This window comes from Pseudomonas sp. MWU13-2105, assembly GCF_023242315.1.
Lineage (GTDB): Bacteria > Pseudomonadota > Gammaproteobacteria > Pseudomonadales > Pseudomonadaceae > Aquipseudomonas.
The window spans coordinates 1-112830 of record NZ_JALLIY010000019.1; the positions used below are offsets into that span (position 1 = coordinate 1).

The 112830-nt window shown below is 60.9% G+C and carries 111 protein-coding genes (1 of these 111 only partly in view); 56 read left to right on the forward strand and 55 right to left on the reverse strand.

From position 1 onward, the window contains the following. Positions 1-554, forward strand: a 554-nt coding sequence (locus M5B96_RS24920) for a hypothetical protein (RefSeq protein ID WP_248799649.1), incomplete at its 5' end; no start/stop codon positions are given. Between the two features lie 284 nt (positions 555-838). After that, on the forward strand, positions 839-1048 hold the full coding sequence (locus M5B96_RS24925) for a hypothetical protein (protein WP_248799650.1): 210 nt from the start codon (positions 839-841) through the stop codon (positions 1046-1048). Positions 1049-1446: 398 nt separating this feature from the next. Here the strand turns inward: M5B96_RS24925 and M5B96_RS24930 are convergent, their stop codons facing one another. Genes M5B96_RS24930 through M5B96_RS24940 form a run of 3 tightly spaced genes read right to left on the reverse strand, consistent with a single transcriptional unit; the run spans position 1447 to position 5761 of the window. Continuing rightward, complete coding sequence (locus tag M5B96_RS24930; protein ID WP_248799651.1) at positions 1447-2796, reverse strand: transposase; 1350 nt, start codon at positions 2794-2796, stop codon at positions 1447-1449. Continuing rightward, on the reverse strand, positions 2793-4802 hold the full coding sequence (locus tag M5B96_RS24935; RefSeq protein WP_248799652.1) for a transposase: 2010 nt from the start codon (positions 4800-4802) through the stop codon (positions 2793-2795). The genes M5B96_RS24930 and M5B96_RS24935 overlap by 4 nt, the downstream gene beginning before the upstream one ends. After that, a complete protein-coding gene (locus tag M5B96_RS24940) occupies positions 4799-5761 on the reverse strand; it encodes a hypothetical protein (protein ID WP_248799653.1) in 963 nt (320 codons plus the stop codon). Before M5B96_RS24940 ends, M5B96_RS24935 begins: the two co-directional genes overlap by 4 nt. A gap of 635 nt (positions 5762-6396) precedes the next feature. On the opposite strand from M5B96_RS24940, the gene M5B96_RS24945 reads away from it, so the two are divergent. After that, positions 6397-7992: a TnsD family transposase gene (locus M5B96_RS24945; protein WP_248799654.1), complete on the forward strand. Its 1596-nt coding sequence runs from the start codon at positions 6397-6399 to the stop codon at positions 7990-7992. A 113-nt stretch (positions 7993-8105) separates the two neighbouring features. On the opposite strand, the gene M5B96_RS24950 is transcribed toward M5B96_RS24945, so the two are convergent. The 22 genes from M5B96_RS24950 to rpmH form a co-directional block, all read right to left on the reverse strand. Further along, on the reverse strand, positions 8106-9065 hold the full coding sequence (locus M5B96_RS24950) for a TniQ family protein (RefSeq protein WP_248799655.1): 960 nt from the start codon (positions 9063-9065) through the stop codon (positions 8106-8108). Between the two features lie 207 nt (positions 9066-9272). Beyond that, complete coding sequence (gene glmS, locus M5B96_RS24955; RefSeq protein WP_248799656.1) at positions 9273-11108, reverse strand: glutamine--fructose-6-phosphate transaminase (isomerizing); 1836 nt, start codon at positions 11106-11108, stop codon at positions 9273-9275. A gap of 3 nt (positions 11109-11111) precedes the next feature. Then, positions 11112-11888: a DeoR/GlpR family DNA-binding transcription regulator gene (locus tag M5B96_RS24960; protein WP_103497205.1), complete on the reverse strand. Its 777-nt coding sequence runs from the start codon at positions 11886-11888 to the stop codon at positions 11112-11114. A 120-nt stretch (positions 11889-12008) separates the two neighbouring features. Then, positions 12009-13376 carry a bifunctional UDP-N-acetylglucosamine diphosphorylase/glucosamine-1-phosphate N-acetyltransferase GlmU gene (gene glmU, locus M5B96_RS24965; protein WP_248799657.1) on the reverse strand — a complete coding sequence of 456 codons (1368 nt, stop codon included), beginning with the start codon at positions 13374-13376 and terminating at the stop codon, positions 12009-12011. Between the two features lie 112 nt (positions 13377-13488). Continuing rightward, on the reverse strand, positions 13489-13914 hold the full coding sequence (locus tag M5B96_RS24970; RefSeq protein WP_248799658.1) for a F0F1 ATP synthase subunit epsilon: 426 nt from the start codon (positions 13912-13914) through the stop codon (positions 13489-13491). Positions 13915-13959: 45 nt separating this feature from the next. Further along, entirely contained in the window at positions 13960-15336 is a 1377-nt protein-coding gene (gene atpD / locus M5B96_RS24975) for a F0F1 ATP synthase subunit beta (RefSeq protein WP_100939907.1), read from the reverse strand. 27 nt (positions 15337-15363) lie between these two features. Then, positions 15364-16224: a F0F1 ATP synthase subunit gamma gene (gene atpG, locus M5B96_RS24980; RefSeq protein ID WP_040071850.1), complete on the reverse strand. Its 861-nt coding sequence runs from the start codon at positions 16222-16224 to the stop codon at positions 15364-15366. Between the two features lie 50 nt (positions 16225-16274). Continuing rightward, positions 16275-17819 carry a F0F1 ATP synthase subunit alpha gene (gene atpA, locus M5B96_RS24985; RefSeq protein ID WP_100939909.1) on the reverse strand — a complete coding sequence of 515 codons (1545 nt, stop codon included), beginning with the start codon at positions 17817-17819 and terminating at the stop codon, positions 16275-16277. A 21-nt stretch (positions 17820-17840) separates the two neighbouring features. After that, the gene (locus M5B96_RS24990) at positions 17841-18377 is read right to left on the reverse strand and encodes a F0F1 ATP synthase subunit delta (RefSeq protein WP_248799659.1); all 537 of its coding nucleotides are present in this window, start codon (positions 18375-18377) and stop codon (positions 17841-17843) included. Between the two features lie 12 nt (positions 18378-18389). Beyond that, entirely contained in the window at positions 18390-18860 is a 471-nt protein-coding gene (locus M5B96_RS24995) for a F0F1 ATP synthase subunit B (RefSeq protein WP_248799660.1), read from the reverse strand. Positions 18861-18918: 58 nt separating this feature from the next. Then, positions 18919-19176, reverse strand: a complete 258-nt coding sequence (atpE, locus tag M5B96_RS25000; RefSeq protein ID WP_019694395.1) for a F0F1 ATP synthase subunit C — start codon at positions 19174-19176, stop codon at positions 18919-18921. A gap of 133 nt (positions 19177-19309) precedes the next feature. Beyond that, complete coding sequence (gene atpB / locus M5B96_RS25005) at positions 19310-20182, reverse strand: F0F1 ATP synthase subunit A (protein WP_248799661.1); 873 nt, start codon at positions 20180-20182, stop codon at positions 19310-19312. A 16-nt stretch (positions 20183-20198) separates the two neighbouring features. After that, positions 20199-20606 (reverse strand): F0F1 ATP synthase subunit I, encoded by a 408-nt coding sequence (locus M5B96_RS25010; protein ID WP_248799662.1) that lies wholly within the window; start codon positions 20604-20606, stop codon positions 20199-20201. Positions 20607-20763: 157 nt separating this feature from the next. Continuing rightward, positions 20764-21636, reverse strand: coding sequence for a ParB/RepB/Spo0J family partition protein (locus M5B96_RS25015; protein WP_248799663.1), 873 nt, complete (start codon positions 21634-21636; stop codon positions 20764-20766). Positions 21637-21645: 9 nt separating this feature from the next. Beyond that, positions 21646-22440 carry a ParA family protein gene (locus M5B96_RS25020; protein ID WP_248799664.1) on the reverse strand — a complete coding sequence of 265 codons (795 nt, stop codon included), beginning with the start codon at positions 22438-22440 and terminating at the stop codon, positions 21646-21648. Between the two features lie 18 nt (positions 22441-22458). Next, entirely contained in the window at positions 22459-23103 is a 645-nt protein-coding gene (gene rsmG, locus M5B96_RS25025) for a 16S rRNA (guanine(527)-N(7))-methyltransferase RsmG (protein WP_248799665.1), read from the reverse strand. Further along, positions 23100-24992, reverse strand: coding sequence for a tRNA uridine-5-carboxymethylaminomethyl(34) synthesis enzyme MnmG (gene mnmG / locus M5B96_RS25030; RefSeq protein WP_248799666.1), 1893 nt, complete (start codon positions 24990-24992; stop codon positions 23100-23102). The genes rsmG and mnmG overlap by 4 nt, the downstream gene beginning before the upstream one ends. Positions 24993-25578: 586 nt before the next feature. Then, positions 25579-26949 carry a tRNA uridine-5-carboxymethylaminomethyl(34) synthesis GTPase MnmE gene (mnmE, locus tag M5B96_RS25035; RefSeq protein ID WP_248799667.1) on the reverse strand — a complete coding sequence of 457 codons (1371 nt, stop codon included), beginning with the start codon at positions 26947-26949 and terminating at the stop codon, positions 25579-25581. Positions 26950-27030: 81 nt separating this feature from the next. Then, positions 27031-28713: a membrane protein insertase YidC gene (gene yidC / locus M5B96_RS25040; RefSeq protein ID WP_248799668.1), complete on the reverse strand. Its 1683-nt coding sequence runs from the start codon at positions 28711-28713 to the stop codon at positions 27031-27033. Between the two features lie 2 nt (positions 28714-28715). Further along, the gene (gene yidD / locus M5B96_RS25045) at positions 28716-28961 is read right to left on the reverse strand and encodes a membrane protein insertion efficiency factor YidD (RefSeq protein WP_100939920.1); all 246 of its coding nucleotides are present in this window, start codon (positions 28959-28961) and stop codon (positions 28716-28718) included. Beyond that, the gene (gene rnpA, locus M5B96_RS25050; protein WP_248799787.1) at positions 28954-29361 is read right to left on the reverse strand and encodes a ribonuclease P protein component; all 408 of its coding nucleotides are present in this window, start codon (positions 29359-29361) and stop codon (positions 28954-28956) included. The genes yidD and rnpA overlap by 8 nt, the downstream gene beginning before the upstream one ends. Positions 29362-29374: 13 nt before the next feature. Next, on the reverse strand, positions 29375-29509 hold the full coding sequence (gene rpmH / locus M5B96_RS25055) for a 50S ribosomal protein L34 (protein WP_003213577.1): 135 nt from the start codon (positions 29507-29509) through the stop codon (positions 29375-29377). 566 nt (positions 29510-30075) lie between these two features. Here rpmH and dnaA point away from each other — a divergent pair. The 17 genes from dnaA to M5B96_RS25140 all read left to right on the forward strand — a co-directional run bounded on the left by dnaA (position 30076) and on the right by M5B96_RS25140 (position 50180). Next, a complete protein-coding gene (gene dnaA / locus M5B96_RS25060) occupies positions 30076-31590 on the forward strand; it encodes a chromosomal replication initiator protein DnaA (RefSeq protein ID WP_248799669.1) in 1515 nt (504 codons plus the stop codon). A gap of 38 nt (positions 31591-31628) precedes the next feature. After that, positions 31629-32732, forward strand: coding sequence for a DNA polymerase III subunit beta (gene dnaN / locus M5B96_RS25065; protein ID WP_248799670.1), 1104 nt, complete (start codon positions 31629-31631; stop codon positions 32730-32732). Positions 32733-32767: 35 nt separating this feature from the next. Further along, positions 32768-33871 carry a DNA replication/repair protein RecF gene (gene recF / locus M5B96_RS25070; RefSeq protein WP_100939924.1) on the forward strand — a complete coding sequence of 368 codons (1104 nt, stop codon included), beginning with the start codon at positions 32768-32770 and terminating at the stop codon, positions 33869-33871. A gap of 4 nt (positions 33872-33875) precedes the next feature. Then, complete coding sequence (gyrB, locus tag M5B96_RS25075; protein ID WP_248799671.1) at positions 33876-36293, forward strand: DNA topoisomerase (ATP-hydrolyzing) subunit B; 2418 nt, start codon at positions 33876-33878, stop codon at positions 36291-36293. A gap of 823 nt (positions 36294-37116) precedes the next feature. After that, a complete protein-coding gene (locus tag M5B96_RS32825) occupies positions 37117-37788 on the forward strand; it encodes a methyl-accepting chemotaxis protein (RefSeq protein ID WP_412548649.1) in 672 nt (223 codons plus the stop codon). 9 nt (positions 37789-37797) lie between these two features. Next, on the forward strand, positions 37798-38166 hold the full coding sequence (locus M5B96_RS25085) for a response regulator (protein ID WP_248799673.1): 369 nt from the start codon (positions 37798-37800) through the stop codon (positions 38164-38166). A 43-nt stretch (positions 38167-38209) separates the two neighbouring features. Then, positions 38210-38509, forward strand: a complete 300-nt coding sequence (locus M5B96_RS25090) for a lipid asymmetry maintenance protein MlaB (RefSeq protein WP_248799674.1) — start codon at positions 38210-38212, stop codon at positions 38507-38509. A gap of 59 nt (positions 38510-38568) precedes the next feature. Continuing rightward, complete coding sequence (locus M5B96_RS25095; RefSeq protein ID WP_248799675.1) at positions 38569-40824, forward strand: chemotaxis protein CheA; 2256 nt, start codon at positions 38569-38571, stop codon at positions 40822-40824. After that, a complete protein-coding gene (locus M5B96_RS25100; RefSeq protein ID WP_248799676.1) occupies positions 40821-42482 on the forward strand; it encodes a methyl-accepting chemotaxis protein in 1662 nt (553 codons plus the stop codon). Before M5B96_RS25095 ends, M5B96_RS25100 begins: the two co-directional genes overlap by 4 nt. Positions 42483-42523: 41 nt before the next feature. Then, on the forward strand, positions 42524-43057 hold the full coding sequence (locus M5B96_RS25105; RefSeq protein WP_248799677.1) for a chemotaxis protein CheW: 534 nt from the start codon (positions 42524-42526) through the stop codon (positions 43055-43057). A 22-nt stretch (positions 43058-43079) separates the two neighbouring features. After that, positions 43080-43886, forward strand: a complete 807-nt coding sequence (locus M5B96_RS25110; RefSeq protein WP_248799678.1) for a CheR family methyltransferase — start codon at positions 43080-43082, stop codon at positions 43884-43886. Then, positions 43883-44419, forward strand: a complete 537-nt coding sequence (locus tag M5B96_RS25115) for a chemotaxis protein CheD (protein WP_248799679.1) — start codon at positions 43883-43885, stop codon at positions 44417-44419. Before M5B96_RS25110 ends, M5B96_RS25115 begins: the two co-directional genes overlap by 4 nt. Then, on the forward strand, positions 44388-45455 hold the full coding sequence (locus tag M5B96_RS25120) for a protein-glutamate methylesterase/protein-glutamine glutaminase (protein ID WP_248799680.1): 1068 nt from the start codon (positions 44388-44390) through the stop codon (positions 45453-45455). The genes M5B96_RS25115 and M5B96_RS25120 overlap by 32 nt, the downstream gene beginning before the upstream one ends. 189 nt (positions 45456-45644) lie before the next feature. After that, positions 45645-46700: an FtsH protease activity modulator HflK gene (gene hflK, locus M5B96_RS25125; RefSeq protein ID WP_248799681.1), complete on the forward strand. Its 1056-nt coding sequence runs from the start codon at positions 45645-45647 to the stop codon at positions 46698-46700. Further along, on the forward strand, positions 46697-47578 hold the full coding sequence (hflC, locus tag M5B96_RS25130; protein ID WP_248799682.1) for a protease modulator HflC: 882 nt from the start codon (positions 46697-46699) through the stop codon (positions 47576-47578). The genes hflK and hflC overlap by 4 nt, the downstream gene beginning before the upstream one ends. Positions 47579-47644: 66 nt before the next feature. Then, positions 47645-48883: an NRAMP family divalent metal transporter gene (locus tag M5B96_RS25135; RefSeq protein WP_248799683.1), complete on the forward strand. Its 1239-nt coding sequence runs from the start codon at positions 47645-47647 to the stop codon at positions 48881-48883. A gap of 25 nt (positions 48884-48908) precedes the next feature. Beyond that, positions 48909-50180, forward strand: a complete 1272-nt coding sequence (locus M5B96_RS25140; protein WP_248799684.1) for a TerC family protein — start codon at positions 48909-48911, stop codon at positions 50178-50180. Between the two features lie 12 nt (positions 50181-50192). Here the strand turns inward: M5B96_RS25140 and M5B96_RS25145 are convergent, their stop codons facing one another. Then, positions 50193-51080, reverse strand: a complete 888-nt coding sequence (locus tag M5B96_RS25145; protein ID WP_248799685.1) for a LysR family transcriptional regulator — start codon at positions 51078-51080, stop codon at positions 50193-50195. Between the two features lie 137 nt (positions 51081-51217). On the opposite strand from M5B96_RS25145, the gene M5B96_RS25150 reads away from it, so the two are divergent. Further along, complete coding sequence (locus tag M5B96_RS25150) at positions 51218-52867, forward strand: GMC family oxidoreductase (protein WP_248799686.1); 1650 nt, start codon at positions 51218-51220, stop codon at positions 52865-52867. 207 nt (positions 52868-53074) lie between these two features. Beyond that, the gene (locus M5B96_RS25155; RefSeq protein ID WP_248799687.1) at positions 53075-54697 is read left to right on the forward strand and encodes an MFS transporter; all 1623 of its coding nucleotides are present in this window, start codon (positions 53075-53077) and stop codon (positions 54695-54697) included. A 190-nt stretch (positions 54698-54887) separates the two neighbouring features. Here the strand turns inward: M5B96_RS25155 and M5B96_RS25160 are convergent, their stop codons facing one another. Genes M5B96_RS25160 through glyQ form a run of 4 tightly spaced genes read right to left on the reverse strand, consistent with a single transcriptional unit; the run spans position 54888 to position 59287 of the window. Beyond that, positions 54888-55682: a lysophospholipid acyltransferase family protein gene (locus M5B96_RS25160; protein WP_248799688.1), complete on the reverse strand. Its 795-nt coding sequence runs from the start codon at positions 55680-55682 to the stop codon at positions 54888-54890. A 57-nt stretch (positions 55683-55739) separates the two neighbouring features. Beyond that, positions 55740-56273, reverse strand: coding sequence for a D-glycero-beta-D-manno-heptose 1,7-bisphosphate 7-phosphatase (gmhB, locus tag M5B96_RS25165; RefSeq protein WP_218224739.1), 534 nt, complete (start codon positions 56271-56273; stop codon positions 55740-55742). A 9-nt stretch (positions 56274-56282) separates the two neighbouring features. Next, positions 56283-58337, reverse strand: a complete 2055-nt coding sequence (gene glyS, locus M5B96_RS25170; RefSeq protein WP_248799689.1) for a glycine--tRNA ligase subunit beta — start codon at positions 58335-58337, stop codon at positions 56283-56285. After that, complete coding sequence (gene glyQ, locus M5B96_RS25175) at positions 58334-59287, reverse strand: glycine--tRNA ligase subunit alpha (protein WP_040062988.1); 954 nt, start codon at positions 59285-59287, stop codon at positions 58334-58336. Before glyQ ends, glyS begins: the two co-directional genes overlap by 4 nt. A gap of 81 nt (positions 59288-59368) precedes the next feature. On the opposite strand from glyQ, the gene M5B96_RS25180 reads away from it, so the two are divergent. The 3 genes from M5B96_RS25180 (at position 59369) to M5B96_RS25190 (ending at position 61180) form a co-directional block, all read left to right on the forward strand. Then, positions 59369-59932: a DNA-3-methyladenine glycosylase I gene (locus M5B96_RS25180; protein ID WP_248799690.1), complete on the forward strand. Its 564-nt coding sequence runs from the start codon at positions 59369-59371 to the stop codon at positions 59930-59932. A gap of 38 nt (positions 59933-59970) precedes the next feature. After that, positions 59971-60858, forward strand: coding sequence for a lysophospholipid acyltransferase (locus M5B96_RS25185; protein WP_248799691.1), 888 nt, complete (start codon positions 59971-59973; stop codon positions 60856-60858). Positions 60859-60934: 76 nt separating this feature from the next. After that, complete coding sequence (locus M5B96_RS25190) at positions 60935-61180, forward strand: PilZ domain-containing protein (protein ID WP_248799692.1); 246 nt, start codon at positions 60935-60937, stop codon at positions 61178-61180. Here the strand turns inward: M5B96_RS25190 and M5B96_RS25195 are convergent. From M5B96_RS25195 to def, 5 genes are all read right to left on the reverse strand, one after another. Continuing rightward, positions 61167-61490 (reverse strand): tetratricopeptide repeat protein, encoded by a 324-nt coding sequence (locus tag M5B96_RS25195; protein WP_248799693.1) that lies wholly within the window; start codon positions 61488-61490, stop codon positions 61167-61169. The two genes, M5B96_RS25190 and M5B96_RS25195, sit on opposite strands and share 14 nt — an antisense overlap. A gap of 157 nt (positions 61491-61647) precedes the next feature. Continuing rightward, a complete protein-coding gene (trkA, locus tag M5B96_RS25200; protein ID WP_248799694.1) occupies positions 61648-63021 on the reverse strand; it encodes a Trk system potassium transporter TrkA in 1374 nt (457 codons plus the stop codon). Between the two features lie 22 nt (positions 63022-63043). Continuing rightward, positions 63044-64354: a 16S rRNA (cytosine(967)-C(5))-methyltransferase RsmB gene (rsmB, locus tag M5B96_RS25205; RefSeq protein ID WP_248799695.1), complete on the reverse strand. Its 1311-nt coding sequence runs from the start codon at positions 64352-64354 to the stop codon at positions 63044-63046. Then, entirely contained in the window at positions 64351-65295 is a 945-nt protein-coding gene (fmt, locus tag M5B96_RS25210) for a methionyl-tRNA formyltransferase (protein WP_248799696.1), read from the reverse strand. The genes rsmB and fmt overlap by 4 nt, the downstream gene beginning before the upstream one ends. A 59-nt stretch (positions 65296-65354) precedes the next feature. Beyond that, the gene (gene def / locus M5B96_RS25215) at positions 65355-65861 is read right to left on the reverse strand and encodes a peptide deformylase (protein ID WP_248799697.1); all 507 of its coding nucleotides are present in this window, start codon (positions 65859-65861) and stop codon (positions 65355-65357) included. A 152-nt stretch (positions 65862-66013) separates the two neighbouring features. Between def and M5B96_RS25220 the strand changes: the two genes are divergently transcribed. The 3 genes from M5B96_RS25220 (at position 66014) to M5B96_RS25230 (ending at position 68855) form a co-directional block, all read left to right on the forward strand. Further along, on the forward strand, positions 66014-67036 hold the full coding sequence (locus M5B96_RS25220) for a LysM peptidoglycan-binding domain-containing protein (protein WP_248799698.1): 1023 nt from the start codon (positions 66014-66016) through the stop codon (positions 67034-67036). Positions 67037-67149: 113 nt separating this feature from the next. Continuing rightward, complete coding sequence (dprA, locus tag M5B96_RS25225; RefSeq protein ID WP_248799699.1) at positions 67150-68250, forward strand: DNA-processing protein DprA; 1101 nt, start codon at positions 67150-67152, stop codon at positions 68248-68250. Between the two features lie 47 nt (positions 68251-68297). Continuing rightward, on the forward strand, positions 68298-68855 hold the full coding sequence (locus M5B96_RS25230) for an L-threonylcarbamoyladenylate synthase (protein WP_248799700.1): 558 nt from the start codon (positions 68298-68300) through the stop codon (positions 68853-68855). Between the two features lie 276 nt (positions 68856-69131). Here the strand turns inward: M5B96_RS25230 and M5B96_RS25235 are convergent, their stop codons facing one another. Beyond that, positions 69132-70109, reverse strand: coding sequence for a quinone oxidoreductase family protein (locus M5B96_RS25235; protein ID WP_248799701.1), 978 nt, complete (start codon positions 70107-70109; stop codon positions 69132-69134). Positions 70110-70289: 180 nt separating this feature from the next. Between M5B96_RS25235 and hemF the strand changes: the two genes are divergently transcribed. After that, positions 70290-71210, forward strand: a complete 921-nt coding sequence (gene hemF / locus M5B96_RS25240) for an oxygen-dependent coproporphyrinogen oxidase (protein ID WP_248799702.1) — start codon at positions 70290-70292, stop codon at positions 71208-71210. Then, complete coding sequence (aroE, locus tag M5B96_RS25245) at positions 71210-72031, forward strand: shikimate dehydrogenase (protein WP_248799703.1); 822 nt, start codon at positions 71210-71212, stop codon at positions 72029-72031. The genes hemF and aroE overlap by 1 nt, the downstream gene beginning before the upstream one ends. A 116-nt stretch (positions 72032-72147) precedes the next feature. Here the strand turns inward: aroE and M5B96_RS25250 are convergent, their stop codons facing one another. The 3 genes from M5B96_RS25250 to betC form a co-directional block, all read right to left on the reverse strand. Further along, a complete protein-coding gene (locus M5B96_RS25250) occupies positions 72148-73716 on the reverse strand; it encodes a SulP family inorganic anion transporter (RefSeq protein WP_248799704.1) in 1569 nt (522 codons plus the stop codon). Positions 73717-73944: 228 nt separating this feature from the next. After that, the gene (locus M5B96_RS25255) at positions 73945-74865 is read right to left on the reverse strand and encodes a choline ABC transporter substrate-binding protein (protein ID WP_248799705.1); all 921 of its coding nucleotides are present in this window, start codon (positions 74863-74865) and stop codon (positions 73945-73947) included. A 19-nt stretch (positions 74866-74884) separates the two neighbouring features. Continuing rightward, positions 74885-76399 (reverse strand): choline-sulfatase, encoded by a 1515-nt coding sequence (betC, locus tag M5B96_RS25260; RefSeq protein ID WP_248799706.1) that lies wholly within the window; start codon positions 76397-76399, stop codon positions 74885-74887. A gap of 114 nt (positions 76400-76513) precedes the next feature. Here betC and M5B96_RS25265 point away from each other — a divergent pair, with 114 nt between their 5' ends. Together M5B96_RS25265 and M5B96_RS25270 are read left to right on the forward strand one after the other, a co-directional pair. Next, a complete protein-coding gene (locus M5B96_RS25265) occupies positions 76514-77464 on the forward strand; it encodes a choline sulfate utilization transcriptional regulator (RefSeq protein ID WP_248799707.1) in 951 nt (316 codons plus the stop codon). 39 nt (positions 77465-77503) lie between these two features. Further along, the gene (locus tag M5B96_RS25270) at positions 77504-77833 is read left to right on the forward strand and encodes a DOPA 4,5-dioxygenase family protein (RefSeq protein WP_248799708.1); all 330 of its coding nucleotides are present in this window, start codon (positions 77504-77506) and stop codon (positions 77831-77833) included. Between the two features lie 12 nt (positions 77834-77845). Here M5B96_RS25270 and M5B96_RS25275 read toward each other — a convergent pair whose 3' ends face one another. The 4 genes from M5B96_RS25275 to trpB form a co-directional block, all read right to left on the reverse strand. Next, positions 77846-78292, reverse strand: coding sequence for an anti-virulence regulator CigR family protein (locus M5B96_RS25275; protein ID WP_248799709.1), 447 nt, complete (start codon positions 78290-78292; stop codon positions 77846-77848). Between the two features lie 143 nt (positions 78293-78435). Next, positions 78436-78726, reverse strand: coding sequence for a hypothetical protein (locus M5B96_RS25280; protein WP_248799710.1), 291 nt, complete (start codon positions 78724-78726; stop codon positions 78436-78438). A gap of 190 nt (positions 78727-78916) precedes the next feature. Beyond that, complete coding sequence (trpA, locus tag M5B96_RS25285) at positions 78917-79723, reverse strand: tryptophan synthase subunit alpha (RefSeq protein ID WP_248799711.1); 807 nt, start codon at positions 79721-79723, stop codon at positions 78917-78919. Next, positions 79723-80943 carry a tryptophan synthase subunit beta gene (gene trpB, locus M5B96_RS25290; protein ID WP_248799712.1) on the reverse strand — a complete coding sequence of 407 codons (1221 nt, stop codon included), beginning with the start codon at positions 80941-80943 and terminating at the stop codon, positions 79723-79725. Before trpB ends, trpA begins: the two co-directional genes overlap by 1 nt. Positions 80944-81055: 112 nt before the next feature. On the opposite strand from trpB, the gene M5B96_RS25295 reads away from it, so the two are divergent. After that, positions 81056-81973, forward strand: a complete 918-nt coding sequence (locus M5B96_RS25295; protein WP_248799713.1) for a LysR family transcriptional regulator — start codon at positions 81056-81058, stop codon at positions 81971-81973. Here the strand turns inward: M5B96_RS25295 and M5B96_RS25300 are convergent. Beyond that, on the reverse strand, positions 81946-82272 hold the full coding sequence (locus tag M5B96_RS25300; protein ID WP_248799714.1) for a DUF883 family protein: 327 nt from the start codon (positions 82270-82272) through the stop codon (positions 81946-81948). The two genes, M5B96_RS25295 and M5B96_RS25300, sit on opposite strands and share 28 nt — an antisense overlap. Positions 82273-82432: 160 nt before the next feature. Between M5B96_RS25300 and M5B96_RS25305 the strand changes: the two genes are divergently transcribed. Both M5B96_RS25305 and M5B96_RS25310 read left to right on the forward strand, forming a co-directional pair. After that, positions 82433-82648 (forward strand): dodecin, encoded by a 216-nt coding sequence (locus M5B96_RS25305; RefSeq protein WP_100939968.1) that lies wholly within the window; start codon positions 82433-82435, stop codon positions 82646-82648. 134 nt (positions 82649-82782) lie between these two features. Next, a complete protein-coding gene (locus M5B96_RS25310; protein ID WP_121135724.1) occupies positions 82783-83013 on the forward strand; it encodes a DUF1161 domain-containing protein in 231 nt (76 codons plus the stop codon). Between the two features lie 54 nt (positions 83014-83067). Here the strand turns inward: M5B96_RS25310 and M5B96_RS25315 are convergent, their stop codons facing one another. Next, a complete protein-coding gene (locus M5B96_RS25315) occupies positions 83068-84069 on the reverse strand; it encodes an LLM class flavin-dependent oxidoreductase (RefSeq protein WP_248799715.1) in 1002 nt (333 codons plus the stop codon). 220 nt (positions 84070-84289) lie between these two features. On the opposite strand from M5B96_RS25315, the gene M5B96_RS25320 reads away from it, so the two are divergent. Together M5B96_RS25320 and M5B96_RS25325 are read left to right on the forward strand one after the other, a co-directional pair. Next, a complete protein-coding gene (locus tag M5B96_RS25320; protein ID WP_248799716.1) occupies positions 84290-84721 on the forward strand; it encodes an OsmC family protein in 432 nt (143 codons plus the stop codon). 128 nt (positions 84722-84849) lie between these two features. Continuing rightward, positions 84850-85083 carry a DUF1161 domain-containing protein gene (locus M5B96_RS25325; protein WP_248799717.1) on the forward strand — a complete coding sequence of 78 codons (234 nt, stop codon included), beginning with the start codon at positions 84850-84852 and terminating at the stop codon, positions 85081-85083. A 23-nt stretch (positions 85084-85106) separates the two neighbouring features. Here the strand turns inward: M5B96_RS25325 and M5B96_RS25330 are convergent, their stop codons facing one another. Further along, the gene (locus M5B96_RS25330) at positions 85107-85520 is read right to left on the reverse strand and encodes a hypothetical protein (protein WP_248799718.1); all 414 of its coding nucleotides are present in this window, start codon (positions 85518-85520) and stop codon (positions 85107-85109) included. Positions 85521-85703: 183 nt separating this feature from the next. Between M5B96_RS25330 and M5B96_RS25335 the strand changes: the two genes are divergently transcribed. After that, positions 85704-86756 (forward strand): aminopeptidase, encoded by a 1053-nt coding sequence (locus M5B96_RS25335; RefSeq protein ID WP_248799719.1) that lies wholly within the window; start codon positions 85704-85706, stop codon positions 86754-86756. Between the two features lie 23 nt (positions 86757-86779). Here the strand turns inward: M5B96_RS25335 and M5B96_RS25340 are convergent, their stop codons facing one another. Together M5B96_RS25340 and M5B96_RS25345 are read right to left on the reverse strand one after the other, a co-directional pair. After that, entirely contained in the window at positions 86780-87424 is a 645-nt protein-coding gene (locus M5B96_RS25340; protein WP_248799720.1) for an HAD family hydrolase, read from the reverse strand. Positions 87425-87451: 27 nt separating this feature from the next. Then, complete coding sequence (locus M5B96_RS25345; RefSeq protein WP_248799721.1) at positions 87452-88000, reverse strand: gamma carbonic anhydrase family protein; 549 nt, start codon at positions 87998-88000, stop codon at positions 87452-87454. A 63-nt stretch (positions 88001-88063) separates the two neighbouring features. Here M5B96_RS25345 and prlC point away from each other — a divergent pair, with 63 nt between their 5' ends. Continuing rightward, positions 88064-90142, forward strand: coding sequence for an oligopeptidase A (gene prlC / locus M5B96_RS25350; RefSeq protein WP_248799722.1), 2079 nt, complete (start codon positions 88064-88066; stop codon positions 90140-90142). Continuing rightward, the gene (locus tag M5B96_RS25355) at positions 90139-90426 is read left to right on the forward strand and encodes a YheV family putative zinc ribbon protein (RefSeq protein WP_248799723.1); all 288 of its coding nucleotides are present in this window, start codon (positions 90139-90141) and stop codon (positions 90424-90426) included. Before prlC ends, M5B96_RS25355 begins: the two co-directional genes overlap by 4 nt. Before the next feature lie 52 nt (positions 90427-90478). Here the strand turns inward: M5B96_RS25355 and M5B96_RS25360 are convergent, their stop codons facing one another. Continuing rightward, positions 90479-91123 carry a protein tyrosine phosphatase gene (locus M5B96_RS25360; protein ID WP_248799724.1) on the reverse strand — a complete coding sequence of 215 codons (645 nt, stop codon included), beginning with the start codon at positions 91121-91123 and terminating at the stop codon, positions 90479-90481. A 301-nt stretch (positions 91124-91424) separates the two neighbouring features. Here M5B96_RS25360 and M5B96_RS25365 point away from each other — a divergent pair, with 301 nt between their 5' ends. The 6 genes from M5B96_RS25365 to M5B96_RS25390 all read left to right on the forward strand — a co-directional run bounded on the left by M5B96_RS25365 (position 91425) and on the right by M5B96_RS25390 (position 99117). Continuing rightward, entirely contained in the window at positions 91425-92165 is a 741-nt protein-coding gene (locus M5B96_RS25365; protein ID WP_248799725.1) for a gluconate 2-dehydrogenase subunit 3 family protein, read from the forward strand. A gap of 2 nt (positions 92166-92167) precedes the next feature. Then, positions 92168-93952 carry a GMC family oxidoreductase gene (locus tag M5B96_RS25370; protein WP_248799788.1) on the forward strand — a complete coding sequence of 595 codons (1785 nt, stop codon included), beginning with the start codon at positions 92168-92170 and terminating at the stop codon, positions 93950-93952. Positions 93953-93964: 12 nt separating this feature from the next. Next, the gene (locus M5B96_RS25375; RefSeq protein ID WP_248799726.1) at positions 93965-95239 is read left to right on the forward strand and encodes a c-type cytochrome; all 1275 of its coding nucleotides are present in this window, start codon (positions 93965-93967) and stop codon (positions 95237-95239) included. A gap of 200 nt (positions 95240-95439) precedes the next feature. Continuing rightward, complete coding sequence (locus M5B96_RS25380; RefSeq protein ID WP_248799727.1) at positions 95440-96498, forward strand: PA0069 family radical SAM protein; 1059 nt, start codon at positions 95440-95442, stop codon at positions 96496-96498. A gap of 256 nt (positions 96499-96754) precedes the next feature. Next, the gene (locus M5B96_RS25385; RefSeq protein ID WP_248799728.1) at positions 96755-97486 is read left to right on the forward strand and encodes a carbonic anhydrase; all 732 of its coding nucleotides are present in this window, start codon (positions 96755-96757) and stop codon (positions 97484-97486) included. Positions 97487-97581: 95 nt separating this feature from the next. Next, the gene (locus tag M5B96_RS25390) at positions 97582-99117 is read left to right on the forward strand and encodes a SulP family inorganic anion transporter (protein ID WP_248799729.1); all 1536 of its coding nucleotides are present in this window, start codon (positions 97582-97584) and stop codon (positions 99115-99117) included. A 197-nt stretch (positions 99118-99314) separates the two neighbouring features. Here the strand turns inward: M5B96_RS25390 and M5B96_RS25395 are convergent, their stop codons facing one another. After that, positions 99315-99965: a hypothetical protein gene (locus tag M5B96_RS25395; RefSeq protein WP_248799730.1), complete on the reverse strand. Its 651-nt coding sequence runs from the start codon at positions 99963-99965 to the stop codon at positions 99315-99317. Positions 99966-100338: 373 nt separating this feature from the next. Here M5B96_RS25395 and coxB point away from each other — a divergent pair, with 373 nt between their 5' ends. The 4 genes from coxB (at position 100339) to M5B96_RS25415 (ending at position 104623) form a co-directional block, all read left to right on the forward strand. Then, positions 100339-101466, forward strand: coding sequence for a cytochrome c oxidase subunit II (gene coxB / locus M5B96_RS25400; protein WP_248799731.1), 1128 nt, complete (start codon positions 100339-100341; stop codon positions 101464-101466). Between the two features lie 82 nt (positions 101467-101548). After that, on the forward strand, positions 101549-103147 hold the full coding sequence (gene ctaD, locus M5B96_RS25405) for a cytochrome c oxidase subunit I (RefSeq protein ID WP_248799732.1): 1599 nt from the start codon (positions 101549-101551) through the stop codon (positions 103145-103147). A 3-nt stretch (positions 103148-103150) separates the two neighbouring features. Then, positions 103151-103699, forward strand: coding sequence for a cytochrome c oxidase assembly protein (locus M5B96_RS25410; RefSeq protein WP_248799733.1), 549 nt, complete (start codon positions 103151-103153; stop codon positions 103697-103699). Between the two features lie 33 nt (positions 103700-103732). Next, positions 103733-104623, forward strand: coding sequence for a cytochrome c oxidase subunit 3 (locus M5B96_RS25415; RefSeq protein ID WP_248799734.1), 891 nt, complete (start codon positions 103733-103735; stop codon positions 104621-104623). A 20-nt stretch (positions 104624-104643) separates the two neighbouring features. Here M5B96_RS25415 and M5B96_RS25420 read toward each other — a convergent pair whose 3' ends face one another. After that, positions 104644-104847, reverse strand: a complete 204-nt coding sequence (locus M5B96_RS25420) for a twin transmembrane helix small protein (protein WP_248799735.1) — start codon at positions 104845-104847, stop codon at positions 104644-104646. Positions 104848-104918: 71 nt separating this feature from the next. Between M5B96_RS25420 and M5B96_RS25425 the strand changes: the two genes are divergently transcribed. Genes M5B96_RS25425 through M5B96_RS25445 form a run of 5 tightly spaced genes read left to right on the forward strand, consistent with a single transcriptional unit; the run spans position 104919 to position 108833 of the window. Continuing rightward, positions 104919-105665 carry an SURF1 family protein gene (locus tag M5B96_RS25425; protein WP_248799736.1) on the forward strand — a complete coding sequence of 249 codons (747 nt, stop codon included), beginning with the start codon at positions 104919-104921 and terminating at the stop codon, positions 105663-105665. Then, positions 105631-106224, forward strand: coding sequence for a hypothetical protein (locus M5B96_RS25430; RefSeq protein ID WP_248799737.1), 594 nt, complete (start codon positions 105631-105633; stop codon positions 106222-106224). The genes M5B96_RS25425 and M5B96_RS25430 overlap by 35 nt, the downstream gene beginning before the upstream one ends. A gap of 10 nt (positions 106225-106234) precedes the next feature. Then, positions 106235-107314, forward strand: a complete 1080-nt coding sequence (locus tag M5B96_RS25435; protein ID WP_248799738.1) for a COX15/CtaA family protein — start codon at positions 106235-106237, stop codon at positions 107312-107314. Continuing rightward, complete coding sequence (gene cyoE, locus M5B96_RS25440) at positions 107302-108201, forward strand: heme o synthase (RefSeq protein WP_248799739.1); 900 nt, start codon at positions 107302-107304, stop codon at positions 108199-108201. The genes M5B96_RS25435 and cyoE overlap by 13 nt, the downstream gene beginning before the upstream one ends. Further along, on the forward strand, positions 108198-108833 hold the full coding sequence (locus M5B96_RS25445) for an SCO family protein (protein WP_248799740.1): 636 nt from the start codon (positions 108198-108200) through the stop codon (positions 108831-108833). The genes cyoE and M5B96_RS25445 overlap by 4 nt, the downstream gene beginning before the upstream one ends. A 226-nt stretch (positions 108834-109059) precedes the next feature. Here the strand turns inward: M5B96_RS25445 and M5B96_RS25450 are convergent, their stop codons facing one another. Then, a complete protein-coding gene (locus tag M5B96_RS25450) occupies positions 109060-109485 on the reverse strand; it encodes a VOC family protein (RefSeq protein WP_248799741.1) in 426 nt (141 codons plus the stop codon). A gap of 105 nt (positions 109486-109590) precedes the next feature. On the opposite strand from M5B96_RS25450, the gene M5B96_RS25455 reads away from it, so the two are divergent. After that, positions 109591-110448 carry a LysR family transcriptional regulator gene (locus M5B96_RS25455; protein ID WP_248799742.1) on the forward strand — a complete coding sequence of 286 codons (858 nt, stop codon included), beginning with the start codon at positions 109591-109593 and terminating at the stop codon, positions 110446-110448. A gap of 207 nt (positions 110449-110655) precedes the next feature. Here the strand turns inward: M5B96_RS25455 and M5B96_RS25460 are convergent, their stop codons facing one another. The 3 genes from M5B96_RS25460 to M5B96_RS25470 all read right to left on the reverse strand — a co-directional run. Then, a complete protein-coding gene (locus tag M5B96_RS25460) occupies positions 110656-111429 on the reverse strand; it encodes a MetQ/NlpA family ABC transporter substrate-binding protein (RefSeq protein WP_248799743.1) in 774 nt (257 codons plus the stop codon). A gap of 79 nt (positions 111430-111508) precedes the next feature. Then, positions 111509-112183 (reverse strand): methionine ABC transporter permease, encoded by a 675-nt coding sequence (locus tag M5B96_RS25465; protein WP_248799744.1) that lies wholly within the window; start codon positions 112181-112183, stop codon positions 111509-111511. Continuing rightward, on the reverse strand, positions 112183-112830 hold the 3' portion of the coding sequence (locus M5B96_RS25470) for a methionine ABC transporter ATP-binding protein (RefSeq protein WP_177145587.1). Its footprint extends 360 nt past the window's final position; the window shows 648 of its 1008 coding nt (coding positions 361-1008); its start codon lies off the right edge, out of view — the gene reads right to left on this strand; its stop codon occupies positions 112183-112185. Before M5B96_RS25470 ends, M5B96_RS25465 begins: the two co-directional genes overlap by 1 nt.

Consider the following 112830-nt stretch of genomic DNA (forward strand, 5'->3'; position numbering starts at 1 on the left):
TTTGGCCGGCAGGCATCGGGATCAGTGCCGATGTTTTTGACCGCGCGGAGGCATCTCGTATCAGGGCCGAACTTGAGCGCTATTGCTCACGTACCAACGGTACTGTGATCCCGTTCCCCAAGAGCACGCAGGGCTTTCTCTGCTACTCGTTTCCCAAGCGGATCGAAACCTTCGCCGTCCGGACCACAGCGGGGTTCAATGTGCTTGAAAAGCGTGCCGCCGATGATAAAACTTTCGATAGCAATGTCGCAGATTGGGGCTATGTGTCGATAGAGCGCCAGAATGAGCTTGCCAGGCAGGCCCGCCAGAAGGCAGTTGCCGACAAGCAGGAACAGCAGCTCCGCGACGCCTATAAGGTGAAGCATGTGGGTGCCCGGGTGTGCCAGGACCAGAAGAACATCCGCCTTCAAGGTACCGTAGAGCAGGTCAATGGCGACAAGATAAAAGTCTTCGTGGAGAGTGCGGGGTACATCGGCGCCCCAGGTCTACGGCCGGACGGCTTCCAGCAGGAGTATTACTGGGTCAACGCCTGGGCCGTTTACGCGTGCGAGTGACACAGCGCCGAATGCCATCGTCCAGATTCGGATAAAAGGCTAGAACTGGTGTCCACTTAGGAGGACACCATCCCCCAGTGTCAGGACAGTTGTCGTCTCCCCAAGTTTTCCCTGACAACGCAGACCACCAGCGGAAAGAGACTGTTCGTGCCGTACTGTTTATCGGGGCACAAAGCTGCATTGCTTAAGATACTGTCTCCCCCGCTCGACCTGTCGATGGCCGCAAGCGTACATTCAGTAAGCAAGCCGCTAGGCTGATTTCACTGCGATGTAGGTGAACATCAATGAAGCAGACGCTACTCGGAATGATCGAAGCAGGAGAGCCGTTAATGCGGCAGGCTATAGAAGCCATGCGTCACTATCACGAAGCGGAAACCACGGGCGATTCCGTGGAAGAGGTGGAGCGCCTCCGAGTGTTAGCTGAGTCACTATTTCAGGCAGTGTCGGAGTATCAGCTCCAGGCGCTCGGCAGCCTGACAAGGACTCTTCATTAGCTTGGAGGGCTGACCATCACGAATTCAGTCAAGCTCACGGTGACAGCAACGTTGGCGTTCATTGTAGGAGACGATCGGCTTCCGATCACCGTGAATCGAGCCTAAACTGGGTACTCAAGAACGCCGGCGCAGGACATGGCTATGAAAAACGCATTTGTCGCAGAGTTTCTCCGCAGCGCCAAGCAGGCGCCACGTTTGTATTTCGCGCCGTTAGTGGGAGCGATAAGGGAGGTCCGAGCTGAGTTCCGCAGGGTATCGAAGCGCTCGGACACCTCTGAATGAGCATTACTGAGCGGACCTGACGGGAGAAGATGGCAGCAAAAACGCTGCCACAAGCTGCGAGCAGCCGAGGCCTCGTGACAGGTAAAACACCGTGCTGATTCAAGCACCATGCGTTGTCACTTCGGCCTTTTAGGCTTGTGAGGTGCCACGTTATCCATATACTCAAGGAAGGCGCTCCCTTTCTCCTCATCAGTCAGATTCGTGACCGGAACCCGACGACGCGGTTTAACTGTCTGAGGCGCGTCCATGCCGAGAGCTTCAATGTCTTTGACCGCTGCTCGCTCTTTTGGAGTCAACGAGGAGTGAAAGACCGTGGCAATGACACGTTCGTGACGATCAGCACGAGTGAAATTCACGACGTTTGTCTTCATCGCAACAGGCAGATCGAAGGGGCATTGCAGGTCTTTGCGCATCTTCGTTTTACGACCGCTAAGCGCCTGTAGTTGTAGCTCTTCCACGTCAACGGCGCTTGCTGTGTACGCTGCAGCACGGTAGGCACGAGTGATATCGACCAGGTTCGCGCACTCCCGGCCCGCGTTGCGACATTCCACATATGCCAGCTTCAAAAGCGCCACCACCAATCGCTTGATACCAAAAGTACAGCGGTACAACTCAATGGCCAGCTCATCAACGTCGGCTTTTATGTAGCCGTTGCTCACTCTGAGACATTCAGCGACATAATTCCGCCAATCCGCGCTGCCAGGCTCATCCGGCAACATGATTCGGGGATCAGAGAGCAAGCGTTGCTTGTCCTCACTGTTACGACCAAAAAGCTTGTGACCCAAGCTGTAGTTGCACACAAAAACCATCGGCAGGCCAATGGCTGCCATTGTCAATAAAATATCAGTCACCCTTGCAGCCCCAGAGCCGCCGTTGGTGTGTTGCATCTCCTCTAACACCGCAAGGGAAACGCCATCTCTGTTAGCCCTTCGACGGGATTCCTTTAGCAGCTGAGCGACTGTGGTTCTTCCGATTCGCTTACGATCCCCGAAGACGAAATCTTCAAGCAGTGCCTTGCCGCTTGCTTTACCCCGCGCACTCGCATACCAATTTGAAACCAGGGTCACACTGCCTTCGTACAGTCCACACGAAAAATCCATTGGCAGCGGCAACACCTTGAGTAAAGCAGAAATGGTTTGGCTTTTTCCAACTCCAGCTAGACCAGAGAGGCAGACAGGATAGACCTCGACCGAGGGCGGATTAAAGATTTTTGATGCGTATTCCGCTTCACTTGTGAACAGCAATTGACTGTGCATCGAAGCTCTTCCAACCATCTCTCTAATAAATGCCAGCGAGAACTCGTTGGGAATGAAAATCTGCTCCAGTGTGAGTCTCAACTGTTCAGAGGCAATCAGGGCATCGACGGAGCCAAGCGCTAAAACGGGCTCAGGCCTGACTGTGACTTTGGCGCGGATCATCTCGACATCCAGGCATTCACTGAACCGATTATTAATCATCTTGTTCATTTGGTCTTACCTATAAAGCGGTCATAATCTGCTGCATCGCGCTGCGCTGATGCATTTTTTGCAGGCCGCCCTTTTCTTCGGTCACCACCGAACCAATCCTCTCCCGCCTCCTGTTTAAGCCAACCTCTAAAATACTGCTGAACGGCAGGGGTTTCGTCACGAAGCGCGGCTATGCCATTACGTCTTACTTGATGAATTAATTGCAGATCTCTCAGCGAAATATCGACGGAGCCCTCGAGGGTTCGTTGAGAGCGTACAAAATCCAGCTCATAGAGCTCACCATACACCTCTATCCATATGTGCCGGACACACATTGTGAGGGTGTAAGCCGTCGTTGAGACCACACCATTTCTCGCCACTTGGTCGAAGATTCCCGTAGCGACCAGAGACGGCGATCTGTACTTGCGACCATAGAAATACACCGCGTCGTTTCGGATGACCGCCGGGCGTTCAGCTAAGAATTTTCTGATTGCAGTGTCGGGCTGCATGCTCTGGGCAGAGTTTCGCCCTCGGCTATCCCAGTAGTTATAAATCGAGAGTGGCGTGGGCTTGACCCCGGCCAATACCAGCTCTTCGTCCAAGCGACGACTGGCGTCAGAGACATGGTTGTCCATGAGCACCTGCATAACCTCCCTCTTGGCCATCTGCACAAAATTCAGCCTGCTGTGAAAGTAGGTAGGCTGGTCCAACGTTTTCTTGTCCCGCGGATGGGATGCCTCCACAGAGGCCTTGGATTGTCCTGAAAACACAGGTGTGGTTTCGAAGGTGCCCAACCATTCAATCTCTGACTCTACGTCATACGTCGCTCCAGGACCGCGGTCGAAGACAAGGCCACGTGCAAGCCCCTCGCTCGGCCACTCGCCTGGATCAATGGTTATGCCATAAAGCTCACAATACTTGACCTTGTTAGTGGCCATCGAATACAGGCACATCTTGTATGCGTCCATACTCTCTTTGCCCTCAGCGAAGCCGATCCCGACAACGAGTCCTGAGAGGACACATACAGCACGAACCACACAAAAGCTGTCAACCGCACTTCCTTCCGAGACTCCAGAGAGTTTCTCAGAGATGTAGTAGCCATCAAATTCGACACGCTGATTAACGTTTACCAACTGATCTGCAAAGCTTCCCTGCGCGCCGGAAATCGCACGCGTTTTGTGGGTGCCTCTAACGGCAATGGATCGCTGTCTTGGGCTGACAGATTGTTCGATCTGATACCTGACCTGAGAAAGCGTGGGGAACGGTTCGCCCTCCGGATGGACGAACTCCATTTTGTCTTTCCCTTTTTTGACCACACAACCGAACATCTTGGTGAGAATTTCCGCGTAGATGGTGTTCGCCGTCTTGTGAGGAGACCTGACAGCGATGTATCCGGACAGAATCTTTTCCTTCATCACCTGGTCTGCGCGAAAGCCCCAATTTTTACCATGTGGCGAAGGTCGCCCCAGCCTACGAATGTATGAGGAATCACTCCGGTCCCAGCCGCCTATACGATGAAGGGACGGCATCAAAGCCCATTTGTTATGACCGAACACGATGTACGTGTAGAACCAGAGCCGCAAGCGCGAGGCGTTTTGCTGAGGCTTGTGGGCCTTGGCGTGGGCATTAATGACGGCGTCCGGGTTATCGCTGGCGAGAATCTCAGCATGCCGGAGAACGAGATCAGAAATAGCTGTGAAGCGTCGATTGACCTTTTGATCGTAGCTTTCTTTGGTCGAAACACGCAGCCCCTCTCGGTGAGCTATGGAAACACCATCGACTGGCTCAAGCCATGGGGGAAATTTATCCGCCGTACCATCCTCCAGAATCAATCCAGCTTCGAGGGCATCTTCGAATTCAACCCTCGTTAAAGTGATCAAATGGGACTTAAGCTCTTGACCCTCGTCAGTGAATTCGACCAGGCGTACTCGATTGGTACTGCCATTGCTGTGAAGGAAATGATAGATCCTACCTTTGGCCAGGCAAAGAAAGCCCTCCGGGGCGATCAGCCTCGCGCCGGCCATCATGATTCTTTCTCCTGAAAGAGTGCTCCGTACGCCTTGAGGAGATCACCATCATCTTTAGAGAAGGGATGATCGATGAGAATAGGCTTGAAGAAGTCGACCGGCAGCCGTCGCCCCCAAATATCTTGGTAAATTTTCGCAATGAACTGATCACGACTCCCCCAACGCTTTGCATACCTGATCGCCACGTAAGCAACGGGCTCGCCGTCATTAACAGCTTCTCGAAGAGCACCACTGAAGTCGTCAAGCAGGCTGGAATCAAGCGACAGCGGAAGCTCATGAGTCATGAACAGTAGGTCTAGATTTGCAATCACCGTCGGCGGAAGGTCATCCAAAGACACTTGCACTGTTCGTATCCCAGCGCTGGCGTAGTAGATCTCTTCTAGCTTGGTCCGAAGCACCGCATGAGTCCGATCTTTCTTCTGCTGGACCGGAGTCTTTACGCTCGAAAGCCTACGCTCCCCAAATGCTTCTTTACGATCCTTCACTGTCCAGTTGACGGCATATGGAATTCCGTCTTCCCCCCTCAAGTACAACAACAGGTCACCCTGGTAAGGGAACGGGATTTTCGCCCGGCGCCCGTCGGGCAAATCGACACCGATTTCGTAATGCTCGAACCCAAGCTCCTTCGCGATCTCCACCGTGCCTCTGACAGGTGCTAGAAAGACGCCTTTCATCAATGGATGGCCGCGGAGGGGATGGCCTGACGTCAGCGGCCATAGCATTTTCTGCTCGTGGAGATCGAACAGGTCAGGATGGTAAAGAGCTAACTGCGTAAACACTTTCTCAGGGGTGGAAAGCGCATGCAATTCCCGACCGAGCCTGCGGCTGTTGAGTCTGCTGATACGGGATCCTTTCGGAGCCTCTCGTGGCATAGCCAGGGTCGAGGGGATGTATGTGTCCCCCCACTCGAAGCCACCTTGACGGCTCAGGATGAGGGTTATTCGTTGTTTCGGTGTCATATCCGCGTTCCATTTTCTAGGCCTCACGTCGTCATATCGGCTGGGGATAAAACCTATAACGTCATGAAAACCCTTGTATTACGGGCCCGCTCGCGGATTTGCGCTGTGGATAACGCCAACTTTCCTGTGGACGAACGAACCCGTGCGAGACTTGACGTCCCGCAGCTAGGAATAGAGAATGGATTGGTCAGCGTCCTAACCTGACTTATCCACAGGGGCCCGAGTTCGCGCTTGGGCCCCTGTCTCTTGACTTCTAAAGTTGATATTTATTGATACGCGATAAGTATTCCTTTGTCGGATGTTAGTATTACTTTCGTGGCTAGCGGAAGTGCAGTTCTAGTTCGTACGACTCCCATGAAAATGGCGAGGCCATCGCAACCAAAAAATGAAATATGGTAACGCCTGAAATTGTTGCGTGACAACAAAAATAGTCATGATATGGAGCGTTCGACGCGGCGCTGCCAGCTATTTCGCTTCCGAATAAGGACGGTGCAGGCCGTGTAATCAGCGATATAGCGCACTTATAGCGTGCAAAGGAATTAAAAAAGCTACGTGTTATCGCTCGTCGTGATTTCTGATAGGTTACCAACCTCATCTATCATAAAGCCCGATCCGCTCGGGAGGCTTCTTAGGCCATGGCCCAGCCTGACGCGATACTACGGTGGTACAACGATGAGACCTTCTTCAGTCTGTGCAGCCGTCAGCACCAATTCCTGGGCCATCTTGATACTTCCAGCACATTAAAATGGCTTTTCGGTTCACAGCATAGCTATACCACTCATGACTTTCCCAGCAACCTCAGCTCTCTAGATAGTCGGATGACTGATTGTTGGGGCGATACCGCATCGATCATCCTTGAACACACTATTCTCCCCCTGTTAATCCCCTTTCAGTCTAGAGACCGAATCGACAACGCTGTCATAGCGATGAAAGGTGCCTCAATCGGATCAATTAAATACAGTCTTGGTCTTCTGACCGGGCGATTCGGTGCCGAGCATCCGTTGAAAGCCTGCACATCCTGCATGAGTGAGGACCGAATTACCTATGGTGTTCCTTATTGGCACCTTACGCACCAGTATCCTGGCGTTGTGCTGTGTCCAATTCATGGGGGGCTGTTGAAGGAATCCATCGTGAATCGGCAGTGGTCGGGGCGCTTCAAATGGGTACTTCCGAGTAACGAGCTATTAGAGTCAAACTCGCTGCCTGCTCTTAGCGGTGCAGCTAGAGATGCTCTTCGACTAATGAGTGAGGCAGTGCTAGACCTTGCATCTTATGGAAAGTCACGATGTTTTGATCCTATGGTTGTCAACGCTGTGTACAAGGATGCGCTCGATCAGCTTGGGACAAGCTCCGAGGTACGAGCCAGGGTAGCAACCTCATTCGCCGAATACGCATCGTTTATTCAACCTTATCCGCCATATACCTCCCTTCCAACCACGCAATCAAAAGCATCTGCTTTTATCGCACAGATGTCGCGCAAAGCTCGTGGCAGGTGCCATCCTCTAAAGCATCTGGTAATGATCACTTGGCTATTCGGCCGACTTAATTTTTTCATCGATGTATACGACCGACGCAGTGCGGCTGGCCTATTTATTCAAACTAGCAATGTTGATGTTGTGGGAGGCGACCAACAGCCTATCGCTGATAAGCCCAATGGCTCGGTTACTCGTAAGCCTAAAAAATTAAAACCTGCACTACGTGCTGCAGTTTTAGAAAGCCTAAAGAAAGGAGAAGCCAAAGATAAAATTTGTTCTACATTCAATATTTCCATTAGCACCGTTAATCGACTGCTCTCCTCAGACCCATTAGTAAAGTCGTTAAGGCAAGAGAACCAACTAAAAGAAAATTTTGATAATTATCGTGCACAATGGACCGGCGCCATTAAAGCAAACAGCCAAATGTCCACAAACGAATTACGCTCAACGATGCCGAGCATATATGCTTGGCTGTATCGCAATGATCGTGATTGGCTGCTAGAACGCAACTCACAATTGCTATGCGGGCGACTAGGAAATTACTCATGCATCGACTGGGAGAAGCGTGACATAGAACTCCAGAATCTTATAATTTCGACGATGCATCACGTATATGGCGCATTCGACCAGCTGAAAATAACTAAAACCACACTCTTCAGCTTGGTTCCAAGCTTGTCGCGCTTGCTGGAAAAGCGTGCCCGCTACCCGAAAACCCGGCTTTTTATCAAAGAATTATTACAACATGCTAAGGCTTGATGACCGTGTTTCCTTAAACGGGCTCGTCAGCCCTCGTAGCGCATTTACGCCGAGCCAATGAGTGACGCGAATCCGACTAGCCGGCTGAAAAAACTAACCCCTAAATGGTTTAGTTATTTAAAGGGTGGCTGTAAAAAATTAAAGGTGTAGCCGTCCCTGACGTAATCGGATGATCCCGATGTCTCTACTCGGTAGGTAGACATGAAAGAACTAACGCCATGTAATTCATAACCGTGTCGTCGCACGTCCGTCACAAACTCCGAGAAATGATCGTAAGTGAATATTATTGATTCGAAGATTAGGGCACTGAAATCTTCAAGAAGATACTCACAACCCTTCAATCCACCCAGCCTATTGGCCGCAGACTGGAGCTTATCGATATAAACACTCATCTCATCTACTTTCATATAGTCTTCGACGGCGTTGCACCTGAGCTTTTCATGCAAAACATTAACTGCCAACTGCTTAGGGATATGATATTCATATCCACAAATTTCTTCGTAAACTACAGACCGCTTTAACTTTTCTTTGTCGAAGTTCTGTTTTGAATCACACTCTGTAAAATGGCGGCCTTCGCACCCTGTCCACATTGTTGAGTAGCCCTTTCCTTCTCCATGCTTCGAAAATACAACTCCACAAAATGGACAGTGACGTAAAAGATGTACATTATGTTTTGCACAAACGTCAAGAGATCGGTGCAGTCTACGCCAGTAAGAAAACCCAATTCTATTGATATCGTCTTTTACACATTCTGGACAGAATGCCGCATGTTTTTCTTCATTCTCAACATACTGCCTCCCCAAAATAAATTTTGAGCCTGAATAAGCAATATCTTGAAAGTTATCCTTGAAGATGGACTTTAACGGATATCCGGTGTGGTAGTGGATTAGATGATTAAACCCATAGCAGCCCCCCCACCCCATTGTCTCGGCAATAATTCGTACTACCTCATTCCTCATGAAGTACCTAGAAATGTCACTGAACACCTCTACCGACGGATCTTGCCAATTGAGGTAAAGGTTCCGTTCGACGAAGGATCGCAGAGATTCGTCTGGTTGAATTCGCAAAAGCATAAAGAGGCGCTAGGCGGATGTCACCGGGGTTGGCAACAATAGATAGAAGGAAATGAAGCTTAGAAAAGGTCTGGAGGCCCTAAAGGGGGCCTCCGATCTACGACTGTGTTCAGCGCCTGAGAGATCAAGCGGTCACCTGCGACAGTTTTAATTCACATGCGACAGTTTTAATTCTCAAAAACCAACCGAGCAGTTGAATCCGCAGCCTTACTCCACCGTCACCGATTTCGCCAGGTTACGCGGCTGGTCGACGTCCGTGCCCTTGAGCACCGCAACGTAGTACGACAGCAGTTGCAGCGGAATGGTGTAGAGGATCGGCGCCAGGGTGTCGTGGATGTGCGGCATGGTGATGACATGCGTGCCTTCGGCATTGACCATCCCAGCCTGTTCGTCGGCGAAGACGATCAGTTGACCACCACGGGCGCGGACTTCCTGCAGGTTGGATTTGAGTTTCTCCAACAATTCGTTGTTCGGTGCCACCGTAACGATCGGCATATCGTTGTCCACCAGGGCCAACGGACCGTGCTTCAGCTCACCGGCCGGATAGGCTTCGGCATGGATATAGGAAATTTCCTTGAGCTTGAGCGAGCCTTCCATCGCCACCGGGTACTGCGCGCCACGGCCGAGGAACAGGGTGTGGTGCTTGTCGGCGAACAACTCGGCGACTTTCTCGACCTTGGCATCCATTGCCAGGGTCTCGCCCAGGCGCGTCGGCAAACGCCGCAACTCTTCCACAAGCTCCGCTTCGACACCGGGTGCCAGGGTGCCACGGACCTGGCCCAGGGCCAGGGTCAGCAGCAGCAGCCCAACCAGTTGGGTGGTGAAAGCCTTGGTCGAGGCCACGCCGATTTCGCGACCGGCCTGGGTCAGCAGGGTCAGGTCCGACTCGCGCACCAGCGAACTGATGCTGACGTTGCAGATCGCCAGGCTGCCGAGGAAACCCAGCTCCTTGGCATTGCGCAGGGCCGCCAGGGTGTCGGCGGTTTCTCCGGACTGGGAGATGGCGACGAACAAGGTGTCCGGCTGCACCACTACCTTGCGGTAGCGGAACTCACTGGCGACTTCGACCTGGCACGGGATACCCGCCAAACCTTCGAGCCAGTACCGTGCAACCATGCCGGCGTGATAGCTGGTGCCACAGGCAACGATCTGCACATTGCGCACTTTGGCGAACAACTCGGCGGCCTGGGGACCGAACGCCTGGACCAGGACCTGGTTCGGGCCGAGACGGTTTTCCAGGGTGCGCTGGACCACAGTCGGTTGTTCGTGGATTTCCTTGAGCATGAAGTGGCGGAACGCGCCCTTCTCGGCCGCTTCCGCGCCGTCACGATACTGCACCGCTTCGCGCTCGACCTGATGGCCATCAATGTCCCAGATCTGCACGCTGTCGCGATGGATCTCGGCGATATCGCCCTCTTCCAGGTACATGAACCGGTCGGTGACCTGACGCAACGCCAGTTGGTCGGAAGCGAGGAAGTTTTCCCCCAGGCCCAGGCCGATCACCAACGGACTGCCACTGCGGGCCGCGAGCAGGCGATCCGGTTGCTGCGCGTTGATCACCGCCAGGCCATAGGCGCCATGCAGCTCCTTGACCGTGGCTTTCAGGGCCTTGGTCAAGTCACCCAGTTGCTTGAACTTGTGGTTCAGCAGGTGGGCGATGACCTCGGTATCTGTGTCCGAGGTAAAGACGTAGCCCAGCCCTTTGAGCTGTTCACGCAGTGCCTCGTGGTTCTCGATGATGCCGTTGTGCACGACAGCAATATCGGACCCGGAAAAATGTGGGTGGGCATTACGTTCACAGGGCGCGCCGTGGGTCGCCCAACGGGTGTGGGCGATACCCAGGCGACCGGCCAGGGGCGCGGCGGCCAACGCCTGCTCAAGCTCACTGACCTTACCCGAGCGACGGACGCGCTCCAGCTTGCCGTTGTGGCTGAAAACGGCGACACCGGCGCTGTCGTAGCCGCGGTATTCCAGACGCTTCAGGCCTTCGACCAGGATGGCCGTGATATTACGTTCAGCAACTGCACCGACAATTCCACACATGCTCTATTTCTCCTGGCTGGCAACCGCGCAAATGACAGTGATGCCACGGGCCTGAATCTGTTCGCGTACCTCTTTGGGCAAACGATCATCGGTAATAAGGGTATGGATACTGCTCCAGGGCAGTTCCAGGTTGGGAATCTTGCGGCCGATCTTGTCCGACTCGACCATGACCACCACTTCCCGGGCGACTTCCGCCATCACCCGGCTCAGTCCCAGCAGTTCGTGGAAGGTGGTGGTGCCACGCTCCAGATCGATACCGTCGGCACCGATGAACAGTTGGTCGAAGTCGTAGGAACGCAGGACGCGCTCGGCGACCTGGCCCTGGAAAGACTCGGAGTGCGGGTCCCAGGTGCCGCCGGTCATCAACAGCACCGGCTCGTGTTCCAGTTCGCTCAGGGCACGGGCGACATGCAGGGAGTTGGTCATCACCACCAGGCCGGGTTGCTGGCCGAGTTGCGGGAGCATCGCGGCGGTGGTGCTACCACTGTCGATAATGATACGCGCGTGCTCACGAATACGTCCTACAGCGGTACGGGCAATAGCCTGCTTGTAGCGGGAAATCGCCTGGGCCGGGTCGCTGAACAGTTCGTGGGGAATGGTGATCGCCCCGCCGTAGCGGCGCATCAGCAGGCCGTGGCTTTCCAGGGCCGCGAGGTCCTTGCGAATCGTCACCTCGGAGGTTTCGAAGCGCCTGGCCAATTCATCCACGCTGACTTCGCCCTGATCATTGAGCATGGCCAGGATATTGTGCCGACGTTGTGGGGTGTTGCGTTTCGATATAGTCACTTAAGTTTCGATTCGAAAGATAACAGCGGCAATAAGACCTTCGAATCGAAACTTAGTCAAGTGAAATGATCATCAGTTGTGGGTAAATCTACCGCCATCGCCGCTGTGGATAACTCAGCGCTTGTTGATTTTCACCGGACGCTTCCAGCCCTCGATATTACGCTGGCGGGCGCGGGCCACGCCCAACTGCCCTTCACCCACGTCCTGGTTGATGGTCGAACCCGCCGCCGTACTGGCGCCGGCAGAGATATCCACAGGCGCCACCAACGAGTTGTTGGAGCCGATGAAGACGTCCTCGCCCAGCACCGTCTTGTGCTTGTTGGCCCCGTCATAGTTGCAGGTGATGGTGCCGGCACCGATATTGGTCCGCGCACCGACTTCGGCATCGCCGAGGTAGGTCAGGTGCCCGCACTTGGCGTCTTCGCCCAGGTGCGCATTCTTCAGTTCGACAAAGTTACCCACATGGGCACGGGCGTCGAGCACACTGCCCGGGCGCAGGCGGGCGAACGGACCGGCATCGCTGCCCTCACCCATGATCGCACCGTCGAGATGGCTGTTGGCCTTGATGGTCACGCCCTTGCGCAGCGTACTGTTCCTGATCACGCAGTTCGGGCCGATGACCACGTTGTCCTCGATCACCACCTGGCCTTCGAGAATCACGTTGATATCGATCAGCACATCGCGACCGACAATCACCTCGCCACGCACATCGAAGCGCGCCGGATCGCGCAGGGTCACGCCCTGGGCCATCAGCCGCCGGGCCGCACGCAACTGGTAATGACGCTCCAGCTCGGCCAGTTGCTGGCGGTCGTTGGCGCCCTGCACTTCCATCGCATCCAGGGGTTGCTCGGTGGCGACCGCCAGGCCGTCAGCCACCGCCATGGCAATCACGTCGGTCAGGTAGTACTCACCCTGGGCATTGTTGTTCGACAGGCGGCTCATCCACTCCCCCAGGCGCTTGGCCGGCACCGCGAGAATCCCGGTGTTGCCCTCGGTGATGGCCAGTTCCGTCGCGCTGGCGTCCTTCTGCTCGACAATAGCGGCCACCTTGCCGGCGCCATCGCGCACAATCCGGCCATAACCGGTCGGGTTATCCAGCTCCACCGTCAATAGCCCAAGCTGCTCGGGGCCCGCCTGCTCCAACAGACGACGCAAGGTCTCGACTTCGATCAGGGGGACATCACCGTAGAGGATCAGCACGGTATCGGCGCTGATGAACGGCACCGCCTGGGCTACGGCATGGCCAGTGCCGAGCTGCTGGTCCTGCAGGACAAAATTCAGGTCAGCGGCGGCCAAGCGTTCGCGCACCAGCTCGGCGCCATGGCCGATCACCACGTGGATGCGCTGTGGATCAAGTTGTCGGGCGCTGTGGATAACATGTCCCAACATCGAATTGCCCGCGACCGGGTGCAGGACTTTAGGCAACGACGAACGCATCCGGGTGCCCTGACCCGCCGCGAGAATAACGATTTCGAGAGACATGACTGGCTACCAATCCTGGAGTGGTCACGACTGTGACCCGGTGATAAACGCGGAAAAGAAAAAAGGGTAGCCGAGGCTACCCTTTTTAATCAATCACACAACAAGCCTCGGCTTAACCGCCGAACTTCTTGCGGATCTGCTGGACGGTGCGCAGCTGGGCTGCAGCCTCGGCCAGACGTGCGGCAGCGGAACCGTAGTCGAAGTCCGCGCCTTTTTCGTGCAGGGCCTTCTCGGCAGCCTTGACGGCTTCCTGAGCGGAGGCTTCGTCCAGGTCGGCAGCACGTTGCACGGTGTCGGCAAGAACCTTGACCATGTTCGGCTGAACCTCGAGGAAACCACCGGAGATGTAGAACACCTCGGCTTCCCCGCCCTGCTTGATCAAGCGGATCGGACCCGGCTTGAGATTGGTGATCAGCGGCGCGTGGCCCAGGGCGATACCCAGATCACCCAGTGCACCGTGCGCAATCACCATCTCGACCAGCCCGGAGAAGATTTCCCCTTCCGCACTGACGATATCGCAATGGACTGTCATAGCCATCTGATTGCCTCAACCTAAATTAGCGCCCGTTGCCAGGCGCCGGGATTACAGTTTCTTGGCTTTCTCGATCGCTTCTTCGATGCCGCCAACCATGTAGAACGCTTGTTCTGGCAGGTGGTCGTAGTCACCGTTGAGGATGCCTTTGAAGCCAGCAATGGTGTCTTTCAGGGAAACGTATTTACCCGAGGCACCGGTGAAGACTTCAGCCACGAAGAACGGCTGCGACAGGAAGCGCTGGATCTTACGAGCGCGGGATACCAACTGCTTGTCGGTTTCCGACAGCTCGTCCATACCCAGGATCGCGATGATGTCCTTCAGCTCTTTGTAACGCTGCAGCACATACTGGACGCCGCGAGCGGTTTCGTAGTGCTCGTTGCCGATCACGTTCGGGTCCAGCTGGCGCGAAGTCGAGTCCAGTGGATCGACCGCTGGGTAGATACCCAGGGAGGCGATGTCACGGGACAGTACGACGGTGGCGTCCAAGTGGGCGAAGGTGGTCGCCGGCGACGGGTCGGTCAAGTCATCCGCGGGAACGTAGACGGCCTGGATCGAGGTAATCGAACCGTTCTTGGTCGAAGTGATGCGCTCTTGCAGCACGCCCATCTCTTCAGCCAGGGTCGGCTGGTAACCTACTGCCGAAGGCATACGGCCCAGCAGTGCGGATACTTCGGTACCGGCCAGGGTGTAACGGTAGATGTTGTCGACGAACAGCAGAACGTCGTTACCTTCGTCACGGAACTTCTCGGCCATGGTCAGGCCGGTCAAGGCTACGCGCAGACGGTTTCCCGGCGGCTCGTTCATCTGACCGTAAACCAGTGCCACTTTGTCCAGGACGTTGGAGTCCTTCATCTCGTGGTAGAAGTCGTTACCCTCACGAGTACGCTCACCCACACCGGCGAACACGGAATAACCGCTGTGCTCGATGGCGATGTTACGGATCAGTTCCATCATGTTTACGGTCTTGCCGACACCGGCACCACCGAACAGACCGACTTTACCGCCCTTGGCGAACGGGCAAACCAGGTCGATAACCTTGATGCCGGTTTCCAGCAGGTCGTTGCCGCCCGCTTGTTCGGCGAAGGATGGCGCTGGACGGTGAATGCCCCAACGCTCTTCGGTGTCGATCGGGCCAGCTTCGTCGATCGGGTTGCCGAGGACGTCCATGATCCGGCCCAGGGTCGCTTTACCGACCGGTACGGAGATGGCCGCGCCGGAGTCGACAACGTCCAGACCGCGCTTCAAGCCTTCGGTGGAACCCATCGCAATGGTACGCACCACGCCGTCGCCCAGCTGCTGCTGGACTTCCAGGGTGGTTTCCGCGCCTTGTACTTTCAGCGCGTTGTAGATGCTCGGTACGCTGTCGCGTGGAAATTCCACGTCGATAACGGCGCCGATGATTTGAACGATACGTCCGCTACTCATAGCTGGATCCTCTGAATATTTGAACCGTTAAACCGCGGCAGCGCCGCCGACGATTTCCGAGATCTCTTGGGTGATCGCAGCCTGACGCGCCTTGTTGTAGATCAGCTGCAAATCGCTGATCAAATCACCGGCGTTGTCGGTAGCGTTCTTCATCGCGATCATCCGCGCAGCTTGTTCGGCCGCGTTGTTCTCGACCACCGCCTGGTAGACCTGCGACTCCACGTAACGCACCATCAGGCCGTCAAGCAGCTCTTTGGCGTCCGGTTCGTAGAGATAGTCCCAGTGGTGCTTGAGTTCTTGATCCGGGGTCGCCACCAGAGGAATCAACTGCTCCACTGTAGGCTGCTGGGTCATGGTGTTGATGAACTTGTTGGACACCACGGACAGGCGGTCAATACGGCCGTCCAGGTAGGCATCCAGCATCACCTTGACGCTGCCGATCAGATCGTTGATCGACGGCTCTTCACCCAGGTGGCTGATAGCGGCAACGACGTTACCGCCGAAGTTGCGGAAGAATGCCGCGCCCTTGCTACCGACCACACACAGATCAATCTCGACGCCGTTTTCGCGGTTTACCGCCATGTCCTTGACCAGGGCCTTGAACAGGTTGGTGTTCAAGCCACCGCACAGACCACGGTCACTGCTCACCACGACATAGCCGACGCGCTTGACGGCGCGGTCGATCATGAACGGGTGGCGGTATTCCGGGTTGGCGTTGGCCAGATGCCCAATTACCTGGCGGATACGCTCCGCATAAGGACGGCTAGCAGCCATGCGCATTTGTGCCTTGCGCATTTTGCTGACCGCCACTTTTTCCATGGCGCTGGTAATCTTTTGCGTGCTTTTGATGCTCGCAATCTTACTGCGAATCTCTTTTGCGCCTGCCATGTAACACCTATCAGGTTAGCAAGCGGGAGCCTTGCGGCTCCCGCTGCGGCTTACCAGGTTTGGGTGGCCTTGAACTTCTCGATACCAGCCTTCAGGCCAGCGTCGATCTCGTCATTGAAGTCACCCTTCACGTTGATCTTGGCCAACAAGTCGGCATGATCGCGGTTGAAGTAAGCAATCAGCGCTTGTTCGAAGCTACCGACCTTGGCGATTTCGACGTCAGTCAGGAACCCACGCTCAGCGGCATACAGCGACAGCGACATGTCGGCAATCGACATCGGCGCATATTGCTTCTGCTTCATCAGCTCGGTAACGCGCTGACCGTGTTCAAGTTGCTTGCGGGTCGCTTCGTCCAGGTCAGAAGCGAACTGGGCGAATGCCGCCAGTTCACGGTACTGAGCCAGGGCGGTACGGATACCACCGGACAGCTTCTTGATGATCTTGGTCTGAGCGGCACCACCTACGCGGGATACCGAAACACCGGCGTTCACAGCAGGACGGATCCCGGAGTTGAACATCGCCGATTCCAGGAAGATCTGACCGTCGGTGATGGAAATCACGTTGGTCGGAACGAACGCGGAAACGTCGCCAGCCTGGGTTTCGATGATCGGCAGCGCGGTCAGGGAACCGGTCTTGCCAGTCACTGCGCCCTTGGTGAACTTCTCGACATACTCTTCCGAAACGCGGGATGCGCGCTCCAGCAGACGGGAGTGGAGATAGAACACGTCGCCTGGGTAGGCTTCACGGCCTGGTGGACGGCGCAGCAGCAGGGAAATCTGGCGGTAAGCCACTGCTTGCTTGGACAGATCGTCATAAACGATCAGCGCGTCTTCACCGCGGTCGCGGAAGTATTCGCCCATGGTGCAACCGGAGTACGGTGCCAGGAACTGCAGCGCGGGAGATTCCGAAGCACTGGCCGCCACGATGATGGTGTTGGCCAGGGCGCCGTTTTCTTCCAGCTTGCGAACCACGTTGGCGATGGTCGATTGTTTCTGACCGATAGCCACGTAGACGCAGAAAATGCCGCTGTCTTTCTGGTTGATGATCGCGTCGATCGCCAGAGCGGTTTTACCGATCTGACGGTCACCGATGATCAGCTCACGCTGGCCACGGCCGACCGGGATCATCGCATCGACAGCCTTGTAGCCAGTCTGTACAGGCTGGTCTACCGACTTACGCCAGATCACGCCTGGAGCAACTTTCTCGACCGCGTCGGTCTCGGTGTTGTTCAGTGGACCTTTGCCGTCAACCGGGTTACCCAGTGCGTCGACAACGCGACCCAGCAGTTCCTTACCGACCGGAACTTCGAGGATGCGGCCGGTGCACTTGGCGCTCATGCCTTCAGCCAGACTGGTGTAGGCGCCCAGTACCACGGCACCTACGGAGTCTTGCTCGAGGTTGAGGGCCATACCGTAGACGCCGCCCGGAAACTCGATCATCTCGCCGTACATGACGTCGGCCAGACCGTGAATCCGCACGATACCGTCAGACACGCTGACGACAGTGCCTTCGTTACGGGCTTGGGAGGTCACATCGAGCTTGTCGATGCGGCCCTTGATAATTTCACTTATTTCGGAAGGATTGAGTTGCTGCATTGCTCTGCTGCCCCTTCAAACTCAAGATTTCAATGCTTCGGCCAGGCTCGCGAGTTTGCCGCGAACCGAGCCATCGATAACCAGGTCGCCGGCGCGGATCACGACACCACCAATCAGGGTGGCATCCTCCGCAACTTGCAGGCGCACTTCCCGATTGAGTCGTGCACTGAGAACCTTGGCGAGTTTGTCTTGCTGTTCTTGGTTCAATGCAAAAGCACTGGTGACTTCCACGTCTACCGATTTCTCTTGTTCGGCCTTGTACAGGTCGAACAGAGCGGCGATCTCCGGCAACAGCAGGAGACGGTCGTTTTCAGCAACGACGTGGATGAAATTCTGTGCCTTGACATCGAACTTGTCGCCACACACGTCAATGAACGTGGTGGCCTTTTCTGCGCTCGTCAGTCGCGGGGCCTTGAGCACGCGCTGCATGGTGTCGTCTTCCGACACCGCTGCTGCCAGGCCGAGCATGGCTGACCAATTGGCCAGTTGCTGGTGGGCCTGAGCGTGCTCGAAGGCCGCCTTAGCGTAAGGTCGGGCCAACGTGGTCAGTTCTGCCATGGTCGCCCTCGCTTAGATTTCAGTAGCCAGTTGGTTAACCAGCTCTGCGTGCGCGTCTTTATCGATTGCCTTGCCCAGGATCTTCCCGGCGCCATCGACGACCAGGCTACCCAATTGGGTGCGCAGTGCGTCTTTGACACTGTTGAGTTCCTGTTCGATCTCGGCCAGAGCCTGAGCCTTCACACGGTCAGCTTCGACGCGAGCCTGTTCACGGGCCTCGTCGACGATCTGGTTACCGCGTTTCTTGGCTTGCTCAATGATTTCGGCTGCCTGAGCTTTCGCATCGCGCAGTTGATGACCCGCTTTCTCTTGGGCCAACTCCAGGTCGCGAGCTGCTCGGCTGGCAGCGTCCAGTCCATCCGCGATCTTCTTCTGACGTTCGTGCAGTGCCGCGATGACCGGAGGCCACACGAACTTCATGCAAAACAGTACAAAAATGAGGAACGCAACGGACTGGCCAATCAGGGTCGCATTAATGTTCACGCCAACACCTCGCTCGTTCGTTGTCCATCAAACCAATCCACTCGAAACATCCGAGTGATTAGTGAGCGAGTTGACCGACGAAGGGGTTCGCGAAGGTGAAGAACAGAGCGATACCGACACCGATCATGGTCACGGCGTCGAGCAGACCGGCGACGATGAACATTTTGACTTGCAGCATTGGGACCATTTCTGGCTGACGCGCGGCGCCTTCCAGGAACTTGCCGCCCAGCAGGCCGAAACCAATTGCGGTACCCAGTGCGCCCAGGCCGATCAACAGTGCAACAGCGATAGCGGTTAGACCAACTACAGTTTCCATCTTTCCTCCCGACTTTTACGTCGTATGGTTTAGGTTTTTTTAATTTAAAGCGGTAAAACAAATCGTTTCGCGGCCCCTTGCGGGGCCACCCCGCGCCGAAGCGCCAGGGACATCAGAGCCGCCGGAACGGCTCTTAATGGTTTTCTTCGTGTGCCATCGACAGGTAGACGATGGTCAGCATCATGAAGATGAACGCCTGCAGGGTGATGATCAGGATGTGGAACACCGCCCACGCCCACTGCAACACCACGCCCAGGCCGCTGAGCCAGAGCAGGCCGCTGCCGAACATCACCGCGATGAGGATGAACACCAGCTCGCCGGCATACATGTTGCCGAACAGTCGCAGGGCCAACGAGATCGGCTTGGCGATCAGGGTGACGAATTCCAGCAGGAAGTTCACCGGGATCAGCAGGGCTTGAACGAAGATGTTCTTGCTGCCGAACGGGTGCAGGGTCAGCTCGCCGATGAAACCGCCGAGGCCCTTGATCTTGATGCTGTAGAAAATGATCAGTGCGAAGACCGAGAAGGCCATGCCCAGGGTCGCGTTCGGGTCGGTGGTCGACACGGCGCGGAACGGGATGTGCTCGTCACCGGTGATCAACATGGCCAGATGCGGAATCCAGTCGACCGGGATCAGGTCGATGGCGTTCATCAGGAACACCCAGACGAAAATGGTCAGGGCCAACGGTGCAATCACCGCGCTACGACCGTGGAAACTGTCCTTCACACTGCCGTCGACGAACTCGACCAGAACTTCGACGAAGTTCTGCAAGGCGCCGGGTTGACCGGAGGTGGCTTTCTTCGCCGCCATGCGGAAAAGCAGGATGAAGATCAGGCCCAGTGCGACAGACCAACCCAGAGTATCCAGGTGGAATGCCCAGAAGCCCATGGCCTTGGCCTCTGCTGCGGAATGGGCAAAGCCCCAGCCGCCAGTCGGTAGCTGACCGAAGGTCAGGTTCTGCAGGTGGTGCTGGATATAGCCCGAAGCGGTTGTTTCTGCTGACATGGTTGCCTCAAACGCCCTAAGGTCTCGAAAGTCTTGTTTTCATTAGCACGGGTGCGAACCAGCTGACCGACTGGGTCAGCACGAAGACACCGAAGACTGCTATCGGCGCCAATGGCTTCACACCTGCGAACGTCAGTGCAAATAGCACTGCCGTCAAAATCAATTTACCCGCCTCGCCGGCATAAAAAGACCGGACGATGGACTGGGCTGCTCGGGCGCCGGAAAACCGAAAGGCCCTGTGAGCAAAATACACATTGGGGAGCAAGGCTATCAGGCCTCCGCAGAGTCCCGAGTATCCGGCAACGACACCATGCCATTGCCAAAGCGCCAACGCCGCCACCAACAAAACGACAAACTGGGCCAACAACACCGGAAATACCGTCAAGCGATGGAACGGCAACCTGTTTGGCGTGCGGGTTTCCATCACTGACGCTCCTCAAGGGTCGGCTGCCACAAATCAATAACTTGGCATAAATTGTGCCGACAAAATGCGCGCAGAGTATAGGGGCGGTTCTGCCCCTATTCAACTGCCAGGTAGTGATTTCCGACTGCCCGCTACATGAGGAAATGTTTCAGCAGATTCAGCGGATATGCGCGAGTACCCCTTGTAGTTCATCCAGGGAGTTATAGCGAATTACCAACTGACCTTTTCCTTTCTGACCGTGGCGGATCTGCACCGCGGAGCCCAGCCGCTCTGCCAGGCGCTGTTCAAGGCGACTGATGTCCGGATCGACCTTGGCCGGTTCGGCAGGCTCCTGTTTGCCACTGAGCCACTGGCGAACCAGGGCCTCGGTCTGGCGCACGGTGAGACCGCGTGCGACAACGTGTCGCGCCCCTTCGACCTGCCGTTCTTCCGGCAAACCGAGCAAGGCCCGGGCATGACCCATTTCCAGATCGCCATGGGACAACATGGTCTTGATCACTTCCGGCAACGCAATCAGGCGCAGCAGGTTGGCCACGGTCACGCGGGACTTGCCCACGGCTTCGGCGACCTGTTGCTGGGTCAGCTGGAACTCCTGCTGCAAACGCTGCAGGGCCACGGCTTCCTCGATCGGGTTGAGGTCTTCGCGCTGGATGTTCTCGATCAGCGCCATGGCGATGGCGGTTTCGTCCGGGACATCGCGGACCATGGCCGGAATGCTTTCCAACCCGGCCTGCTGGCTGGCGCGCCAGCGGCGTTCGCCGGCAATTATTTCAAATCGACCGCTGCCGATCGGGCGCACCACGATCGGTTGCATCACGCCCTGGGCCTTGATCGATTGCGCCAGTTCTTCCAGTGCCTGTGGGTCCATGTCGCGGCGCGGCTGGTACTTGCCGCGCTGGATCAGGTCCAGCGGCAGGTGCTGCAGCTCCCGTTGATCGGCCTGGACGGCCTGTTCTTCCAGCGAACTGACAGTCGGACCACTCAGCAGTGCATCCAGTCCACGTCCGAGACCTCGTTTCTTGACGGCCATGGGGATTCCTTAAGTTGCCGGGGCTGCGGTGCGTGAAGTGCGGCGTTGCCGACGAACCATCTCGCCCGCCAGGGCCAGGTAGGCCACGGCGCCACGGGATTGTTTGTCGTATGCCAGCGCGGGCATGCCGTAGCTCGGGGCTTCGGCCAGGCGGATGTTGCGCGGGATCACGGTGTCATACAGCTGGTCACCGAAATGCTCCTTGAGCTGCGCGGAAACGTCGTTCATCAAACTCAGACGCGGGTCATACATGGTCCGCAACAGGCCTTCGACTTTCAGCTCCGGGTTGAGCAACTCGGCGATCCGCTTGATGTTATCCACAAGGTCGCTGAGCCCTTCCAGGGCAAAGTATTCGCACTGCATGGGGATAATCACCCCATCGGCGGCCACCAGCGCGTTGAGGGTCAGCATCGACAGCGACGGCGGACAGTCGATGAGGATGTAGTCGTAATTCTCGCGAATCGGTGCCAGGGCGCTGCGCAGACGGCTTTCCTTCATCTGCATTTCCAGCAGCACCACTTCGGCCGCCGTCAGGTCGCGGTTGGCCGGCAGCAGTTGGTAACCGCCGTGCTCGGAGAAGTGCATGGCCTGGGCCAGGTCGCATTCGCCGATCAGCACATCGTAGATGGAGTTTTCCAGGGCATGTTTATCCACACCGCTGCCCATGGTGGCGTTGCCTTGTGGATCGAGGTCGATCAGCAGCACCCGACGCTTGGTGGCGACCAGGGATGCTGCGAGGTTGATGCAGGTGGTGGTCTTGCCCACGCCACCTTTCTGGTTCGCTATCGCGAATACCTTAGCCATTCTTGCTTGTGTTCCCAATCATGCCGTGCGGCGCAGTATCAGCAGATGGCGTTGGCCTTGGCAACCGGGTACGGCCAAGGCATGTTCGCTATCGAGGTGGAAGTCTGCCGGCAATGCTACCAGCTCATCGGCGGGATGGACGCCCTTCATTGCCAGCCAACGTGTGTCACCGTCGCCAAGGTGGCGAGTCCAGCCGGTGAAGTTCTCCATGCTGCTGAACGCCCGGGAAATGATCCCGTTGAACGGCTGTGGCGGCTGGAAGGCTTCGACCCGGCTGTGGATAACTTGCAGGTTATCCAGCTTGAGTTCGAGTTTGACCTGGGTAAGGAAGCGGGTTTTCTTGCCGTTGCTGTCCAGGCAGGTCACCTGTGAATCGGGAAACAGGATCGCCAGGGGTATCCCCGGCATCCCGCCGCCGCTGCCGACATCGAGCCAGCGGCCGTTTTCGACGAAGGACATCACGCTCAGGCTGTCGAGCAGATGGCGCGAGACCATTTCGTCGGGATCGCGCACGGCGGTGAGGTTGTAGGCCTGGTTCCATTTGATCAACAGGGCCAGGTAACCCAGCAGCAAGGCGTGCTGGGTTTCACTCAGGTTCACGCCAAGCTGGCGGGCACCTGTGGATAACTCTTCTGCGTGTTGCGAAGTAACCAACGAACTCAAGCGCTTTGCTCCAACTGACGGCCCGCGCCGCGTTTTTTCAGGTGAATCATCAACAGGGAAATCGCCGCCGGCGTCACCCCGGGAATCCGCGAAGCCTGGCCGAGCGTCTCAGGACGGGTTGCGCCGAGCTTGCTCTGGATCTCCTTGGACAGGCCGGAAATACCGCTGTAGTCGATATCCACAGGCAGCTTGGTGTCTTCGCTGGCGCGCAGGCGAGCGATCTCGTCCTGCTGGCGGTCGATATAACCGGCGTATTTGGTCTTGATCTCGACCTGCTCGGCGACTTGCGGGTCTTCAGCACCCTGCCCGGTCACGGCGACCAGACCAGCGTAGTCGATTTCCGGGCGGCTCAGCAGATTCAGCAAGTTGTATTCGTGGGTCAGCGGTGTACCGAATTTTTCCGCGATGGCATCGCCCTGCTCGGTGCCCGGGCGGACCCAGGTGCTTTTCAGACGCTGCTCTTCCAGCTCGATGCTCTCGCGTTTCTTGCAGAAAGCCGCCCAGCGCAGGTCATCGACCAGGCCCAGCTCGCGACCTTTTTCGGTCAGGCGCAGGTCGGCGTTGTCTTCGCGCAGGATCAGCCGGTATTCGGCGCGGGAGGTGAACATCCGGTACGGTTCCTGGGTCCCCAGGGTGATCAGGTCGTCTACCAGCACACCGATGTATGCCTCGTCGCGACGCGGACACCAACTGTCCTTGCCCTGGGCGCGCAACGCGGCGTTGGCGCCGGCGAGCAAACCTTGGGCACCGGCTTCTTCGTAACCGGTGGTGCCGTTGATCTGCCCGGCGAAGAACAAACCGCCGATGACTTTGGTTTCCAGGCTGTACTTCAGGTCACGGGGATCGAAATAGTCGTACTCGATGGCATAACCCGGCCGCACGATATGGGCGTTTTCCATGCCGCGAATCGACTGGACGATCTGCAATTGCACGTCGAACGGCAGGGAGGTGGATATCCCGTTCGGGTACAGCTCGTGGGTGGTCAGGCCTTCGGGCTCGATAAAGACCTGGTGGCTTTCCTTGTCGGCAAAGCGGTGGATCTTGTCTTCGATCGATGGGCAATAACGCGGGCCGATGCCTTCGATCACCCCGGAGTACATCGGCGAACGATCGAGGTTCGCGGCGATGATTTCGTGGGTGCGGGCGTTGGTGTGGGTAATCCAGCAACTGACCTGGCGTGGATGCTGCTCTTTCGAGCCCATGAACGACATTACCGGGATCGGCGTATCGCCCGGTTGTTCAGACATCACCGAGAAATCCACGGAACGGCCGTCGATACGCGGCGGCGTACCGGTTTTCAGGCGCCCGACACGCAGCGGCAGCTCCCGCAGGCGTTGGGCCAGGGCAATCGATGGTGGATCGCCGGCACGGCCACCGGAATAGTTCTGCATCCCGATGTGGATAAGTCCACCGAGGAAGGTGCCGGTGGTCAGGACCACGGATTCGGCGAAGAACCGCAGGCCCATTTGAGTCACGACACCGCGAACCTGGTCCTGCTCGACGATCAGGTCGTCGGCGGCTTGCTGAAATATCCACAGGTTCGGCTGGTTTTCCAGGATCTCGCGCACCGCGGCCTTGTACAGCACGCGGTCGGCCTGGGCGCGGGTAGCGCGCACGGCCGGGCCTTTGCGGCTGTTCAAGACACGGAACTGGATGCCGCCCTTATCGGTGGCTATCGCCATCGCGCCGCCGAGGGCATCGATTTCCTTGACCAGATGGCTTTTGCCGATCCCGCCGATCGCGGGGTTGCAGCTCATGGCGCCGAGGGTTTCCACGTTATGCGTCAGCAGCAGGGTTTTTGCCCCCATGCGTGCGGACGCCAGTGCTGCCTCGGTACCGGCATGACCGCCGCCGATGACGATCACTTCAAAACGGGAAGGGAAATCCACCACGCACCTCGTGCCTGCTTCAAGTAGGTAATTAGGAATAGGGTCGGCCCACTTTTTTGAGCCAGGTCGTCAAGTATAGGGACTTCCCCCCTCCTAAAGAACCCTTTGCACAAAATTTAACCAGCTGTGGATGACTAGCGGACAATAGAAATTAAAAAGAAAGAAATTTATAAGATCTTTGTTTTTATGTTTATTCTTAGTCAGCAACCTTTCTGTGGATAAGGTGCTACAGGCCTTATTTATCAATGTGTACAGAGACTCAAAAGTCTGTGGTCATGTGGCCAGGAAGGTTTGGGATAACCGGTCTAAGCCTGTGGATTAAACCGATGGTTATCCACAATGGGGTTCATCCTCAGTTTTCAGGCCCAGTTATCAACCGAGCTGAGGCGTGGTTATTCACAGGGCTTAATCCACAGAAAAATGCCTGCCAGGGCAAATCCTAGGCAGCCGAAAGCCGCCGGAACGATCAGAAATCGTCCGACCGGCAAAAAATTCACTGAGGTCTGCTGCTTGATGTGGGAGCGGAGCTTGCCCGCGAAGGGGCCCGTGAGAACGTCAAAGATCTCACAGGGAGCTTGCGGCGTAGTTATTTACCGATGCAGAAGCTGGAAAAGATCCGCCCCAACAGGTCATCCGAGCTGAACGCCCCGGTAATCTCGCCGAGGAACTGCTGGGCATGGCGCAGATCCTCCGCCAGCAGCTCGCCGGCGCCGGCCAGGGTCAGCTGTGCGTGACCGTGCTCGAGAGCCGCGCTGGCATGCCGCAGGGCTTCCAGATGGCGCCTCCGAGCGCTGAAGCTGCTCTCGGAGGTCTGTTCGTAACCCATGCAGGCCTTGAGGTGCTCACGCAACAACTCCAGTCCCTCGCCACCGACCTTGGCACTCAGGCTGATGGTGACATGGCCATCCTCGCTGACTTCCATCGCCATGGCCTCGCCGCTCAGGTCGGCCTTGTTGCGGATCAAGGTGACCTTGGCCGGATCTGGTCGCTGTTCAAGGAATTCCGGCCACAAGGCAAAAGGATCCACAGCCTCCGGCGCGGTCGCATCGACCACCAACAACACCCGGTCGGCCTCGCCAATGGCCTTGAGCGCACGTTCCACACCGATCTTTTCCACCTGGTCGTCGGTATCGCGCAAGCCGGCGGTATCTACCACATGCAGGGGCATGCCATCGATGTGGATATGTTCGCGCAAAACATCGCGGGTGGTGCCGGCGATCTCGGTGACAATCGCTGCCTCGCGTCCGGCCAGGGCATTGAGCAGGCTGGACTTGCCGGCATTCGGCCGACCGGCGATCACCACCGTCATGCCATCGCGCAACAAGGCGCCCTGCCCGGCTTCGCGCATCACTGTGGATAACTCGTTGCGCACCGCATCGAGCAAGGCCAGCACGTGCCCATCGGCAAGGAAGTCGATTTCTTCCTCGGGAAAGTCGATGGCCGCTTCCACATAGATCCGCAGACCGATGAGTTGCTCGGTGAGGTTATGCACACGCATGGAAAATGCGCCTTGCAATGAACGCAGGGCATTGCGCGCCGCCTGTGCGGAACTGGCCTCGATCAAATCGGCAATCGCCTCGGCCTGGGCCAGGTCGAGTTTGTCATTGAGAAACGCCCGTTCGCTGAATTCACCCGGCCGCGCCAGCCGGCAGCCCAGTTGCAGGCAGCGTTGCAGCAGCATATCGAGAACCACCGGACCACCATGGCCCTGCAGCTCAAGCACATCTTCACCGGTGAAGGAGTTCGGCCCGGGGAAATACAGAGCGATGCCTTCATCGAGCACATCACCGTCGCCATCCAGGAACGGACCGTAATGGGCATAGCGCGGTTTCAACTCGCGACCAGCGATGGCCAGCGCCGCGGCGTGCGCCAAAGGCCCGGAAATTCGGACGATACCGACCCCGCCACGGCCTTGGGCGGTGGCAACAGCGGCGATGGTTTCCCGAGGAAGGCTCATGAATCGGGTCTCGACATTAAAAATGACAGATAGCAAAACGCCCCACTAGGGGGCGTCTTGAGTGGTTATCCACAGAGTAGGTTACGCAGTGGCTTTCTTGGTAGCCGCTTCGATCTTACGTGTGATGTACCACTGTTGGGTGATGGACAGGCAGTTGTTCACAACCCAGTACAGCACCAGACCTGCAGGGAACCACAGGAAGAAGAAGGTGAAGATGATCGGCATCAGCTTCATCACCTTGGCCTGCATCGGATCCGGCGGAGTCGGGTTCAGACGCTGCTGGATGAACATGGTTGCGCCCATGATGATCGGCAGGATGAAGAACGGATCCTTGATCGACAGGTCGGTAATCCACAGGATGAACGGTGCCTGGCGCATTTCAACGCTTTCCAGCAACACCCAGTACAGGGAAAGGAAAACCGGCATCTGCACCAGGATCGGCAAGCAGCCGCCCAGTGGATTGATCTTCTCTTTCTTGTACAGCTCCATCATGGCTTGCGACATTTTCTGCCGGTCGTCGCCATGTTGCTCTTTCAGTGCCGCCAGTTTTGGCGCCACGGCACGCATGCGCGCCATCGATTTGTAGCTGGCCGCCGACAATGGGAAGAACAGGCCCTTGATCAGCATGGTCAGCACGATGATCGAGAAGCCCCAGTTACCGAGCAGGCTGTGGATATGTTGCAGCAACCAGAAGATCGGTTGGGCGATAAACCACAGGATGCCGTAGTCGACCGTCAGTTCCAGGCCTGGGGACAACTGTTTCAGCACGGCCTGGCTTTTCGGGCCGGCGTACAGAATGGCGCTGGTCTCGGTTTTCTGGCCTGGGGCCAGGGTCAACGAAGGACCAGTGTAGCCGATGATGTAATTGCCCTGGCTATCCTTGCGGGTGCTCACGACATTGCTGTCGCCCTTGGCCGGAATCCAGGCGGTCACGAAGTAGTGCTGCAGCCAGGCAACCCAACCACCTTGAACGGTTTCCTTCAGCTGGGCCTTGTCGATATCTTTCATCGACACTTTTTTGTACGGCTCGGAACTTGTCCACAGGGCGGCGCCGAGGTAAGTCGCGGTGCCAGTGGCGGTGCTGGAGGACGGATCGGCGCTGTTGTCACGTTTCAGCTGGGCGAACATCGCACCCGACCAGGGCTGGGCGCCCTGGTTGTCGATCAGATAAGACACGGTAACGTCATACAGGCCGCGTTTCAGGGTGAAACGCTTGATGTAATTGACGCCGTTCTCGCTGAATTTCAGGTCGACGACCAGTTGTTCCTGGCCATCAGCCAGTTGATAACTTTTCTGTGCCGAAGCGTACAGCGGGCGACCGGCCGAACTGGCGTCCGGGCCGTTGGCACCGATCAGGCCGCTCTGGGCCAGGTAGGTACGCTCGCCACCGTTGTCGAACAACTGGAAAGGAATTTCCGGATGATCCTGACGACGTGGATAAAGCGGCAGCTTCAGCTGGGCAACATCCCCACCTTTTGGATCGATAGCCAGGTCGAGCACATCCGTTTTGATATGGATGAGGTCGTTGCTGACAGCCACCGGTGCTTCAACAGGTGCACTGGTGTCATTGGCTGCACGTGGAATGTCATCACTGGCGCTTGTTTTGTTGCCAGCTACCGAATCCGGCAAGCCGGGAACGGTGGTGCTGGAAGCGACATTCTGGGTCGGCAGGGCAGCCTGACCGTAGTCCTGGTTCCATTTGAGGACCCCGACATAGGTCACGATTGCCAGGGCGACGATCAGGATCGTGCGTTTGATATCCATGATTACTCGGCCATCGAAGAAGAACGGGAGGTAGGGATTGGTGGAACCGGGTCATAACCACCGGCATTCCACGGATGACAGCGACCTAAGCGACGAACGGTCAGCCAGCCACCGCGCAGGAGTCCATGTGTTTCGATGGCTTCATACGCGTAGCAAGAACAACTGGGGTAGAAACGACAGTGATTGGCCATCAAGGGACTGATGGCATAGCGATAAAACTGGATCGGAACGAGGGCCAGTTTACGCATCTGGGCTGTCTACCCCCACAGTTTCGGTTTTGCCTGCGGGTACCGCTGGCGCCGTACGGGCCAAGCGTTTCCAGAGTTTGCCGAAATGCTGGATCAATTCAGGGTTTTCGATATCGCCCAGACCTTTGCGCGCGACGATAACGATGTCCCAGCCGACCAGTGAATCCTGGTGCAGTCGGAACGACTCGCGCATCAGACGTTTCAGGCGATTGCGCTCAACGGAGAGCTTGACGCTCTTTTTACCGATAACCAGCCCCAGACGGGGGTGATCCAGATCGTTGTTGCGCGCAAGGAGCAGGAGATTTTTCCCCGGAACCTTGCCGGTAGGGGAGTCAAAGACTGCCTTGAAATGCCGAGGAGTAAGCAGACGCTTTTCCCGACTGAAGTCCTGACTCACCACCCGCGCCGGATTATCAAACTGCCAGACGAGCACGGCCTTTGGCGCGGCGACGCGACAGGACGGCACGACCGTTCTTGGTGGCCATGCGAGCACGGAAGCCGTGGGTGCGGGCGCGTTTGATAGTGCTGGGTTGGAAAGTACGTTTCATGGCGTTGCTACCTGGTTCGTCACAACGGGCCGGAATGGCCCCCGTTTTAAGAGACCGGGGATTCTAGAGAAAGCAAGCCCGCAGGTCAATTTCCAACCAGCTTTTACTTCATATAGATATTCGGACCGATCTGGCTGGCACCCACCATGACCTAGATATAAGAATAAAGAAGGGAATTATTTAAAGCTTTTCTGTAAAGCTTATAGAAGCTTAGCAAGCGATTTTCTGTGGATAAGTCCCTTGAGGTCATGAAACACGTACTGTACAGAGAATGACAACTGGGTGGGTAAGCGGTGCTCCGCCTGTGCCGCGCTGTCGGATAAGCTGTGTGTGGAATGCCATGTTATCCATAGGCCAGTTACCCACAGACTTTCGCCCCCACTTGTGCAACGCCCTCAAGGGCGGTTATCCACAGAGCTTATGCACATACCATTGGTCGCATTGTCCACCGATAAGCAGTTGATTCTTCAGGTTGTCCCTGCAACCTACATGTGGATAAGTGCTCGGCCTGCCGGTACAATGGCCGCTTGTTTTTGCCTCACCGGCTTTCAACTTAGGGGATATCCGTGTCAGTGGAACTTTGGCAGCAGTGCGTGGAGCTTCTGCGTGATGAGCTGCCTGCCCAGCAATTCAACACCTGGATCCGTCCACTACAGGTCGAAGCCGAAGGCGACGAGTTGCGTGTCTATGCACCGAACCGTTTTGTGCTCGACTGGGTGAATGAAAAGTACCTGGGACGTTTGCTCGAACTGCTGAACGAGCATGGCAACGGTCTGGCGCCCGCGCTTTCCTTATTAATAGGCAGCAAGCGCAGCTCGACACCGCGTGCCGCGCCAAATGCCCCATTGGCCGCAGCTGCTTCCCAGGCCATGGCCGCCAACGCTCCGGCACCGGCTGCGGTAACTCCGCCCGCACAGCCGGCCCCGACCCCGAAGACGGCGGTCGAGGTCAGCGAAGAACCGTCGCGCGACAGCTTCGATCCAATGGCCGGCGCCAGTTCGCAACAAGCCCCGGTGCGTGCCGAACAGCGTACGGTCCAGGTGGAAGGCGCGCTCAAGCACACCAGCTACCTGAACCGCACCTTCACCTTCGAGAACTTCGTCGAGGGTAAGTCCAACCAACTGGCCCGGGCCGCGGCCTGGCAGGTGGCGGACAATCCCAAGCACGGTTACAACCCGCTCTTCCTTTATGGCGGTGTCGGCTTGGGTAAGACCCACTTGATGCACGCTGTGGGTAACCACCTGTTAAAGAAGAACCCGAATGCCAAGGTGGTCTACCTGCATTCGGAGCGTTTCGTCGCGGACATGGTCAAGGCCTTGCAGCTCAATGCCATCAACGAGTTCAAGCGCTTCTACCGTTCGGTGGACGCGCTGCTGATCGATGACATTCAGTTCTTCGCCCGCAAGGAGCGCTCCCAGGAAGAGTTTTTCCACACCTTCAACGCCTTGCTTGAAGGCGGTCAGCAAGTGATCCTGACCAGCGATCGTTATCCGAAAGAGATCGAGGGTCTGGAAGAGCGCCTGAAATCGCGTTTCGGCTGGGGCCTGACCGTTGCGGTCGAGCCTCCGGAGCTGGAAACCCGGGTCGCGATCCTGATGAAGAAGGCCGACCAGGCAAAAGTCGAACTGCCCCATGACGCGGCGTTCTTCATTGCCCAACGTATTCGTTCCAACGTCCGTGAGCTCGAAGGCGCGCTGAAACGGGTGATCGCTCACTCGCACTTCATGGGCCGCGATATCACCATCGAACTGATCCGTGAATCGCTGAAAGACCTGCTGGCGCTGCAAGACAAGCTGGTGTCTGTGGATAACATTCAGCGCACGGTGGCCGAATACTACAAGATCAAGATTTCCGACCTGCTGTCCAAGCGCCGTTCGCGCTCGGTGGCGCGTCCACGTCAGGTCGCCATGGCCTTGTCCAAGGAACTTACCAACCACAGCTTGCCTGAAATTGGTGATGTCTTCGGCGGGCGCGACCATACTACGGTCTTGCATGCATGCCGCAAGATCAACGAACTTAAGGAATCCGACGCGGACATCCGCGAGGACTACAAGAACCTGCTGCGAACACTGACCACTTGATGACACCAGCGCAGCTTATTAAGGCAAGGGACTAGACCATGCATTTCACTATTCAACGCGAAGCCCTGTTGAAACCCCTGCAACTGGTCGCAGGCGTCGTCGAGCGCCGCCAGACCTTGCCGGTGCTCTCCAATGTGTTGCTGGTCGTCGAAGGCCAGCAACTGTCGCTGACCGGTACTGACCTGGAAGTCGAACTGGTCGGTCGCGTCCAACTCGAAGAGCCAGCGGAACCGGGTGAAATCACCGTGCCGGCACGCAAGCTGATGGACATCTGCAAGAGCCTGCCCAACGATGCCCTGATCGATATCAAGGTCGACGAGCAGAAGCTGGTGGTGAAGGCCGGTCGTAGCCGCTTCACCCTGTCGACCTTGCCGGCGAACGATTTCCCTACCGTGGAAGAAGGCCCGGGTTCGCTGACTTGCCAGCTCGACCAGAGCAAGCTGCGTCGCTTGATCGAGCGCACCAGTTTCGCCATGGCCCAGCAGGACGTGCGTTACTATCTCAACGGCATGTTGCTGGAAGTCTCGGCCGGTGTGATCCGCGCCGTGGCCACCGACGGTCACCGTCTGGCCATGTGTTCGATGCAGGCCGATATCGGTCAGCCGGATCGCCACCAGGTGATCGTGCCGCGCAAAGGTATCCTGGAATTGGCCCGCCTGCTGACCGAGCCGGAAGGCAACGTCAGTATCGTCCTCGGTCAGCACCATATTCGTGCCACCACGGGTGAGTTCACTTTCACCTCCAAGCTGGTGGATGGCAAGTTCCCGGACTACGAGCGGGTACTGCCAAAAGGCGGCGACAAGCTGGTCCTCGGCGATCGTCAGGCATTGCGCGAGGCGTTCAGCCGCACCGCGATCCTGTCCAACGAGAAGTACCGCGGCATCCGTCTGCAACTGGCCAACGGTCAGCTGAAGATCCAGGCCAACAACCCTGAGCAGGAAGAAGCGGAAGAAGAAGTCGGCGTCGACTACAACGGCGGTTCCCTGGAAATCGGCTTCAACGTCAGCTATCTGCTGGATGTGCTGGGCGTGATGACCACCGAGCAGGTGCGTCTGATCCTGTCCGATTCCAACAGCAGCGCCCTGGTGCAGGAATCGGATAACGACGATTCCGCCTACGTCGTCATGCCGATGCGCCTGTAACGGTGTCGCGCCTACCCATGTCCAGCCAACGCTAGATGTCCCTCAGTCGTGTTTCGGTCACCGCGGTGCGTAACCTGCAGCCGGTGACCTTCTCCCCCTCCCCGCGTATCAATATCCTTTACGGCGCCAACGGCAGCGGAAAAACCAGCGTGCTCGAAGCGCTGCATCTGCTTGGGCTCGCGCGCTCGTTTCGCAGTACCCGTCTGCTACCGGTGATCCAGTACGAGCAACTCGCCTGCACGGTCTTCGGCCAGGTGGAGTTGGCCGAGGGTGGGCACAGTGCATTGGGGATATCGCGGGACCGCCAGGGTGAATTCCAGATCCGCATCGATGGGCAGAACGCCAAGAGCGCGGCGCAACTGGCGGAAATCCTGCCGTTGCAACTGATCAACCCGGACAGCTTCCGTCTGCTCGAAGGGGCCCCGAAGATCCGTCGGCAGTTCCTCGACTGGGGGGTGTTCCACGTGGAACCTCGTTTCATGTCGACCTGGCAGCGCTTGCAGAAGGCCCTGCGGCAGCGGAACTCATGGCTGCGGCATGGTACACTTGACGCCGCTTCGCAAGCGGCCTGGGACCGGGAACTGTGCCTGGCCAGCGCCGAAATCGATGAATACCGCCGCGCTTACATCAAAGTCTTGAAACCAGTCTTTGAGCAAACCTTGAGCGAGCTAGTCGAACTCGAGGGCTTAACGCTGAGCTATTACCGTGGTTGGGACAAAGAGAAGGAATTGAGCGCCGTGCTCGCCTCTTCCCTGCACCGGGACCAGCAAATGGGTCACACCCAAGCCGGACCACAGCGAGCTGATTTGCGTCTTCGATTGGGCGCACACAATGCCGCGGACATCTTGTCCCGGGGTCAGCAGAAGCTGGTGGTCTGTGCCTTGCGCATTGCTCAGGGGCACCTGGTCAGTCAGGCCCGGCGCGGTCAGTGTATTTATCTGGTGGATGACCTGCCGTCCGAGCTGGACGAGCAACACCGTCGCGCACTCTGTCGCTTGCTGGAAGACTTACGCTGCCAGGTGTTTATCACCTGTGTAGACCACGAATTATTGAGGGAAGGCTGGCAGACGGAAACGCCAGTCGCTTTGTTCCACGTGGAACAAGGCTGTATCACCCAGACCCACGACCATCGGGAGTGAAGGCATGAGCGAAGAAAATACGTACGACTCGACCAGCATCAAGGTGCTGAAAGGTTTGGATGCCGTACGCAAACGTCCCGGTATGTACATTGGCGACACCGATGATGGTAGCGGTCTGCACCACATGGTGTTCGAGGTGGTCGACAACTCCATCGACGAAGCCCTCGCCGGCCATTGCGACGAAATCAGCATCATCATCCACCCGGACGAGTCCATTTCCGTACGTGACAACGGTCGCGGTATTCCGGTGGACGTGCACAAGGAAGAAGGCGTTTCCGCGGCCGAGGTCATCATGACCGTGCTGCACGCCGGCGGTAAGTTCGACGACAACTCCTATAAAGTCTCCGGCGGTCTGCACGGTGTCGGCGTGTCGGTGGTGAACGCCCTGTCCGAATTGCTGGTGCTGACCGTGCGTCGTAGCGGCAAGATCTGGGAACAGACCTACGTCCACGGCGTGCCACAGGAACCGATGAGAATCGTCGGCGACAGTGAAACCACCGGTACCGAGATTCACTTCAAGGCCTCCGCCGAAACCTTCAAGAACATCCACTTCAGCTGGGACATCCTGGCCAAGCGGATTCGTGAACTGTCCTTCCTCAACTCCGGTGTCGGTATCGTCCTCAAGGACGAGCGCAGCGGCAAGGAAGAGCTGTTCAAGTACGAAGGCGGCCTGCGGGCGTTCGTTGAATACCTGAACACCAACAAGACTCCGGTCAACCAGGTGTTCCACTTCAACGTCCAGCGTGAAGACGGCATCGGCGTGGAAATCGCCCTGCAGTGGAACGACAGCTTCAACGAGAACCTGTTGTGCTTCACCAACAACATTCCACAGCGCGACGGCGGTACTCACCTGGTGGGTTTCCGTTCGGCACTGACGCGTAACCTCAACACCTACATCGAAGCGGAAGGTCTGGCGAAGAAGCACAAGGTCGCCACCACTGGTGACGATGCCCGTGAAGGCCTGACCGCGATTATTTCGGTCAAGGTGCCGGATCCGAAGTTCAGCTCCCAGACCAAGGATAAGCTGGTCTCTTCCGAAGTGAAGACTGCGGTCGAACAGGAAATGGGCAAGTACTTCTCGGACTTCCTGCTGGAAAACCCGAACGAAGCCAAGCTGGTGGTCGGCAAGATGATCGACGCCGCCCGTGCCCGTGAAGCGGCACGTAAAGCCCGTGAGATGACCCGGCGCAAAGGTGCGCTGGATATCGCTGGCTTGCCGGGAAAACTGGCCGACTGCCAGGAAAAGGACCCTGCCCTTTCCGAACTCTACCTGGTGGAAGGTGACTCTGCTGGCGGTTCCGCCAAGCAGGGTCGTAACCGTCGTACCCAGGCGATCCTGCCGTTGAAGGGCAAGATCCTCAACGTGGAAAAAGCCCGTTTTGACAAAATGATCTCGTCCCAGGAAGTGGGCACGCTGATCACCGCGTTGGGCTGCGGTATCGGTCGCGACGAGTACAACATCGAGAAACTGCGTTACCACAACATCATCATCATGACCGATGCTGACGTCGACGGTTCACACATCCGCACCCTGCTGCTGACCTTCTTCTTCCGTCAGTTGCCGGAGCTGATCGAGCGTGGCTACATCTACATCGCCCAGCCGCCGTTGTACAAGGTCAAGAAAGGCAAGCAAGAGCAATACATCAAAGACGACGACGCCATGGAAGAGTACATGACGCAGTCGGCCCTGGAAGATGCGAGCCTGCACCTGAACGAAGAGGCACCGGGTATTTCCGGTGCCGCGCTGGAACGTCTGGTGAATGACTTCCGCATGGTGATGAAGACCCTCAAGCGTCTGTCGCGCCTGTACCCGCAGGAGCTGACCGAGCACTTCATCTACCTGCCGGCGGTGAGCCTGGAGCAGTTGGGCGATCACGCGGCGATGCAGGATTGGCTGGCCAGGTATGAAGTCCGCCTGCGTCTGAACGAGAAGTCCGGCCTGGTCTACAAAGCCAGCCTGCGCGAAGACCGTGAACGTAACGTCTGGTTGCCGGAGGTCGAACTGATCTCCCACGGCCTGTCCAATTACGTCACGTTCAACCGCGACTTCTTCGGTAGCAACGACTACAAGACCGTTGTGACCCTGGGTGCGCAGTTGAGCACCTTGCTCGATGAGGGCGCCTACATTCAGCGTGGCGAACGCAAGAAAGCCGTGACCGAGTTCAAGGAAGCCCTGGACTGGTTGATGGCCGAAAGCACCAAGCGCCACACCATCCAGCGCTACAAAGGGTTGGGGGAGATGAACCCGGACCAATTGTGGGAAACCACCATGGACCCAGCGGTTCGCCGGATGCTGAAGGTGACGATCGAAGACGCCGTCGGTGCGGACCAGATCTTCAACACCCTGATGGGCGATGCGGTAGAGCCACGTCGTGACTTTATCGAGAGCAATGCGTTGGCGGTGTCGAACCTGGATTTCTGATGGTTTGATGTTACGCAGTACCAAAAAGCCAACGCTAAGCGTTGGCTTTTTTATGCGTGCTATTTCCCTCACGATTTAAAAGCAAAATCCCCTTCTGTATTCAGCAAGCCCGTCTACACTCTAGGGTCTATGCCCATAGGTGGCATTGTGCCTCACCCAGAAACTGAACGGTTTTACCACTATCCGACGACTGACTCCCGCGCCACCCTCAAGTGGATCGGGCCGTTGGCGGATAGCCTTGTTGTGCAGTGGAGCTTTGTTCAACTGAGTCAGGGAGGAACCTATGTCGTCATCCGGCAACCTGCAAGCTTTGCAGCCTGCCCCCTCGGCGGGTGCTTTTTTCTGGATACCCCTTATCCCCGCCGCCAGTGCCGTGTGCGTGTTGCTGTTGAGCGACTGGCGCCCCGCCAACCTGGCCTGGTCGGTCGGGCTGTTGCTGCTGGGGGGGCTGGCCGGACTCTTGAACCAGCGTCACTATCGGCAACTGTCAGCCCGGCTCCTGAGTGACGCCCAAGCTGCCCAGGCCCCGGTCGATACAGCCTCAACCGGTGGCCTGGAGGCGGTCTGCCTGGAAGCCATCCCGATCTGGTCCCGGCAGATCGAAAGTTCTCGGACTGAGACCGAAACCGCCATCATTGAACTGACCAGCCGTTTCAGCGCCATTTCCGAACGCTTGCGACAAACCGTCGATGCCTCCCAGGCCACGGCCGGCGATCTGGCCCACCAGAACCAGGGTGGGGCGCTGGAAGTGTTGGCCCAGAGCGATGCCGAGTTGCTGCACGTGATCGAGTCGCTCAAGACCATTCAGCAAAGCCGTGACGAGATGCTGGTCCAGGTGCGTAATCTCACGGGCTACACCGGCGAGCTACGGGCGATGGCCGGCGAGGTGGCGGCCATCGCCCAACAGACCAACCTGCTGGCGCTCAACGCTGCCATCGAGGCTGCCCGTGCCGGCGAGGCGGGACGCGGCTTCGCGGTGGTCGCCGACGCGGTGCGGACGCTCTCCAGCCAATCCAGCGAAACCGGGCAGAAGATGTCCGCCAAAGTCGACATCATCAACGGTGCCATCAACCAGTTGGTGGAAGCCGCTGCCAGCAGTACCGATCACGACAAGGACTCGGTGGCCGGCTCGGAAGCCAGCATCCAGGGGGTGCTCGCCCGTTTCAAGAGCATCACCGGCCAGCTCTCCGAATCCGCGACGCTGCTGCAACGCGAAGGTATGGGGATTCGCGACGAGGTCACCGAAGTGCTGATAAACCTGCAATTCCAGGATCGGGTCAGCCAGATCCTCGCGCAGGTACGCAACAACATGGAAGCCCTGCTCCGTCACTTGCGCGAAGCCCAGGTGCCTGGAGCCACGGTGGTGGTCGACGCTCCTGCCTGGCTGGCGGAAATGGAACTGACCTACGCCACCGATGAGCAGCGACGCAATCACCACTCGGGCAAGGTCAACGTCAATCAGCCCGCTACGATCCAGGAAATCACCTTCTTTTAGGAGCCGGTCATGGCAAAGAACGTAATGGTGGTCGACGATTCAAGCAGTGTTCGTCAGGTGGTCAGCATCGCGCTCAAAAGCGCCGGATACGATGTGATCGAAGCCAGTGACGGCAAGGATGCCCTGGCCAAGCTGACCGGGCAGAAAATCCACCTGATCATCAGCGACGTGAACATGCCGAACATGGATGGCATCACCTTCGTCAAGGAAGTGAAAAAGCTGCCCAGCTACAAGTTCACCCCGATCATCATGCTCACCACCGAGTCCCAGGAAAGCAAGAAGCAGGAGGGGCAAGCCGCGGGGGCACGGGCCTGGGTGGTCAAGCCGTTCCAGCCGGCGCAAATGCTCGCCGCTGTATCCAAGCTGATCCTGCCCTGAGCCCGGGCACCACCAGGACCGGGGCACACAGGGAGATTCGAGCATGCCGATCATTTGCCAAGCAGACACTTCGACACCCCACCTGGGGATCGAAGGCGAAATGACCATCTACACCGCCGCGCAGCTATATGCCGAATTGGCGCCGTTCCTGACGCTGGGCAGTCCGTTGGACATCGACCTTTCGCAGGTCACTGAAATCGATGGCGCGGGTCTGCAACTGTTGATGCTCGCCAAGCGCGAAACCTTGCGCACCGGCGTTGCGCTACAACTGAGCGGGCATAGCCCGGCGGTTCTCGAAGTGTTCGAACTGTGTGACCTGGGCGGTACGCTGGGGCAACCATGATCCAGGGCTGCAAGCTTCCCGCGGTTATCTGACCCCGGGGCGATAAAAGGGACTCTATCGTGACCATCAATCTCGACCAGGCACAGCAGACCTTCATCGTGGAAGCACGTGAGCTGCTCCAGGACATGGAGTCGTCGTTGTTACAGCTGGAGTCCGAACCAGACGACAGCGACGCCATCGGTGCAATTTTCCGTGCGGCGCACACCATCAAGGGCTCTGCCGGACTGTTCGGCTTGAGTCCCATCGTCGGTTTTACCCATATCGTCGAAGATGTGCTCGATCGCTTGCGCGAGGGCGCCATCCAGGTGGATGCCGAGCTGATCGCTCTGTTGCTCAGAAGCGCCGACCATATGCTCGAGCTGGTCGATGTCGTCGCCGGTGCCGGCGAGGCGTTGAGCGACATCGCCCTGGAGCGAGAGGCGCTGCTGCGGCAGGGCTTGCACAACTACCAGGCCGTGCGGGCGACGTCTGTCGTGCCGGTCTTGCCCGAGATTCCGGTGGCCCAGCCGGTACCCGGCCAGGACTCGGTCAGTTCCGGCTATTGGCACATCTCCCTGCGGTTCGGGGCCGATGTGTTTCGCAATGGCATGGACCCGCTGTCCTTTCTTCGTTACCTGAATACCCTGGGCGAGATCGTCCATGTGGTCACCCTCGCTGATACCCTGCCCGCCCTGGAGCGGTTTGACGCCAAGAGCTGCCACCTGGGGTTCGAGATCGATCTGGACTCGGATGCCAGCCGTGAAACCATTGCCGAAGCTTTCGATTTTGTGCGCGACGACTGCCAGATTCATATCCTCGCGCCCCACAGTCGAATGGAAGAATACCTGCGCCTGATCGAGGCGCTTCCTGAAGGGCCGGCACGGCTGGGGGAGATCCTGACCCGATGTGGCGCGCTGACGGCCAAGGAGCTGGAAGACGGTTTGCGCACCCAGCGCGAGCATGCGGAGTCGACCGGGACACCGGCCATGCCACTGGGCGAGATCCTGATTGAACAGCGCGTGGTCGAAGCCGCCGTGGTGCAGTCCGCCTTGGAAAAACAGGGCCGGCAGCGCGAGCAGCCCCAGGCTACGGCGGTCGAGGCCCGGTTTGTCCGGGTCAATGCCGACAAGCTGGACGAGTTGATCAACCTGGTCGGCGAGTTGGTCATCGCCAGCGCCGGGGCCAACCTGCTGGCGCGCAGCAGCCCGAGCGGCCCGTTGCAGGAGTCCACTTCGGTGGTGTCGGGACTGGTGGAGGAAATCCTCGATGGTGCGCTGCACCTGCGGATGATCCCCATCGGCGATACATTCAACCGCTTCCGCCGGGTGGTGCGGGATGTCAGCCAGGAGCTGGGCAAGGACATCGAGCTGCTGATCAGCGGTGCCGACACCGAACTGGACAAGACCGTGGTGGAGAAAATCGGCGACCCGCTGATGCACCTGTTGCGCAATGCGATGGATCACGGCATCGAATCGCCGTCGGTCCGCGAGGCCGCCGGCAAGCCCGCCAAGGGGCGCCTGCAGCTCAACGCCTTTCACGACTCGGGCAGCATCGTGCTGGAGATTGCCGACGATGGTGCGGGCCTCAATCGGGATCGGATCCTGCAAAAAGCCGTTGAGCGCGGCCTGGTCCCTGTCGGGGCGAACCTGACGGACCAGGAGATCTACAACCTGATTTTCGAAGCGGGCTTTTCCACCGCCGAAGCGGTGACCAATCTGTCCGGGCGTGGCGTGGGCATGGATGTGGTCAAGCGCAACATCACGCTGTTGCGCGGCACGGTTGATCTGGATAGCCAACCCGGCCAGGGCACGATCATTCGTATCCGCCTGCCGTTGACCCTGGCGATCATCAACGGATTCCTCGTGGGCATCGGCCAGATCCACTATGTGGTGCCGCTGGAAATGGTCCAGGAATGCATTGAATTGAATGCCCTGCAGCGTCAGGACATGTCGGGAAACAACCACCTGGACCTACGCGGCGAGGTACTGCCGCTGGTACGTCTGCGTGATCATTTCAGTCATGCGGGGCACAGCGTTCGCCGCGAAAACGTGGTGGTGGTGCGTTGTGCCGAGCAAAAGGCCGGGCTGGTGGTCGATGAGCTGCTGGGCGAGTTCCAGACGGTCATCAAACCCCTTGGCAAGCTGTTCAATGCGCTGCGCGGCATCAGTGGCTCCACCATCCTGGGCAGCGGCGAGGTCGCGCTGATTCTTGATGTTCCCGCGTTGCTGGGAGAACTGGTCCAACGTGAAACCCGGCAGGCCACTGTTTATTCCTTGACCGATAGCAAACCTGGCAACTCAGCCAACCACATCGCACATGGAGGGGCTCTTCAATGAAATGGTTCTACGATCTGAGAATAGCAACCAAGCTCATCGCTTCGTTTCTGCTGGTGTTGGTCCTGATGGCGCTGATGGGAGCATTTGCTGTCATTCAACTGGGCCAGGTCAACCAGACGGCCACCGACATGCGCGATAACTGGTTGCCCTCCGTGCGCCTTTCCTCGGGCATTCGGTTTTTTGTCGCCAACTATCGGATCAAGGAGATCCGTTATCTGCTGGCCGAAGGCCCGGCGGAACAGTCCCAGTATGAACAAGAGGTCGCTGACGCCCGTAAGGACGTCGACACCCGTATTGCCCGCTATGAAAAGGAGGGGCTGATCTCCGGCCCTGCGGAACAAGCGCTGTTCGATACGTTCAAGAACGACTGGGAGAACTACCTGGCCAGCAGCAAGAAAATGTTCGCCGAATCCCGACAGGAAGGTGGGCGGGAGCAAGCCATGGCTGTTCTCAGGGGGGACTCGAAGCGAACCTTCGAATTGATATCCGCCGATCTGCTGAAAATAATCGAACTCAACGACACTGGGGCGACGGCCGCCAATCAACGGGGTAACGAGATCTACACCAATGGACGGATATCGATCATGGCCGCGGTGATCGTGGCCTTGCTCATCGGCATCGCCCTGGCGTTGTTCATTTCGCGGATCATTGCCAATCCGCTGAAAATCGCGGCCGGTGTTGCCGGACAGTTGGCGGAGGGCAATCTGGCGGTAACCATCGCATCAGGTTCCAAGGATGAGACCGGTCAGGTGCTCACGGCCATGCAGACCATGGTCGGCAAGCTGTCGCAGATTATTGGTGAAGTGCGCACCGCCGCCGACAATCTGGCCAGCGCGTCCGAGGAAGTCAGCGCCACGGCCCAGTCCATGAGCCAGGCCACCAGCGAACAGGCGGCCAGTGTCGAAGAGACCAGTGCCTCCGTCGAGCAGATGAGCGCCAGCATCAACCAGAACACCGAGAACGCCAAGATCACCGACGGCATGGCGAGCAAGGCGGCCAAGGAAGCCACCGATGGCGGCGACTCCGTGCAGCAGACCGTCCAGGCCATGAAGAAGATTGCCCAGCGCATCAGCATCATCGACGACATTGCCTACCAGACCAATCTGCTGGCCTTGAACGCGGCCATTGAAGCGGCGCGTGCCGGGGAACATGGCAAGGGCTTCGCGGTGGTGGCGGCCGAAGTGCGCAAGTTGGCCGAACGCAGCCAGGTGGCCGCGCAGGAGATCGGCGAGCTGTCCACCAGCAGTGTTGAAATGGCTGAGCGGGCCGGGCATTTGCTGAACGAAATGGTGCCCTCGATCAACAAGACCTCCGATCTGGTCCAGGAGATCACCGCGGCCTCCGAAGAACAGGCGGCTGGCGTGGCGCAGATCAATACCGCGATGAACCAGCTCAACCAGGTCACCCAGCAGAACGCTTCGAGCAGCGAAGAGTTGGCCGCCACGGCCGAAGAGATGAGCGGCCAGGCTGAACAGTTGCAGCAGGCGATGAGCTTTTTCACGCTGGAGGCGGCCAATGCGAGCGTGAACCTGGCGCAAGGTAAATCGCGCGCGGCGGGTGGTGTGTCGCGGACGCTCATGCGGGCGCCGCAACCGGCCCTGCACAAGAGTTTCGCCCAGGCCGTCGGTCCCGACGAAAGCGAGTTCACCCGGTTCTGAGCGACGCCTGGACGCGGACCCTTTTCATGCAGGAGAGCAACATGGGTGCATTAACGACTACCCGCCAAGCGGTCGCGGTGCCAATGCAGGAGGCGCAGTACCTGACGTTCCTGCTGGGCGGCGAAATGTTCGCCATCGGGATCCTGGGGATCAAGGAAATCATCGAGTACGGCCACGTCACGCCAGTACCGATGATGCCCGCCTTCATCCGTGGCGTGATCAACCTGCGCGGTGCCGTGGTGCCGGTGGTGGACCTGGGCGCGCGCTTCGGGCAGCAGTGTTCGAGCGTAACCCGGCGCAGTTGCGTGGTGATCATCGAGGCCAGCGGCGACGACGGCCAGGCCCAGGATATCGGTTTGCTGGTCGACACCGTGTCCGAAGTCCTGGAAATCCCGGCGGTCGAGATCGCGCCGCCGCCGAGCTTCGGCGCGCGCATTCGCGCCGATTTCATCAGCGGCATGGCCAAGGTCGAAGGCAAGTTCGTCATTGTCCTGCAGGTTGATCGGGTGTTGTCCGTGGACGAGATGTCGCAGTTGGCGGAGATCGGTGACAGCCACCCTCAGCAGGTGCAGTGAGTAGCGAAGAAGGAGGCGCAGGTTGAACGGTATCACGCTCGAGGATCGCGAATTCACCCAGTTCCAGGCCTGGCTCTACGGCGCGGCGGGCATCAGCCTGTCACCCGCGAAAAAGGCCCTGGTCGCCGGGCGTCTGTTCAAGCGCCTCAAGCACCACGAACTGGAGAGCTATGGCGCCTATTTCAAACTGATCATGGGCAAGGAGAACAAGGATGAGCTGCAGGTGGCCCTCGACCTGTTGACCACCAATGAGACGTACTTCTTTCGCGAACCCAAGCACTTCGACTTTCTGCGTCAACAGGTGTTGCCCCGCGCCACGCCGGGAAAGACCTTCCGGGTCTGGAGCGCGGCCAGTTCGTCGGGCGAAGAACCCTACAGCCTGGCCATGACCCTGGCCGAGGGCCTGGGCAGTACGCCCTGGGAAGTGATCGGCTCGGATATCAGCACCCAGGTACTGGCCAAGGCCCGTAGCGGGCACTATCCGATGGAACGGGCGAGCAACCTGCCGTCAGCGTTTTTGAGCCGCTATTGCCTCAAGGGCATCGGCCAGCAGGCCGGCACTTTCCTGATCGACAAGGCCTTGCGCCAGCGTGTCAGTTTCATACAGGTCAACCTGAACGACAACCTGCCACCACTGGGGGAGTTCGAGATCATTTTCCTGCGCAACGTGATGATCTACTTCGATCAGGAGACCAAACGCAAAGTGGTCAACCGCCTCTTGCCGTTTCTCCGGCATGGCGGTTATTTCATCATCAGCCACTCGGAAAGCCTGCACGGCGTCAGCGACGCGTTCAAGCTGGTGGCCCCTTCCATCTATCAAAAGCCATGAAGGCCGCCATTGCCATGGACGTCGAGGAAATCTACCTGGCGCCCGGGAGCCTGTGCTTTCGCAACAGTCCCGCGCGTATCCATACCCTGTTGGGGTCGTGTGTTTCGATGATTGTCTGGCATCCGCTGCGCAAGCTGGGGGGGATATCCCATTGCCTGCTGCCGAGCCGTCGACAGCGCGGCGTGACCCTGGACGGCAGCTATGTCGATGAAGCCTTCGAGTGGCTGATACAGAACATTCATGGCTATCAGAGCGAGGCCAGCGAGTATCAACTGAAGTTGTTCGGCGGTGGGGAGATGTTTCCCGAACAGTCGCGCGATTACGCCGCCGCTGATATTGCCAGCCTGAACCGCGCGGCCGTCACGGCGATCGCGGCGCGTCTGCAATTGGCGCCATGTGCCATGGACCTGGGGGGAACCGGGCATCGCAGCCTGATCTTCGACACCCGCACCGGTGATGTCTGGGTCCGGCATCTCTCTTTGCAAACGCTGGAAGGCAGTCATGAAAAAAATAAGCGTTCTGCTGGTCGATGACTCCGCCGTGGTCCGGCAGGTACTGATGGCGATTCTCGACCAGGCACCGGATATCGAGGTGACGGTCGCCGCCGACCCGATCTTCGCCATGGACAAAATGGCCAGGGCCTGGCCGGACGTGATTGTGCTGGACGTGGAAATGCCGCGCATGGACGGCATCACCTTCCTGAAAAAAATCATGGCCGAGCGCCCGACCCCGGTGGTCATCTGCTCCTCGCTGACCGAACGCGGCGCTGAGACCACCTTGCAGGCGCTCGCGGCCGGGGCGGTGGATATCATCACCAAGCCCCAGGGCGGTGTGAAGCACTTCCTGCTCGAGTCCGCCGCTCATCTGCTCGGTGCCGTGCGCGGCGCGGCCGGTGCCAATCTGAAGAACCTCACCCAGCGCGCCGCCGCGCCGCGTCTTGAGGTCGCCAGCAAGCTGAGCGCCGATGCGATGTTGTCGGCGGCCGGTAGCCACGCAATGGCCCAGACCACCGAGCGCATCGTTGCCATCGGCACCTCCACGGGCGGGACCCAGGCGCTGGAGGCGCTGCTTACCGTGTTGCCGAGAGTCTGTCCGGGGATCGTCATCGTCCAGCATATGCCGGAGAAATTCACCGCCTCCTTTGCCCAGCGCCTCAACGGGCTGTCGCAGATTGAGGTCCGTGAGGCACAAAACAATGATCGGGTACTACCGGGCCTGGCGCTGATTGCCCCAGGCGGCAAGCACATGATGCTGGTGCGTAACGGCGCCTACTACCATGTGCAGGTGGCGGACGGCCCGCTGGTCAATCGCCATCGTCCATCGGTGGATGTGCTCTTTCGCTCGGTGGCCAAGTTCGCCGGAAAGAACGCCACCGGCATCATCATGACCGGCATGGGCGACGATGGTGCCCGTGGCCTCAAGGAAATGGCCGACGCGGGCGCCGCGACCGTGGCCCAGGACGAGGCCAGTTGCGTGGTGTTCGGCATGCCCAAGGAAGCGATAAAACTGGGCGCGGCCAAACGTGTCCTGGCCCTGCAGGACATACATTTGGCGGTACTGGGTAAGTAGCGCGCGTTCGCCCCGGCTTCAGGTCTATTGCTGCGAATATTTCCCAGTCAGCACATTTGCCTCGCCGAAATCTCAATCATTGCGCCAAGTCAGGAGGGGTTCAGGCCTCGGCTGTATGATGTCCAGAAATATGCGGTAATAAAAAATCCGATCAGTGCCTTCCGGCAAGCCGTCCTCCAGGATAAGACCATGTCCGACCCGCAACCCTTGACCCCCCTGGAACCGGAAAGCTCTTCCGCGACACTGGGCCAACAAGCCCGTTCGATGGGCTTGCGGGCCAATCGTTTCGTGGCCCTCACGGGGCTGCAAGGCAAAGGTCTGGCACTGCTGGCCGGGTTGCTGGCGTTTGTCTGGATCGTCGGCGGCATCTACAAGGTCCAGCCCGACGAACAAGGCATTGTCCTGCGCTTCGGCAAATGGGTCGACACCACCGAGGCCGGCCTGCACTACCATCTGCCCTTCCCCATCGAAACGGTGCTGCTGCCCAAGGTCACCACGGTCAACCAGTTGCAACTGGGGCACGGTCCCGCGCTCGGCCTGAACGACAGCAGCCTGTCCCGCGACAAGCAGATGCTTACCGGTGACGAGAATATCGTCGAGGCCGATTGCGCGGTGTTCTGGCGGATCAAGGACGCCGGGCAGTTTCTGTTCAGCATGGACAAGCCCGAATTCGCCATCAAGCTGGCCGCCGAAAGTGCCCTGCGTGAAGTGATCGGACGCACGCCGATCCAGGCCGCCCTGTCGGACAAGCGCCAGGAGATCGCCGAGGAAACCAAGACCTTGTTGCAAGGCCTGCTCGACGATGAAAAGGCCGGTGTATTGATCACCCAGATCCAGTTGCAGCGTGTCGATCCGCCACCGGCGGTGATCGATGCCTTCAACGATGTGCAGCGGGCCCGGGCCGACCAGGAGCGCGCGCGCAACGAGGCCGAGTCCTACGCCAACGACATTCTTCCGCGGGCCCGGGGCGAAGCGTCGCATATCAACCAGGAAGCCGAGGCCTACAAGGCCCAGGCGGTCAATCTGGCCGAAGGTGATGCGAAAAGTTTCCTGGCGGTGTACGAAAGTTATGCACAGGCCAAGGACGTGACCAGCTGGCGCCTGTACATGGAAAGCACTGATGAAGTGCTGAAAAGGGCCTCCAAGGTGATCATCGATACCTCCGGCAAAGGCGTTTCGGGCGTGGTGCCCTATATGCCGCTGTCAGAACAGGACAAGCGCCCGGCCAAGGAGCAGACCCGATGAAACCACCGATTCGTGTAGCCCTGGTGATCCTGGTGCTGGTTGCCCTGTGGACCCTCGGTGCCTCGCTGTATACCGTCGATGAAGCGCAGCAGGCCCTGGTGGTCCGGCTCGGCGCGCCGACCGCGCCGGTGCGTACGCCGGGACTGAAACTCAAGGTGCCGCTGATCGACACCGTCATCTATTACGACACCCGCATCCTGACCCTGGCACCGCCTTCCGAGCAGGTGATCCTCGGCGACCAGAAGCGCCTGGAAGTGGAAACCTATGCGCGATATCGCATCGTCGATCCGTTGCGTTTCTATCAGGCCCTGCGCACGGTGGACCAGGCCAATGCGCAACTGGCCCAGTTGGTCAGCTCATCGCTGCGCCGCGAACTGGGGCAGGTCATGCTCAAGTCACTGTTGTCCGCCGAGCGGCCGAAGATCGTCGAGCATATCCAGAACGAGGTGGTGGAGAAGGCCAGGCCCCTGGGCATTGAGGTCACCGAGGTGCGTTTCCATCGTGCCGACCTGCCGTTCGAAACCAGCCAGGCCATCTATGACCGGATGAAGTCCGAGCGCCAGCGCGAGGCCAAGGAGCTGCGTGCCCAGGGCTTCGAGTGGGCGCAACAGATCCAGGCCAACGCCGAGCGCGAACGGGCGGTGCTGATCTCCGAAGCGCAACGGCAAAGCCGCATCACCCGTGGCGAAGCCGATGCCCTGGCCAACCGGATTTCTTCCCAGGCATTCGACAAGGACCCCGAGTTCTACAAGCTTTACCGCAGCTTGCAGACCTATCGGCAGTCCTTGTCCGAGTCCGCGCCGACCCTGGTGCTGTCACCGGATACGGCGTTCCTCAAGGATTTCAAAAGTGGCCCGCAGGTGAATGGCCGACCCTGACGCCCAGCCGGGTCACTGAACGGGATTTTCGCCATCTACGCACGCCATGAGTCGGGAACAGACATGATGCCAAGCGTTTCAATCCGCTCGAGCCGACTGCGCTTGATGGCTGCCGCCGTCGGCCCGGGGCTGGTGGTGATGCTGGCGGATACCGAGGCCGGCAGCGTGATCACCGCCGCGCAGAGTGGCGCGCAATGGGGCTATCGGCTGCTATTGCTGCAGTTCCTCATCATTCCCCTGCTGTATACCGCGCAAGAGCTCTCGATCCGCCTGGGGCTTGGCACGGGCAAGGGCTTTGGTGAACTGGTGCGCCAGCGGTTCGGGCGCGGTATTGCGTTGTTGTCCCTGGCGACGTTGGTGCTCAGTTGCTTTGGCGCCCTGGTGACCGAGTTGAGCGGGTTGGCCGGGGTCGGCGAATTGTTCGGCGTACCGTTGTGGGAGACCATCGGCGTGCTGCTGGTGCTGATTTTCGCGATGGTCTGCACCGGTTCCTACAAGGGTGTCGAACGTATTGCGATCTGCCTTGGCCTGTTCGGCCTGGCTTTTATCGCCGTGGCCTGGAATGCTCACCCCGATTCCCGGCAGATTGCGGCGCAGTGGTACCAGATGCCGCTCCACGACCACGCCTATCTCTACCTGGTAGCTGCCAACCTGGGCACCAGCGTCATGCCGTGGACGGTGTTCTACCAACAGTCGGCGTTGATCGACAAAGGCCTGGGCGTCCGGCACCTGAAAGCGGCACGCGTCGAAACCTTCCTCGGTGCGACTCTCTGCCAGATTCTCACGGCGGCCGTGGTGGTTGCCGCGGCAGCGTGTTTCAACCGCTCCGACGCTTCCTTCATCTTGACCAGCGTGCCGCAACTGGCCGATGCCTTTACCGCTTCCCTGGGCCAGACGGTCGGGCGCGGGGTCTTTGCGATGGGGTTGGCCGGGGGCGCGCTGGTGGCCATCATCGTGGTCTGCCTGACCGTGGCCTGGGGTGTCGGCGAGGCCACCGGCCGCCGGCATTCGCTGGAGCAGCGCCCCGCCGACGCCCCCGGGTTCTACGCGGCATTCGGCGCGATGCTGCTGGGGGCTGGGGTGTTGGTGGGTTCCGGGGTCAATCTGGTCGAACTGTCGATTTTCACCGGAGTGGTCAATGCGCTGTTGCTGCCGGCCGTGCTGGGACTCCTCTATTGGTTGGCCCGTACGCAGTTGACCGGGACCTTCAGGTTGCGGGGCGGGTATGCGCGGGTGGTGGGCCTGGTGTTCGGGGTTGCCTCCCTGACCGGGCTGTTCTGTGGTGTGGGAGGATTGTTGAATTGATGACGATGGTTGCGGGAGCGGCAAGATGATCGGCTTGGATACCGGGATGCAGGGCATCAACCTGACGTTGCAGGTATTTCTGCTCGACCTGCTGCTGAGCGGCGACAACGCCGTGGTCATCGCCCTGGCCTGCCGTCACCTGCCGGCCCGGCAGATGCGCCAGGCGCTGTTCGCCGGGATGGGCGTGGCGGTGGTGTTGCGGATCCTGTTCACCACGGTGATCAGCCTGTTGCTCAAGGTGCCCTGCCTGAAACTGTTGGGCATGGTCGCGCTGGTGGTGATCGCGATCAAGTTGCTGGTGGCGGATGAAGACGCCGAACACTTGCCGCAACATTCGGGGTCGACGCTCTGGTCGGTGATCGGACTGATCGTCTTCGCCGACCTGACCATGAGCCTGGACAATGTGGTGGCCCTGGCCGCTGTGGCCCAGGACAACCTGGGGATTCTGGTGCTGGGGCTGCTGCTGAGCATCCCGATGCTGATGTACGGCAGTTTGTTTGTGACTGGGTTGTTCAAGCGTTATCCCTGGTTGATCCCGGCGGGCGGTGCCTTGTTGGGTTGGGTCGCCGGGGATATCGGCATGTCCGACCCGCTGATTGCCGATTGGGTGGCGACCCAGGCACCGGGCCTGGGGCTGGCGATGCCCCTGGCCTGTGCGATTTTCGTACTGGTGGAAAGCCGGATCATCCAGCGTAACCTGCGTTTGCTGCCCAGGCCCGAGCCGGTTTTGCGCCCTGCCCACATGGAGGCGCCGGTGCTCGCCGACCCGCTGCCGACCCGCGTGGTTCGGGTGGTCGCGGTAGCGGAGGATATCCCTGAGGTTCACGAGCCTGTATCCGCCGAGCTACTGTCTCCCGAGACGGTCTTGCCGCCTGTGGATAACTCCCCTGTCGAGCCTTTGCCAGACGAATCGAAGCGCAAGCGTCGATGGTACTGGGCCGGGTCGTTGGCAGCGGTACCGGTGCTGGCGTATATCGGTTATTCGGTGATCTATGTCGGCATCATCAACAGCGGCTACATGCCGACGCCCAGGTTGTTGAGCAGTTACGAGTGCCCCGGCTTCAATGGGCCGTTCATCTTTTTCTACCAGCATGGCAAGGACACCGTGCGTATTCGCAGCAGTGCCGGTTCGCTCGACGGCGCCCTGCTCAAGGGCCGGCTGGAATGGATCAATGCGACCCGGGCATCGTCGATGCTCGGCTTTACACCGCCCCAGGAAATAACCAATGACGACGCCACCTCCATCCGTATCAATGGAGGCAGCTTTTCGCAAATGGAGTGTTACAAGAAAAGCTGAGGGTCGATAGTTTCACGGTGCCAGCAACACACCCTGTTCACTCGCACACAATGCCAGCAGAAAATCCCATACCACCCGTAAGCGCACTGACTTGTGCAGCTCCCGTCGGGTGCTGATCCAGTAGCTGCGTTGGATGGTTTCCTCCGGTAATACTCGTACCAACTGTGGATCATCCTTGGCCATGTAGTTGGGCAACACCGCAATCCCCAGCCCGGCCCGCGCCGCCTGTTGCTGGGCAATCACGCTGGTGCTGCGGAAAATCACATTCGGCGTGCGGCAGAAGTTGTTGAGGAACAGCAGCTCCTCGCTGAACAGCAGGTCGTCGACGTAGCCGATCCAATTGTGTTGCGACAAGTCGTCGCGATGCTGCAAGGCCGGCGCCCGGGCGAGGTAGTCCGGGCTGGCATACAGCGCCAGGCGGTAGTCGGTCAGCTTGCGAGTGATCAACAGGTCGGCATTCGGCCGGTCGAGGTGGATACTGATTTCCGCCTCGCGGTTGAGGATGCTGACGAAACGCGGTACCGCCACCAGTTCCACTTCCAGCCCCGGGTAACGTTCGTAGAGGCTGCCCATGCGGGTGGTGAGGAACATGATGCCGATCCCTTCGGTCACCCCCAGGCGGATCTTGCCCAGGGGCGCGATGGCCTGGGTGATTTCTTCCTGGGCCAGCAAGGCGACGTTTTCCATGGCCTCGGCATGCTTGAGCAGGGCCTGGCCCGAGGGCGTCAGCTCGTAGCCCTGGGCATGCTGGACAAACAGCGCGGTGCCCAGGCTCTGCTCGATGGTCTCGATATGCCGGGCCACGGTGCTGTGGGTGGTGTTCAGGCGCTTGGCCGCGGTCAGCAGGCGTCCGCTGCGCTGCAGCTCAAGAAAAAAACGCAGGTCGTTCCAGTCGAACATGGGGCTTCCTTGTGCATCACGGGGTTCACGGCCTTGCTTGAAAACGCACAGCTCTTGCGCAAAAACGAAGGTTTTCATCTCGAAACTAATCAATAACATGAAGGGAGACAAGAACAATAAAAACGGCGAGGTTGCCTATGTCATCCGCCCACCTGCCCTATGACTACGTGATAGTCGGCGCCGGGCCCGCCGGCTGTGTGCTGGCCAATCGGCTGTCTGCCGATCCGCAGAACCATGTGCTGCTGCTCGAAGCCGGCGGCCAGGATAATTACCCGTGGATTCATGTCCCGGTGGGTTATCTGTACTGCATCGGCAATCCGCGCACCGACTGGTGCTTCAAGACCGAAGCGCAACCCGGCCTGCAAGGTCGCAACCTTGGCTACCCGCGCGGCAAGGTGCTGGGCGGCAGCTCGTCGATCAATGGCATGATCTATATGCGTGGCCAGGCCGGCGACTATGATCGCTGGGCCGCCCAGGGCAATCCGGGTTGGGCCTGGAACGATGTCCTGGCGCTGTTCAAGCGCAGCGAAAACCACTTTGGCGGCGCCAGCGAATTCCATAACGACCAGGGCGAGTGGCGCGTCGAGCAGCAACGCTACTCCTGGCCGATCCTCGACGCCTTCCGCGCTGCCGCCGCTGAAAACGGCATTGCCAGCGTCAGCGATTTCAACACCGGCGATAACCAGGGCTGTGGATACTTTCAGGTCAACCAGCGTTCCGGCGTGCGCTGGAACTCGTCGAAAGCTTTCCTGCGGCCAATCCTCAAACGGCCCAACCTGACGATCCTGACCGGTGTCCAGGTTGACCGGGTGAACCTGGAAAATGGCCGTGCCAGTGCCGTCGTCGCCCGTTGGCAGGGCGAGGAACATGTGTTCAACGTGCGGCGCGAGATCGTTTTGTGCGCCGGTTCGGTCGGTTCCCCCGGCATTCTCCAACGTTCGGGCATCGGCCCGCGGCCCTTGCTGGAAACCCTCGGCATCGCGCTGCGTCACGAACTGCCGGGTGTCGGCGGCAATTTGCAGGATCATCTGCAATTGCGCCTGATCTACAAACTCAGCAATGCCCGCACTCTCAACCAGGTCGCCAACAGCCTGTGGGGCAAAGTCGGCATGGGCCTGCGTTATCTCTACGACCGCAGTGGTCCGTTGGCCATGGCCCCCAGCCAGTTGGGCGCGTTCGTGAAGTCTTCGGCGGAGCAGGCCTCGGCCAATTTGCAGTACCACGTACAGCCCTTGTCGCTGGAGCGCTTCGGCGAGCCGTTGCATAGGTTCCCGGCCTTTACCGCTTCGGTGTGCAACCTGCGGCCGCTGAGCCGGGGGCGGATCGATATTCGCTCGGCCGATCCGGACGTGGCGCCGTTGATCGATCCGAATTACCTGAGCGATCCAGAGGATCTGAAAGTCGCGGCCGAGGCGATCCGGTTGACCCGGCGCATTGTCGACTCTCCTGCCCTGCGGGTTTTCAAACCCGAGGAATATCTGCCCGGGGCGGCGTTGCAAACCGAAGAACAGTTGCATGAGGCGGCCGCGCGGATCGGCACGACGATCTTTCACCCGGTGGGTACCTGCCGGATGGGCAGCGGCGCGCTGGATGTGGTGGATGCCCGGCTGCGGGTGCACGGTGTCCCGGGGTTGCGGGTCGCCGATGCGTCGATCATGCCGGACATCGTCTCCGGCAATACCTGTTCGCCGACGGTGATGATTGCCGAGAAGGCGGCGCAGATGATTCTGGAGGATGCCCCGGCCATTCATGACTTACGAACGGAGGAAATCCTGGCCCCCTTGTAGGAGCCGGCTTGCCAGCGATGGCGTCCGTAAGATCAATACAAGTCTCACGGGCTTCATCGCTGCGATGCGGCGTCCCGACAAGGGGACGGCGTCGGGCCGGTAGATCGCGTCAATAGTGCAAGAGCGGATTCCGGTGGCAGTCAGCCGGAATCCACAGTGGAACAACAACAATAATCACTGTGGCCCCCAGGGCCGAGGACATGGCAAATGTCGGACTACATCGAGCAACAGCGCATGCGTGCAACCGCGAGCACTGGCAAGGAAGAACGAAAGATCATTTTTGCGTCATCCCTCGGGACGGTTTTCGAGTGGTATGACTTTTTTCTCTATGGCGCCCTGGCGGCGGTGATCAGCAAGCAGTTCTTTGCAGGGGTCAACGACACCACGGCGTTTATCTTCGCCCTCATGGCCTTTGCCGCGGGCTTCCTGGTCCGGCCTTTCGGCGCCCTGGTATTCGGGCGCCTGGGGGATATGATCGGGCGCAAATACACCTTCCTCATGACCATCATCCTGATGGGTCTTTCCACCTTTGCCGTCGGCCTGTTGCCGACCTACACCAGCATCGGCATCGCCGCGCCGATCATCCTGGTCCTGTTGCGCATGCTCCAGGGCCTGGCGCTGGGCGGTGAATACGGCGGCGCCGCGACTTACGTGGCGGAGCACGCGCCGACCGGCAAACGTGGTTCGTATACCGGCTGGATTCAATCCACCGCGACCCTGGGCCTGCTCCTGTCCCTGCTGGTGGTGCTCGCCAGTCGTTATATCAGCGGCGACCAGTTCGAAGTCTGGGGCTGGCGCCTGCCGTTCCTGCTGTCGATCTTCCTGCTGGCGATTTCCACCTGGATCCGCCTGAGCATGCACGAGTCGCCGGCCTTCGTGAAAATGAAGGCGCAAGGCAAGGTCAGCCGCTCGCCGATCCGTGAGTCCTTCGGTTCCTGGTCGAACCTGAAGATCGTTCTGACCGCCCTCTTCAGCATCAACGCCGGGCAGGCGGTGACCTTCTACACCGCACAGTTCTACGTGCTGTTCTTCATGACCCAGATGCTCAAGATGGACCCGACCCAGGCCAATAGCCTGCTGATCATCAGCGTGGTGATCGGCGCGCCGTTTTTCGTACTGTTCGGCTGGCTGTCGGACAAGGTCGGGCGCAAGCCGATCCTGATGCTCGGCCTGCTGCTGGCAACGCTGTGCTATTTCCCGCTGTTCAAGGCCCTCAGCCATTACGCCAATCCGCAGATCGACGCGGCCAGCCGCCAGGCGCCGATCGTGGTGCTGGCCGATCCGGCGAGCTGTACCTTCCAGTTCGACCCGGTGGGCAAGGCGCGTTTCGACAGCCCGTGCGACAAGGTCAAGACCTTCCTGGTCAAGCAGGGCCTGCCCTATAGCTCGCAGGCCGCGGCGCCTGGAACGGACGTGATGGTCTCGGTGGGTGAACAGAAGATCAGCGGCTTTGACGAGGCGGCGATGCGCGCGGCGATCACGGCGGCGGGCTACCCGGCCAAGGCCGATAGCGCGGCGGTGAACGAACCGATGGTGGTGCTGCTGATCGTCTTGCTGATTCTGATTGCCACCATGACCTATGGTCCGCTGGCGGCGGTGATGGTCGAGCTGTTCCCGACGCGGATCCGCTACACCTCCATGTCGCTGCCCTACCATATCGGCAACGGCTGGTTCGGCGGGTTCCTGCCCACGGTGTCCTTTGCGCTGGTGGTCTACACCGGGGATATCTTCTATGGCCTGTGGTATCCGGTGCTGGTGACCGGGGTCAGCCTGGTGGTGGGGTTGTTCTGCCTGAAGGAGACCAAGGGCGTGGATCTGGACAAGGCCTGAGACCGGTTGCCACGGAAATCATATTTCGTTTTGAAAAACCGGCATTAAAGCCGGTTTTTTTATCGCTCGAAAAAACTTATGCACGATTTACAGTGGAAAGTCATACAAATAAATAAGCAATAAAATCATGCGCTTACGTCATTTTTATGAAAGAAATCCAAATCTTGTGCACAAGTTATCCACAATTGCGTCAAACCACGACAGGCGTCTCCATCGCCGGTGCCGGCGGCAACGAACCCATGTCTCGCTGGGTCTGCTCGTTCCAGGCCTGGACCCGGTCATTGAGCTCGGCAATCGCCCGTGGCCCGCTGCCTTCGGCCATCATCGGCGCACCGATCACCACCGTGATGGTCCCGGGTTTCTTCAACCAGCCGGTCTTCGGCCAGAACTTGCCGGCGTTGTGGGCAATCGGCAGCACCGGCAGATCGGCGTTCACCGCCAGTGCCGTGCCGCCCCGGGAAAACTTGCCGACCGTGCCGAGCGGCACACGGGTACCTTCGGGGAAGATCAGCACCCAGACATTGTCCTTGAGCAACTCGTCGCCCTTCTTCGCCACATGCTTGAGCGCTGCCTTCGGGTTATCCCGGTCGATGGCGATCGGCCGCAGCATGGCCATCGCCCAGCCGAAGAACGGCACATACAGCAACTCACGCTTGAGCACCTGGCTCAGGGGCGAGAAATAGGCCGAGAGGAAGAAGGTTTCCCAGGTGCTCTGGTGATTCGACAGAATCACGCAAGGACGTTCGGGTACATTCTCCGCGCCCTTGATTTCGACCGTGATGCCCAGGAATACCTTGCTCAGCCACAGGGCACAACGGCACCAGTACACGTTGATAAAGCGATAACGTGCCTTGAACGGCAGGAACGGCGCGATAAAAAAGCTCAGCGAGCACCACAACAGCGAACTGGTGCCCAGCAGCAGGTAAAAGAAAAAGGTTCTGATGGCCTGCAGGATCGACATAGCGGCATTTACCGTTGCGGGCATTGCCCGCCTATAAAAAGCGCTTCCCGAACAGTCCTTGGTCAGGAGGTCAGAAGAGCTTCAGTTGTGGATAAGTTCTGCGGCAACCGCCGCCAGATCGTCAAAAACCAGGGTACCCACCGGTAGGGTTTTACCCAGTGTCTTTTCGCCTTTACCGGTTTTTACCAAAACAGGCTGACAGTCGACGGCCCGCGCCGCCTCCAAGTCACCGAGGCTGTCGCCGACAAACCATAGCCTAGCCAACGACACTCCATAATGTTCGGCGATGGTGCGCAACATGCCGGGCTTGGGTTTGCGGCAGGCGCAACCCTCATCCGGCCCGTGCGGGCAATACACCACCAGCCCGAGTTCGCCGCCCTGTTGCGCCACCAGCGAACGCAGGCGCTCGTGCATGGCTTCCAGGGTGGCGATGTCGTAGTAGCCGCGAGCAATGCCGGACTGGTTGGTGGCCACCGCCACCGTCCAGCCGGCCCTGCTCAACTGCGCGATGGCTTCGATCGCGCCGGGGAGTGGAATCCATTCCTCCACCGACTTGATGTAGGCGTCGGAGTCCTGGTTGATCACCCCGTCCCGATCGAGAATCAGCAGCTTCAAGACGCGCCCTCAGCCCAGCAGCGAAATATCGGCGACACCCAGGAACAGGCCTCGCAGACGCGCCAGCAGGGCATAACGGTTGGCGCGGACCTTGGCGTCCTCGGCATTCACCATCACCGCTTCGAAGAACGCGTCCACCGGCTCGCGCAGGGCGGCCAGGCGGGCCAGCGATTCGTTGTACTGGCGTGCCGCGGCCATCGGCTGCACCGCCTGGTCCGCCTGCTGGATCGCCGAGTACAGCGAGAACTCGTTGGCGTTGTCGAAGTACTTGGCTTCGACGGTGCTCGGGATGCTGCCTTCGGCCTTGCTCAGCAGGTTCGACACACGCTTGTTCACCGCCGCCAGGGCAGCCGCTTCCGGCAACTGGCGGAACTTCTGCACGGCTTGTACGCGTTGGTCGAAGTCCAGTGCCGAACCCGGCTTGAGCGCGCGCACCGACAGGTAGGTCGCGACGTCGACGCCTTCGTCTTCATAACGGGCGCGCAGGCGGTCGAAAATGAACTCCAGCACCTGGTCGGCCAGGCCGGCGGCCTTGACCCGGGCACCGAAGGCCTTGACCGCGAAGGCCACGGTTTCGATCAGGTCGAGGTCCAGCTGCTTGTCGATCAGGATGCGCAACACGCCGAGGGCGGCGCGGCGCAGGGCATAGGGGTCCTTGCTGCCGGTCGGCAGCATGCCGATACCGAAGATCCCGACCAGGGTGTCGAGCTTGTCGGCAATCGCCACCGCCGCACCGGTCAGGGTGCTTGGCAGTTCGGCGCCGGCGCCGCGCGGCATGTACTGTTCGTTCAGGGCCAGGGCGACATCTTCCGGCTCGCCGTCATTGAGGGCGTAGTAGTAACCGGCGACACCTTGCATCTCCGGGAACTCGCCGACCATTTCGGTGGCCAGGTCGCATTTCGACAACAGGCCGGCGCGGGCCGCGCGCTGGGCGTCGCCGCCGATGCGCGGGGCGATGAACGCGGCCAGCTTGGAGACGCGCTCGGCCTTGTCGTAGACGCTGCCGAGTTTCTCCTGGAACACCACGTTCTGCAGACGCAGGTTGAACTGCTCGAGCTTCTGCTTCTTGTCCTGCTTGAAGAAGAACTCGGCGTCGGTCAGGCGCGGGCGCACGACTTTCTCGTTACCGGCGATGATCTGTTGCGGGTCCTTGCTCTCGATGTTGGCGACGGTGATGAAGCGCGGTAGCAGCTTGCCGTCGACGTCCAGCAGGCAGAAGTACTTCTGGTTGTCCTGCATGGTGGTGATCAGGGCTTCCTGGGGCACGTCGAGGAAACGCTCCTCGAAAGAGCACACCAGCGGCACCGGCCATTCGACCAGGGCGGTGACTTCGTCGAGCAGGTCCGCCGGCATGATCGCCGTGCCTTCCTGCTGGGTCGCCAGCTCGGTGGTGCGTTGGCTGATCAGCTCGCGCCGCTCGTTGGCGTCGGCCAGTACATAGGCGCCGCGCAGGTCGCTCAGGTAGTTGGCCGGCGAGGTGATGCGCACGCTGTCCGGGTGGTGGAAGCGGTGACCGCGAGAGTCGCGACCGGCTTTCTGGGCGAGGATGGTGCAGTCGATGACCTGGTCACCGAGCAGCATCACCAGCCACTGGGTCGGACGCACGAACTCTTCCTTGCGCGCGGCCCAGCGCATGCGCTTGGGAATCGGCAGGTCGTTCAGCGAATCCTCGACGATGGTCGGCAACAGGCTGGCGGTCGGCTTGCCCTGGATGCTTTGGGTGTAGCGCAGTTTCGGTCCGCTCTGGTCGATTTCGCTCAGCTCCACGCCGCACTTCTTGGCAAAACCCAGGGCGGCCTGGGTCGGGTTGCCTTCGGCGTCGAAGGCCGCCTGGCGTGGCGGGCCGTCGAGGTTGATGCTGCGGTCCGGCTGCTGGGTTTGCAGCTGGGTCAGCAATACCGCCAGACGCCGCGGCGCGGCGTAGACCTGTTTGCTTTCGAAGCTCAGGCCGGCGTTTTGCAGGCCTTTTTCGATACCGGCGAGAAAGGCCTCGGCCAGGGTATTGAGGGCCTTGGGTGGCAGTTCTTCCGTGCCCAGTTCAACCAGAAAATCTTGAGCACTCATTGTGCTGCCTCCAACTTAGCCAACACTTCGTCACGCAAATCCGGGGTCGCCATCGGGAAGCCCAGCTTGGCCCGGGCCATCAGGTAGGCCTGGGCCACCGAACGGGCCAGGGTGCGGACCCGCAGGATGTACTGCTGGCGCGCGGTGACCGAGATCGCCCGGCGGGCATCCAGCAGGTTGAAGGTGTGCGAGGCCTTGAGGACCATTTCATAGCTTGGCAACGGCAGCGGCTGGTCCAGCTCGATCAGGCGCTTAGCTTCGCTTTCATAGAAATCGAAGAGTTCGAACAGCTTCTCGACGTTGGCGTGTTCGAAGTTGTAGGTCGACTGCTCCACTTCGTTCTGGTGGAACACGTCGCCGTAGGTCACTTTGCCGAACGGACCGTCGGCCCAGACCAGGTCGTAGACCGAGTCGACGCCCTGCAGGTACATCGCCAGGCGCTCGAGACCGTAGGTGATCTCGCCGGTGACCGGGTAGCACTCGATGCCGCCGGCCTGCTGGAAGTAGGTGAACTGGGTGACTTCCATGCCGTTGAGCCAGACTTCCCAGCCCAGGCCCCAGGCGCCGAGGGTCGGCGATTCCCAGTTGTCCTCGACGAAACGGATGTCGTGCACCAGTGGGTCGAGGCCGACACGCTTGAGCGAGCCCAGGTACAGCTCCTGGAAGTTGTCCGGGTTCGGCTTGAGGACCACCTGGAACTGGTAGTAATGCTGCAAGCGGTTCGGGTTTTCGCCGTAGCGGCCATCAGTCGGGCGGCGGCTGGGCTGTACGTAGGCGGCGTTCCAGGTTTCCGGGCCGATGGCGCGCAGGAACGTGGCGGTATGAAAGGTGCCGGCGCCTACTTCCATATCGTAGGGCTGAAGTACCACACAACCTTGCTCGGCCCAGTATTGCTGGAGGGCGAGGATCAAGTCTTGGAAGGTACGCACGGCTGGCGTAGGCTGGCTCACGAAATTCACCTGTTACTTGGGCTGCGATTCAAAAGGCGGGAGTATACCCGATTCGGCCGTGCGCACGCCCCCTGGAGCCTTATGCCACGCTGCTTTTGGTGCAACGACGATCCTTTGTACATGGCCTATCACGATCAGGAGTGGGGCGTGCCGCTGCGCGATGGGCAGCGTCTGTTCGAGTTGCTTTTGCTCGAAGGGTTCCAAGCCGGTTTGTCGTGGATCACCATCCTGAAGAAACGCGAGCACTACCGGAAGGTCCTGTTCGGCTTCGATGTGGGCAAAGTCGCGGCCCTGAGCGATGCCGATATCGAGCAACTGATGCTCGACCCCGGAATCATTCGCAATCGCCTGAAACTCAATGCCGCAAGGCGCAATGCCCAGGTCTGGCTGACGCTGGAGGACCCGGTGGCGCTGCTCTGGTCCTTTGTCGGCGGCGTGCAGATGATCAATCACTTCAAGGTCCGCGGCGAGGTCCCGGCCCTCACGCCCGAGGCCGAGGCGATGAGCAAGGCGCTGAAGAAACTCGGCTTCAAATTCGTCGGCCCGACCATCTGCTACGCCCTCATGCAGGCCTCGGGCATGGTCATGGACCACACCATCGATTGTGATCGTTACGCCACATTGGCCACGCCACGGTTACAATAGCCGGCTGACAACAAGCTCGATCACGACAGGAGTGGCCTGTGGACAAGTTTAAAGGCGCCATGCTGGTGGGGGCGTTGCGGTTGTTTGCGCTGCTGCCCTGGTGCGCGGTGCAGCGGGTGGGCGCGGCCATCGGCTGGATGATGTGGAAGCTGCCCAACCGTTCCCGCGAAGTGGTGCGGATCAACCTGGCGAAGTGTTTTCCGGAACTCGACTCGGAGGCCCGCGAGCAGTTGGTCGGCCGCAGCCTGATGGGCATCGGCAAGTCCTTTACCGAAAGTGCCTGCGCCTGGATCTGGCCGGCCCAGCGCTCGATGGAGCGGGTCCGTGAAGTCGAGGGCCTGGACATCCTCAAGGAGGCCCTGGCCTCGGGCAAGGGCGTGGTCGGCATCACCAGCCACCTAGGCAACTGGGAAGTGCTCAATCACTTCTATTGCAGCCAGTGCAAACCGATCATTTTCTACCGCCCGCCCAAGCTCAAGGCGGTCGACGAGTTGTTGCGCAAGCAGCGGGTGCAGTTGGGCAACCGGGTCGCCGCCTCGACCAAGGAAGGCATCCTCAGCGTCATCAAGGAAGTGCGCAAAGGTGGTGCGGTGGGCATTCCCGCCGACCCGGAACCGGCCGAATCCGCCGGAATATTCGTGCCGTTCCTCGGCACCACGGCGCTGACCAGCAAGTTCGTGCCCAATATGCTCGCCGGCGGCAAGGCGGTCGGCGTGTTCCTGCATGCGCTGCGGCTGCCGGACGGTTCGGGCTTCAAGGTGATCCTCGAAGCCGCGCCCGAGGCCATGTACAGCACCGATACAGAGACCTCCGTGGCCGCCATGAGCCAGGTGGTGGCGCGTTATGTGCGGGCTTATCCGGACCAGTACATGTGGAGCATGAAGCGCTTTCGCAGGCGGCCGGCGGGTGAGAAACGCTGGTATTGAAACGAGATTGGCATGATCTGTGGATAAATCTGCGCTGCTGACTTATCCACAGATGCACCCTTCAAGGACGCCACAGATGTCCGATAACAATAATTCTCTGCGTATAAAGATCCAGCACCCCAGCATCGGCGAGTGCCTGGGACAGACGCGCAACCTGTCGAGCCAGGGTGTGTATGTGACGCACCCGAGTTTGTCGCGCTTGACCGCCGGCGCGGTGGTCTATGGCCAGGTGCAGGGGTTGCCGGCGGTGGCGCCGCGGATTCGCATGGAAGTGGTGCGGGTCGACGCCGACGGCATCGGCCTGCGCTTCATCGATCTTTGAGCGCGGCCTTTTCCAGCTTTTTCAGAAACACCGTCATTTCCTTTTCCGCCTGCTTGTCGCCATGCCCGCGCGCGGCCTCCAGACCCTGTTCCCAGGCCTCTTTGGCGGCGGCGTTGTCGCCGGCGGCCTGATGCGCCTTGCCCAGCAGTTTCCAGGCGGCGGAGTATTTCGGGTCGAAGCCGACGCAGCGTTGCAGGTGTTCTGCGGCCTTGGCGTTTTCCCCAAGGTCCAGGTAGCCCTTGCCGAGGCCGAAGCGCAGCAGTGAGTTATCCACACCCTTGGCGAGCATTTTTTCCAGTGATTCGAGCATGGCGATCCCTCGATACGGCAATTGTGGCGAGGGGGCTTGCCCCCGTCGGGCTGCGAAGCGGCCCTAAGATCGGCCACTCCGCTGTATCAGTGAAAACGAGGTGAGTGGATTTACGACTGCTTCGCAGCCGAACGGGGGCAAGCCCCCTCGCCACAGGTCAGAAAAAGCTCAGGCCGACATGAAACAGCTTTTCCACATCGCGGATCTGTTTTTTATCCACAAGGAACAGGATGACATGGTCGCCGGCCTGGATCACGGTGGCGTCGTGGGCGATCAGGACCTCTTCATCACGAATGATCGCGCCAATGGTCGCCCCCGGCGGCAAGGCGATATCGGCGATGGCCCGGCCCACCACCTTGCTCGACTTCGCGTCGCCATGGGCAATCGCCTCGATGGCCTCCGCTGCCCCGCGCCTGAGGGAATGCACGCTGACTATATCGCCCCGGCGGACATGGGTCAGCAAGGTGCCGATGGTCGCCAGCTGCGGGCTGATGGCGATATCGATCTCGCCGCCCTGGACCAGGTCGACATAGGCCGGGTTGTTGATCAGGGTCATGACCTTCTTCGCCCCGAGGCGCTTGGCCAGCAGCGACGACATGATGTTGGCTTCATCGTCGTTGGTCAGGGCCAGGAACACATCGGTGTCGGCGATGTTCTCTTCCAGCAGCAGGTCGCGGTCCGAAGCGCTGCCCAGTAGCACCACGGTGCTGTCCAGGGTGTCCGAGAGGTGCCGGCAGCGCGCCGGGTTCTTCTCGATGATCTTGACCTGGTAGCGGCTTTCGATGGCTTCGGCCAGCCGTTCGCCGATCTGCCCGCCGCCGGCAATGACGATGCGCTTGTAGCTTTCGTCGAGGCGGCGCATTTCCCCCATCACCGCACGGATATGCGCCTTGGCGGCGATGAAAAATACTTCGTCGTCGGCTTCGATCACCGTGTCGCCACGAGGCATGATCGGCCGGTCGCGGCGGAAGATCGCCGCCACCCGGGTGTCGACGTTGGGCATGCGCTCGCGTAACTGGCGCAGTTGCTGGCCCACCAGCGGCCCGCCGTAGTAGGCCTTGACCGCCACCAACTGGGCCTTGCCCTCGGCGAAGTCGATCACCTGCAAGGCCCCCGGGTGTTCGATCAGGCGCTTGATGTAGTGGGTGACCACCTGCTCCGGGCTGATCAGCACATCCACCGGGATCGCGTCGTTGTCGAACAGCCCGGCGCGGGTCAGATAGGCCGCTTCACGGACCCGGGCGATCTTGGTCGGGGTGTGGAACAGGGTGTGGGCGACCTGGCAGGCGACCATGTTGGTTTCGTCGCTGTTGGTCACCGCCACCAGCATGTCGGCGTCATCCGCGCCGGCCTGGCGCAGGATCGTCGGAAACGAGGCGCGGCCCTGTACGGTGCGGATATCCAGGCGGTCGCCAAGGTCGCGCAGGCGCTCGCCGTCGGTGTCGACCACGGTAATGTCGTTGGCTTCGCTGGCCAGGTGCTCGGCCAGCGTGCCGCCGACCTGCCCGGCACCGAGGATGATGATTTTCATCGGGGCGCTCCGTTGTCCCGGCTCAGCCGCGCGCGGCGGCGATCTTGATCAGTTTGGCGTAGTAGAAACCGTCGTGTCCGCCCTGCTGGGCGAGCAGCTGGCGACCGTGGGGCTGCTTGATGCCGAAGGCCCCGGCGATGTCCAGCTCGCGGGCGCCGGCTGTGCGGGCCAGGAAGGCCGCGATCACTTCGGTGTTCTCGGTCGGCAGGGTCGAACAGGTGGCGTAGAGCAGGATGCCGCCGACTTCCAGGGTCGTCCACATCGCGTCCAGCAGTTCGCCTTGCAAGGTGGCCAGGGCGGCAATGTCGTCGGGCTGGCGGGTCAGCTTGATGTCCGGATGACGACGGATCACGCCGGTGGCCGAGCACGGTGCGTCGAGCAGGATGCGCTGGAACGGCTTGCCATCCCACCAGGCTGCGGTATCACGACCGTCGGCGGCGATCAGTTCGGCGTCCAGGCCGAGGCGCTCGAGGTTCTCGCGCACCCGCACCAGGCGCTTGGCCTCCAGGTCCACGGCGACCACACCGGCCAGTTGCGGCTGGACTTCGAGGATATGGCAGGTTTTGCCGCCGGGGGCGCAGCAGGCGTCGAGCACCCGATGGCCCGGCGCCAGGTCGAGCAGGTCGGCGGCCAGTTGCGCGGCTTCGTCCTGGACGCTGATCCAGCCTTCATTGAAGCCGGGCAGGTTGCGCACATCGCAAGCCTCTTCCAGGACGATGCCGTCCGGGCTGTAGACGCAGGCGTGGGCGCTGACCCCGGCATCGCCGAGCAGCTTGAGGTAGGCATCGCGCGGGTGATGGCGGCGATTGACCCGCAGGATCATCGGCGGGTGGGCATTGTTCGCCGCGCAGATGGCTTCCCATTGTTCCGGCCAGAAGGCCTTGAGGGATTTCTGCAGCCAGCGCGGATGCGCGGTACGCACCACCGGGTCGTGTTCCAGTTCGGCCAGCAGCGCTTCACTTTCCCGCTGCGCGCGGCGCAGCACGGCATTGAGCAAGGCCTTGGCCCAGGGTTTTTTCAGTTTCTCGGCGCAACCGACGGTCTCGCCGATGGCGGCGTGGGCCGGTATGCGAGTGTAGAGCAGTTGATAGAGGCCGACCAGCAGCAAGGCTTCGACGTCGGCGTCGGCAGCCTTGAAGGGTTTTTGCAGCAGCTTGGCCGCCAGTGCCGAAAGGCGTGGCTGCCAACGCGCGGTGCCGAACGCCAGGTCCTGGGTCAGGCCGCGATCGCGCGCCTCGACCTTGTCCAGTTGCAGCGGCAGCGAGCTGTTGAGCGAAGCCTTGCCGTTGAGGACGGCGGCGAGTGCCTTGGCGGCGGCCAGACGCGGGTTCATTGGCCGAGCACCGTACCGAGGGCGAATTTCTCGCGGCGGCTGTTGAACAGGTCGCTGAAGTTCAGCGCCTTGCCGCCGGGCAGTTGCAGGCGGGTCAGGCACAGGGCACCGGCGCCGGTGGCGACGATCAGGCCCTCCTTGCTGGCGGCGAGGATTTCACCTGGCGCGCCCTTGCCTTCGGCCACGCCGCCGGCCAGCACTTTCAGGGTTTCGCCATCGAGGCTGCTGTGGCAGACCGGCCAGGGATTGAAGGCGCGGATCAGTCGCTCCAGCTCGACCGCCGGGCGGTTCCAGTCGATGCGCGCCTCGTCCTTGTTCAGCTTGTGGGCGTAGGTGGCGAGGCTGTCATCCTGGACTTCGCCGTCCAGGGTCCCGGCGGCGAGACCGGCGATGGCCTGGAGCACGGCGGGCGGGCCGAGTTCGGCGAGGCGGTCGTGCAAGGTGCCGCCAGTATCTTCGGTGCCGATCGGGGTGACGCTCTTGAGCAGCATCGGCCCGGTGTCGAGCCCTGCTTCCATGCGCATCACGGTCACGCCGCTTTCGCGATCGCCGGCTTCCACCGCGCGCTGGATCGGCGCGGCACCGCGCCAGCGCGGCAGCAGCGAGGCGTGGCTGTTGATACAGCCCAGGCGCGGGATATCCAGCACCACCTGCGGCAGGATCAGGCCGTAGGCGACCACCACCATCAGGTCCGGCTTGAGCGCCGCCAGTTCGGCCTGGGCCTCGGCGTTGCGCAGGGTCGGCGGCTGCAGGACGGCGATGCCATGCTCCAGCGCGAGCTGCTTGACCGGGCTTGGCATCAACTTCTGCCCACGGCCCGCCGGCCGATCCGGCTGGGTGTAGACCGCGACGATCTGGTAAGGGCTGTCGAGCAGGGCCTTGAGGTGTTCGGCGGCGAACTCGGGGGTGCCGGCGAAGACGATGCGCAGTGGCTCAGTCATAAATAAAGCTCGCTTGAAAAAGAAAAGGCTTGCCGCAGCAAGCCTTTGGAATGAGGGGATCAGGCGTTCTGGCGATGCAGCTTTTCCAGCTTCTTCTTGATCCGGTCGCGCTTGAGCGTAGACAGGTAATCGACGAACAGCTTGCCGTTGAGGTGATCGCATTCATGCTGGATGCACACCGCCAGCAGGCCTTCGGCCTCCAGTTCGAACGGCTTGCCGTCGCTGTCCAGGGCCTTGACCCGCAGTTTTGTCGGGCGGTCGACGTTCTCGTAGAAACCCGGCACCGACAGGCAGCCTTCCTGGTACTGGTCGACTTCCTCGGTCAGGGTTTCGAACTCGGGGTTGATGAATACCCGCGGTTCGCTACGATCTTCGCTCAGGTCCATGACCACGATACGCTGGTGCACATTGACCTGGGTCGCCGCCAGGCCGATGCCCGGGGCTTCATACATTGTTTCAAACATGTCGTCGATCAGCTGACGCACCTGGTCGTCCACCACGGCCACGGGTTTGGCGATGGTGCGCAGGCGCGGGTCTGGAAATTCGAGGATGTTTAAAATGGCCATAGGCGTATTTGCTGCACTTGTGAGGTAAAGTCAGAGACGGCTGCCGCAATGTCCCGCTGGGATCGGCTACCGTTGTAAAACGTTCTCCCTGGGAGCGAGCCGCGGGGGCTCTGGCGTTTCACGCGAAGGCACATAATAAAGGGATTCACTGCATGAGGAAAACACTACTCGCCCTGTTGCTGGCCGTTAGCGGCGTCGTGCAGGCGCAAGTGCAACTCAAGGACGGTTATCCACAGCGTTATACCGTGGTGCGCGGTGACACACTTTGGGACATTTCCGGCAAGTTTCTCAGCGAGCCGTGGAAGTGGCCGGAGATCTGGCATGCGAACCCCCAGGTGGCCAATCCGGATCTGATCTACCCCGGCGATACGCTGACGCTGCAGTTCGTCGACGGTCAGCCGCGGCTGGTGGTGGATCGCGGTGTGTCGCGGGGGACCGTGAAGTTGTCGCCGCAGGTGCGCCGTTCACCGGTGGCCGAGGCGATTCCGAGCATTCCGCTGGAAAAGATCAATGCGTTCCTGTTGAGCAACCGCATTGTCGACAACGCCAATGACTTCCAGAAAGCCCCGTATATCCTGGCTGGCAGCAATGAGCGAGTCCTCAGCGGCATGGGCGACCGGATCTATGCCCGTGGCGTGTTCGACCCGGGGCACTCGGTGTATGGCCTGTTCCGCCAGGGCAAGGTCTATACCGACCCGCAGACCAAGGAGTTTCTCGGGATCAATGCCGACGACGTGGGTACCGGCGAGTTGCTGGCGACCGAAGGCGATATCGGCACGCTGAACCTGCGCCGCACCACCGAGGAAGTGCGCCTGGGCGACCGCCTGTTCGTCAGCGAGGAGCACCCGGTCAATTCGACGTTCATGCCCAGCGCGCCGCAAGTGCAGATCCACGGCACGATCATAGATGTGCCACGGGGTGTTACACAGATCGGGGTCATGGATGTGGTCACGATCAACAAGGGGCGCCGCGACGGGCTGCTCGAAGGCAATGTTTTAGCGGTGATGAAGACCGGCGAGACTGTGCGCGACCGGGTCACCGGGCAGAGCGTGAAGGTCCCCGACGAGCGTTCCGGCCTGCTGATGGTGTTCCGCACCTACGAAAAGCTCAGCTATGGTTTAGTACTTACCGCCACGCGGTCCCTGACCGTCTTGGACAAGGTGCGCAACCCCTAGCGCCGGACGATAACGCGGGGTCGATTCCGTTAGCTGGCTAAACAGGTTACCCACAGAGTTATCCACAGCTTGTCCATGCCGCTCCAGGACCGCCACAGATCAAGGATGATCCGATGTCGTTGTCCAGCTGTACCTCCCTGTCCCCGGCGGAGCTCGAAGCCCGCCTGCGCCTGCATCGTCTGCCGGAACTCGGTCCACGGCGCTTTCGAACCCTGATTCAAGCCTTCGGTTCGGCCTCGGCGGCCCTCGGTGCGCCGGCGCCTGCCTGGCGCGCGCTGGGGTTGCCGGCGGCCTCTGCCGAGGCTCGTCGCAGCCCTGAGGTCCGTGACGGAGCCAGCGCTGCATTGCGCTGGCTAGAGCGTCCGGCGTGTTATTTGCTGATGTGGGACCAGGCCGATTACCCGGCCCTTCTCGCCGAGCTGGACGACGCCCCGCCGCTGCTGTTCGTGGCCGGCGACCCTGCCTTGCTGGAACAACCGCAACTGGCGCTGGTCGGCAGTCGGCGCGCCTCCAAGCCAGGCATGGACACGGCGGCGGCGTTTTCCCGGAGCCTGGCCGGCGCCGGTTTTGTCATCACCAGCGGGCTGGCGCTGGGGATCGACGGGGCGGCCCATCAGGCGGCCCTGGACATCGGCGGGCGAACTATTGGCGTTCTTGGCACCGGCCTGGAAAATCTTTATCCACAGCGCCATCGCCGACTGGCGGAGGCGATGATTGCCCAGGGCAGCGCCGTGGTCTCCGAGTTGCCGCTGGAAGCGCCGCCGCACCCGGGCAACTTCCCCCGGCGCAATCGGATCATCAGCGGTCTGTCCCTGGGGGTACTGGTGGTAGAGGCGAGTGTCGCCAGCGGCTCGCTGATCACCGCCCGGCTGGCGGCGGAACAGGGGCGCGAAGTGTATGCGATTCCCGGTTCCATCCATCACCCCGGCGCCAAGGGCTGTCATCAGTTGATCCGCGACGGTGCGGTGCTGGTGGAAACCGTCGAACATATCCTCGAACCCTTGCGCGGCTGGCAGCGCGTGACGGCCAGTCCGATCCCCGCTGCGCCCGCGCATCCGCTGCTAGGCTTGCTGCACGCCGCGCCGCAGAGCAGCGAGGCCCTGGCCCGTGCCTGTGGCTGGGCACTACCGCGAGTCTTGGCGGCGTTGACCGAGTTGGAGCTCGAAGGCCGGGTCGCCAATGAAAACGGACGCTGGTTAGCTCGCGCGAGGTAGGTTTACCTGAGTAAACTGCGAGCAGCTTTGAATCCGGAGAACGAGCAATGGTCAACAGTTGGCGTGTGCAAGAAGCCGCACGAGAAATTCGCGCAGGGGCGGTGATTGCCTATCCAACCGAGGCGGTCTGGGGTTTGGGTTGCGATCCTTGGAACGAAGAGGCGGTGGACCGCTTGCTGGCGATCAAGAATCGTTCGGTGGACAAGGGCTTGATCCTGATCGCCGACAACATTCGCCAGTTCGATTTTCTCTTCGAGGATTTCCCGGAAGACTGGATCGACCGCATGGCCAGTACCTGGCCAGGACCGAATACCTGGCTGGTGCCGCATCAGGATTTGTTGCCGGAGTGGGTCACCGGTGTGCATGACACCGTGGCCTTGCGGGTCAGCGACCATCCGTTGGTGCGCGACCTGTGTTCGTTGGTGGGGCCGCTGATTTCCACTTCGGCCAATCCCCAGGGGCGGCCGGCGGCGCGCACGCGGATCCGCGTGGAGCAGTATTTCCGTGGGCAGCTCGACCTGGTGCTGGGCGGCAACCTGGGCGGGCGCAAGAATCCAAGCCTGATCCGCGACCTGGCAACCGGCAAGGTGGTGCGCCCGGCGTAGGGCGAACCCTTGTGGCGAGCGGGCTTGTCGGAACGCCGCACCGCCGCTCTGGGGCGCGAAGCGGCCCTAAAGTCATCAGGTAGAACGCGGTCACAGGTTTTACGACGGCTGCGCAGCCGAGCGCGGGCAAGCCCGCTCGCCACAAGACCGCGGTCGGCTTCAAATTGCCTTAGCTGAAGCAATTTGAAGCGTCTGGTTCAGAACTTGTGGGAGCGGTGCTTGGTCCGGGCGGCGTTCTGACGAACCGCTACGCAGCAGCGGCCAGGTTCACCAGTCTCAAGGCAAGAGCACCGTCGACCCGGTAGTCCGCCGCGCCGCCAGTTCGGTCTGGGCCTTGGCCGCGTCCGCCAGGCTGTAGCGTGCGCCGATCTTGATCTGCAGCTTGCCGCTGGTGATCATCCCGAACAGGTCTTTCGCCATGGCCTGCAGGTTTTCCGCGTTGTTGGCGTAGGTCGCCAGCGTCGGCCGGGTCACATACAGCGAGCCCTTGGCCGCCAGGATCCCCAGGTTGACCCCCTCCACCGCGCCCGAGGCGTTGCCGAAGCTGATCATCAACCCACGGGGCGCCAGGCTGTCCAGCGAGGTCAGCCAGGTGTCCTTGCCCACGCCGTCATATACCACCGGCACCTTCTTGCCATCGGTCAGCTCCAGCACCCGCTTGGCCACGTCCTCATGGCTGTAATCGATGGTTTCCCAGGCCCCGAGGGACTTGGCCAAGGCCGCCTTTTCCGGCGAACTGACGGTCCCGATCAGCTTCACGCCCAAGGCCTTGGCCCACTGGCAGGCGAGCAGGCCGACACCGCCGGCCGCGGCATGGAACAACACGGTTTCGCCGCCTTTCAACTCATAGGTCTGGCGCAGCAGGTACTGCACCGTCAGGCCCTTGAGCATCACTGCCGCGGCCTGTTCGAAGCTGATGCTTTCCGGCAGATGCACCAGGTTGGCCGCCGGCAGCACATGCACTTCGCTGTAGGCGCCCAAAGGACCGCTGCCATAGGCCACGCGATCGCCGACCTTGAACTGGCTGACTTCGCTGCCGACCGCCTCGACCACGCCCGCGCCCTCGGCCCCGAGGCCCGACGGCATGGCCGGTGGTGCATACAGCCCGCTGCGCAGATAGGTGTCGATGAAGTTCAGGCCGATGGCGTGGTTGCGTACCCGCACCTGCTGCGGGCCCGGCTCGGCGGGGGTGTAGTCGACATACTCAAGGACATCCGGGCCGCCATGGGCACGAAACAGGATACGTTTGGCCATCTTTCTCTCCTTGGACATTGCACAAAGGGGCGCGGTGCAGCGCGCTGCAAGGGCCCTATCGGACTCCTTCGATTGACCTTCGTCAACAGCGACGAGCATAAACGCGGTGCTATGCTACGCGCCTCTTTGCTACCGGCCGTCCGATGTGCCAAGTAGCTTTGCCCGATTCAAGGTGATGCCATGACTACCCGCACCGAGGCCGTGAAAGCCTACCTGCTCGACCTGCAAGACCGTATCTGTGCCGCCCTGGAAGCCGAAGACGGTGGCGCGCGCTTCGTCGAAGACGCCTGGACCCGACCCGCCGGTGGTGGTGGTCGGACCCGGGTGATCGGCAACGGCCAGGTCATCGAGAAAGGCGGCGTGAACTTCTCCCATGTCTTCGGCAGCGGCCTGCCGCCGTCGGCCAGCGCCCATCGTCCGGAATTGGCCGGGCGTGGCTTCGAGGCCCTGGGCGTGTCCCTGGTGATTCACCCGCACAACCCCCATGTGCCGACCTCCCACGCCAATGTGCGCTTTTTCATCGCCGAGAAGGAAGGTGAGGAGCCGGTCTGGTGGTTCGGCGGCGGCTTCGACCTGACGCCCTACTACGCCAATGAAGAAGACTGCGTGCACTGGCATCGGGTCGCCGAGCGCGCCTGCGCGCCCTTCGGCGCCGAGGTGTACCCACGCTACAAGGCCTGGTGCGACAGCTACTTCCATATCAAGCACCGCAACGAACCGCGCGGTATCGGTGGCCTGTTCTTCGATGACCTGAACGAGTGGGACTTCGACACCAGCTTCGCCTTCATGCGGGCGATCGGCGACGCCTATATCGAGGCCTACCTGCCGATCGTGCAACGCCGCAAGGCGCAGGCCTGGACCGAACAGCAGCGCGAGTTCCAGGAGTTCCGCCGCGGTCGTTACGTGGAGTTCAACCTGGTCTACGACCGTGGCACCCTGTTCGGCCTGCAATCGGGGGGGCGTACCGAATCGATCCTGATGTCGTTGCCGCCGCAAGTGCGCTGGGGTTACGACTGGAAGGCCGAGCCGGGCAGCGCGGAGGCGCGCTTGACCGAGTACTTCCTGCAGGACCGCGACTGGCTGGCGGAGGGGAATGTCTGATGGATCGCTACGTCGTCTTCGGCAATCCCATCGGTCATAGCAAGTCGCCATTGATTCACCGTCTGTTTGCCGAGCAGACCGCCCAGCAGCTGGACTACAGCACCTTGCTGGCGCCCCTTGATGACTTTTCCGGCTGTGCCCGGGCGTTTTTCCAGGACGGCCGCGGGGCCAATGTGACGGTGCCGTTCAAGGAAGAGGCCTATCGCCTGGCCGACAGCCTGACGGCCCGGGCGCAGCGGGCCGGGGCGGTGAATACCCTGAGCAAGCTGGCTGATGGCAGCCTGTTGGGCGATAACACCGACGGCGCGGGGTTGGTGCGCGACCTGACGGTGAATGCCGGATTCAGTCTGAAGGGCAAGCGTATCCTGCTGCTGGGGGCCGGAGGTGCGGTTCGTGGGGCGCTGGAGCCGTTGCTGGCGGAGCAGCCGGCTTCGGTGATCATTGCCAATCGGACCGTGGAGAAAGCCGAGTTGCTGGCCGAACTGTTCGCCGACCTGGGGCCGGTGTCGGCCAGTGGCTTCGACTGGTTGCAGGAGCCGGTGGACCTGATCATCAATGCCACTTCGGCGAGTCTGTCGGGGGATGTGCCGCCGATTGCGCCGAGCTTGATCGAGCCGGGCAAGACCTTCTGCTACGACATGATGTACAGCAAGGAGCCGACGGCGTTCTGCCGCTGGGCGAGCGAACATGGCGCGGCGGTGTCGATGGATGGCCTGGGCATGCTGGCCGAGCAGGCAGCGGAGGCTTTCTTCCTCTGGCGCGGCGTGCGACCGGATACGGCGCCGGTGCTGGCGGAGTTGCGGCGGCTGCTGGCGCTCTGAGCTTGGACACAATATGACTGGCTGATCGCAAATCTGATGTGGGAGCTGGCTCCCACACAAGCCGGCGCCCATACAAGTCCGTTTCCACAGGACACCCGATCCGTAGTCAGGGGGGATCAATCCTCAAACAGGATTGGACACTTATCCACACCCTCGAGCTTGATCAACTCCTCCACCACTGGTGCCCGCGCCCGCCTCAAGGTCAGGCTGCGGCCTTCGCGTATCAGGCGCCGGGCCTCCTGGTGCAGCATCTCAACCCCCGAGTAATCGATGAAGTTGATCTGCTGCGCTTCGATCACCACCTTCACCCCGTGCAAGCGTTGTAACTGTACTTGCAGGTAATGGCTGGCACCGAAAAAGATCGACCCGCCGACCCGCAGCACATCCTCGTCGCCATCGCGCCAATGCTGGACCCGCGGCTGCGAGGTGCGCTTGAGGTAGAAAAACAGCGAGGCCAGCACCCCGGCATAAATCGCCGTCTGCAACTCCAGCAGCAAGGTCGCCACGCAGGTCAGGGCCATCACCGCGAACTCGGCGTGACTGACCCGGAACAGTGCGCGGATGCCGCGCCGATCCACCAATCCCCAACTGATCAGCAGGATACTGCCGGCCATTGCCGGGATCGGGATATGCGCGATCAGCACCGAGCCGGTCACGGCGAACAGCGCCACCCAGAGCGCGGAAAACACCCCGGCCAGCGGTGAGCAGGCCCCGGCCTCGTAGCTCAGCGCGGCACGGGTGAACGAACCGGCCGACAGGTAGCCGGAAAACAGGCTGCCGATCATGTTCGACAGGCCCTGGGCACGGACTTCCTGGTTGGCATCGAGCAATTGCTGCGAACGGGCCGACAGCGAACGGGCAATCGACAGGCTGGTCACGAGCCCGAGCATGCCCACCGCGACGGCGCTGGGCAGCAGGCGCAGGATGGTTTCCAGGTCCAGTGGCAAGGCGCTGAACGGTGGCAACCGGCCGATGAAGCCTTTGACCAACTGCACGTGCCCGAACAGGCCCGGGCACAGCCAGACCAGCGTGCTGGCCAGGACCAGGGTGATCAGCAGGGTCGGCCAGCGCGGTAGCCAGGATTTGAGAGCGAGACCCAGGAGCAGGGTTCCCAACCCCAGCAGCAGCGAGGGTTTGTCCAGTTCGCCGAGGTGCTGGCCCAGTTGCAACAGGCTGTTCAGGGCGGTGGCCTGGTTGGGGATATCGAGCCCCAGCAGGTTCGGCAGTTGCCCGAGGGCGATGACCACGGCGGCGCCCAGGGTGAAACCCAGCACCACCGAATGCGAGACGAAATTCACCAGGGCGCCGAAGCGCAGCATGCCCAGCAACCACTGGAAGATCCCGGCGATGCAGGTCAGCAACAGGATCAGGGTCACGTAGTCCTGGCTGCCGGGTACCGCGAGCGGGCTGACACTGGCGAACAGGACAATCGAGATGGCCGCCGTGGGCCCGCAGATCAGATGCCAGGACGAGCCCCAGAGACAGGCGATCAGCACCGGGACGATGGCTGCGTAGAGGCCGTATTCGGGCGGCAGGCCGGCGATCAGGGCGTAGGCGACCGATTGTGGCAAGGCCAGGATCGCCCCGCTCAGGCCGACGATCAGGTCACGACTGACGCTGGCGCGGGTTTGTCGCGGCAGCCAGCTGAGAAATGGCAGGAGTTTGTGGCGGTTGGTCCAGCCCATGGGTCTCTCGGTTGGGTGAGTCGGCGTCGGGGTGACGAGGTGGTGTGACAGGAGCAAGGCGTCCGACGCCGGTTGGGCCGCGCACATTCCTTGTGGGCGTGGAGTTGCTTTGTGGGAGCGGTGCTTGCCCGCGAAGCTTTTAGCTGCCTCAAGGGCCTCTTCGCGGGCAAGCACCGCTCCCACACATTGGGTTCTGCGGTGTTGCATGCAGCCTGTACCAGGTTTAACTCAGAGCTTGGCTTTGACCGCCGGCAACCCATCCTGGCCATCCACGGTCTTCACCCCGTCCAGCCATTTGTCCAGCACCGCCGGATTGGCCTTGATCCAGGCCTTGGCCGCGTCGGCATTGCTCAGCTTCTTGTTCGCCACCTCGGCCATGATGCTGTTTTCCATGTCCTGGGTGAAGCTCAGGTTACTCAGCAACTTGCCGACGTTCGGGCAGGCCTGTGCATAACCCTTGCGGGTCACGGTATAGACGCTGCCGGTATCGCCAAAGTATTTCTCGCCGCCCTTGAGATAGTGCATCTTCATCTGCACGTTCATCGGGTGCGGGGTCCAGCCGAGGAAGACCACGAACTTCTGTTTCTTCACCGAACGGGCCACTTCGGCCAACATCGCTTGCTCGCTGGACTCCACCAGCTTCCACTGGCCGAGGTCGAACTCGTTTTTCTTGATGATATCCGCCAGCGAGGCATTGGCCGGCGCGCCGGAACCGATGCCATAGAGCTTCTTGTCGAACTTGTCGGCGAACTTGTTCAGGTCGGCAAAGTTATGCACACCCGCGTCCCAGACGTAGTCCGGGACCGCCAGGGTGAATTCGGTGCCGTCGAGGTTCTTTGCCAGTTGCGTGACATCGCCGTTGGCCAGGAACTTGTCGTAGAAACCCTGCTGCGCCGGCATCCAGTTGCCGAGGAACACATCCACCTGGCCGTCCTTGAGACCGCCGTAGGTGATCGGCACCGCCAGGGTGTCGACCTTGGCCTTGTAGCCCAGGCCATCCAGCAGCAAGCTGGTGATGGCATTGGTCGCGGCGATATCGCTCCAGCCCGGATCGGCCATTTTTACCGTGTCGCAGCTCTGCTCGGCATAGGCACTCAGGCTGCTCATGACCAGCAAGCCGGCTGTCAGTGCTGTGGATAACTTCTTCATCGCCTTCCCCTTACGTTCGTTATTGATTTTGGCAGGGTTGTGGATAACGCGCTTTGCGTTCCAGATCGTCGAGGTCGATATGGTTGCGCATGTATTGCTGACTGGCGTCCACCAGTGGCTGGTGATCCCAGCTCTTCAGCTTTCCTTGGGCCAGCGTGCTGGCGACGAAACGCCGCCGCCGCTGACTGGCGAGCACCTGTTGGTGGATCGCCGGGATGTTCCATTTCGCCCGGGCTTCGGCCAGGAAGTCGTTGAAGAGAGCTTGATGCGGCGCTGACTGGCTGAGTTCTTCCTCCTCGCGTGGGTCGTTGTGGATATCGAAGAGCAGACAGGGGTCGTCTTCGCTGTAGATGAATTTGTAGGCGCCGCGGCGAATCATCATCAGCGGGCTGATGGTGCCTTCGGCCATGTATTCGCCAAACACTTCGTCGTGACCGCCCTCGCCCTTCAGGTGCGGGACCAATGAGCGGCCGTCCAGGGGCAGCCCGGCCTGCAGCGTACCGCCGGCCAGTTCCACCAGGGTCGGCAGCAGGTCGGCGGTGGAAACCGCCGCGCTGACGCGCCCGGCGGCGAACTGCCCGGGGGCGCTGATCAGCAGCGGCACCCGCGCGGACATTTCGAACCAGTGCATCTTGTACCAGAGGCCACGCTCGCCGAGCATGTCGCCGTGGTCGCCGGAGAACACGATCAGCGTGTCCTCGGCCAAGCCGGTTTCCTCAAGGGTTTGCAGGAGTTTGCCGACGTTGCTGTCGATATAGCTGCACGCACCGAAGTAGGCCCGGCGCGCGTCGCGGATCTTATCCACCGGTAGCGGTTTGTCCCACAGGTCGTAGACCTTGAGCAAACGCCGGGAATGCGGGTCGAGGCTGTCCTGGGCCGGGGTCTGCGGCAATGGAATGTCCTCGTCGCGATACAGGTCCCAGAAGGCCTTGGGAATGGTGTAGGGATCGTGGGGGTGGGTCATCGACACAGTCAGGCAGAACGGCTGGTTGCCGTCTTCGCGCACGTGATCGAACAGGTATTGTTGCGCCTTGAAGACCACCTCTTCATCGAAGTCCAGCTGGTTGGTGCGCACGCAGGGGCCGGCCTGCAATACCGAGGACATGTTGTGGTACCAGCTGGGCCGCACGTCGGGCTCGTCCCAGTTCACCGCCCAGCCGTAGTCCGCCGGATAGATGTCGCTGGTCAGGCGCTCTTCGTAGCCATGCAGTTGGTCAGGCCCGCAGAAGTGCATCTTGCCCGACAGCGCGGTGCGATAGCCGAGGCGCCGTAGATAGTGGGCATAGGTCGGTACGTCGGCGGGGAAATCGGCGGCGTTGTCGTAGGCACCGATCTTGCTCGGCAGTTGGCCGCTGACCAGGGTGAAGCGCGAAGGCGCGCAGAGCGGGCTGTTGCAGTAGGCGGCATCGAAGACCACGCCTTCGGCGGCCAGGCGGCTCAGGTTCGGAAGCTTGATCGGCGATGCACCGTAGAGCGGCAACAGGGGCGCGGCCATTTGATCGGCCATGATGAAGAGAATGTTCTTGCGCTTCATGTAATCGCGGCATTCCATAGTGAATTGTTATGCGATAGTGCTGCAATCCAGCATGTGGTCCACGGAATCTGTGGTAAAGCCCCTGCCAAACAATGACTAGGATAAGTACAGCTTATGTATGAAGCTCTGGGCGACCTGTCCCTCGATCTGCTCCGGGCTTTCGAAGCGGCGGCCCGTCACCACAGTTTTACCGCCGCGGCGGTGGAGCTGGGCACTACCCAGCCGGCCATCAGCCAGCAGATCAAGCGCCTGGAAGACCAGTTGACCACTCGCCTGTTCGATCGCATCTACCGTGGCATCGAATTGACCGAAGCCGGCTCGATCCTGTTCGAGCAGGTGCAGGTCGGGTTGCAGAGCATCGACAGTGGTTTGAGCGCGGTCACCGCCCAGCGTCAGCACGAGGTGCTGCAGGTCGCCACCGACTTTGCCTTTGCCGCTTACTGGCTGATGCCACGCCTGCATCGCTTTCACGCGGCCAATCCGCAGGTCGATGTCAGCCTGGTGACCAGTGAGCGCAGCCACAACATGTTGCGCACCGACATCGATGTCGCGGTGCTGTTCGGCAAGGGCCGTTTCAAGCAGGGCGAGAGCCATTGGCTGTTCAGCGAGGAAGTGTTTCCGGTATGCAGCCCGCAACTGCTCAAGGGCCGTGAGCTGCCGCTGCCGACGGAGGCCTTGCTGGAGTTTCCCTTGCTGCACCTCAAGGGCGAAAATAGCAGCCACTGGTTCGACTGGAGCGGGGTTTTTCGCGAGCTGGGGCTGACCGCGGCGCCGGCGCCGGGGCAATTGCGCTTCGACAACTACACCTTGTTGATCCAGGCGGCGATTGGCGGCCAGGGCGTGGCCATCGGCTGGCGCCACCTGGTGGATAACCTGTTGGAGCAGGGCTTGTTATGCCGGCCGATCAGCCAGTCGGTGATTTCCACCTTTGGCTACTACGTGGTGCTACCCCAACGTAAACGGCGCGGGGCGCTGATCCAGCGGTTCTTCGACTGGTTGATGGCCGAACAGGCCGACAGTGCGCAATCGCTGGTGGGGCTGGGCTTGCCCTCGATTGCGGTGTAGCGTCAGGCCATTACCGGACGCTGAATGAGCGAGAGCGGCATGCAACGTATCAAGGGCTACCATGCCCACATCTATTTCGACGCAACGACCCTGGAGCAGGCCCGTGAGCTGTGCGAACTGGCGGCGACGACTTTTCCGCTGACGATGGGGCGGGTGCACCAGCGCCCGGTGGGACCGCATCCGGACTGGAGCTGCCAGTTGGCGTTCGATGCGCAATATATCGGTGTGGTCTTGCCGTGGCTGGCGCTGAACCGCAAGGGGCTGGTGGTGTTCCTGCATCCCTTGACCGGCGATGACCTGGCCGACCATCGCGATCACGGGATCTGGATGGGGGCGGTCAGGCCATTGGACCTGTCGCTCTTCGCCTAGCGCCTCAAGCGGTCAGTTCAGCACGCCATCAAGAATCTCGTAGACGATCCCGGTGCCGATGGCGATCAGGACCACGTCACTGCCCATGCGCCGCCACTCATAACCTTCATACACCGGCAGGCGGCCCAGTGCCCGGCCGTCCAGGCGTTCGCCTTCGTAGCCGCGTGGCAGCGGTTGGCCGCGGACCAGACGATAGCCCGGAGGCGGTGGCGCGCCGCGACCGAAATGTTCGCGGTCTTCATGGATGATCTGCCGGATCGGGCCGAAGTCCTGGGGCGGACGGTGCGCGTTGCGCTCGTCACGGCCCCTGTCCGGCCCTCTGTCGCCGCCCCTGTCCCGCTGGTCGTAGCCGCCGCGATCATGGTCTTCGCCGCGCATTTGATCCTCGGCATGCAGCAGGGGGCTGGCGCTGAGTACCAGCAGGCCAAGACCGGCCATCAGGCGTTTGGGCATTTTCATCGGGGGCATTCCTCACCACACAGGCAATACATCGAATAGGGGTGAAGGCTTGGCTTCAAACCCCCGGGTCTTACTTTATTAGTCCGTATGGTGGCGTTTAGATTCCTTTGTATCAGGAACTTTACCTTTGTCCGGCGCCGCTGCTATCGCCAGCGATCATGCTGTTCGCTCAAGCCGTGCCGCAGGGCTTCGAGGCGCTCGCGCAAGGAGGTGTCGTTTGCCGCTGCGCCAGTGGTTCTTGCCAGGGCGCCACTCTCCGAAGCCAGGTTCGGGATGCTGGGGGCCAGGGGTTCGAACGCGAACAGGCTGGACAGGTCTTGTCGCGGTGGCGGGGTTTGGCGGGGTTGTGACGTCACCGACTTGAGCCGCTTTGGGCGAGGGCTTTCAGTGACGGACAGGTGAGCGAGGAAGGTGCGGGCGATAGCGAGTGTCATAGGGGCATCCATTTTATCGGTAACGACCGAGCGCTCCTGCGCGGCCGTCTCTTGCCGGTATTTCCCGGAAAGAGAATGTAATGATTACCCCTTTGACAGTGTGGTTCTGTCAATAAACGCTCAGGTTCGCGCCCATGAAAAAGGGACCCAAGGCTGTTGCCCTGGATCCCTCAGTGTCGTGCAGCCTGGCTTAGCGCGCGGTACGTACACCTTCGGCGAGGGCTGCGCACAGGCTCAGCACGCCATCGATGGCCTGTTCGTTGCTGGTGGCGTTGGCGATGTGATCGATCAGCGCCGAACCGACCACCACGCCGTCCGCCATCCGAGCGATGGCCGCGGCCTGCTCCGGTGTGCGGATGCCGAAACCGATGCTGATCGGCAGGTCGGTGTGGCGCCGCAGGCGGGCCACCGCCTCTTCGACGTGTTCCAGGGTCGCCGAGCCGGCACCGGTCACGCCGGCCACCGACACGTAGTAGACGAATCCGGAACTGCCGTTGAGCACGGTGGGCAGGCGGACGTCGTCGGTAGTCGGCGTGGTCAGGCGGATAAAGTCCAGGCCGGCGGCCTGGGCCGGGTCGCACAGCTCGGCGTTATGTTCCGGCGGCAGGTCGACCACGATCAGGCCGTCGACACCGGCGGCCTTGGCATCGGCGATAAAACGCGGCACGCCATAGTGGTGGATCGGGTTGAAGTAACCCATCAGCACCAGTGGGGTTTCATTGTTCCCGGCACGGAATTCGCGAACCATCTGCAAGGTTTTCGCCAGGTTCTGCTTGGCGGCCAGGGCACGGATGTTCGCCAGCTGGATCGCCGGGCCGTCGGCCATCGGATCGGTGAAGGGCATGCCCAGCTCGATCACATCGGCGCCGGCCTTGGGCAAGCCCTTGAGGATCGCCAGGGAGGTGTCATAGCCCGGGTCGCCGGCGGTGACAAAGGTCACCAGGGCGGCGCGGTTCTGTTGTTTCAGCTCGGCAAAGCGGGTTTGCAGGCGGCTCATCAGTGTTTCTCCTGCTGCGACTGTTGCATGTGGTGCATGACGGTTTGCATGTCCTTGTCACCGCGACCGGACAGGTTGACCACCATCAGGTGATCCTTGGGCAGGGTCGGTGCGCGCTTGAACACTTCGGCCAGGGCATGGGCGCTTTCCAGCGCCGGGATGATGCCTTCGAGGCGGCAGCACTGGTGGAACGCGGCCAGGGCTTCGTGATCGGTGACCGAGGTGTACTGGACGCGTCCGATATCGTGCAACCAGGCGTGTTCCGGGCCGATACCGGGATAGTCGAGGCCGGCTGAGATCGAGTGGGCGTCGATGATCTGGCCATCGTCGTCCTGCAGCAGGAAGGTCCGGTTGCCGTGCAGCACGCCGGGTACGCCGCCGTTCAGGCTGGCGGCGTGCATGCCGGTCTCGATACCGTGGCCGGCGGCTTCGACGCCGATGATTTCGACGCTGCTGTCATCGAGGAACGGGTGGAACAGGCCCATGGCGTTGGAACCGCCGCCGATGCATGCCACCAAGCTGTCGGGCAGGCGCCCTTCCTGGGCTTGCAACTGCTCGCGGGTTTCCTTGCCGATCACCGACTGGAAGTCGCGGACCATGGCCGGGTACGGGTGTGGACCGGCGACGGTGCCGATCAGGTAGAAGGTGCTGTCGACGTTGGTGACCCAGTCGCGCAGGGCTTCGTTCATCGCGTCTTTCAGGGTGCCGGTACCGGCAACCACCGGGATCACTTCGGCGCCCAGCAGTTTCATGCGGAACACGTTGGCCTGCTGGCGCTCGATGTCGGTGGTGCCCATGTAGATCACGCAGTCGAGGCCGAAGCGCGCGGCCACGGTGGCGGTGGCCACGCCGTGCATGCCGGCGCCGGTCTCGGCGATGATGCGTTTCTTGCCCATGCGCCGTGCCAGCAGGATCTGGCCGATGCAGTTGTTGATCTTGTGCGCGCCGGTGTGGTTCAGCTCTTCGCGCTTGAGGTAGATCTTCGCGCCGCCACAGTGCTCGGTCAGGCGTTCGGCGAAGTACAGCGGGCTCGGACGACCGACGTAGTCGCGCTGGAAGTAGGCCAGTTCTTTGGTGAACGCGGGATCGATCTTGGCGGCTTCGTATTCGCGGTTCAGGTCGAGAATCAGCGGCATCAGGGTTTCGGCCACGTAGCGGCCGCCGAATGCGCCGAACAGGCCGTTGGCGTCAGGGCCGTTGCGCAGGTTGGACTGGGTCATGGGAGGCTCCAGGTGGACGATTGAAGGTTCGATGGGGTTCACTCTAACCATGACAGGCGCGGATGAAAACCGATAAGATCGCTGCAACCTGTCAGGAAAACTCACAGATACCATGAGCCGCGACCTTCCCCCGCTCAATGCCTTGCGCGCCTTCGAGGCCACCGCCCGCTTGAACAGCGTCAGTCAGGCGGCCGAGCAGCTGCACGTGACCCACGGGGCGGTCAGCCGGCAACTGAAAGTGCTCGAGGAGCACCTCGGCCTGAGCCTGTTCGTCAAGGATGGGCGAGGCCTGAAACTCACAGATGCCGGGATACGCCTGCGTGACGCCAGTTTCGAGGCGTTCGAGCGGCTGCGGGCGGTCTGCGCCGAGCTGGCCCAGAGCACGGCGGATGCGCCGTTTGTACTGGGTTGTTCCGGCAGTCTGCTGGCGCGCTGGTTTATTCCGCGACTGGGGCGGCTGAATGCCGACTTGCCCGACTTGCGCCTGCATCTGTCGGCCGGTGAAGGCGATCTCGATCCGCGCAAGCCAGGGCTCGATGCCCTGCTGCTGTTTGCCGAGCCGCCGTGGCCGGCGGATATGCAGGTCGTTGAGCTGGCCAGCGAGCGTATCGGGCCGGTCATGAGTCCGCATTTTGCCCGTTACGAGTCGTTGCTGCGGGCGCCGGTCCTGGGGTTGGTGGGCGAGCCGTTATTGCACACCACCTCGCGACCGCAGGCCTGGCCCAGTTGGGCGCGGCAGAACGGTATCGACGTGGCGCAGTTGAAGTACGGGCAGGGTTTCGAGCATCTGTACTACCTGCTCGAAGCGGCGGTGGCCGGGTTGGGCGTGGCGATCGCGCCGCAGCCGCTGGTGGCGGACGATTTGCGCGCCGGCCGGTTGGTGGCGCCCTGGGGGTTCAATGAAACCCCGGGGCGGCTGGCGTTATGGTTACCTCGGCGCGCCGCCGACGGGCGCGCCCAACAGCTCGCGCAATGGCTCAAGACCGAGTTGGAACAGGGCGCTCAGTCTCCGCGTGTGCACAGCAGGTAGGCCGCCAACAGCCCCAGCGCACCCACGGCGATACCGGCGGTCGTCCACGGATGTTCCTGGGCGTAGTCCCGGGTCGCGATTCCGGTTTCGCGGGTTTTGACCTTGACCTCTTCGTAGGCATCGCTGAGCAGGTGACGCGAGTGTTTCAGCGCGTTTTCGGCATTGCTGCGGAGCGCCTTGAGGGTCTTGCGCGACTCGTCCGAGGCGTCGTCCTTGAGGCTTTCGAGGGACTTGAGCAGGCTCTCGATTTCGGCTTCCATGCTTTGCAATGAGGCTTTGCGTAGTGAGTTGCTGGCCATATCGGCTCTCTCCTGCAATTGAGTGGCGTGTGTAGGTTGGGACTTCAGCGCCAGGGGAAAGTGCAGAAAATCTGCATCCTGTGCTGGAGCCCTCAGTGCGAACTATGGGAAAAATCACTGCTAGGCTCTCTGGACAGCCCCCGGGACTTAGGAGAACAGCATGAGCGACCATCACACCTACAAGAAAATCGAACTGGTAGGTTCTTCCCCCACCAGCATAGAAGACGCCATCAACAACGCCCTGGCCGAAGCCGGTAAAAGCATCAAGCACCTGGAGTGGTTCGAGGTGCTCGATACCCGTGGGCATATCAAGGACAACAAGGCCGCGCACTTTCAGGTGACCCTGAAAGTCGGCTTCAGAATCGCCAATAGCTGAACAAATGCTGGCCTTTTGAACTTATAGGCTGGCCGACTGCCATATTGATTGCTATACAGAGGGCGCTGAATAGCCCCAGGTGCGTCGCCCAAAAGCCGACGCACTTTTTTTGATCTGACCAGGGAATATGATCGATGAAGAAGCTTGTGCTGGCGGTAGCGTTGTTGAGTCTGGCGGGAACCGCGCTTGCGGCGGGCAAGCCATGCGATGTGGTGGAGAAGGAAATCAAGGACAAGCTTGAAGCCAAGGGCGTTCATGGTTATTCGCTGCAGATCGTCGATAAAGCCAGCAATACCGGTACCGATGGCAAGACCATTGGCAGCTGCGATGCGGGCAAGAAGGAAATCGTCTACAAGCGCAAGTAAGCGTGGGTGGGCATCAAAGCCGGCGCCGGGCGCCGGCTTTTTTGTCTCTGGCGATCAGCCCTTCATGACTTGCGCCAGCAGCTCGTAGGAATGCAGCCGATCGGCATGCTCATACAGGTCGCAGGTGAAGATCAGTTCATCGGCCTGGGTCTGCTCGATCAGTACTTCGAGTTTGGCGCGAATCTTTTCCGGGCTGCCGACCATTGCCAGGCCGAGGAAACTCGCCACGGCTTCTCGCTCGTGGGGCAACCACAAGCCATCCATGCTCGGCACCGGAGGTCGTTGCACCAGGCTCTGGCCACGCATCAGGGCGAGGATGCGCTGGTACACCGAAGTCGCCAGGTAGTCGGCCTGTTCATCGGTATCCGCGGCCACCAACGGCACGCCGAGCATCACATAAGGTTTGTCGAGCACCGCCGAAGGCTTGAAGTGGTTGCGGTAGACGCGAATCGCCTCATGCATGTAGCGCGGGGCGAAATGTGAGGCGAAAGCGTAGGGCAAGCCGCGCTCCCCGGCCAGTTGCGCACTGAACAGGCTCGAACCGAGCAGCCAGACCGGTACCTGGGTGCCGGTGCCTGGCATGGCGATCACCCGTTGCTCGGGCGTGCGCGGGCCGAGGTAAGCCATCAGTTCGGTGACATCTTCGGGGAAGTCGTCGGCGCTGCCCGAGCGCTCGCGGCGCAAGGCCCGGGCGGTCATCTGGTCGGACCCCGGGGCGCGCCCCAGGCCCAGGTCGATACGACCGGGGTAGAGGCTTTCCAGGGTGCCGAACTGCTCGGCGATCACCAGCGGCGCATGGTTGGGCAGCATCACGCCGCCGGAACCGACGCGAATGGTCGAGGTTCCACCCGCCAGGTAACCCAACAGCACGGAGGTGGCCGAACTGGCGATACCGTCCATATTGTGGTGTTCAGCGACCCAGAAGCGGTGGTAGCCGAACTTCTCCACATGACGGGCCAGATCCAGCGAATTGCGCAGCGATTGGCCCGGGCTGCCGTCCTGGCGCACGGGCACCAGGTCGAGGGTGGAAAACTTGGTATCGGACAGTCGCTTCATAAGCCTGCTACTCCATGTGGGGGTGCGCAGGTTTCGTCTGCTGTCGAAAAACCTGCCAGTCTTCAAGGAATGTGGGCATATACCCGAGTTTCAAGGGTTGAGCTGTTTTTAACCTGCTTTTTTTTCAGATGAGTCTTACAAGGTGAACTTTGAGGCAGCGTCTATCCTCAGAACTTTGACCCGGCGTGAACCCTTCGCGTCGGCTTCTGAGGAGGCAGCTATGAGTATCAAGAAGAAAGCATCGGCTCATTGGGCGGGCGACCTGAAAACCGGTATCGGGTCGATTTCCACGGAAACCGGAGTGTTGCGCGAAGCGCCTTACGGCTTCAAGGCCCGTTTTGAAGGCGGCAAGGGCACCAACCCGGAAGAACTGATCGGCGCCGCCCACGCCGGGTGTTTCTCCATGGCCTTTTCGATGATTCTCGGTGAAGCCGGTCTCAAGGCCGACAGTATCGATACCCAGGCCGAAGTGACCCTGGAACAGGTCGATGGTGGTTTTGCGATCACCGCGGTGCACCTGATTCTCAAGGCGAAAATCCCCGGTGCCAGCCAGCAGCAGTTCGATGAGCTGAGCAAAAAGGCCAAGGAAGGTTGCCCGGTGTCCAAGGTACTGAATGCCAGGATCAGCCTCGACGGGACCCTGGTGCACTGATCCCGCACCGGCAAGACCCAGGGATGTGAGGTGGCTCAGAACTTGGCTGGCGCAAGTGTGGTCGAATGAATAGTGGCAGCTTGCGTGTACGCCTTTGCGACGCGTTGCCGTAGTCAAGGAGTTCGACCATGAAACGTATTGCCCTGGGGATTTTCTGTTGTGCACTGGCCACCTCGGCCTTGGCCGCGACCAAGCCTTGCGAAGAGCTCAAGGCCGAGATCGAAGCCAAGATCCAGGCCTCCGGGGTCAGTTCCTATACCCTGGAAATCGTCGCTAATGACGAAGTCCACGACCAGAACATGATCGTCGGCAGTTGCGAGGGTGGCAGCAAGAAAATCATCTACCAGAAGAACGATCGCTGAAGTCCGGCCACCCATGCCACTCGCTACGGAATGCAGAACACGTTGTTCTGTTCGGCCACCACTTCACCCTTGTCGTCGTACAGCCGCGCGCTGGCGTTGAAGCCCAGGGCGATGCCCTCCAGGCGGTAACGCCGGCCGGCTTCGAAGTGGTCGTAGTGCACGCTCAGGTAGCACAGGCGGTTCGGTGGATCGGTGTTCATCGCCATGCCGCCGATATAGACCTCGTAATCGAAGCGCGCCAGGAGGTCATGGCTGCCCGGGGTCACCTGGAAAAAGCGCCCGTCGCGCAGGCGTTGCTTGTCCAGGCTTTCGGCCATGATCACCGTGCCGGTATGGGTGTCCAGGTCAACCCAGGCCATTTGCGGGTTCACCGCCGGTAACGGACTGATACAGCCGCCCAGGCTGGCCAGGGCGAGTACAGGAAGAAGTTTACGCATGATGGTTTTCCACTCTGTCAGACGATCAGCATACCCGCGTTCAGGGCAATCGGGATGTCCCCGGCGTCAACCCGATGCAGGGACGACCTCCTTTTAGTGAACACCGGAGTCTCAATAATCATTCATGGAAAAGTGCTCGGTGTGCGGGATAGTCTTGCGCCAGTTTCTTGCCGGATGATTTCCATGATGTTCAGGCCCGTGCTACGCGGTTCGATAGGCACCGTGCTGCTGTTGTTGCTCGGCGGTTGCAGCGGTATCAGTTATTACAGCCAGTTGGCCGGCGGCCAGTTGAGCCTGCTGCGCGCCCGGGAGCCGGTGGCCGAGGTGATTGCCGATCCGGCCCGGGATCCGAAGCTGCGCGAACACCTGGCCCAGTCCCAGCGGGCGCGGGTCTTCGCCAGTGAGCATCTGCATCTGCCGGATAACCGCAGTTACCGGTTGTATGCGGATATCAAACGCCCTTATGTGGTCTGGAATGTCTTCGCCACGCCGGAGTTTTCCCTGACCCCGCAGCCACATTGTTTCCCCATTGCCGGCTGTGTGGCCTATCGCGGCTATTACAACCAGGGGGCGGCGCGGGGTGAAGCGGCGTTGCAAAAACAGCGGGGCATGGACGTGTATATCGGTGGGGTCGAGGCTTACTCGACGCTGGGCTGGTTCGACGATCCGATTATCAGTTCGATGCTGACCTGGGGCGACGAGCGCCTGGCGACGCTGATCTTTCACGAGTTGGCGCACCAGCGCTTTTATGTGAAGGACGACACCGAGTTCAACGAGTCCTATGCCAACTTTGTCGAGCAGGAAGGCACGCGGCAATGGCGCGCGGCGCGGGGCTTGCCGCCGGCCAAGGTCAATGAGGTGGCGCAGAAGGATCAGTTTATCGAGCTGGTGCTGCATACCCGTGAACGTCTGCAGGCGCTGTATGCCCAGCCTTTGCCGGTTGAGCAGATGCGCGAGCGCAAGGCGGCGGAATTCGAGCGCCTGCGCCAGGAGTACCATCGGCTGCAGGCGACGCTATGGGCCGGCGACAAGCGTTATGACGCCTGGATCAATGCCCCGCTGAATAATGCCAAGTTGCTGCCCTTTGGTTTGTATGACCAATGGGTGCCGGCGTTTTCGGCGTTGTTCAGGCAGGTCAATGGCGACTGGCCGGCGTTTTTCAGTGCGGTGGAAAAGCTTGGGGGCTTGCCGGTTGACGAGCGCAAGGCGGCGTTGCGTCAGTTGATGCCTGGCTGAAGGAGGCGACTCGGTCCACTGCCTTACACAAACGCCCGATGCAGCTCCGCCAAGGTCTGGAAATGATAAGCCGGCTGCTGCGCGCTCAGTTCCTCGAAACTACCAAACCCATACCCCACCGCCGCCGCATCCACACCATTGCGTTGCGCGCCGATCAGGTCGTGCTTGCGGTCGCCGATCATAAGCGTAGCGCTCGGCTCCAGCCCTTCTTCGGCGATCAGGTGGGCAATCAGCTCGACCTTGTCGGTCCGCGTGCCATCCAGCTCACTGCCGTAGATCAGCTTGAACTGCCGGGCAAAATCGAAATGCCGGGCAATCTCCCGGGCAAACACCCAAGGCTTGGACGTAGCGATATACAGCGTGCGGCCCTGCCCGCCCAATAGCTCCAGAAGCGGCGTGACCCCCTCGAACACCCGGTTCTCATAGAGCCCGGTGACCTTGAAGCGCTCCCGGTAGAAGTTCACCGCTTCCCAGGCCTTGGCCTCGTCAAAACCGTAGAACTGCATGAACGCCTGCAGCAATGGCGGGCCGATAAAGTGTTCGAGCTTGCCCAGGTCCGGCTCGTCGATCCCCAGTTTGCCCAGCGCATACTGGATCGATCGGGTGATGCCCTCGCGCGGGTCGGTCAGGGTGCCGTCGAGGTCGAAGAGAATCGTCTGGTAGTGCATGGCGTGTCCTGGCTGTACAAAAAATAATCAAACGGTCTGATGATAACCTTCGGCCATGTGCAGGTCCTTGAGTTTCACGTAGTTCGCCGCGCTGTAGGTGAAAAACGCCCGCTCCTTGTCCGTCAACGCCCGCGCCTGCTTGACCGGGCTACCGACATAGAGAAAACCGCTTTCCAGGGTCTTGCCCGGCGGTACCAGGCTGCCGGCACCGACGATCACCTCGTCCTCGACCACCGCACCGTCCATGACGATACTGCCCATGCCGATCAGAATCCGGCTGCCCAGCGTGCAGCCATGCAGCATGACCTTGTGGGCGATGGTCACGTCGTCGCCGATCAGCAGTGGAAAACCCTCGGGGTTGAAAGGTCCGGCGTGGGTGATATGCAGCACGCAGCCGTCCTGCACGCTGGTGCGTTGGCCGATGCGGATGCGGTGCATGTCGCCGCGGATCACGGTCAACGGCCAGATGGAACTGTCGGCGCCGATTTCGACATCGCCGATCACCACCGCCGAACGGTCGACAAAGGCCCGTTCACCGAGTGCCGGCGTGAGATTCTGATAGGTACGAAGGGTCACGATAGACGCTCTCTTAAGTGGTTGATAGCTGCGGTCGGCGTCGATTGTAATTAAGATGGTCGCATGTTTCTTCCAGCCAAGGTGCCAACCGTGAGCGTGAACAACCCTCTTCTGCAGTCCTACGACCTGCCGCCGTTCTCGGCGATCCGCGCCGAACACGTGCTGCCGGCCATCGAACAGATCCTGGCGGACAACCGCGCGGCCATCGCTGAAATTCTCGCGAACCAAGGCCAACAGCCTACCTGGGCCGGGCTGATCCTGGCGATGGATGAACTCAACGATCGCCTGGGCGCCGCCTGGAGTCCGGTCAGTCACCTCAATGCGGTGTGCAACAGCGCCGAACTGCGCGAAGCCTACGAGGCCTGCCTGCCGGCGTTGAGCGCCTACTCCACGGAACTGGGCCAGAACCGCGAACTGTTCCAGGCCTTCGAAGCCCTGGCGCACAGCCCGCAGGCCGCCAGCTTCGACGTGGGCCAGAAAACCATCCTCGAACACTCGCTGCGCGACTTCCGCTTGTCGGGTATCGACCTGCCGCCCGAGCAGCAGAAGCGTTACGCCGAGGTGCAGAGCAAGCTTTCCGAGCTGGGCAGCCGCTTCTCCAACCAGTTGCTCGACGCGACCCAGGCCTGGACCCGGCACGTCACCGACGAGGCCGGTCTCGCCGGCCTGAGCGATTCGTCCAAGGCGCAAATGGCCGCCGCGGCCAAGGCCAAGGGCTTGGACGGCTGGTTGATTACCCTGGAATTCCCGAGCTACTACGCGGTGATGACCTACGCCCAGGACCGCGCCCTGCGCGAAGAGGTCTACGCCGCCTATTGCACCCGCGCCTCGGACCAGGGGCCGAACGCCGGCCAGTACGACAACGGTCCGGTGATGGCCGAGATCCTCGACCTGCGCCAGGAACTGGCTCAATTGTTGGGTTTCGCCAGCTTCGCCGAATTGAGCCTGGCAACCAAGATGGCCGACTCCAGCGACCAGGTGCTGACCTTCCTGCGCGACCTGGCCAAGCGCAGCAAGCCGTTTGCCGCCCAGGACCTGCAGCAGCTCAAGGCCTACGCCGCCGAGCAAGGCTGCCCGGACCTGCAAAGCTGGGACAGCGGCTACTACGGCGAGAAGCTGCGTGAACAACGCTACAGCGTTTCCCAGGAAGCCCTGCGCGCCTACTTCCCGATCGACAAGGTGCTCGGCGGGCTGTTCGCCATTGTCCAGCGCCTGTACGGCATCGAAATCGCCGAACAGAGCGGTTTCGACAGCTGGCACCCGGATGTCCGCCTGTTCGAAATCAAGGAGAACGGCCAGCACGTCGGGCGCTTCTTCTTTGACCTCTATGCCCGTGCGAACAAGCGTGGCGGGGCCTGGATGGACGGTGCCCGTGACCGTCGGCGTACCGTCGGTGGCGTCCTGCAGAACCCGGTGGCCAACCTGGTGTGCAACTTCGCCCCGGCCGACAGCGGCAAGCCGGCGCTGCTGACCCATGACGAAGTCACCACCCTGTTCCACGAATTCGGCCATGGCCTGCATCACCTGTTGACCCGCATCGAGCATGCCGGTGTGTCCGGTATCAACGGCGTGGCCTGGGATGCCGTGGAGCTGCCAAGCCAGTTCATGGAAAACTGGTGCTGGGAGCCCGAAGGCCTGGCGCTGATCTCCGGTCACTACGAAACCGGCGAACCGCTGCCCCAGGACCTGCTGGAAAAAATGCTCGCGGCGAAGAACTTCCAGTCCGGGCTGATGATGGTTCGCCAGTTGGAATTCTCCTTGTTCGACTTCGAACTGCATGCCACCCATGGCGACGGCCGTAGCGTGGCGCAGGTCCTCGAAGGCGTGCGCGACGAGGTCTCGGTGATGCGTCCGCCGGCCTACAACCGTTTCCCCAACAGCTTTGCGCACATTTTCGCCGGCGGTTACGCGGCGGGCTACTACAGCTACAAATGGGCCGAAGTGCTGTCGGCCGATGCCTTTTCCCGGTTCGAGGAGGAAGGTGTGCTGAATGAGCGGACCGGGCGGGCTTTCCGTGAAGCGATCCTGGCACGTGGCGGTTCCCAGGAACCGATGCTGCTGTTCGTCGACTTCCGTGGCCGCGAGCCGTCGATTGACGCACTCTTGCGTCACAGCGGCCTGAGCGAGGATGCCGCGGCATGAGCGAGGCCTCTGTGATCAAGACCAAGAAGCGCTTTATCGCCGGGGCGGTCTGCCCGGCGTGCAGCGAGCAGGACAAGCTGATGATGTGGAGCGAAGACGAGGTCCCGCACCGTGAGTGCGTGGCCTGCGGTTATGCCGACACCCTGAACGAACAGGGTCTGTCGGTGCCCAAGGAGTTGGGGACACGGGTCAATACCACGGCGGTCAAGGCGCCGCAGGACAACAAGGTCCAGACCGTGCAGTTCTTTCCCAATCCCAAGCTGAAGAAGCCCGACGGCCAGTAGCCGCCGAAATGCTATCGCCTGAGCCGGCTCACGCCCGGCTCAGTCTCGCTGATCACTCGACACTGGCGGACTTGAGCCAGCTGCGCACCGCGCAGGTGGCGTAGGGGTTGGTGCTGCACGCGCCGCTGGCCAGGGCCTCGCGCAGTTTGTCGACCGGCGCCTGCATCATGTAGCGGATGCTGTCCTTGAAGTGCGTGCCTTCGCCGAACCCGCCCATCATCATCTCGCTCAGGGCTTCCTCCTTGGTCCAGCCCTGCACCACCACGCGGTACATCGCCGCCATCAGGCCGGCGCGCTCGGTGCCCTGCTTGTCGTGGATCAACACCGAACCCTGGTCCTCGGCGTCCTTGATCGCCCGCAGGATCATCAACACGTCGGCGTCGTCGACATGGCCGATCCGATAGGGCAGTTGCACCTGCTTGATCTCGGGGTTCGCCAGCCAGCTGGAGTCGGCCTCCGGCTGGAAGTTGATCACCGTGGTGATGTTCAGCTTGGCCAGGATCGGCATGGCATTGCTGTCGGGCAAGGTGCTGCGGTAGAGCGTCGGGGTCATCTGGTTGAGGTTGTATTGGCTGCCCACCGGTGTGGCCCATTGCGGTGGGCGTTGGCTGCTGTTGTCGCCGGCCCGGGCGGCGAGCAACACCAGGCCGCTGATGAGGATCAGGCCAAGAATGGAAAACCAGCGAACGATCGACATGTGCACGGCGCCCGGAAAAAGAGAACTCGACAGTGCCCTATAGCATTGAATTTTCCGGATCAAAAGCCCGTGAGTCGAGTGTCAAAGATTTGTGAGAGGGGCCGGATGCGTGCATGGAAACGTCGAGATTTTTAGCTGAAACGATTCATCTTGATGCTTAGGCTGCTATCATTTGTAACTAAAGGTTGCCAGTGTGTTCTCTATGCGAGGTGTCTCGTGGGAGACCGCTGCCCGAAAAAGACAGGTTGCTCAATTGAAGCGACCGATTAATCCGTGCGTGCATGATGAGTGAGGTAGCACCATGTCTGATCAAGATCGAGATAACCCGCGGCGTGAGTTCCTGCGCAAAACCCTGACCTTGATCCCGGTGGTCAGCGTGGCGAGCACTGCCCTGGGCAGCAGTGTCCTGCGGGCCGCGTCGCAAGCGCCAGAACCTGCCGCCGACAAGGTGCCGGTCAACAGCGGTCACTATGAGCCGAGCTTCTTCACTGCCGAGGAGTGGGCTTTTCTCAACGCCGCGGTGGCCCGCCTGATTCCGGCCGACGCCCAAGGCCCGGGAGCCCTGGAAGCCGGCGTGCCGGAATTCATCGACCGGCAAATGAACACCCCTTACGCCAGTGGCGCCCTGTGGTTCATGCAGGGCCCCTTCGCCGCTGACGCGCCGTCTGAGATGGGCTGGCAAAGCAAACTGGTGCCGCGGGAGATCTATCGCCTGGGCATCGCCGCCACGGAGGCCTGGTGCAAGAAGCTGCACGGCTCAACATTTGCTGGGCAAGACAGCGCTACCCAGGACGCTCTGCTCAAGCGACTGGAGGCCGGCGACGCCGATTTCGACAGTGTCCCGCCGAAAATTTTCTTCAGTTTCCTGCTGCAAAACACCAAGGAAGGGTTCTTCTGCGACCCGATCCATGGCGGCAACAGAGGTCTGGTCGGCTGGACCATGATCGGCTTTCCCGGCGCCCGCGCCGACTTTATGGATTGGGTTGAACGCAACGAGCAATACCCCTTCCCGGCAGTATCCATTCGCGGCGAGAGGGCGTGAGCATGGCGATTCAGATGAAAAAGGTCGACGCGGTGATCGTCGGTTTCGGCTGGACCGGTGCGATCATGGCCAAGGAGCTGACCGAAGCCGGGCTGAATGTCGTGGCCCTGGAACGCGGTCCCATGCAGGACACCTATCCCGATGGCAATTACCCACAGGTGATAGACGAACTTACCTACAGCGTGCGCAAGAAACTCTTCCAGGATATCTCCAAGGAAACCGTCACCATTCGCCATAGCGTCAATGACGTTGCCCTGCCGAACCGTCAGCTCGGCGCGTTCCTGCCGGGCAATGGCGTGGGCGGGGCCGGGCTGCACTGGTCGGGCGTACACTTTCGGGTCGACCCCATCGAGTTGCGCATCCGCAGTCATTACGAAGAGCGTTACGGCAAACACTTCATTCCCAAGGACATGACCATCCAGGACTTCGGCGTCAGCTACGAAGAGCTGGAACCGTTCTTCGACCATGCCGAAAAGGTCTTCGGCACCTCCGGCCAGGCCTGGACCGTCAAGGGCCAGTTGGTCGGCCAAGGCAAGGGCGGCAACCCTTACGCGCCGGATCGTTCCAATCCTTTTCCGCTGGAATCGCAGAAGAACACCTATTCCGCGCAACTGTTCCAGAAAGCCGCCACCGCGGTCGGCTACAAGCCCTACAACCTGCCGTCGGCGAATACTTCAGGGCCCTACACCAACCCCTACGGCGCGCAGATGGGGCCGTGCAATTTCTGCGGTTTCTGCAGCGGTTATGTCTGCTACATGTATTCCAAGGCTTCGCCGAACGTGAATATCCTGCCGGCGCTGCGGCAGGTGCCGAACTTCGAACTGCGGCCCAATTCCCACGTGCTGCGGGTCAACCTCGACAGTACCAAGCGCAAGGCCACCGGGGTGACCTACATCGATGCCCAGGGCCGCGAGGTGGAGCAACAGGCCGACCTGGTGATTCTCGGCGCCTTCCAGTTCCATAACGTGCGGTTGTTGCTGCTGTCCGGCATCGGCAAGCCCTACGACCCGATCACCGGCGAAGGCGTGGTGGGCAAGAACTTCGCTTACCAGAACATGGCCACGATCAAGGCCTTCTTCGACAAGGACGTGTACACCAACAACTTTATCGGCGCCGGCGGCAACGGCGTGGCGATCGATGACTTCAACGCCGACAACTTCGACCACGGACCCCATGGTTTTGTCGGCGGTTCGCCGATGTGGGTCAACCAGGCCGGCAGCCGGCCGATCGCCGGAACCTCGAACCCGCCGGGCACACCGGCCTGGGGCAGTGCCTGGAAACGTGCCACGGCGGATTACTACAGCCACCAGGTGTCGATGGATGCCCATGGCGCGCATCAGTCCTACCGAGGCAACTACCTGGATCTTGATCCGGTTTACCGCGATGCCTATGGCTTGCCCTTGCTGCGGATGACCTTCGACTGGCAGGAAAACGACATCAAGATGAACCGCTTCATGGTCGGAAAATTGAGCAAGGTCGCCGAGGCGATGAACCCCAAGTCAATTGCCCTGTTGGGCAAGCAGGTGGGCGAGCACTTCAACACCGCGTCCTACCAGACCACCCACCTCAACGGTGGCGCGATCATGGGCACCGACCCGAAGACCAGCGTCCTGAACCGCTACCTGCAATCCTGGGATGTGCACAACGTCTTCGTCCCCGGCGCTTCGGCCTTCCCCCAGGGCCTGGGCTACAACCCCACCGGCCTGGTGGCGGCGCTGACCTACTGGTCGGCCCGGGCGATCCGCGAGCAGTACCTGAAGAACCCCGGCCCACTGGTTCAGGCATAAGGAGCGATGAACATGAAAGCATTGGTTATCGCCACCCTGGCATTGTTGGGCAATGGCGCGGTCAGCGCCGCCGAGGCCGATCCGTCGGCCCTGATCAAGCAGGGCGAATACCTGGCGCGGGCCGGGGATTGCGTGGCCTGTCACACGGCCAAGGGCGGCCGGCCATTCGCCGGTGGGCTGCCGATGCAGACGCCCATCGGCACGATCTACTCGACCAATATCACCCCGGATAAAAGCGGGATCGGTGCCTACAGCTTCGAGGATTTCGACCAGGCGGTCCGGCATGGTGTCGCCAAAAATGGCAGCAGCCTTTACCCGGCGATGCCCTATCCGTCCTACGCCCGGGTCAGCGACAGCGACATGCAGGCGCTGTACGCCTACTTCATGAAGGGCGTGGCGCCGGTGGCCCAGGACAACAAGGCCGTCGATATCCCCTGGCCGCTGAGCATGCGCTGGCCGTTGGCGGGCTGGCGCTGGATGTTCGCGCCCAAGGTCGGCGAATATCAGGCCGCTGGCGGCGCGGACGCGGTGCTGAGTCGCGGCGCTTACCTGGTCGAAGGCCTCGGCCATTGCGGCGCCTGCCATACGCCACGGGCCCTGACCATGCAGGAAAAGGCCTTGAGCGCGAATGACGGCAGTGCCTTCCTGGCCGGCAGCGCACCGCTGGAAGGCTGGATCGCGAAAAGCCTGCGCGGCGACCACAAGGATGGCCTCGGCAGCTGGAGCGAAGCGCAGTTGGTGCAGTTCCTCAAGACCGGTCGCAGCGAGCGCGGCGCGGTTTTCGGCGGCATGAGCGATGTGGTGGTGCACAGCATGCAGTACATGAACGACGGTGACCTGACGGCCATTGCCCGCTACCTCAAGAGCTTGCCGCCGGTGGATCCGCAGGACGCGCCTCACGCCTATGAGCCGCAGGTCGCCCAGGCCCTGTGGAACGGTGATGACAGCAAGCCGGGGGCGTCGGTCTACATTGACAACTGCGCGGCCTGCCACCGTACCGACGGTCACGGTTATACCCGGGTGTTCCCGGCGTTGGCCGGTAATCCGGTGGTGCAATCGGCGGACCCGACCTCGTTGATCCATATCGTGCTCAAGGGCGGCACCTTGCCGGCGACCCACAGCGCGCCTTCGGCGTTCACCATGCCGGCGTATGCCTGGCGGTTGTCGGACCAGGAAGTGGCGGATGTGGTCGGTTTCATTCGCGGCAGCTGGGGTAACCAGGGCGGCGCGGTGAAAGCCAGCGAGGTGGCGGCGTTGCGCAAGGAGGATATGCCGGCCAAGCCATAAAGCCCCGAGAGCACCACGGACCCTTGTAGTAGCAGGCATGCCGGCGGTGAGGCCCTTGAGTCTTGCGGCGTGTTTACGGCCGCCATCGCCGGCAAGCCAGCTGTCACAAGGCCTGCGTTTGGGGTGTCTCTGCCAGACGGTGCTAGGCAGATCGGCCGGGCTCCATTACTGTATATAAATACAGTAATGGAGCCTTTCCAATGTTCACCCCGCTCCCACCCCGTGGCCGTGGCACCGCGACCAACCCGCACAACCGCTTCGCGCCCAGTCGTTCGGTGGCCGAGGACGACGGTTGGTACCAGGAGGTCCCGCTGACCCAGGGCACCGAGGTGCGCATCGAGACGGCGAAGTCCATCATCACCCGCAATACCTCGCCGGACCTGCCCTTCGACCGCTCGATCAATCCCTATCGCGGCTGCGAGCACGGTTGTATCTATTGCTACGCACGCCCCAGCCATGCCTATTGGGATATGTCCCCGGGCCTGGATTTCGAAACCAAGCTGATCGCCAAGACCAACGCCGCCGCCGTGCTTGAGCAACAATTGTCCAAGCCGGGCTATCGGGTGGCCCCGATCAACCTGGGTTCCAACACCGATCCCTACCAGCCGATCGAGCGCGAGCACCAGCTCACCCGGCGGATCCTCGAGGTGTTGCTGCGTTATCGGCATCCAGTCACCATCGTGACCAAGGGCTCGTTGATCCTGCGCGACCTGGACCTGCTGACGGAGCTGGCGCGGCGGCGGCTGGTGGCGGTGATGATCAGCCTGACCAGCCTCGACGACGAACTCAAGCGCATCCTCGAACCCCGTGCGGCCGCGCCCAAGGCGCGCTTGCGGGCGATCCGGGTCATGCGTGAAGCGGGCATCCCGGTGGGCGTGTTGTGTTCGCCGATGATTCCGATGATCAACGACAGCGAGCTGGAAGGCCTGCTCAGCGAAGCCCGTGACGCCGGTGCCCAGAGCGCCGCCTACATGATGCTGCGCCTGCCGCTGGAGGTGGCGCCGCTGTTCGAGGAGTGGCTGGCCGCCCATTACCCGCAGCGAGCGGCCCATGTGCTGAGCCTGATCCGCCAGACCCGCGGCGGCGAGCTCTACGACAGCCGGTTCGGCGCGCGGATGCGCGGTGAAGGACCGTTTGCCGATCTGCTCGCGCAGCGCTTTGCCAAGGCCATCAAGCGCTTGGGTCTCAACCATCGGGAAGGTTTCAACCTCGATTGCACGGCGTTCTGTCCCCCCGGAGGGCAAATGTCGTTACTCTGAGCCAAGACCCGGACCAAGGTCGCTTGGTGGCGTTTGGCCTGTGCCTATACTCTTGGGAGAGCTGCGTAAAAACTTCTGGAACGTCCGTTCTAGAGCCTCCGATTCAGCTTGAGTTAAGTTTCCGCGGTTAGGGTGAAGTGGCCTGTTTCGTACGGGTGGCGTTCAAGGAATCGGGCGCACTGATCCGATGAGTGCTGGCCGCGAGCGAGCCAAATCAGGAAAATCCCCTTAAATCCGTCAGAAAAGAGGATGAATCATGAGTGACAAGGATAAACAGCCGTCAGCTGCGTCGGCATCTGGGGTCCCCGGAGCCGAAAGTGCCGATGCGGCGCTGCAGCATATCGTCGATGGCTTCCTGCATTTTCACCATGAAGTCTTTCCGCAACAGGAAGAGCTGTTCAAGAAACTCGCCACGGCCCAGAGCCCGCGGGCGATGTTCATCGCCTGCGCCGACTCGCGCATCGTGCCCGAGCTGATTACCCAAAGCGCTCCCGGCGACCTGTTCGTGACCCGCAATGTCGGCAACGTGGTGCCGCCCTACGGGCAAATGAACGGCGGTGTCTCGACCGCCATCGAGTACGCGGTGCTGGCCCTGGGCGTGCAGCACATCATCGTCTGCGGGCATTCGGATTGCGGCGCCATGCGTGCGGTGCTCAACCCCGCCAGCCTGGAAAAGATGCCCACGGTCAAAGCCTGGCTGCGCCATGCGGAAGTGGCGAAGACCATGGTGCATGAGAACTGCGACTGCGCCAACGAAGGCGAAAGCATGAAGGTGCTGACCGAAGAAAACGTCATCGCCCAGTTGCAGCACCTGCGCACGCATCCTTCGGTGGCCTCGCGCATGGCCAACGGTCACCTGTTTATCCATGGCTGGGTCTACAACATCGAAACCAGCGAAATCAAAGCGTATGACGCCGATCGGGCCTGCTTCCTGCCCCTCGACGGCACTCATCCGATCCCGAGTGCGACGCCCAAAGCCCGCTTCTAGCGCCCGAAGCCTCCTCAATCCATTGGGTTCAGCCACGACCGCCGTTCGAGCGGTCGGGCTTTGCCATGCCTGAAGAAATCCTCAGGAGATTCATCATGCGTGCTGCACAACTGAAAGCGGTTTTGCCACGGGAGCTGTTGGCTTCCGTGGTGGTATTTCTCGTCGCCCTGCCGCTGTGCATGGGGATCGCCATTGCCTCCGGCATGCCCCCGGCCAAAGGGCTGATCACCGGAATTATCGGTGGGCTGGTGGTGGGCTGGCTGGCCGGTTCGCCGTTGCAGGTCAGCGGTCCGGCCGCGGGCCTGGCGGTGCTGGTGTTCGAACTGGTGCGCGAGCACGGCATGGCCATGCTCGGGCCGATCCTGTTGCTGGCCGGACTGCTGCAACTGCTGGCCGGTCGCCTGCGCCTGGGCTGCTGGTTCCGGGTGACCGCGCCGGCGGTGGTCTACGGGATGCTTGCCGGTATCGGCGTGTTGATCGTGCTGTCCCAGGTCCATGTGATGCTCGATGGTGCGCCGCTGCCCTCGGGGCTGGACAACCTGCTGGGCTTTCCCGCCGCACTGGGCCGGGCGTTTTCCGCCGACGGCAGCGGCTGGCAGGCCGGTGCGTTGGGCCTGGGGACGATCCTGGTGATGTGGGCTTGGGACAAGCGCAAACCCCATGCCCTTCGCTTTGTCCCGGGCGCGTTGCTCGGCGTCGGACTGGCGACCCTGGCGAGCCTGTTGCTGGCATTGTCGGTCAAGCGCGTGGAAGTTCCGGCCAACCTGGCCGAGGCCATCGACTGGCTGCGGCCCGCCGACCTGCTCAACCTGGCCGACCCCAACCTGTTGATCGCGGCTTTTGCCGTGGCCTTTATCGCCAGCGCCGAAACCCTGCTCTCGGCCGCCGCCGTGGACCGCATGCACGACGGCCAGCGTTCGGACTTCGACCGCGAACTGTCGGCGCAGGGGGTGGGCAATATGCTCTGCGGCTTGCTCGGGGCGTTGCCGATGACCGGGGTCATCGTGCGCAGTTCGGCGAATGTCCAGGCCGGCGCCCGGACCCGCCTGTCGGCCATGTTCCATGGGCTGTGGCTGCTGGCTTTCGTGCTGCTGCTGTCCAGCGTGCTGCAAAGCATTCCGGTGGCGAGCCTGGCGGGTGTGCTGGTGTATACGGGCATCAAGCTGGTGGACCTCAAGGCCTTTCGCGGCCTGGGGCGCTACGGGCGCATGCCGATGCTGACCTATGCGGCCACGGCCTTGGCGATTGTCTGTACCGACCTGCTGACTGGGGTATTGATCGGTTTCGGCCTGACCCTGGCGAAGCTGGCCTGGAAAGCCTCGCGTTTGAAGATCAGCCTGGTGGACTTGCCCGCCGAAGGTGAGATGGAGCTGCGCTTGCTGGGGGCGGCGACTTTCCTCAAGGTGCCGGCGCTGACCCGAGTGCTGTCGACGATTCCGACGGGCACGGTGGTGCACGTGCCGCTGGGCAACCTGGGCTATATCGACCACTCGTGCCTGGAACTGCTGGAAGAATGGGACCGGGCCAACCGGGCCAAGGGCTCGCGACTGGTGATCGAGGCCCATGGCTTGAAGCGGCGCCTGGAAGGGCGGTTGCGGACCACCACGGGTATCGGTTCCGCTGTGGCCTGATGGTGGTCTGGAAAACGCCACAAAACCTGTAGGAGCCGAGCTTGCTCGCGATCGGGCGCGCAGCGACCGTAATCCGGCTGACTCGGTGTGCCAGATGCACCGCATGCGCAGGTTTTACGACTGCTGCGCAGTCGATCGCGAGCAAGCTCGGCTCCTACAGGGGAGCGCATCAGGTCGCGATCAACTGCGCCGTGGGCTCAAGCGCCCGGCTGCTCCAGATCCAGTCCCACGCCCAATTGGCGCGACAAACACGGCCAGCGCTTCCACGCCGCCTCGGTGTCCGGGCTGTGCAGGCGTTCGCGATAGGCTTCCACCGACTCCAGGGCAAAGCTTTCTTCATTGAGCATTTCATCAACCGCGTGGTGCACCGCTTCATCCAACTGGTTGGCGAACGTCTCGCCGATCAACTGGTGGGCGATCAGGTTGGCCACGGTAATGTCCGACGGGATCAGCGGCTGGCCGAAATGCTTGATGTACAGGTCGTTGACCTCCTCCACCAGACGGTGCGCCAGATAGGCTTCATCGAGCAGGCCGTCGAGCCCGACATGGCCCTCCAGGATCGCCGGTGGTCGCAGGAAAAACTGTTCGGCGATAGTCAGCACCGGAGTGATCTGCGATTCGATACCGGCTTCGTGCGCAACCTCATTGGCGGCATCCAGCAAGTCGGGAACCAGGTCGATGTAAGCTTTGACAAACCGTGTCAGCACGCCTTTGGCGTCCACATCCGGCAGTTGAATAGCAGGGTGAAGGTGCGGCAATTGAACTTCAAGTTGACGAGTCAACTGGCCGGTACCGGTCTCGTGTTGATGGGCACGTTGAATCTGCTCGCGCAATGCGGCGGTGTTCATGAAAACTCCAGGGGGGTACGACAAAGGGAAAATAGGGAGAGTACAAAGTAGCTGGGTTATAAAAGAAGCTCAGACGCATTTGTAATAATTATTTCATGCTTATATGCATGAGTTATATCGGTTTGCCATCATTTCTGCCCTGCCCCAGGTAATCCGAGGCCTCCAGCCCTATACCAAGTTGCGTTTCAGTTCATTTCCCAGATCGCATGGCGCGCTCCCGGTCGCTGTCTATACTCGATTTTGTATGGAGTTAGCTGATGACGCCCGGCTGCGGTTGCAGGCCAGGCCGAATGGTCCGCTTACGCAGTACGACCATTCCCTTGGCCGCAGGTGAAAGCCGGCGGGATAACAAGAACGATAAGGGGAACCCGCAATGATGCGACATCCACGAGTCTGGATGGGCCTCCTGTTGTGGTCGATATTCAGTCAGGCGCACGCCGCCTGGACCGTGAATATGGCGCCTGGAGCGACGGAAGTCAGTCACGAGATCTTTGATCTGCACATGACCATTTTCTGGATCTGTGTGGTGATCGGCATCATCGTGTTCGGTGCCATGTTCTGGTCGATGATCATGCACCGACGCTCCACCGGCCAGGTGGCGGCCAAGTTCCATGAAAGCACCACCGTGGAAATCCTCTGGACCATCGTACCGCTGCTGATCCTGGTGGTGATGGCGATTCCCGCGACTGCCACGCTGATCAAGATGTACGACACCAGTGAGTCGGATGTCGATATCCAGATCACCGGCTATCAGTGGAAGTGGCACTACAAGTACCTGGGCCAGGATGTCGAGTTCTTCAGCAACCTGTCCACGCCCGCCGAACAGATGCATAACCAGGCCCCCAAGGGCGAAAACTACCTGCTGGAAGTCGATCAGCCGCTGGTCTTGCCGGTGGGCGCCAAGGTGCGTTTCCTGGTGACCTCCGCCGACGTGATCCATTCCTGGTGGGTGCCGGCCTTTGCGGTCAAGCGCGATGCCATCCCGGGATTCTTCAACGAAGCCTGGACCCGGGTCGACAAGCCCGGCATCTATCGTGGGCAATGTTCCGAACTGTGCGGCAAGGATCACGGTTTCATGCCGGTGGTAGTCGATGTCCGCAGCAAGGCCGACTACGACAGCTGGCTGGCCGAGCGCAAGGTCGAGTCCGCCAAGCTCAAGGAGCTGACCAGCAAGGAGTGGACCCTCGACGAGCTCAAGGAGCGCGGCGACAAGATCTACCACACCACCTGCGTGGCCTGTCACCAGGCCGAAGGCCAGGGCCTGCCGCCGATGTTCCCGGCCCTTAAGGGCTCGAAGATCGCCACCGGGCCCAAGGAGGATCACCTGCACCGGGTGTTCTTCGGCAAGCCGGGCACGGCCATGGCGGCCTTCGGCAAACAGCTGTCGGAAGTCGATATCGCCGCCGTCGTGACCTACGAACGCAATGCCTGGGGCAACAACAAGGGCGATATGGTCACGCCCAAGGAAGTGCTGGCACTGAAGCAGACGGAGGGCAAATGAACAGGTCCGTTGCGGGTTCGCCGAATCGGCCGGGGCTCCGAGCCCCGTGCCAAGCCGTTCAGCCGTTTGCAGGAGACAGGACATGAGTGCAGTGATCGATGACCATGGCCATGGCGGCCATGATGAGCACGCCGCCCACGGTCCGGCCAAGGGCCTGATGCGCTGGGTGCTGACCACCAACCACAAGGATATCGGCACGTTGTACCTGTGGTTCAGCTTCGCCATGTTCCTGCTCGGCGGCTCCTTCGCCATGGTGATCCGCGCCGAGCTGTTCCAGCCGGGGCTGCACATTGTCGAGCCGGCGTTCTTCAACCAGATGACCACCATGCACGGCCTGGTGATGGTCTTCGGCGCGGTGATGCCGGCCTTCGTCGGCCTGGCCAACTGGATGATCCCGCTGATGATCGGCGCGCCGGACATGGCCTTGCCGCGGATGAACAACTTCAGCTTCTGGCTGTTGCCGGCGGCATTCGCGCTGATGGTCTCGACCTTGTTCATGCCTGGTGGCGGGCCGAATTTCGGCTGGACCTTCTATGCCCCACTGTCGACCACCTACGGTCCCGAGAGCGTGACCTTCTTCATCTTCGCCATCCATATGATGGGCATCAGTTCGATCATGGGCGCGATCAACGTGATCTCGACCATTCTCAACCTGCGTGCGCCGGGCATGACCCTGATGAAGATGCCGCTGTTCGTCTGGACCTGGCTGATCACCGCGTTCCTGCTGATCGCCGTAATGCCGGTGCTGGCGGGCTGCGTGACCATGATGCTGATGGACATCCATTTCGGTACCAGCTTCTTCAATGCCGCCGGTGGCGGTGATCCGGTGCTGTTCCAGCACGTGTTCTGGTTCTTCGGCCATCCCGAGGTGTACATCATGATCCTGCCGGCGTTCGGCGCGGTCAGTGCGATCATCCCGGCGTTTTCGCGCAAGCCGCTGTTCGGCTACACCTCGATGGTCTACGCCACGGCGAGCATCGCCTTCCTTTCGTTCATCGTCTGGGGCCACCACATGTTCGTGGTCGGCATTCCCCTGGTCGGCGAACTGTTCTACATGTACGCGACCATGCTGATCGCGGTGCCGACCGGGGTGAAGGTGTTCAACTGGGTCAGCACCATGTGGCAAGGCTCGCTGACCTTCGAGACGCCCATGCTGTTCGCGGTGGCCTTCGTCATCCTGTTCAGCATCGGCGGCTTCTCCGGGCTGATGCTGGCGATGGCGCCGGCGGACTTCCAGTACCACGGCACCTATTTCGTGGTCGCGCATTTCCACTATGTGCTGGTGCCGGGCGCGATCTTCGGGATCTTCGCCTCCGCCTATTACTGGCTGCCGAAATGGACCGGGCACATGTACGACGAGACCCTCGGCAAGCTGCACTTCTGGCTGTCGTTCGTCGGCATGAACCTGACCTTCTTCCCGATGCACTTCGTCGGCCTGGCGGGAATGCCGCGGCGGGTGCCGGACTACAACCTGCAATTCGCCAACTTCAACATGGTCTCGTCGATCGGCGGCTTCATGTTCGGGGTCACGCAACTACTGTTCCTGTTCATCGTCATCAAGTGCATCCGCAGCGGCCCGCCGGCGCCGGCCAAGCCCTGGGATGGCGCCGAAGGGCTGGAGTGGAGCATTCCGTCACCGGCGCCCTATCACACCTTCACCACGCCGCCGGAAGTGAAATAGGTCATGGCCGACTCGATCTCGCTCAAACGCCTGGTCACGCGCCTGCTGCTGGTGGTGGTCGCGATGTTCGCCTTCGGTTTTGCCCTGGTGCCGCTCTACGACGTGATGTGCAAGACCTTCGGGATCAACGGCAAGACCGCCGGGCAGTATGAAGGCGAGCAGGTGGTCGACCTGTCGCGCAAGATCGGCGTGCAGTTCCTCTCGACCAATGCCGTCGACATGGTCTGGGAGTTCTATCCCAAGGCCGACCAGTTGAGCGTGCATCCGGGGGCCGTCAACGAGATGCTCTTCGTGGCCTACAACCCCACCGATCATGTGATGAAGGCCCAGGCCATACCGAGCATCGCCCCGGCGAATGTCGCGGTGTATTTCCACAAGACCGAATGCTTCTGTTTCACCCAGCAGACCCTGCAGCCCGGGCAGCGCATCGAGATGCCGGTACGTTTCATCGTTGACCGTGAGATGCCCAGGGATGTGAAGCACCTGACGCTGGCTTATACGCTGTTCGACATCACCGCCCGCAACCCGCCCGTGGCGGGTACGGGCGGCTAGGACATCTGGCGTGCCCGATAAGGAGAACAATAAATGGCGATTCATGAGCACTATTACGTACCGGCCCAGAGCAAGTGGCCGATCATTGCCACGTTGGGCATGCTGGTCACGATGTTCGGCCTCGGCACCTGGTTCAATGACCTGAAGGCGGCGCGCCCGGATTCCCACGGCCCGCTGATTTTCTTCGTCGGCGGATTGCTGCTGGCCTACATGCTCTTCGGCTGGTTCGGCACGGTGATCAAGGAAAGCCGCGCCGGGCTCTACAGCGCGCAGATGGATCGCTCGTTCCGCTGGGGCATGAGCTGGTTCATCTTTTCCGAGGTGATGTTCTTCATCGCCTTCTTCGGCGCGCTGTTCTACGTGCGCAATCTATCGGTGCCCTGGCTGGCCGGCGACGGTGGCGCGAAAGGCATCGCCCATTTGCTCTGGCCGAACTTCCAGAACACCTGGCCATTGCTGAACAACCCCGATCCGAAGCTCTTTCCCGGCCCCCGGGAAACCATCAGTCCCTGGGGCTTGCCGCTGCTCAATACCGTGCTGCTGGTCAGTTCCAGTGTCACCGTGACCATCGCCCACCATGCCCTGAAGAACGGCCATCGTGGTGCGCTGAAGATCTGGCTGGCGATCACCGTGCTGCTGGGGATCGCCTTCCTGACCTTCCAGGCCAAGGAATACATACATGCCTATCACGAACTGGGGCTGACCCTGGGCTCGGGGATCTACGGCGCGACCTTCTTCATGCTCACCGGTTTCCACGGTGCCCACGTGACCATCGGCACCCTGATCCTGTTCGTGATGCTGATGCGGGTCATGCGCGGGCACTTCAATGCCGAACATCAATTCGGCTTTGAAGCGGCCAGTTGGTATTGGCACTTCGTCGACGTGGTCTGGATCGGCCTGTTCGTCTTCGTCTACGTGCTCTGAGCCGTGCCGGGCCCGGGCTCCTACCAGGGCGCCGAGGACACCAGTTGGCCGCTGAAAAAGCCCCAACTGATCAACGCCAGGGTGATCACGGCGAGCCCTACCCGGACGGTAAGGGCATGGACCAGGCGCTTGGAGTGCGCGTCGTCCTTCACCAGGAAGAACAGGCCGCTGAACAGGCTGGCCACCGTGGCCAACAGCATCAGGACAATCGCCGCTTTCAACATGGTGAGACTCCGGGGGAGATGCGCATGCAATTGAGTATAGCGAGTCGAATAACGGTCGCCGGGGTGCGGCGATGAGGCGCTTCCAGCCCGGTATCGCCCCCACGCTGGTGGTGCTGGTACTGCTGCCGTTGCTGGTCTGCCTGGGGTTCTGGCAACTGAGTCGCAGTGAGCAGAAACGCGTGCTGCTGGAAAACCACGCCCTGCGCCGCACCTCCGAACCGCTTGCTGGCGATCAGTTGAAAGCCCTGCCCGATCCGGCGTTCCGGCGGGTGCGATTGAGCGGGCAGTTCGATGCCGAACACAGCTATCTGCTGGATAACCGCATGCGCGGCGAGCGGGTCGGCGTCGAGCTGTTGCAGCCCTTCCATGACGAGGCCAGCGGCCTGTGGTTGTTGGTCAACCGCGGCTGGTTGCCGTGGCCGGATCGGCGCACGCCGCCGGTGTTCAGCACCCCCACGCAACGGCTGGAGATCGGCGCCTGGGTCTATGTCTCACCCGGCGCGACTTTCCAGTTGGGCAGCGATCCGGCCAACGCGAGCTGGCCACGGCTGGTGACCGCGATCGAGCCGGACAAGCTCTGGGCCGAACTGGGGCGTAGCGGTTTCAACTACGAACTGCGCCAGGAGTCCGGTCCGGCGGCCTACGAGGCCGGCTGGCCGGTGGTCTCCGAGGGCATGGGACCGGAAAAACATGTGGCCTATGCCGTGCAATGGTTCGCCATGGCGCTGGCGCTGTTCGGCCTTTATCTCTACCTCGGATGGCATAACGCAAGGGAGAAACACCATGGGAGCGGCCATGAATCGACTGAACACAGCTGAATCCGCGACCCGGCCACAGCGCGCCCGTGGTCGTTGGCAACTGATCCTGATCCTGCTGGTGGTGATCGGCCCGATGATCCTCGCCACCGGGATGTACAAGTTGCAATTCTGGGTACCGGAGAGCCGCAGCTATCACGGCGAGTTGATCGGCAACGGCGAAAGCCGCGCCGACCTGGGCGTGCAGACCGACGAGCAGCGTTGGCAGATGCTGGTGACGGCGCCACGGGACTGTACCGCGGACTGCCAGCAACTGGTCTACCTGGCGCGGCAGATCCAGATCGCCCTGGGCCGTGAGGCGTCCCGGGCCAGCCATGCCCTGGCGACGGCGCAACCCCTGGAGGCGGCGTACGACGCCAAGCTCAAACTCGAATACCCGCAGTTGCAACGCTACCCGCTGGATCCGACGGCCTACAACCGGGAGGCCAAGGGCAGCGGCGCGGCGCAACTGTGGATCGTCGATCCCCACGGCAACCTGGTGCTGCGCTACGACGCCGGGGTCAACGGCAAGGACCTGCTCAACGACCTGTTGCAACTGCTGAAACTGTCGAATATCGGCTGAGGACATCGTCATGGCCAAACCTGGATTTCGCCTCGCGTTGTTTGCCACCCTGCTGGCGTTGATCGTCGTCCTGCTGGGTGCCTACACCCGCCTGACCCACGCCGGCCTGGGCTGCCCCGACTGGCCGGGATGCTACGGCTTTATCAGTGTGCCCAAGGGCGAAGCCCAGTTGGCCCATGCCGAGCTGCACTTTCCCGATGCCCCGGTGGAAGCCCACAAGGGCTGGAACGAGATGGTCCACCGCTACTTCGCCGGGACCCTGGGGCTGCTGATCGTGTTGTTGGCCGCGCGCTCCTGGCACGAGCGCCGGCGTGACGGGCAACCGCTGAAGTTGCCGCTGTTCCTGCTCGGGGTGGTCTTCGCCCAGGCGGCCTTCGGCATGTGGACGGTGACCCTCAAGCTCTGGCCCCAGGTGGTCACGGCGCATCTGCTCGGCGGCTTTGCCACCTTGAGCCTGCTGTTCCTGTTGACCTTGCGCCTGTCCGGCGTGCTGCCGGCGCTGGCGGTGCCACGGCGCTTGCAGCGCTGGGCCACGGCCGGGCTGTTGCTGGTGATCCTGCAGATCGCCCTCGGCGGCTGGGTCAGTTCCAACTATGCGGCGGTGGCCTGTATCGACCTGCCGACCTGCCATGGGCAATGGTGGCCGAACGCGGATTTCGCCAATGGCTTTCACCTGACCCAGCATATCGGCCCCAATTACCTGGGCGGCCAACTCGACAGTGATGCGCGCACGGCGATTCACCTGACCCACCGCCTCGGCGCCCTGCTGGTGACCCTGGTGCTGCTGGGCCTGGCCTGGCAACTGCGGGCGGTGGGCATGACCCGGCTCGCCGGTTTGCTGCTGCTGGCGCTGGCGGCGCAGATCAGCCTGGGCCTGAGCAATGTCTACTTTCATCTGCCGCTGCCGGTGGCGGTGGCGCACAATGCCGGCGGCGCGGCCTTGCTGCTGACGCTGGTGCTGGTCAACTACCATGCGCGCACCGCGCTGGTCCGGGTACGGGCACAAGCGCCGACGCGCTGGCGCCTGAGCCCGATCAAAGCGGTCCATGCGCCCATCACGATCAAGGGAGAAATGCCGTGGCGACTGTAATCGGTGAGCGTCAGGCCCAGGCTCTATGGCGCGACTACCTGGAGCTGACCAAACCCAAGGTAGTGGTGCTGATGCTGATCACCTCGCTGGTGGGCATGTTTCTCGCGACCCGCGCCGGGGTGCCCTGGACCGTGCTGGTATTCGGTAACCTCGGTATCGGCCTGTGTGCCGGTGGCGCGGCGGTGGTCAACCATGTGGTGGACCGGCGTATCGACGCGCTGATGGCCCGCACCCACAAGCGGCCGCTGGCCCAGGGCCGGGTTTCGCCGACGGCGGCGCTGAGCTTCGCCCTGCTTCTCGCCGTGCTCGGGCAGGCCTTGTTGCTGAGCTTCACCAACCCGCTGACGGCCTGGCTGACCCTGGCCTCTCTGCTCGGTTACGCGGTGATCTACACCGGCTTTCTCAAGCGCGCCACGCCGCAGAATATCGTCATCGGCGGCCTGGCCGGCGCGGCGCCGCCGTTGCTCGGCTGGGTTGCGGCCACCGGCCATGTCAGCGCCGAGCCGCTGTTGCTGGTGCTGATCATCTTCGCCTGGACCCCGCCGCACTTCTGGGCACTGGCCATCCACCGCAAGGAGGAGTACGCCAAGGCGGATATCCCGATGCTGCCGGTGACCCATGGCGAGCATTACACCAAGGTGCATATCCTGCTCTACACCTGTGTCCTGCTGGCGGTCAGCCTGCTGCCGTTCGTGATCCACATGAGCGGCCTGCTCTACCTGGTCTGCGCCACGCTGCTGGGGGCACGCTTCCTGCGCTGGGCGTGGTTGTTGTACCGTGGCAGTCAGCCGCATGCGGCGATCAACACCTTCAAGTACTCTATCTACTACTTGTTCCTGCTGTTTATCGCGCTGCTTCTCGATCACTACCTATTGTTGAATCTATGACTCGAGTTCAGAAAACCGTTTTTATTCTCGTCGCCGTGGTGGCCCTGGTCCTGGGCCTGACGGTCAACAAGGTGATCCATAACCAGCGCCAGGGCGAGCCCACGGCGATGATCGATGCCGGGATCATCCTGCTGCCGCAGAGCCGTTCGCTGCCCGGGGTGAAGATGACCGACCAGAACGGCCAGCCGGTGTCGGTCGACGAGCTCAAGGGCAAGTGGAGCCTGCTGTTCTTCGGCTACACCTTCTGCCCGGATATCTGCCCGACCACCCTTGCCCAACTGCGTCAGATCAAGAGCGAGTTGCCCAAGGACGTGGTCGACCAGTTGCAGGTGATCCTGGTCAGCGTCGATCCGAATCGCGATACGCCGCAGCAGCTCAAGCAGTACCTGGGTTACTTCGATCCGGATTTCCGTGGGCTGACGGCGGGTTCGATCGATGATCTGCAGAAGGTCGCCAATGCCCTGAGCATTCCGTTCATTCCAGCGGACACCAGCAAGCCCAACTACACGGTCGACCATAGCGGCAACCTGGCGATCGTCGGGCCGGACGGTACCCAGCGCGGTTTTATCCGCGCACCGTTGAACAACCAGAAGCTGGTGGCGCAGTTGCCGGATTTGCTCAAGCGCAAATAACCGACTTCTGTGGCGAGCGGGCTTGTCGGAACGCCGCAGCGCCGCGCTCGGTTGCGCAGCAGTCGCAAAACCGGCTACCTCGATTTACCTGATGCACTGGATTCGCCGGTTTTAGGGCCGCTTCGCGGCCCAGCGCGGGCAAGCCCGCTCGCCACAAGACCGCACTCCGATTCGAATTTCCTTCACTGAACGGGATTAGGGCAAGCCGGCTCCACAATGACGGAGGTTACTTGGCGAACATCTGCCCGATATCCTTGAAGGCCTTGAACTCCAGGGCATTGCCGCACGGGTCGAACAGGAACATGGTGGCCTGTTCGCCGACCTGGCCCTTGAAGCGCACGTAGGGTTCGATCACGAACCGCGTGCCCTTCTCCTTCAGGCGCTCAGCCAGCGCTTCCCAAGTGTCCCATTCCAGCACCACGCCGAAATGCGGTACCGGCACGTCGTGGCCGTCCACCGGGTTGCTCAGCGCCTGTTCCTGGGCCGCGCTCTTGGCCTGGTAGTGAATCACCAACTGGTGACCGAAGAAGTCGAAGTCCACCCAGTGCTCGCTGCTGCGTCCTTCCGGGCAGGCAAAAACATCGCCGTAGAAATGTCGGGCCGCGGCCAGGTCATGGACCGGGATTGCCAGGTGAAACGGTGAAAGCGCCATGTCGGATACCAGGCTGGGGGAAGAAGCTTTCAGTGTAGCGATGATTATTTTGCTGAAAAGCGCATATTCTTGCTTCCGAGCCCAACTATTTTTGTTGAGTAAGCCATGCTTCGTGAACTCAAGACCTTTATCCGCGTTGCCCGCGAAGGCACCTTTGTCGCCGCCGGCCAGCAGGTGGGGCTGACCCAGTCGGCGGTCAGCGCGCAGATGCGCGTGCTGGAGCAGAACCTCGGGGTGCGCCTGTTCGACCGCAGTGGGCGGGCCGCCGTGCTGAATGCGGCGGGTCGCCATGCGCTGCCCCTGGCCGAGCAGATCCTCGCCTTGTACGGGCAGATGGCCCTGTCGACGACCGCCGCCGAGTGGCAGGGCGAGTTGCGCATTGGCGCCATTGCCACGGTGCAGACCGGCTTGCTGCCCCAGGCCTTGCCGCGTTTTCGCCAGGCGGCGCCGCGGGTGGAGCTGAAGCTGGTGCCGGGCGTTTCCCTCAATCTGCTGGGCCAGGTGGATGCCGGTGAGCTGGACCTGGCGCTGTTGATCAAGCCGCCGTTCGAGCTGCCCAAGGAGCTGCTGGAGATTCCCCTGGCCAGCGAGCCCTTTGTGCTGATCGCGCCGCTGCAACTGCCGGGTGATGACCCGCTGCAATTGCTCGCCGAGCAGCCGTTCGTGCGGTATGACCGGGCATCCTTTGGCGGGCGCCTGGTCAGTCAGTTTCTACGTGAGCAGCGGATACAGGTACGCGATGCGCTGGAGCTGGATGAGCTGGAAGCGATTGCGCGGATGGTGGAGTGCGGGCTGGGGGTGTCGCTGGTGCCCCGGGCGGGGCTGTGGTTGCAGCGGGCGGATCAGTTGCGGGTGATCGAGTTGGGCGAGCTGACCTTTGAGCGCCAGTTGATTGCGGTGTTGCGCCGCGCCCAGCGGCAGCCGGCACTGGATTGCCTGCTGGAGTGCCTGCGTCAGCCGTGATCTTTGAAGCTGGGCGCGGTCTTGTGGCGAGCGGGCTTGCCCGCGTTGGGCTGCGAAGCAGCCCTAAAACCAGTGATCGCGATGCGTCAGATAGAGCACTGTGATCGGTTTTGCGACTGCTTCGCAGTCGAGCGCGGGCAAGCCCGCTCGCCACAAATCTCAGCTCGGCTTGAGATCGGTCTTAACCAGCGGGCATTGTTGCCAGGCTTAGAACGCCGGGACGATCGCGCCCTTGTACTTCTCGAGGATGAAGGCTTTCACTTCCGGGCTGTGCAGTGCCGCGACCAGCTTCTGCATGGCGTCCGAATCCTTGTTGTCCGGACGGGCCACCAGGATATTCACGTACGGCGAGTCGCTACCCTCGATGATCAGCGCGTCCTTGGATGGGTCCAGCTTGGCTTCCAGGGCGTAGTTGGTGTTGATCAGGGCCAGGTCGACCTGGGTCAGCACGCGCGGCAGGGTGGCTGCTTCCAGTTCGCGGATCTTCAGGTCCTTGGTGTTCTCGACGATATCTTTCGGCGTCGACAGGATGTTGCTGGCATCCTTCAGCTTGATCAGACCGGCTTTCTGCAGCAGCAACAGGGCGCGGCCGCCGTTGGTGGCGTCGTTCGGGATCACCACATTGGCGCCGCCCGGCAGGTCGGCGAGTTTCTTGTACTTGCTGGAGTAAGCGCCCAGCGGCTCCACGTGCACGCCGGCAACGCCGACCAGATGGGTACCCTTGGCCTTGTTGAACTCATCCAGGTACGGCTGGTGCTGGAAGAAGTTGGCATCCAGGTGCTTCTCGGACACCTGCACGTTCGGTTGCACGTAGTCGGTGAAGACCTTGACCTTCAGCTCCACGCCTTCCTTGGCCAGGACCGGCTTGACGAATTCGAGGATTTCCGCGTGGGGAACCGGCGTGGCGGCGACGGTCAGGGTCTCTGCGGCGTGGGCCGAGAAGGCCGCAACGGCGGCAAAGGCAGCGATCAGTTTTTTCATCGAACGACTCCATGTGAGGGGCGCCGGATCAGGCGCTTGCCGGCCTTGGGCCGGCTGATTCAGTTGTATAAAGCGAAATTTATTTGCGCGAGAAGTGCACCACCAGCCGGTCGCCGATGGTCTGCAGCACTTGCACCAGGACAATCAGCATGATCACCGTGACCACCATGACATCGGTCTGGAAACGTTGATAACCATAGCGGATCGCCAGGTCGCCGAGACCGCCGGCACCGACCACACCAGCCATGGCGGTATAGCTCACCAGGGTGATCGCGGTCACGGTGATCGCCGCGAGAATACCCGGGCGGGCTTCCGGCAACAGCGCGTTGAGAATGATCTGGCGGGTGGTCGCGCCCATCGCCTGGGTGGCTTCGATAATGCCCCGGTCGACTTCGCGCAGCGCGGTTTCCACCAGCCGTGCGAAGAACGGCGCGGCGCCCACCACCAGCGGCGGGATGGCCCCGGCCACGCCCAGGGAGGTGCCGGTGAGGAGCACGGTGAACGGGATCATCACAATCAGCAGGATGATGAACGGCAGCGAACGGACCACGTTCACCACGAAGGCCAGGATTGCATAGGTGGCCTTCTGCTCCAGTAACTGGCGCGGGCTGCAGAGGAACAGCAGGATCCCCAGCGGCAGACCGAGCAGGATGGTGAACACCAGCGAGGTACCGAGCATCAGCATGGTGTCGCCGGTGGCTTCCCAGATATCCGCCCAGTCGACGTTGGCGAAGAAATTCAGAAACAGGTCCATCAGCGCAGTACCTCCATATGGACATCGGCGGCAGTGAAGCGCGCGAAGGCAGCCTCCATGTCACCACCGGTGACGGCGAGCGTCAGTTGCCCATAGGGGGTGTCCTTGATGCGGTCGATGCGCCCGGCGAGGATGCTGTAGTCCACCCCGGTTTCACGGGCGACGGTGCCCAGCAGCGGCGCATAGGTGGCGTCGCCCTGGAAGGTCAGGCGGACGATACGCCCCGGCACATGGGCGAAGTCGTCGCGCTGCTCGCTTTCGTCGATCTGCTCGTCTTCCTGGACGAAGCGGCGGGTGGTCGGGTGCTTGGGATGCAGGAATACCTCGGCCACCGGACCCTGCTCGACGATCACGCCGGCATCCATTACCCCGACCACGTCGCAGACCCGGCGGATAACGTCCATTTCATGGGTGATCAGCACGATGGTCAGCTTCAGCTCGCGATTGATCTCGGCCAGCAGTTGCAGGACCGAGGCGGTGGTTTGCGGGTCGAGGGCGCTGGTGGCTTCGTCGCACAGCAGGATCTTCGGCTTGGTCGCCAGGGCGCGGGCAATGCCGACGCGCTGCTTCTGCCCGCCGGACAACTGGGCCGGGTATTTCTTCGCATGGTCGGACAGGCCGACCCGTTGCAAGAGTTCGGCGACGCG

Coding starts and splice junctions, on each gene's coding strand:
- M5B96_RS25325 (WP_248799717.1), top strand. CDS start 84,850: ATGAAACGTATTGCCCTGGGGATTTTCTGTTGTGCACTGGCCACCTCG.
- M5B96_RS25265 (WP_248799707.1), top strand. CDS start 76,514: ATGTATGAAGCTCTGGGCGACCTGTCCCTCGATCTGCTCCGGGCTTTC.
- M5B96_RS25085 (WP_248799673.1), top strand. CDS start 37,798: ATGGCAAAGAACGTAATGGTGGTCGACGATTCAAGCAGTGTTCGTCAG.
- M5B96_RS25015 (WP_248799663.1), bottom strand. CDS start 21,636: ATGGCCGTCAAGAAACGAGGTCTCGGACGTGGACTGGATGCACTGCTG.
- ctaD (WP_248799732.1), top strand. CDS start 101,549: ATGAGTGCAGTGATCGATGACCATGGCCATGGCGGCCATGATGAGCAC.
- M5B96_RS25135 (WP_248799683.1), top strand. CDS start 47,645: ATGCCAAGCGTTTCAATCCGCTCGAGCCGACTGCGCTTGATGGCTGCC.
- M5B96_RS25160 (WP_248799688.1), bottom strand. CDS start 55,682: ATGCCCGCAACGGTAAATGCCGCTATGTCGATCCTGCAGGCCATCAGA.
- M5B96_RS25235 (WP_248799701.1), bottom strand. CDS start 70,109: ATGGCCAAACGTATCCTGTTTCGTGCCCATGGCGGCCCGGATGTCCTT.
- M5B96_RS25420 (WP_248799735.1), bottom strand. CDS start 104,847: ATGTTGAAAGCGGCGATTGTCCTGATGCTGTTGGCCACGGTGGCCAGC.
- M5B96_RS25335 (WP_248799719.1), top strand. CDS start 85,704: ATGATGTTCAGGCCCGTGCTACGCGGTTCGATAGGCACCGTGCTGCTG.
- M5B96_RS24940 (WP_248799653.1), bottom strand. CDS start 5,761: ATGACACCGAAACAACGAATAACCCTCATCCTGAGCCGTCAAGGTGGC.
- M5B96_RS25250 (WP_248799704.1), bottom strand. CDS start 73,716: ATGGGCTGGACCAACCGCCACAAACTCCTGCCATTTCTCAGCTGGCTG.
- M5B96_RS25320 (WP_248799716.1), top strand. CDS start 84,290: ATGAGTATCAAGAAGAAAGCATCGGCTCATTGGGCGGGCGACCTGAAA.
- hflC (WP_248799682.1), top strand. CDS start 46,697: ATGAAACCACCGATTCGTGTAGCCCTGGTGATCCTGGTGCTGGTTGCC.
- M5B96_RS24945 (WP_248799654.1), top strand. CDS start 6,397: ATGGCCCAGCCTGACGCGATACTACGGTGGTACAACGATGAGACCTTC.
- atpD (WP_100939907.1), bottom strand. CDS start 15,336: ATGAGTAGCGGACGTATCGTTCAAATCATCGGCGCCGTTATCGACGTG.
- M5B96_RS25425 (WP_248799736.1), top strand. CDS start 104,919: ATGAGGCGCTTCCAGCCCGGTATCGCCCCCACGCTGGTGGTGCTGGTA.
- M5B96_RS25465 (WP_248799744.1), bottom strand. CDS start 112,183: ATGGACCTGTTTCTGAATTTCTTCGCCAACGTCGACTGGGCGGATATC.
- M5B96_RS25395 (WP_248799730.1), bottom strand. CDS start 99,965: ATGAACACCGCCGCATTGCGCGAGCAGATTCAACGTGCCCATCAACAC.
- M5B96_RS25115 (WP_248799679.1), top strand. CDS start 43,883: ATGAAGGCCGCCATTGCCATGGACGTCGAGGAAATCTACCTGGCGCCC.
- prlC (WP_248799722.1), top strand. CDS start 88,064: ATGTTTCTTCCAGCCAAGGTGCCAACCGTGAGCGTGAACAACCCTCTT.
- M5B96_RS25365 (WP_248799725.1), top strand. CDS start 91,425: ATGTCTGATCAAGATCGAGATAACCCGCGGCGTGAGTTCCTGCGCAAA.
- M5B96_RS25105 (WP_248799677.1), top strand. CDS start 42,524: ATGGGTGCATTAACGACTACCCGCCAAGCGGTCGCGGTGCCAATGCAG.
- M5B96_RS25270 (WP_248799708.1), top strand. CDS start 77,504: ATGCAACGTATCAAGGGCTACCATGCCCACATCTATTTCGACGCAACG.
- M5B96_RS25415 (WP_248799734.1), top strand. CDS start 103,733: ATGGCGATTCATGAGCACTATTACGTACCGGCCCAGAGCAAGTGGCCG.
- M5B96_RS25460 (WP_248799743.1), bottom strand. CDS start 111,429: ATGAAAAAACTGATCGCTGCCTTTGCCGCCGTTGCGGCCTTCTCGGCC.
- M5B96_RS25230 (WP_248799700.1), top strand. CDS start 68,298: ATGGTCAACAGTTGGCGTGTGCAAGAAGCCGCACGAGAAATTCGCGCA.
- M5B96_RS25190 (WP_248799692.1), top strand. CDS start 60,935: ATGTCCGATAACAATAATTCTCTGCGTATAAAGATCCAGCACCCCAGC.
- M5B96_RS25355 (WP_248799723.1), top strand. CDS start 90,139: ATGAGCGAGGCCTCTGTGATCAAGACCAAGAAGCGCTTTATCGCCGGG.
- M5B96_RS25430 (WP_248799737.1), top strand. CDS start 105,631: ATGGGAGCGGCCATGAATCGACTGAACACAGCTGAATCCGCGACCCGG.
- gyrB (WP_248799671.1), top strand. CDS start 33,876: ATGAGCGAAGAAAATACGTACGACTCGACCAGCATCAAGGTGCTGAAA.
- glyS (WP_248799689.1), bottom strand. CDS start 58,337: ATGAGTGCTCAAGATTTTCTGGTTGAACTGGGCACGGAAGAACTGCCA.
- M5B96_RS25305 (WP_100939968.1), top strand. CDS start 82,433: ATGAGCGACCATCACACCTACAAGAAAATCGAACTGGTAGGTTCTTCC.
- fmt (WP_248799696.1), bottom strand. CDS start 65,295: ATGACTGAGCCACTGCGCATCGTCTTCGCCGGCACCCCCGAGTTCGCC.
- betC (WP_248799706.1), bottom strand. CDS start 76,399: ATGAAGCGCAAGAACATTCTCTTCATCATGGCCGATCAAATGGCCGCG.
- M5B96_RS25180 (WP_248799690.1), top strand. CDS start 59,369: ATGCCACGCTGCTTTTGGTGCAACGACGATCCTTTGTACATGGCCTAT.
- M5B96_RS25385 (WP_248799728.1), top strand. CDS start 96,755: ATGAGTGACAAGGATAAACAGCCGTCAGCTGCGTCGGCATCTGGGGTC.
- M5B96_RS25280 (WP_248799710.1), bottom strand. CDS start 78,726: ATGACACTCGCTATCGCCCGCACCTTCCTCGCTCACCTGTCCGTCACT.
- M5B96_RS25435 (WP_248799738.1), top strand. CDS start 106,235: ATGGCCAAACCTGGATTTCGCCTCGCGTTGTTTGCCACCCTGCTGGCG.
- trpB (WP_248799712.1), bottom strand. CDS start 80,943: ATGACCCAGTCCAACCTGCGCAACGGCCCTGACGCCAACGGCCTGTTC.
- M5B96_RS25295 (WP_248799713.1), top strand. CDS start 81,056: ATGAGCCGCGACCTTCCCCCGCTCAATGCCTTGCGCGCCTTCGAGGCC.
- M5B96_RS25140 (WP_248799684.1), top strand. CDS start 48,909: ATGATCGGCTTGGATACCGGGATGCAGGGCATCAACCTGACGTTGCAG.
- M5B96_RS24950 (WP_248799655.1), bottom strand. CDS start 9,065: ATGCTTTTGCGAATTCAACCAGACGAATCTCTGCGATCCTTCGTCGAA.
- M5B96_RS24970 (WP_248799658.1), bottom strand. CDS start 13,914: ATGGCTATGACAGTCCATTGCGATATCGTCAGTGCGGAAGGGGAAATC.
- M5B96_RS25255 (WP_248799705.1), bottom strand. CDS start 74,865: ATGAAGAAGTTATCCACAGCACTGACAGCCGGCTTGCTGGTCATGAGC.
- M5B96_RS25375 (WP_248799726.1), top strand. CDS start 93,965: ATGAAAGCATTGGTTATCGCCACCCTGGCATTGTTGGGCAATGGCGCG.
- dnaN (WP_248799670.1), top strand. CDS start 31,629: ATGCATTTCACTATTCAACGCGAAGCCCTGTTGAAACCCCTGCAACTG.
- M5B96_RS24990 (WP_248799659.1), bottom strand. CDS start 18,377: ATGGCAGAACTGACCACGTTGGCCCGACCTTACGCTAAGGCGGCCTTC.
- M5B96_RS25310 (WP_121135724.1), top strand. CDS start 82,783: ATGAAGAAGCTTGTGCTGGCGGTAGCGTTGTTGAGTCTGGCGGGAACC.
- M5B96_RS25150 (WP_248799686.1), top strand. CDS start 51,218: ATGTCATCCGCCCACCTGCCCTATGACTACGTGATAGTCGGCGCCGGG.
- M5B96_RS25450 (WP_248799741.1), bottom strand. CDS start 109,485: ATGGCGCTTTCACCGTTTCACCTGGCAATCCCGGTCCATGACCTGGCC.
- def (WP_248799697.1), bottom strand. CDS start 65,861: ATGGCCATTTTAAACATCCTCGAATTTCCAGACCCGCGCCTGCGCACC.
- atpG (WP_040071850.1), bottom strand. CDS start 16,224: ATGGCAGGCGCAAAAGAGATTCGCAGTAAGATTGCGAGCATCAAAAGC.
- M5B96_RS25380 (WP_248799727.1), top strand. CDS start 95,440: ATGTTCACCCCGCTCCCACCCCGTGGCCGTGGCACCGCGACCAACCCG.
- M5B96_RS25120 (WP_248799680.1), top strand. CDS start 44,388: ATGAAAAAAATAAGCGTTCTGCTGGTCGATGACTCCGCCGTGGTCCGG.
- hflK (WP_248799681.1), top strand. CDS start 45,645: ATGTCCGACCCGCAACCCTTGACCCCCCTGGAACCGGAAAGCTCTTCC.
- hemF (WP_248799702.1), top strand. CDS start 70,290: ATGACTACCCGCACCGAGGCCGTGAAAGCCTACCTGCTCGACCTGCAA.
- M5B96_RS25370 (WP_248799788.1), top strand. CDS start 92,168: ATGGCGATTCAGATGAAAAAGGTCGACGCGGTGATCGTCGGTTTCGGC.
- M5B96_RS25455 (WP_248799742.1), top strand. CDS start 109,591: ATGCTTCGTGAACTCAAGACCTTTATCCGCGTTGCCCGCGAAGGCACC.
- M5B96_RS25340 (WP_248799720.1), bottom strand. CDS start 87,424: ATGCACTACCAGACGATTCTCTTCGACCTCGACGGCACCCTGACCGAC.
- M5B96_RS25330 (WP_248799718.1), bottom strand. CDS start 85,520: ATGCGTAAACTTCTTCCTGTACTCGCCCTGGCCAGCCTGGGCGGCTGT.
- recF (WP_100939924.1), top strand. CDS start 32,768: ATGTCCCTCAGTCGTGTTTCGGTCACCGCGGTGCGTAACCTGCAGCCG.
- M5B96_RS25020 (WP_248799664.1), bottom strand. CDS start 22,440: ATGGCTAAGGTATTCGCGATAGCGAACCAGAAAGGTGGCGTGGGCAAG.
- atpA (WP_100939909.1), bottom strand. CDS start 17,819: ATGCAGCAACTCAATCCTTCCGAAATAAGTGAAATTATCAAGGGCCGC.
- M5B96_RS24925 (WP_248799650.1), top strand. CDS start 839: ATGAAGCAGACGCTACTCGGAATGATCGAAGCAGGAGAGCCGTTAATG.
- M5B96_RS25315 (WP_248799715.1), bottom strand. CDS start 84,069: ATGAAGCGACTGTCCGATACCAAGTTTTCCACCCTCGACCTGGTGCCC.
- trkA (WP_248799694.1), bottom strand. CDS start 63,021: ATGAAAATCATCATCCTCGGTGCCGGGCAGGTCGGCGGCACGCTGGCC.
- M5B96_RS25010 (WP_248799662.1), bottom strand. CDS start 20,606: ATGGAAACCCGCACGCCAAACAGGTTGCCGTTCCATCGCTTGACGGTA.
- rpmH (WP_003213577.1), bottom strand. CDS start 29,509: ATGAAACGTACTTTCCAACCCAGCACTATCAAACGCGCCCGCACCCAC.
- glmS (WP_248799656.1), bottom strand. CDS start 11,108: ATGTGTGGAATTGTCGGTGCAGTTGCTGAACGTAATATCACGGCCATC.
- M5B96_RS24935 (WP_248799652.1), bottom strand. CDS start 4,802: ATGATGGCCGGCGCGAGGCTGATCGCCCCGGAGGGCTTTCTTTGCCTG.
- rsmB (WP_248799695.1), bottom strand. CDS start 64,354: ATGAACCCGCGTCTGGCCGCCGCCAAGGCACTCGCCGCCGTCCTCAAC.
- trpA (WP_248799711.1), bottom strand. CDS start 79,723: ATGAGCCGCCTGCAAACCCGCTTTGCCGAGCTGAAACAACAGAACCGC.
- M5B96_RS25220 (WP_248799698.1), top strand. CDS start 66,014: ATGAGGAAAACACTACTCGCCCTGTTGCTGGCCGTTAGCGGCGTCGTG.
- M5B96_RS24930 (WP_248799651.1), bottom strand. CDS start 2,796: ATGAACAAGATGATTAATAATCGGTTCAGTGAATGCCTGGATGTCGAG.
- dprA (WP_248799699.1), top strand. CDS start 67,150: ATGTCGTTGTCCAGCTGTACCTCCCTGTCCCCGGCGGAGCTCGAAGCC.
- M5B96_RS25275 (WP_248799709.1), bottom strand. CDS start 78,292: ATGAAAATGCCCAAACGCCTGATGGCCGGTCTTGGCCTGCTGGTACTC.
- M5B96_RS25100 (WP_248799676.1), top strand. CDS start 40,821: ATGAAATGGTTCTACGATCTGAGAATAGCAACCAAGCTCATCGCTTCG.
- M5B96_RS25195 (WP_248799693.1), bottom strand. CDS start 61,490: ATGCTCGAATCACTGGAAAAAATGCTCGCCAAGGGTGTGGATAACTCA.
- atpE (WP_019694395.1), bottom strand. CDS start 19,176: ATGGAAACTGTAGTTGGTCTAACCGCTATCGCTGTTGCACTGTTGATC.
- atpB (WP_248799661.1), bottom strand. CDS start 20,182: ATGTCAGCAGAAACAACCGCTTCGGGCTATATCCAGCACCACCTGCAG.
- M5B96_RS25360 (WP_248799724.1), bottom strand. CDS start 91,123: ATGTCGATCGTTCGCTGGTTTTCCATTCTTGGCCTGATCCTCATCAGC.
- M5B96_RS25390 (WP_248799729.1), top strand. CDS start 97,582: ATGCGTGCTGCACAACTGAAAGCGGTTTTGCCACGGGAGCTGTTGGCT.
- coxB (WP_248799731.1), top strand. CDS start 100,339: ATGATGCGACATCCACGAGTCTGGATGGGCCTCCTGTTGTGGTCGATA.
- mnmE (WP_248799667.1), bottom strand. CDS start 26,949: ATGAGCCTTCCTCGGGAAACCATCGCCGCTGTTGCCACCGCCCAAGGC.
- glmU (WP_248799657.1), bottom strand. CDS start 13,376: ATGTCTCTCGAAATCGTTATTCTCGCGGCGGGTCAGGGCACCCGGATG.
- M5B96_RS25410 (WP_248799733.1), top strand. CDS start 103,151: ATGGCCGACTCGATCTCGCTCAAACGCCTGGTCACGCGCCTGCTGCTG.
- aroE (WP_248799703.1), top strand. CDS start 71,210: ATGGATCGCTACGTCGTCTTCGGCAATCCCATCGGTCATAGCAAGTCG.
- M5B96_RS25155 (WP_248799687.1), top strand. CDS start 53,075: ATGTCGGACTACATCGAGCAACAGCGCATGCGTGCAACCGCGAGCACT.
- yidC (WP_248799668.1), bottom strand. CDS start 28,713: ATGGATATCAAACGCACGATCCTGATCGTCGCCCTGGCAATCGTGACC.
- M5B96_RS25445 (WP_248799740.1), top strand. CDS start 108,198: ATGACTCGAGTTCAGAAAACCGTTTTTATTCTCGTCGCCGTGGTGGCC.
- M5B96_RS25090 (WP_248799674.1), top strand. CDS start 38,210: ATGCCGATCATTTGCCAAGCAGACACTTCGACACCCCACCTGGGGATC.
- M5B96_RS25300 (WP_248799714.1), bottom strand. CDS start 82,272: ATGGCCAGCAACTCACTACGCAAAGCCTCATTGCAAAGCATGGAAGCC.
- M5B96_RS32825 (WP_412548649.1), top strand. CDS start 37,117: ATGCTGGTCCAGGTGCGTAATCTCACGGGCTACACCGGCGAGCTACGG.
- M5B96_RS25145 (WP_248799685.1), bottom strand. CDS start 51,080: ATGTTCGACTGGAACGACCTGCGTTTTTTTCTTGAGCTGCAGCGCAGC.
- yidD (WP_100939920.1), bottom strand. CDS start 28,961: ATGCGTAAACTGGCCCTCGTTCCGATCCAGTTTTATCGCTATGCCATC.